General features: G+C 69.2%; 67 protein-coding genes, 1 tRNA gene, 1 other RNA gene and 2 pseudogenes. 42 read left to right on the forward strand and 29 right to left on the reverse strand.

Annotation, left to right across the window (positions count from 1 at the left end):
- The 4 genes and pseudogenes from ABT186_RS25540 to ABT186_RS25555 all read left to right on the forward strand — a co-directional run.
- Nucleotides 1-450 (forward strand): annotated as a pseudogene (locus ABT186_RS25540) (serine/threonine protein kinase); the annotation flags it as partial.
- A 194-nt stretch (nucleotides 451-644) separates the two neighbouring features.
- A complete protein-coding gene (locus tag ABT186_RS25545; protein WP_351222109.1) occupies nucleotides 645-1,880 on the forward strand; it encodes a serine/threonine-protein kinase in 1,236 nt (411 codons plus the stop codon).
- 638 nt (nucleotides 1,881-2,518) lie between these two features.
- Entirely contained in the window at nucleotides 2,519-3,625 is a 1,107-nt protein-coding gene (prfB, locus tag ABT186_RS25550; protein ID WP_351222107.1) for a peptide chain release factor 2, read from the forward strand.
- 325 nt (nucleotides 3,626-3,950) lie between these two features.
- Nucleotides 3,951-4,616 (forward strand): hypothetical protein, encoded by a 666-nt coding sequence (locus ABT186_RS25555; RefSeq protein WP_351926984.1) that lies wholly within the window; start codon nucleotides 3,951-3,953, stop codon nucleotides 4,614-4,616.
- A 135-nt stretch (nucleotides 4,617-4,751) separates the two neighbouring features.
- Here the strand turns inward: ABT186_RS25555 and ABT186_RS25560 are convergent, their stop codons facing one another.
- On the reverse strand, nucleotides 4,752-4,943 hold the full coding sequence (locus tag ABT186_RS25560; RefSeq protein ID WP_351222103.1) for a hypothetical protein: 192 nt from the start codon (nucleotides 4,941-4,943) through the stop codon (nucleotides 4,752-4,754).
- A gap of 292 nt (nucleotides 4,944-5,235) precedes the next feature.
- On the opposite strand from ABT186_RS25560, the gene ftsE reads away from it, so the two are divergent.
- The 6 genes from ftsE (at nucleotide 5,236) to ABT186_RS25590 (ending at nucleotide 10,963) form a co-directional block, all read left to right on the forward strand.
- Nucleotides 5,236-5,925, forward strand: coding sequence for a cell division ATP-binding protein FtsE (gene ftsE / locus ABT186_RS25565; protein WP_351222101.1), 690 nt, complete (start codon nucleotides 5,236-5,238; stop codon nucleotides 5,923-5,925).
- A 27-nt stretch (nucleotides 5,926-5,952) separates the two neighbouring features.
- Entirely contained in the window at nucleotides 5,953-6,873 is a 921-nt protein-coding gene (gene ftsX, locus ABT186_RS25570) for a permease-like cell division protein FtsX (protein ID WP_351222099.1), read from the forward strand.
- Nucleotides 6,874-6,940: 67 nt separating this feature from the next.
- The gene (locus tag ABT186_RS25575; RefSeq protein WP_351926986.1) at nucleotides 6,941-8,104 is read left to right on the forward strand and encodes a S41 family peptidase; all 1,164 of its coding nucleotides are present in this window, start codon (nucleotides 6,941-6,943) and stop codon (nucleotides 8,102-8,104) included.
- Nucleotides 8,105-8,173: 69 nt separating this feature from the next.
- Entirely contained in the window at nucleotides 8,174-8,713 is a 540-nt protein-coding gene (smpB, locus tag ABT186_RS25580; protein WP_351222095.1) for an SsrA-binding protein SmpB, read from the forward strand.
- 101 nt (nucleotides 8,714-8,814) lie between these two features.
- Nucleotides 8,815-9,209, forward strand: a transfer-messenger RNA (tmRNA) gene (gene ssrA, locus ABT186_RS25585).
- A gap of 494 nt (nucleotides 9,210-9,703) precedes the next feature.
- On the forward strand, nucleotides 9,704-10,963 hold the full coding sequence (locus tag ABT186_RS25590; RefSeq protein ID WP_351222093.1) for a DUF6215 domain-containing protein: 1,260 nt from the start codon (nucleotides 9,704-9,706) through the stop codon (nucleotides 10,961-10,963).
- A 180-nt stretch (nucleotides 10,964-11,143) separates the two neighbouring features.
- Here ABT186_RS25590 and ABT186_RS25595 read toward each other — a convergent pair whose 3' ends face one another.
- The 3 genes from ABT186_RS25595 to ABT186_RS25605 form a co-directional block, all read right to left on the reverse strand.
- Complete coding sequence (locus tag ABT186_RS25595; RefSeq protein WP_351926988.1) at nucleotides 11,144-11,395, reverse strand: hypothetical protein; 252 nt, start codon at nucleotides 11,393-11,395, stop codon at nucleotides 11,144-11,146.
- Entirely contained in the window at nucleotides 11,392-11,748 is a 357-nt protein-coding gene (locus ABT186_RS25600; protein WP_351926990.1) for a hypothetical protein, read from the reverse strand. Before ABT186_RS25600 ends, ABT186_RS25595 begins: the two co-directional genes overlap by 4 nt.
- Nucleotides 11,749-11,947: 199 nt before the next feature.
- The gene (locus tag ABT186_RS25605; protein ID WP_351926992.1) at nucleotides 11,948-12,397 is read right to left on the reverse strand and encodes an ATP-binding protein; all 450 of its coding nucleotides are present in this window, start codon (nucleotides 12,395-12,397) and stop codon (nucleotides 11,948-11,950) included.
- Between the two features lie 138 nt (nucleotides 12,398-12,535).
- On the opposite strand from ABT186_RS25605, the gene ABT186_RS25610 reads away from it, so the two are divergent.
- From ABT186_RS25610 to ABT186_RS25630, 5 genes are all read left to right on the forward strand, one after another.
- The gene (locus tag ABT186_RS25610) at nucleotides 12,536-13,354 is read left to right on the forward strand and encodes a helix-turn-helix domain-containing protein (RefSeq protein ID WP_351926994.1); all 819 of its coding nucleotides are present in this window, start codon (nucleotides 12,536-12,538) and stop codon (nucleotides 13,352-13,354) included.
- Complete coding sequence (locus ABT186_RS25615) at nucleotides 13,351-13,539, forward strand: DUF397 domain-containing protein (RefSeq protein ID WP_351926996.1); 189 nt, start codon at nucleotides 13,351-13,353, stop codon at nucleotides 13,537-13,539. Before ABT186_RS25610 ends, ABT186_RS25615 begins: the two co-directional genes overlap by 4 nt.
- A gap of 517 nt (nucleotides 13,540-14,056) precedes the next feature.
- Entirely contained in the window at nucleotides 14,057-18,724 is a 4,668-nt protein-coding gene (locus ABT186_RS25620; protein WP_502973324.1) for a ricin-type beta-trefoil lectin domain protein, read from the forward strand.
- 14 nt (nucleotides 18,725-18,738) lie between these two features.
- Nucleotides 18,739-19,341, forward strand: a complete 603-nt coding sequence (locus ABT186_RS25625) for a contact-dependent growth inhibition system immunity protein (RefSeq protein WP_351222083.1) — start codon at nucleotides 18,739-18,741, stop codon at nucleotides 19,339-19,341.
- 491 nt (nucleotides 19,342-19,832) lie between these two features.
- A complete protein-coding gene (locus ABT186_RS25630; RefSeq protein ID WP_351222081.1) occupies nucleotides 19,833-20,222 on the forward strand; it encodes a hypothetical protein in 390 nt (129 codons plus the stop codon).
- Between the two features lie 15 nt (nucleotides 20,223-20,237).
- On the opposite strand, the gene ABT186_RS25635 is transcribed toward ABT186_RS25630, so the two are convergent.
- From ABT186_RS25635 to ABT186_RS25665, 7 genes are all read right to left on the reverse strand, one after another.
- Entirely contained in the window at nucleotides 20,238-23,144 is a 2,907-nt protein-coding gene (locus tag ABT186_RS25635; protein ID WP_351927000.1) for a glycoside hydrolase family 3 protein, read from the reverse strand.
- A 38-nt stretch (nucleotides 23,145-23,182) separates the two neighbouring features.
- The gene (locus tag ABT186_RS25640; protein WP_351927002.1) at nucleotides 23,183-24,193 is read right to left on the reverse strand and encodes a LacI family DNA-binding transcriptional regulator; all 1,011 of its coding nucleotides are present in this window, start codon (nucleotides 24,191-24,193) and stop codon (nucleotides 23,183-23,185) included.
- A 31-nt stretch (nucleotides 24,194-24,224) separates the two neighbouring features.
- The gene (gene yicI, locus ABT186_RS25645) at nucleotides 24,225-26,510 is read right to left on the reverse strand and encodes an alpha-xylosidase (RefSeq protein ID WP_351927004.1); all 2,286 of its coding nucleotides are present in this window, start codon (nucleotides 26,508-26,510) and stop codon (nucleotides 24,225-24,227) included.
- Between the two features lie 11 nt (nucleotides 26,511-26,521).
- Nucleotides 26,522-27,346, reverse strand: coding sequence for a carbohydrate ABC transporter permease (locus ABT186_RS25650; RefSeq protein WP_351222073.1), 825 nt, complete (start codon nucleotides 27,344-27,346; stop codon nucleotides 26,522-26,524).
- Nucleotides 27,343-28,311: a carbohydrate ABC transporter permease gene (locus tag ABT186_RS25655; RefSeq protein ID WP_351222071.1), complete on the reverse strand. Its 969-nt coding sequence runs from the start codon at nucleotides 28,309-28,311 to the stop codon at nucleotides 27,343-27,345. Before ABT186_RS25655 ends, ABT186_RS25650 begins: the two co-directional genes overlap by 4 nt.
- Nucleotides 28,308-29,603 carry an ABC transporter substrate-binding protein gene (locus tag ABT186_RS25660; protein ID WP_351222069.1) on the reverse strand — a complete coding sequence of 432 codons (1,296 nt, stop codon included), beginning with the start codon at nucleotides 29,601-29,603 and terminating at the stop codon, nucleotides 28,308-28,310. Before ABT186_RS25660 ends, ABT186_RS25655 begins: the two co-directional genes overlap by 4 nt.
- A gap of 120 nt (nucleotides 29,604-29,723) precedes the next feature.
- Nucleotides 29,724-31,064 (reverse strand): MFS transporter, encoded by a 1,341-nt coding sequence (locus tag ABT186_RS25665; RefSeq protein WP_351927006.1) that lies wholly within the window; start codon nucleotides 31,062-31,064, stop codon nucleotides 29,724-29,726.
- 83 nt (nucleotides 31,065-31,147) lie between these two features.
- Between ABT186_RS25665 and ABT186_RS25670 the strand changes: the two genes are divergently transcribed.
- The 9 genes from ABT186_RS25670 to ABT186_RS25710 all read left to right on the forward strand — a co-directional run bounded on the left by ABT186_RS25670 (nucleotide 31,148) and on the right by ABT186_RS25710 (nucleotide 43,259).
- Entirely contained in the window at nucleotides 31,148-32,140 is a 993-nt protein-coding gene (locus ABT186_RS25670) for a LysR family transcriptional regulator (protein WP_351222065.1), read from the forward strand.
- Between the two features lie 606 nt (nucleotides 32,141-32,746).
- A complete protein-coding gene (locus ABT186_RS25675; RefSeq protein WP_351927008.1) occupies nucleotides 32,747-34,129 on the forward strand; it encodes a nitrate/nitrite transporter in 1,383 nt (460 codons plus the stop codon).
- A gap of 136 nt (nucleotides 34,130-34,265) precedes the next feature.
- On the forward strand, nucleotides 34,266-35,417 hold the full coding sequence (locus ABT186_RS25680; RefSeq protein ID WP_351927010.1) for a uroporphyrinogen-III synthase: 1,152 nt from the start codon (nucleotides 34,266-34,268) through the stop codon (nucleotides 35,415-35,417).
- A gap of 192 nt (nucleotides 35,418-35,609) precedes the next feature.
- The gene (locus ABT186_RS25685) at nucleotides 35,610-36,197 is read left to right on the forward strand and encodes a CGNR zinc finger domain-containing protein (protein ID WP_351222061.1); all 588 of its coding nucleotides are present in this window, start codon (nucleotides 35,610-35,612) and stop codon (nucleotides 36,195-36,197) included.
- A gap of 760 nt (nucleotides 36,198-36,957) precedes the next feature.
- Nucleotides 36,958-37,491, forward strand: coding sequence for a sigma-70 family RNA polymerase sigma factor (locus ABT186_RS25690; RefSeq protein WP_351222060.1), 534 nt, complete (start codon nucleotides 36,958-36,960; stop codon nucleotides 37,489-37,491).
- Nucleotides 37,488-38,303, forward strand: a complete 816-nt coding sequence (locus tag ABT186_RS25695) for an anti-sigma factor family protein (protein ID WP_351927012.1) — start codon at nucleotides 37,488-37,490, stop codon at nucleotides 38,301-38,303. Before ABT186_RS25690 ends, ABT186_RS25695 begins: the two co-directional genes overlap by 4 nt.
- Nucleotides 38,304-38,454: 151 nt before the next feature.
- Nucleotides 38,455-40,764 carry a HelD family protein gene (locus ABT186_RS25700; protein WP_351222058.1) on the forward strand — a complete coding sequence of 770 codons (2,310 nt, stop codon included), beginning with the start codon at nucleotides 38,455-38,457 and terminating at the stop codon, nucleotides 40,762-40,764.
- A 390-nt stretch (nucleotides 40,765-41,154) separates the two neighbouring features.
- A complete protein-coding gene (locus ABT186_RS25705; RefSeq protein ID WP_351222057.1) occupies nucleotides 41,155-42,579 on the forward strand; it encodes an NAD-dependent malic enzyme in 1,425 nt (474 codons plus the stop codon).
- Nucleotides 42,580-42,977: 398 nt separating this feature from the next.
- A complete protein-coding gene (locus tag ABT186_RS25710) occupies nucleotides 42,978-43,259 on the forward strand; it encodes an HU family DNA-binding protein (RefSeq protein WP_351222056.1) in 282 nt (93 codons plus the stop codon).
- Between the two features lie 181 nt (nucleotides 43,260-43,440).
- Here ABT186_RS25710 and murA read toward each other — a convergent pair whose 3' ends face one another.
- Nucleotides 43,441-44,781 carry a UDP-N-acetylglucosamine 1-carboxyvinyltransferase gene (murA, locus tag ABT186_RS25715; protein ID WP_351222055.1) on the reverse strand — a complete coding sequence of 447 codons (1,341 nt, stop codon included), beginning with the start codon at nucleotides 44,779-44,781 and terminating at the stop codon, nucleotides 43,441-43,443.
- A 252-nt stretch (nucleotides 44,782-45,033) separates the two neighbouring features.
- Here murA and ABT186_RS25720 point away from each other — a divergent pair, with 252 nt between their 5' ends.
- The 9 genes and pseudogenes from ABT186_RS25720 to ABT186_RS25760 all read left to right on the forward strand — a co-directional run bounded on the left by ABT186_RS25720 (nucleotide 45,034) and on the right by ABT186_RS25760 (nucleotide 55,728).
- Entirely contained in the window at nucleotides 45,034-45,606 is a 573-nt protein-coding gene (locus tag ABT186_RS25720) for a YqgE/AlgH family protein (protein ID WP_351222054.1), read from the forward strand.
- A 29-nt stretch (nucleotides 45,607-45,635) separates the two neighbouring features.
- The gene (locus ABT186_RS25725) at nucleotides 45,636-45,911 is read left to right on the forward strand and encodes a DUF3039 domain-containing protein (RefSeq protein ID WP_351222053.1); all 276 of its coding nucleotides are present in this window, start codon (nucleotides 45,636-45,638) and stop codon (nucleotides 45,909-45,911) included.
- A gap of 516 nt (nucleotides 45,912-46,427) precedes the next feature.
- Complete coding sequence (locus ABT186_RS25730; RefSeq protein ID WP_351927014.1) at nucleotides 46,428-48,041, forward strand: beta-N-acetylhexosaminidase; 1,614 nt, start codon at nucleotides 46,428-46,430, stop codon at nucleotides 48,039-48,041.
- A 278-nt stretch (nucleotides 48,042-48,319) separates the two neighbouring features.
- On the forward strand, nucleotides 48,320-49,213 hold the full coding sequence (locus ABT186_RS25735; protein ID WP_351222051.1) for an FAD binding domain-containing protein: 894 nt from the start codon (nucleotides 48,320-48,322) through the stop codon (nucleotides 49,211-49,213).
- Complete coding sequence (locus tag ABT186_RS25740) at nucleotides 49,210-50,664, forward strand: 2Fe-2S iron-sulfur cluster-binding protein (RefSeq protein WP_351927016.1); 1,455 nt, start codon at nucleotides 49,210-49,212, stop codon at nucleotides 50,662-50,664. Before ABT186_RS25735 ends, ABT186_RS25740 begins: the two co-directional genes overlap by 4 nt.
- The gene (locus tag ABT186_RS25745; protein ID WP_351233829.1) at nucleotides 50,661-52,967 is read left to right on the forward strand and encodes a xanthine dehydrogenase family protein molybdopterin-binding subunit; all 2,307 of its coding nucleotides are present in this window, start codon (nucleotides 50,661-50,663) and stop codon (nucleotides 52,965-52,967) included. Before ABT186_RS25740 ends, ABT186_RS25745 begins: the two co-directional genes overlap by 4 nt.
- 56 nt (nucleotides 52,968-53,023) lie before the next feature.
- Nucleotides 53,024-53,550, forward strand: a pseudogene (locus ABT186_RS25750) (AAA family ATPase).
- Between the two features lie 170 nt (nucleotides 53,551-53,720).
- Nucleotides 53,721-54,887 carry an SUKH-4 family immunity protein gene (locus ABT186_RS25755; protein WP_351927018.1) on the forward strand — a complete coding sequence of 389 codons (1,167 nt, stop codon included), beginning with the start codon at nucleotides 53,721-53,723 and terminating at the stop codon, nucleotides 54,885-54,887.
- Nucleotides 54,888-55,293: 406 nt separating this feature from the next.
- Complete coding sequence (locus ABT186_RS25760; protein ID WP_351927020.1) at nucleotides 55,294-55,728, forward strand: hypothetical protein; 435 nt, start codon at nucleotides 55,294-55,296, stop codon at nucleotides 55,726-55,728.
- Between the two features lie 918 nt (nucleotides 55,729-56,646).
- Here ABT186_RS25760 and ABT186_RS25765 read toward each other — a convergent pair.
- From ABT186_RS25765 to ABT186_RS25805, 9 genes are all read right to left on the reverse strand, one after another.
- The gene (locus tag ABT186_RS25765; protein WP_351927021.1) at nucleotides 56,647-57,375 is read right to left on the reverse strand and encodes a helix-turn-helix domain-containing protein; all 729 of its coding nucleotides are present in this window, start codon (nucleotides 57,373-57,375) and stop codon (nucleotides 56,647-56,649) included.
- Between the two features lie 848 nt (nucleotides 57,376-58,223).
- Nucleotides 58,224-58,901, reverse strand: a complete 678-nt coding sequence (locus tag ABT186_RS25770; RefSeq protein WP_351927023.1) for a hypothetical protein — start codon at nucleotides 58,899-58,901, stop codon at nucleotides 58,224-58,226.
- Nucleotides 58,902-59,722: 821 nt separating this feature from the next.
- Entirely contained in the window at nucleotides 59,723-60,763 is a 1,041-nt protein-coding gene (locus tag ABT186_RS25775) for an AAA family ATPase (RefSeq protein ID WP_351927025.1), read from the reverse strand.
- A 195-nt stretch (nucleotides 60,764-60,958) separates the two neighbouring features.
- Entirely contained in the window at nucleotides 60,959-61,105 is a 147-nt protein-coding gene (locus ABT186_RS25780; protein WP_275780461.1) for a hypothetical protein, read from the reverse strand.
- Nucleotides 61,098-61,415 (reverse strand): hypothetical protein, encoded by a 318-nt coding sequence (locus ABT186_RS25785; RefSeq protein WP_351927027.1) that lies wholly within the window; start codon nucleotides 61,413-61,415, stop codon nucleotides 61,098-61,100. Before ABT186_RS25785 ends, ABT186_RS25780 begins: the two co-directional genes overlap by 8 nt.
- Before the next feature lie 12 nt (nucleotides 61,416-61,427).
- Nucleotides 61,428-61,664 carry a type II toxin-antitoxin system Phd/YefM family antitoxin gene (locus tag ABT186_RS25790; RefSeq protein WP_351233847.1) on the reverse strand — a complete coding sequence of 79 codons (237 nt, stop codon included), beginning with the start codon at nucleotides 61,662-61,664 and terminating at the stop codon, nucleotides 61,428-61,430.
- A gap of 10 nt (nucleotides 61,665-61,674) precedes the next feature.
- Nucleotides 61,675-62,280, reverse strand: a complete 606-nt coding sequence (locus ABT186_RS25795; RefSeq protein ID WP_351927029.1) for a GIY-YIG nuclease family protein — start codon at nucleotides 62,278-62,280, stop codon at nucleotides 61,675-61,677.
- Nucleotides 62,281-63,331: 1,051 nt separating this feature from the next.
- Complete coding sequence (locus ABT186_RS25800; RefSeq protein ID WP_351927031.1) at nucleotides 63,332-64,405, reverse strand: tyrosine-type recombinase/integrase; 1,074 nt, start codon at nucleotides 64,403-64,405, stop codon at nucleotides 63,332-63,334.
- 140 nt (nucleotides 64,406-64,545) lie between these two features.
- Nucleotides 64,546-64,620, reverse strand: a tRNA-Cys gene (locus ABT186_RS25805).
- 282 nt (nucleotides 64,621-64,902) lie between these two features.
- Between ABT186_RS25805 and ABT186_RS25810 the strand changes: the two genes are divergently transcribed.
- From ABT186_RS25810 to ABT186_RS25820, 3 genes are all read left to right on the forward strand, one after another.
- Nucleotides 64,903-66,348: an MFS transporter gene (locus ABT186_RS25810; protein ID WP_351233853.1), complete on the forward strand. Its 1,446-nt coding sequence runs from the start codon at nucleotides 64,903-64,905 to the stop codon at nucleotides 66,346-66,348.
- A 148-nt stretch (nucleotides 66,349-66,496) separates the two neighbouring features.
- Nucleotides 66,497-68,305: a DEAD/DEAH box helicase gene (locus tag ABT186_RS25815; protein ID WP_351233855.1), complete on the forward strand. Its 1,809-nt coding sequence runs from the start codon at nucleotides 66,497-66,499 to the stop codon at nucleotides 68,303-68,305.
- A gap of 398 nt (nucleotides 68,306-68,703) precedes the next feature.
- Nucleotides 68,704-69,345 (forward strand): IclR family transcriptional regulator, encoded by a 642-nt coding sequence (locus tag ABT186_RS25820; protein WP_351233857.1) that lies wholly within the window; start codon nucleotides 68,704-68,706, stop codon nucleotides 69,343-69,345.
- A 71-nt stretch (nucleotides 69,346-69,416) separates the two neighbouring features.
- On the opposite strand, the gene ABT186_RS25825 is transcribed toward ABT186_RS25820, so the two are convergent.
- The gene (locus tag ABT186_RS25825; RefSeq protein WP_351927033.1) at nucleotides 69,417-71,000 is read right to left on the reverse strand and encodes a PucR family transcriptional regulator; all 1,584 of its coding nucleotides are present in this window, start codon (nucleotides 70,998-71,000) and stop codon (nucleotides 69,417-69,419) included.
- Between the two features lie 102 nt (nucleotides 71,001-71,102).
- Here ABT186_RS25825 and ABT186_RS25830 point away from each other — a divergent pair, with 102 nt between their 5' ends.
- Genes ABT186_RS25830 through ABT186_RS25840 form a run of 3 tightly spaced genes read left to right on the forward strand, consistent with a single transcriptional unit; the run spans nucleotide 71,103 to nucleotide 73,879 of the window.
- A complete protein-coding gene (locus tag ABT186_RS25830) occupies nucleotides 71,103-71,939 on the forward strand; it encodes a chorismate synthase (protein WP_351927034.1) in 837 nt (278 codons plus the stop codon).
- Nucleotides 71,936-73,045: an o-succinylbenzoate synthase gene (menC, locus tag ABT186_RS25835; protein ID WP_351927036.1), complete on the forward strand. Its 1,110-nt coding sequence runs from the start codon at nucleotides 71,936-71,938 to the stop codon at nucleotides 73,043-73,045. Before ABT186_RS25830 ends, menC begins: the two co-directional genes overlap by 4 nt.
- A 42-nt stretch (nucleotides 73,046-73,087) precedes the next feature.
- Nucleotides 73,088-73,879, forward strand: coding sequence for a S16 family serine protease (locus ABT186_RS25840; protein ID WP_351233010.1), 792 nt, complete (start codon nucleotides 73,088-73,090; stop codon nucleotides 73,877-73,879).
- Here the strand turns inward: ABT186_RS25840 and ABT186_RS25845 are convergent.
- From ABT186_RS25845 to ABT186_RS25865, 5 genes are all read right to left on the reverse strand, one after another.
- On the reverse strand, nucleotides 73,876-74,058 hold the full coding sequence (locus tag ABT186_RS25845; protein ID WP_351233012.1) for a hypothetical protein: 183 nt from the start codon (nucleotides 74,056-74,058) through the stop codon (nucleotides 73,876-73,878). The genes ABT186_RS25840 and ABT186_RS25845 overlap by 4 nt on opposite strands.
- A 12-nt stretch (nucleotides 74,059-74,070) precedes the next feature.
- The gene (locus ABT186_RS25850; RefSeq protein WP_351233014.1) at nucleotides 74,071-74,655 is read right to left on the reverse strand and encodes an ArsR/SmtB family transcription factor; all 585 of its coding nucleotides are present in this window, start codon (nucleotides 74,653-74,655) and stop codon (nucleotides 74,071-74,073) included.
- A 103-nt stretch (nucleotides 74,656-74,758) separates the two neighbouring features.
- Nucleotides 74,759-75,559, reverse strand: a complete 801-nt coding sequence (locus tag ABT186_RS25855) for an ABC transporter permease (RefSeq protein WP_351233016.1) — start codon at nucleotides 75,557-75,559, stop codon at nucleotides 74,759-74,761.
- A complete protein-coding gene (locus ABT186_RS25860) occupies nucleotides 75,556-76,230 on the reverse strand; it encodes an ABC transporter permease (protein ID WP_351233018.1) in 675 nt (224 codons plus the stop codon). Before ABT186_RS25860 ends, ABT186_RS25855 begins: the two co-directional genes overlap by 4 nt.
- Nucleotides 76,231-76,249: 19 nt before the next feature.
- Complete coding sequence (locus tag ABT186_RS25865; protein WP_351233020.1) at nucleotides 76,250-76,729, reverse strand: Lrp/AsnC family transcriptional regulator; 480 nt, start codon at nucleotides 76,727-76,729, stop codon at nucleotides 76,250-76,252.
- Nucleotides 76,730-76,851: 122 nt separating this feature from the next.
- Here ABT186_RS25865 and hppD point away from each other — a divergent pair, with 122 nt between their 5' ends.
- Entirely contained in the window at nucleotides 76,852-77,997 is a 1,146-nt protein-coding gene (hppD, locus tag ABT186_RS25870; RefSeq protein ID WP_351233022.1) for a 4-hydroxyphenylpyruvate dioxygenase, read from the forward strand.
- Nucleotides 77,998-78,124: 127 nt separating this feature from the next.
- Here the strand turns inward: hppD and ABT186_RS25875 are convergent, their stop codons facing one another.
- Complete coding sequence (locus ABT186_RS25875) at nucleotides 78,125-79,540, reverse strand: tetratricopeptide repeat protein (protein ID WP_351927038.1); 1,416 nt, start codon at nucleotides 79,538-79,540, stop codon at nucleotides 78,125-78,127.
- 149 nt (nucleotides 79,541-79,689) lie between these two features.
- Here ABT186_RS25875 and ABT186_RS25880 point away from each other — a divergent pair, with 149 nt between their 5' ends.
- Complete coding sequence (locus ABT186_RS25880) at nucleotides 79,690-81,096, forward strand: FAD-binding oxidoreductase (protein ID WP_351233024.1); 1,407 nt, start codon at nucleotides 79,690-79,692, stop codon at nucleotides 81,094-81,096.
- A gap of 28 nt (nucleotides 81,097-81,124) precedes the next feature.
- On the opposite strand, the gene ABT186_RS25885 is transcribed toward ABT186_RS25880, so the two are convergent.
- A complete protein-coding gene (locus ABT186_RS25885; protein ID WP_351233026.1) occupies nucleotides 81,125-81,583 on the reverse strand; it encodes an SsgA family sporulation/cell division regulator in 459 nt (152 codons plus the stop codon).
- A 242-nt stretch (nucleotides 81,584-81,825) separates the two neighbouring features.
- Here ABT186_RS25885 and ABT186_RS25890 point away from each other — a divergent pair.
- A partial coding sequence (locus tag ABT186_RS25890) for a DUF2510 domain-containing protein (protein ID WP_351927040.1) occupies nucleotides 81,826-82,514 on the forward strand: 689 nt, incomplete at its 3' end.

Raw genomic sequence — 82,514 nt, forward strand, 5'->3', positions numbered from 1 at the left:
GCGTACCTCGACCCCGGCGAGGACCCGCTGCGCCGGCGCCCGCAGCGGCAGGTCGCGCGCCCGCAGCCGCGGCAGCAGCAGCCCGCGCCCGGGTACGGCCATCCGCAGCAGTACGCGCCCCAGCGGCAGCAGTACGCGCCCGCGCCGCAGCAGCAGCCCCAGCGGTACGCGCCCGCACCGCAGCAGCCCCAGCAGCCGGCACCGCGTCCGGCGCGTGAGCCGCGTCCGCCGCGGCAGCGCAGTGCCAACCCGATGAAGATCCCGGGCCTCGGCTGTCTGAAGGGATGCCTGTTCACGATCGTCATCCTGTTCGTTGCCGGGTGGCTGATCTGGGAGTTCAGTCCGCTGCAGCACTGGCTCGGTGTGTCGAAGTCGTACTGGGCGCAGCTGAGCGACTGGTACCACTCCGTGACGAACGCGATCGGGAAGCTGGGCTCGAAGTCCAAGTAGCCGCCCGGCCAACGGGGCGGCGACTCTGGGGATTTGTCGACATCTGACGGGTGATTTCCGTCTCGGCGGTGAAGGTTGCGCCTCCGGACGCGTAGTTTTGTCGACCGGCGGGCCGGGGTCCGCGGCGTCAGCCGCTGATGCCACGCCCCGGTACGGCGCAGCGTCGGCACCACGCGTCCCCAGTAGGAGCAGTCTTGGCACGGAAGATCGGCAGCCGGTACACCGCGAACCAGATCCTGGGACGGGGCAGCGCCGGCACGGTGTGGCTGGGCGAGGGGCCGGACGGGCCCGTCGCCATCAAGCTGCTGCGCGAGGACCTCGCCTCCGACCAGGAGCTGGTGGGCCGCTTCGTCCAGGAGCGCACCGCGCTGCTCGGTCTCGACCACCCGAACGTGGTCTCGGTACGGGACCTGGTGGTCGACGGCAACGACCTCGCCCTGGTCATGGACCTGGTCAGGGGTACGGACCTGCGGACCCGCCTGGACCGGGAGCGGCGGCTGGCGCCCGAGGCGGCCGTGGCGATCGTTGCGGATGTGGCGGAAGGGCTGGCGGCGGCGCATGCGGCGGGAGTCGTGCACCGGGATGTGAAGCCGGAGAACGTGCTGCTGGACATGCAGGGGCCGCTGGGGCCGGGCGGCTCGCATCCGGCGCTGCTTACGGACTTCGGGGTGGCGAAGCTGATCGATTCGCCGCGCCGCACCCGGGCGACAAAGATCATCGGCACTCCGGACTACCTGGCGCCGGAGGTGGTCGAGGGCCTGCCGCCGAGGGCGGCGGTGGACATCTACGCGCTGGCGACGGTGCTGTACGAGCTGCTGGCGGGCTTCACGCCGTTCGGCGGCGGCCACCCGGGTGCGGTGCTGCGCCGTCATGTCACGGAGACCGTGGTCCCCCTCCCCGGTATCCCGGAGGAGCTCTGGCAGCTGATCGTGCAGTGTCTGGCGAAGGCGCCGGCGTCCCGGCTGCGGGCGTCGGAGCTGGCGTCACGGCTGCGGGAGCAGCTGCCGCTGCTGGCCGGGATGCCGCCGCTGGACGTGGACGAGCCGGACGCGGAGCAGGCGGAGGAACCGTACGAGGCGGCCGTGCCGGGGGAGCAGACGGAGGCACGGGCGCGCCGTGGGTCGGTGCCGCTGGTGCCTCCGGCGAAGCCCGACTCCAATCGGGACACGCACACGTCGATGCGGGTGCCGGGACCGGACGAGCTGGCGGGCGGCGCCCTCGGCACGGCGCGCGCGCCCCGCGCGACGGGCGCCCCACGTCCGGGCTCGGCCCGCCATCGCACGGCGGCCCGCCGCCGCCGGATCGCACTGGGCGTGGCGACGGCGGCGCTGCTGGCGGCGGTCGGGGTGGGTGCGTGGCTGGCGACATCGGGGGACGACGGCGGGCAGCCCTCCGACAACACGAAGAACTCGGCGCCGGCGTCGCCCTGAGCCGCCACAGAGGTTTTTCGCCCCCGCCGCCCCTACCCGTCCCATCCCCCAGGGGCTCCGCCCCTTCGACCCCACCAGGGGCTCCGCCCCTTCGACCCCACCAGGGGCTCCACCCCTGGACCCCGGCGGGGACTGCGTCCCCTGCACCCCTGGCGGGGCTTCACCCTTGAACCTCGCCGGGGCTGTGTCCCCTGCATCCCGGTGGGGGCTGTGTCCCCTGCGCCCTTCGCGGGACTCCGTCCCTGGACCCCGGCGGGGTTCCGCTCTGGCCCCCGGTGGGGCTCCGCCCCTGGACCCCGGCGGGGACTGCGTCCCCTGTACCTCTCCCGGGCCTCTGCCCCTGCACCCCGCTGGGACCTCGCCCCCAGACCCCGTTCGGGCCCCAGACCCCGTTCAGGGGCCCGCCCCCGGACCCCCGCTCCTCGAGCGCCGGAGGGGCTGCATTTGCCGTACCGGGCGGTTTTCCCCCGGCCCGGGGCTGAATGTTTCAGCCCGTCCGGCGTTTGAGGACGAGGCCGTCAGGCCGATATGGGGGTCTGGGGGCGGCAGCCCCCAGGGCGGTCACCTCGCCGCCGGGTGCCCCGGTAACCGGCGGTCACCCGGCATTGGCTTTCCGGCGGAGCCGTTACGCTGGATGCGTGGCAGTCGTCGATGTATCCGAAGAGCTCAAGTCCCTCTCCTCGACCATGGAGTCGATCGAGGCCGTTCTGGACCTCGGCAAAATGAGGGCAGACATCGCCGTGCTCGAGGAGCAGGCGGCCGCGCCGTCCCTCTGGGACAACCCGGACGAGGCGCAGAAGATCACCAGCAAGCTGTCCCACCTCCAGGCCGAGGTCAGGAAGGCGGAGGCGCTGCGCGGGCGGATCGACGACCTCGGTGTGCTCTTCGAGCTCGCCGAGGCCGAGGACGACCCGGACACCCGCGCCGAGGCCGAGGCCGAGCTCGTCGACGTCAAGAAGGCGCTGGACGAGATGGAGGTCCGGACGCTGCTCTCCGGCGAGTACGACGCGCGCGAGGCGCTCGTCAACATCCGTGCGGAGGCCGGTGGCGTCGACGCCGCCGACTTCGCCGAGAAGCTCCAGCGCATGTACCTGCGCTGGGCCGAGCAGCACGGCTACAAGACCGAGGTCTACGACACGTCGTACGCCGAAGAGGCCGGGATCAAGTCCACGACCTTTGCCGTCCAGGCGCCGTACGCCTACGGCACCCTCTCCGTCGAGCAGGGCACCCACCGGCTGGTCCGTATCTCCCCCTACGACAACCAGGGGCGGCGGCAGACCTCCTTCGCGGGTGTGGAGATCCTTCCCGTCGTCGAGCAGTCCGACCACGTCGAGATCGATGACGCCGACCTCCGGGTCGACGTGTTCCGCTCCTCCGGCCCCGGCGGCCAGGGCGTCAACACGACCGACTCCGCCGTGCGCATCACCCACCTCCCCACCGGCATCGTCGTCACCTGCCAGAACGAGCGGTCCCAGATCCAGAACCGGGCCTCCGCGATGAACGTCCTGCAGGCCAAGCTCCTCGAGCGGCGCCGGCAGGAGGAGCAGGCCAAGATGGACGCCCTCAAGGGCGACGGCGGCAACTCCTGGGGCAACCAGATGCGTTCGTACGTCCTGCACCCGTACCAGATGGTCAAGGACCTGCGGACCGAGTACGAAGTCGGCAACCCCGAGGCCGTGTTCAACGGCGAGATCGACGGGTTCATCGAGGCCGGGATTCGCTGGCGCAAGCAGCAGGAGAAGTAACACCGGGTACGAGCGGTCACACGGCCGCCGGAAAACGGTGCTTTGTCGACAAGGCAACTGCCCCCGAGTCAGGGGCAGTTGCCTTGTCTGTCTTTGATGCCTGGGTTTTACATCACACTCACAGTCCCGCCACTCCCGCAAAAGATCATTTAGTGGACATCGCGTACGCAACGACCTTGACGTTGCTGTGAAAACTCGGAAGGGTAAGCACGGCATGCGTATCTCTGGGGCGCATGTGAACCGGGGGGCTCCAGTACAGCCGTCCCCGACGCCGTGGCCCCGTGCGCTGCTCCAATGACGATCGGCTACTGGGGGTAGCAGGCAGATGACCAAGAAGACGCGGATCCGGGTGGCGCGGATAGCCGCCGGTGCGGTGATTGCCGCCGGCGCTTCGCTGACCGCCGCGGGTGCCGCTTCGGCGCTCGACATCAGCATCGGCGCGAGCGCCGGTGACAACGGCGTGGGCGTCGGGGTGAACGTCCGCGACGGCGGCGACGACCCGACCTCTCCTCCGCCCACCGAGACCGGTATCCCGACGGCTCCGGTGACCCCTCCGACCTCGGAGCCTCCGACCTCGGAGCCTCCGACCTCGGAGCCTCCGACCACGGAGCCTCCGACCTCTCCGGGGCCGACCGACCCGTCCCAGCCCACCGGCAACCCCACCGAGCCGACGGAGGGCCCGACCCACGGCAACGGCGGCGGGAACGGTAATGGGAACGGCAACGGCAACGGTGGCGGCGACAACACCAACCCCGATGGCGGCAACAGCCCGGTCCAGCAGGGCAAGGGCTCCTCGGTGCTGACCGACACCGGTTCGGACAGCTCCAACTCCGACACCTCCGCCCAGGGCAAGGGCGGCAAGCAGCTGGCCGAGACGGGTGCCGGTCAGACGGCGTTCCTGCTGGTCGGAGCCGCCACGATGATCGCCGGCGGTATCGGCTTCCGTGTGCTGCCGCGCCTTGTGAGCGGCCGCGGCGGGGCCGCTGCCTGATCAACGGGATCAACGGGAGCAGGCCTCATCCGGAGGCCCCCGACCCGTCCGCAGGCGTAAGAAACGCGTGAGAAGGGCCCGGGGCGTCATTCGCCCCGGGCCCTTCCCGTACGTCGTACGTCTGTTCCCGCTCTGCTACGCCGTCTGGTGCGCCAGCAGCGCAACCGCCGCGATCAGCACCGCCACGAGCACGATCAGCGCCGTCGGATTCAGCCCTGACCAGGGGTTTTCCTGCTGGAGTCGCTGTCGGCTGGCACGGCAGACGGGGCAGCGGCCCTCACTGACGGGCGCAGCGCAGTTCGCGCACACCAATCGGTCGTACGTCATGCGCCTCGCCCTCCTTGTGCCGCTTCCACGTACACAACGCTTACGGGAACGCACGCGTTCCCCACTCCACTGTGCCAGGTTCCGCGAGTCGCTGCGCGGGCTCGGCCGGCCAAGGCCCTCGGAGGGGCGGCTCGGTCCCCGGGTGTCGCGGGATGACGCTCCGGGGACATTCCTGCTCGGCAGGCATGGACAAAACGCGCAACTCACGCGCAACCCCGACCGGCGACTGCGCTCGTACACCCGCTTCGCGTATGGTCACGCTCACCTACCCCCAACGGCCCGTGGTGCATCCGTGATCCGATTCGACAACGTCTCCAAGGTCTACCCCAAGCAGAGCCGCCCTGCCCTCCGGGATGTCTCCCTCGAGGTCGAGAAGGGCGAGTTCGTCTTCCTCGTGGGGTCCTCCGGCTCCGGAAAGTCCACCTTCCTGCGGCTCATCCTCCGCGAGGAGCGGTGCAGCCAAGGCCAGGTGCACGTCCTGGGCAAGGACCTCGCACGCCTCTCCAACTGGAAGGTGCCGCAGATGCGCCGCCAGCTGGGGACGGTCTTCCAGGACTTCCGGCTCCTGCCGAACAAGACGGTCGCCGAGAACGTGGCCTTCGCCCAGGAAGTCATCGGCAAATCGCGCGGCGAGATCCGCAAATCCGTGCCCCAGGTGCTCGACCTCGTCGGGCTCGGCGGCAAGGAGGACCGGATGCCCGGCGAGCTGTCCGGTGGTGAGCAGCAACGCGTCGCCATCGCGAGGGCCTTCGTCAACCGGCCCAAGCTGCTGATCGCGGACGAGCCCACCGGCAACCTCGACCCGCAGACCTCCGTCGGCATCATGAAGCTGCTCGACCGGATCAACCGGACGGGCACGACCGTGGTGATGGCAACCCACGACCAGAACATCGTGGACCAGATGCGCAAGCGCGTCATCGAGCTGGAAAAGGGCCGCCTCGTCCGCGACCAGGCGCGTGGCGTCTACGGCTACCAGCACTGAGTTCCACGGAAAGGCTTAGCAGACGCCATGCGCGCGCAGTTCGTTCTGTCGGAGATCGGTGTCGGTCTCCGCCGCAATCTGACGATGACCTTCGCGGTGATCGTCTCGGTCGCCCTCTCCCTCGCCCTGTTCGGCGGCTCGCTCCTCATGAGTGACCAGGTGAACCAGATGAAGGGCTACTGGTACGACAAGGTCAACGTCTCGATCTTCCTCTGCAACAAGAGCGACGCGGAGTCCGACCCCAACTGCTCGAAGGGCGCGGTCACCGAGGAGCAGAAGAAGCAGATCCTCGACGACCTGAACAAGATGGGGTCCGTCGTCCAGAAGGTCACCTACGAGTCGCAGGACGAGGCGTACAAGCACTACAAGGAGCAGTTCGGCGACTCCCCGCTGGCCAGTTCGCTCACCCCGGACCAGATGCAGGAGTCGTACCGCATCAAGCTGAAGAACCCGGAGCAGTACCAGGTCATCGCGAGCGCCTTCAACGGCCGCGACGGCGTGCAGTCGGTGCAGGACCAGAAGGGCATCCTGGACAACCTCTTCGGTCTGCTGAACGGCATGAACTGGGCGGCGCGCGCGGTCATGGCGATGATGCTGATCGTCGCGCTGATGCTGATCGTCAACACCGTGCGCGTCTCGGCGTTCAGCCGTCGTCGTGAGACCGGCATCATGCGGCTCGTCGGTGCCTCCGGCTTCTACATCCAGGCGCCGTTCATCATGGAGGCCGCTGTCGCCGGGCTCATCGGCGGCACGGTCGCCTGTGGATTCCTGTTGATCGCCCGGTACTTCATCATCGACCACGGCCTGGACCTGTCCCACAAGCTGAATTTGATCAACTTCATCGGCTGGGACGCCGTGCTGACGAAGCTGCCGCTGATACTCGCCACCAGTCTGCTGATGCCGGCGCTTGCCGCATTCTTCGCGTTGCGCAAGTACCTGAAGGTGTGATGCATGCCAATGGGGGCGTACGGGCAACTTCCCGTACGCCCCCTTGCGTTGTCCTAGACTCACCCGCATGTCAGGCCGAGACCTGTTCTGTCAGCCCCGCCGCATCCGCCACGGGGCGGCCCTGACGTTGGTTTTCGCGAGCGTCCTCGCCACCGGCGCCGCGACCGGCTCGTTCGACGAATCCGTACGGTTTGCCCCCTCCGCCAAGGCGGCGGCCCCGGCCGGGAATCATGACGACGTCACCGAGGCGGCGGCGAAGGCGATGGCCGACGGCAAGTCCCCGATGGAGGCCGCCGAGCGCGCAGTCAGCCGCAGCGGCGACCGTTGGAGCGCCGTCTACTCCCAGGGCGAGTACCAGGAGTTCGAGGAGGCCCTCGACGGCGAGTACACCGGCGTCGGCCTGTCGGCCCGGCGTGAGAGCGACGGCCGGATCGAGGTGACATGGGTGCAGTCCGGCTCGCCCGCGGCCGCCGCCGGGATCCGCAGGGGTGACCGGCTGCGCACTGTCGACGGCGAGGATGTCGACGGCAGGCCCGTCACCGAGGTCGTCTCCCTGCTGCGCGGCGACGCCGACGACGCGGCCGCCGGTACCCGGGTCCGGCTCGGCATCCAGCGCGGCACCCACACCTGGAGCGAGGTTCTGCGCCGGGCACGGCTGTCCACGGACTCGGTGACCGTGCACCGCCTCGCCGGCGGCATCACCGTGATCAAGGTCGCCGCCTTCACCAAGGGCTCCGGGGACCTCGTACGGAGTGCCGTCGCCGCAGCGCCCAAGGGTGCCGGGATCGTCCTCGATCTGCGGGGCAACTCCGGCGGGCTGGTCATCGAGGCCGTCGCCGCCGCGTCCGCCTTCCTCGACGGCGGGCTCGTGGCGACGTACGACGTCAACGGTGACCAGCGCGCGCTGCACGCAGACCCGGGCGGCGACACCACCAGACCCCTGGTCGCGCTCGTCGACGGCGGCACGATGAGCGCGGCCGAGCTGCTCACCGGTGCCCTCCAGGACCGCGGCCGGGCGGTCGTCGTGGGCACCCGCACCTTCGGCAAGGGGTCGGTCCAGATGCCGAGCCGCCTCCCCGACGGCTCCGTGGCGGAACTGACCGTCGGGCACTACCGCACCCCCTCGGGCCGCAGCGTCGACGGCCGCGGCATCACCCCCGACCTGGAGGCCGACGGCGCGGCGCTGGCGCGGGCGGAGACCGTGCTGAGCGGCCTGGGTGACACCTCGTGATCCCTGGGTAATCGGCTTTCCCTTTCAGCCCCCACTGGTGCGAAAATGGCTGTCACTATGGCCAAGGGAATGTACGTACCGAAAGAGTCCCAGCAGAAGCAGGGGACGGCCGCCAAGTCCAAGGACGGCGAAAAGGGCGGCAAGCGCAAGATCGTTGCGCAGAACAAGAAGGCGCGCCACGACTACGCGATCATCGACACCTACGAGGCGGGTCTCGTCCTGTCCGGCACCGAGGTGAAGTCGCTGCGGCAGGGGCGGGCCTCGCTCGTCGACGGCTTCGTGCAGATCGACGGGCGCGAAGCGTGGCTGCACAACGCCCACATTCCCGAGTACAGCCAGGGCACCTGGACCAACCATGCCGTGCGCCGCAAGCGCAAGCTGCTGCTGCACCGCGAGGAGATCGACAAGCTGGAGGCGAAGTCCCAGGAGACGGGTCACACGATCGTGCCCCTCGCGCTGTACTTCAAGGACGGCCGGGCCAAGGCCGAGATCGCCCTCGCACGGGGCAAGAAGGAGTACGACAAGCGGCAGACGCTGCGTGAGCAGCAGGACCGCCGGGAGTCGGACCGCGCCATCGCGGCGGCGAAGCGCCGACAGCGGGGCGTGTAGCGGCGGGGAATGAGGTGGCATCGGCGTGCGTTGGTCACGTAGGATGTCACTGCACCTCACAGCGGGTGCACGCCCTCCTCGGGGGGTTGAAAAAACAACATGGGGATGATCGGTTTCGACAGCGGCTGTCGAAGCAGGGGAAGCGTGTCGAGGAAGCGGCCATGATCTCGCAAACCACAGGCCGAAAAAAATAATCGCCACTGTTAAGAGCGATTCTCCCGAGCGTTTCGCCCTCGCTGCCTGATAAGTAGCGACGCGAAACCCTCCTGAATGGGAGTGTCAGCCCGGGCTTGTTCCCGACCCGGATCCTGGCATCAGCTAGGGGACTAAACCTTGATCCCGGTCACGGGGTGAAGAGGGAAACCAAACAGTGACTGGGCCCGTCGGAGACTTGTCCGCGTGATCTCCGGGGCCGAGAAAAGCGCAGCGGACTGCACACGGAGAAGCCCTGGTTCCGCACCGTTGGACGCGGGTTCGATTCCCGCCATCTCCACGAGTTGGAGGTGGACCGTGCTCGCGAACAGCGCGAGCCCGGTCCACCTCGTCGTTGGTCTGGGGCATGGCCCCCAGACCCCCGCATCCCATGTGGGCGAGGCCCTGTTGCTCTTGAGCAACAGGGCCTTTGTCGTTGGTGCGCGGGGGCGTACGGGCGGGTCCCGGGAGGTCGTGATTCGGCCAACTTGCGCGGCACTGCGGCCCCATTGCCCTCGATCTTCACAAGCGCCACACATGTTCCACCCAGTCTCCTCATGCGGGGCCGACGGCGGTTTTCGGCCACGCCCTTTCGTAAAACTCTTTCCCAGCAGCTGTTTGACATGTCTATGGTGACCGTCGCGCCGGGCGGACCTGACCCTCCGCCACCGCGCCTCAGCCCGCGGCCGGGGGGACCGCCGTGACGCCTGCCTCCACCGACGGGCATTTCCGCCCGCCCTTTTCACGAGTCTTCGATCCGGCGGATCCCGACTGACCCCACAAAGGACCCACCTGCCCATGTTCCTGCTCCGCCTCCTCCCCCCGCTGCCCCGCGAGATATCCCTCGCCGTCGTCGGGCTGCTCTTCGGTCTGTTCCTGGCCGTGCAGGGTGCGTTTCAGGCCTATGCGGAGGCGACCGGAGTCCCCGGCACGGTCACCATCACCGAGTGCACGCCCGCGACCGGCGGCTTGAGCGACCTGTGGCAGGACGGCTGGGCCTGCGAGGGCTCGTTCGCCGCCACCGACCACAGCGTCAACATCAGCAGCGTCGCCGTCGACGGGGTCATCGAGACCCGTCCCGCCGACGGCACCCTGCCCGCCCTCGTCGACGGGTCGGGCGACCACACCGCCACCCGCAACGGCTCCGGCAGCTGGAAGATTCCGACCCTCACCGGCGTCGTCATCCTCGCCTTCACCGCCTGGCGGATCCGCACGGTCAGAGCCATGCTTCGCCGGCGCCGAGTTGTGCGGGCCGCCGACTCGGGTGGCCTGACCCCCGGGCCGGTGAACGAAGGAAGCAGCGCGGGGAGAGAGATGACGTCGGAGCAGGACAAGCCGCACTACGTGGCGCCCGCGAAGGAGCCGAACGCCTGGGGGCAGGCCGTCGCGGCCGTGGCGGTGGTTGGGGCCCTCGGTGTCGCTCTGTGGATGGGCGGGGAGACGTCGTCCTCGAACAGCGCCCCGTCGCCTGCCAGGTGCTCGGGCGGGGAGCCCGAGAAGGCGCCGCGGGATTCCGGGAAGGCGCCTCGGCACGTCTCCGGGGCGCAGCTGTGCAAGGCGCTGAACCGTCCCGACCTCGCTGAACTGCTCGGAACCCCGGGGGAGACCGTGAAAACCGCCGACGGCAGCGGCGGCTCCCTCAAGCTTGCGGGCGGCAAGGAGATCGACACTCCCTCGGCCCAGGTCGAGTTCAGGACCTACAACGTGACGCTGTCGGCCACCTACGACCGTCTTCCGGTGGCCACATCCGCGGCGCTTCTGGGGGACGACGCGCGCCCGCGGACGGTTCTGGGGCGCCCGGCGGTCTTCTACTCGGACCGCACCATCAGCATCCGCTTCCGCCTCGACGGGAGCGACGCCACCAGCGGTCCCGGCGTCCCGGCCCGCGTCCTCACCGTGGCCCAGGACAAAAAGGACAGTGGCGGCTCCTTCGAGGTGACCCTGTGGCGCACGGACGGCGGGGTGCCGGACGACGCGGTGCTGCTCCGCGTCGCCGAGAAGGTGCTGCCGACGGTCCCCGGGTGGGCCGCCCCGTACTCGGCCGACCGGGCCGGCTGAAACGTTCTGACCGCGGTTGCGCGATGGCTGCGGCTGGATGAGGACGCGGGCTCTCACCAGCGACAACGAGGCTCGCCCGTACACCTGGCACTTGATGGTCTTGATCGGTGAACGCGGAGAAGTCTCCGTCGTACCCTGCCGAGAGCGGCCTCGACAGTCGGTACAGGCGGGGCATGCCGGTCAGAGAAAGGTCACCTGCATGATGTAGAGCCGTTCATGGCGGGGGACGATCAGATAGTTGAAAAAGCCTCCGGGCACGTGGGCGAAGCCTCCGTTCGGTCCTTCTCCCTGATACGTAGTGCCGTCGAGATAGAACGCTGCCGCGGCGCGGACCAGTTCGTCGGCCTTCTTCTCGACCTCGGCGATGAACGCGGGAGGGGCACCGCCCGCGACATGCTGCTCGTCCGGGTCGTACTCCCATTGCCAGGTCACGTGGACACCGCCCGCAGGGCCTCCGCTTCGACGGCGGCCAGGTCGTTCATGCCGGATCGGAATGCGGGGTCGTCCTTACTGTTTGTGCCGTGCACGGTGGCCAGCGCGGCGCGGTAGCGGGCAGACAGGTCAGGGCGTCGTTCGATCTCGACCTGTGCGTGCCAGTGGGTGAGCCAGTGCTGGAGATGGCCGATCTTTCCATCGGCGATGGCGGCGGCGAGAGCTTGTTCCTTGTGCCGCTCCATGTCGCTGAGCCGGTGGGGAGCGACGCGGGCGAGTGCGACACGGACGGCCTCGGGGGTTCGTTCGGGCCGAGGGATCAGCTCCTGCCCGTGATCAGGCTGGGTGGTCACGCGAGGCTCCTTCGTTATGTGCTCCCTGCTGCCTACGGTACTGGCGGGGCGGGGCAACGGCACCGGATTCACTGCTGACGTCGCGGGGCTGTCGTCGTACCAGCGGCGTGTCGGCATTGGCGCCGACGCCCTGTGAACGGAGCAGACTCAGCGTGAACGCCGACGGAGTTCCGCGGCACCTTCTGTCCGCTACCAGGGGCTACGACGTGGGAACCTGCAGTTCGAACCAGACCGTCTTGCCGATGCCGCCGGGGCGGGGCTCGGCGCCCCACTTGTCCGCCAATGCCTCCACGAGGGTCAGGCCCCGGCCGCCCTCGTCGTCCGGAGATGCCTCGCGGGGCGTGGGCAGCGTGTCGTTCGCGTCCGTCACCGAGACATGCAGGCGGTCCGCCTCCAGGATGCAACGGGCCCGGATCTCGCGTCCCGGCGGGACCTTCGCGTGGCGGTACGCGTTCGTCATCAGCTCGCTGAGCAAAAGTACGGCCGTTTCCGTCACCTCGTTGGGGAGCTTCCAGGACGTGGCCTGTTCGCGGAGGAGGGTTCGGGCTCGGCCCACGCTGCGGGCGTGGCGAGGCAGGCGCCACTCGATGTCCTTGGGGAGCGCGGAGGGGGAGGTCCGGGGAGCGGAGTCCGTGGGCGGCGTCGGCATGCGCGGGCGGTTCCTTGAGTGTGATTCACCGTCATTTACCGAGATCAGGCTGGTGGTTCGCGCGTAGCCTCGGGAGTAGCGGAGCGGGTACACAGCGTGCTTGTACACGGTGTGTTGCGGCGGAAGGCGGGTGGGCGCGTGGCTTCCGGGGAGTCCCAGCAGGCGCAGCAGAACTGGCGGTACTGCGGTGGCCAGGTGAAGTTGTGGCGGGAGGAGGCAGGGGTCAGCCGTCAGGCGCTGGCTGATGAGGTCGGGTACGACTACGAGTACGTCAAGTCGATGGAGTGCGGGAGACGGCGGCCGACGCTCCGGTTATTGCAGGTCGCGGATCAGATGTGCGGGGCGCGGGGGAAGTTGGTGGCCGGGCATGAGTTTCTGAAGCCGGAGGCGTTCCCTCAGCGGACACAGCAGTACGTGTTGGTGGAGGAGGAGGCGATCACCCTGTACTCGTACGCGGCCATGTTCATTCCTGGCCTGCTACAGACCAAGGAGTACGCCCACGAGCTGATCAGCAACAGCTGCCCTCCGCTTGACGAGGAGACGATCGAGGAGCGCGTCGCGGCTCGGCTGAAGCGCCAGGAACTGCTGACCAGGAAACCTTTGGCGCACTTCAGCTTTGTGATCCACGAGGCCGCGCTCCGCGCGATGGTCGGCGACCGGGAGGTCATGTGCAGGCAGCTCAACCGCCTGTTGGAGGCGGGGAGACTGCGGAACGTGTCCGTCCAGGTCCTGCCATTCGCGTCGGCTCCCCCTGTGGCGCTCGGCGGCCCGCTGGTCCTCGTAGAAACGAAGGAGCACGAGCACTACGCCTACGTTGAGGGGCAGGAGACGGGAGCGCTTTACGCTGATGCCGACAAGCTCAACGCCTTGACGCAACGCCATGGCATGATCCGCATGCAGGCGCTTAACGTCGAAGAGTCTGCTCGGTTCATCACGAAGGTGGCGGAGGAGTTATGAGCGCTGAGCTGTCGTGGTTCAAGTCCAGCTACAGCGACGACCAGGGCGGCGAATGCATAGAAATTGCCGCCTGCCCCCACACCATCCACATCCGCGACTCGAAGCTCGGAGCTCGAAGCCCCCGCTTCGCCGTCCCCCTGGACGCCTGGGCCGCCTTCGTCGCGTACGCCGCCCGCGAGGCCTGAGCCCCGGGCTCCGAGCCTCGGGGCGTGCCTCGATCCGCACGCCCCAACCCATCTGAACCGGTCACTGCCCTCCACAAAAAAGCCATGTCTTGTGCTCAGTTGATACACGGATCTATCGTGGCCGCCGTGCCCGGCGGAGACGACCACTCCGTCAGTGTGCACATCGACCAGCGACCGGGGGGACACCGTCGCTAACGGGGAGGGGTACTTCGTCATGCCGCGATTTCTGGCGCATCTGAGCCGTACCGAGTCCTGACCGACTCGCGGCACTTCCACCTCTTCGGACGGGCACCCCCGCCTGCCCTCTTCACGAAGAACGGATGTTCTTTTGCGTTCCAGACGTTTCAGGCGTTCCAGACGTTCCATATCAGGCCCGCTCCTCGCCCTCGCCGTCCTGACCACCCTCGCCGCCCGGCCGGATCTGATCGGCCGGCCCATCGACAGCAGCCCCGTGGCCGACAGCTACGACGGCTTCGACGCCACGGCCGCCGAGCAGTTGCGGCAGGACCAGTGCCTGATGGCCGATGCGCTGCGCCTCGGCGGTCCGGCCATGTTCGGCACCGCGCAGGACGCCCTCAACCAGACCCCGGACAAGCTGCACACGGCGGCGAACCGGGAGTACTGGAAGGACACCCCCCTGTCCAAGGCGTTCGACCAGGACAAGGCCGCCGCCGACAAGGAAGGGTCGGCGCTCCACGACCACGTCACGGACTGGCAGGCGCCGCTCGACGGTCTGTCCACGCCTGCGGGATTCACCGAGACCGGGTTCCACTGGCCCCCGGGGGCCGGCGGGCAGGGCGACAACTTCTTCGACCAGACCGGCATCACCAAGTGGATCTGGGCCCAGTTCTGGAAGGACGAGGGCGACTTCTACCAGGACCCGACCCCGAAGGCCGACGACGCCACGGTCAAGGCCCTCAAGGACCTCGGTACCCCGCTCTACGGCAAGGACCCGGACCCGTCGCTCCCCAATCCGCAGTGGCAGCAGGCGTTTGCCGAGCACCAGGCGTGGGACAACCTGGTGAACTGGTCCCTGGAGCCGACAGGCGCCGACAACGCCCGTCTCTTCCTGTCGTCCGGCGGGTTCGCGCGTACCGCGCCCGACCCGGACAGCCTTGAGTTCCGGCTCGGGGTGGAGGACCTGAAGTCCCGGTTCGCGGCCTGTGCGTGGCGCACCCCGGTCGACCCGGACAAGGTCCTCGGCAAGGAGGTCGCCGCCGCGTCCGCCGAGTGGCAGCAGGAGATCGCCGGGCAGACCACGCAGCGCAACCAGATCCTCGGCGCCAACCGCGACGCCACCAAGGCCCTCGCCGCCGGCTCCAAGGCGCTGGGCGAGATGCTCGGCCAGTCCTGGATCGCCGACCACCTGGCCCGCTGGCAGGATTACTGGTCCGCGGGCGGTCCCGGCTGGATCGGCGACAGCCCGATGGTCATCCACGCGCACGGCGCGTCCGACAAGTGCCTCGAAGCGCAGGGAGGCAAGAAGGACAACGGCACGCCGGTGCAGATCTACACCTGCAACGGCACCGCGGGCCAGAAGTGGCAGATCCGCGGCGACGCGCTGGTCAACGTGAACTCCGGCAAGTGCCTGGACGTGAAGGGCTCCGGCACGGCGAACGGGACCGCGGTGCAGCTCTTGACGTGCAGCAGCAGCGGCGCCCAGAAGTGGGACTACGGCACGCACGGGACGACACGGCTGTACAACGCGGCCACCGGCAACTGCCTGGACCTGCAGACGTACGACAACGGTCGCGACGCGCGGATGTGGGACTGCAAGGGCACCGATCCGCAGAAGTTCGACGTCACCCCGTCCGGGCACAACGGCACCGACAGCCTGAGCTACCCGACGAAGGCTCAGTTCGACAAGGCGAAGAAGGGCGTCACGGACGCCCAGACCGAGGCGAAGAAGCAGCTCGACCTGATCAAGGCCCAGGCCACCGCGGCGAAGAAGGCCGCCACCGACACGGACACCGCCGAGCAGGCCGCGTACGCGATCGCAGACGCGGCGGGTGCCCCCAGGGGCCGTGCGCTGCTGGTCGGACAGCAGAAGGCCCAGGTGACGAAGGCGTCGTCGGCGGCGTTGGACGCGCTGTCGAAGGCCGGTGACACCGCTTACGCGGCAACGCGCGCCTCCGCGGGAGACAGCGAGACCATCGCGGCCCGTGCCCTGACGCAGGCCGCGGCGTCGAAGGCCGCGTTCCGTACGGCCGCTGCGCAGGAGGCCAACGCGCAGGCGAAGGCGGCTGCCGACGCCGCCGCGGTGCAGGCGAAGAACGCCAAGGACGCCCGGGACACCGCCCTGGCCAAGCTCGCCGAGACACAGAAGGCCGAGGCGGACGCCAAGGCGGCGGCTGCCACGGCGCACGCCAAGCGCCTTGACGCGGAGGCGGAAGAGGCGACGGCGAAGGCGGAGAAGGAGACCGCCGCCGCCAAGCAGGCCGAGGCCGCCGAGCACAAGAAGAACGCCGAGGGCTACGCGCAGACGGCCAAGGCCGCCGAGGACAAGGCGGAGGCCGCCGCGTCCACCGCGAGTGACAGGCGCAAGGACGCCGAAGCGGCCCGGGACGAGGCGAAAGCCAAGCGGGATGACGCGTGGGACGCCAAGCAAAAGGCGAACGCCGCACGCGCCAAGGCCGACGCGAAGGACGCCTACGCCGACGCCCACGAGTCCGACGCCAACGCCAAGGACGCCCGCGCGGCGGCGGACGACGCCGACAAGGCCGCCGACGATGCCGAGTCGGCCGCGACGTCGGCCGACTCCGAGGCGGACGCGGCGACCCAGGCGGCTGCCGACGCCGACGCGGCGGCGACACGCGCCGAAGCGGCGGCCAAGCGGGCCCGCTCCGATGCCGACGACGCCAAGGCCGCGAAGCTGAGGGCGGACGCGGACGTGCGTACGGCGACCAGCGCGGCGGCGGACGCCATCAAGGCCTCCCAGACCGCGGCCACCGCCGCACGCACCGCGGTCAAGCTGGCCGACGACGCCGAGAAGGACGCCGCCAACGCCAAGACCCAGGCCGACGCGGCCAAGGCCGAGGCCGCCAAGGCCGTCGCCGGCGCGACCGACGCGGCCGGGCACGCGTACATCACCGCGCAGGCAGCGGAGGACGCCCGTAACTCCGCCCAGCAGGTGGCGGCCCCGGCGAACGACGCGATCCAGCTCGGCTCCCCGTACGTCACCACCGACTCCGCCGCAGGTCTTGTGGTCCTGACGGGCCAGTCGTCGAAGACGATCGCCGAGCAGCAGCAGGCCGTGGCCGAGGCGCACGCCGCGAACGCCCAGAAGGCCGCCGACCAGGCGCAGAGCCTGGCCAACGCGGCGACCGGCGACGCGAAGGCCGCGTACACCATCGCCGCCGAGGCCGCAGGACACGCGGCGGACGCCCGCAAGTCGGCGAAGGAGGCGCTGGGTTACGCCGCTGAGGCGGCGAAGGCGGCGGCGGACGCGCAGAAGTCGCTGGCCAACACCATCGAGTACGACAGGCAGGCCACCGAGGACTCCGACGCCGCCGACAAGGCCGCAGGACGTGCCGAGGGCTATGCCAAGGACGCCCGCGACTCCGCCGACCAGGCGGAACTGGACGCCGAAGCCGCCCGTACCGCCGCCTCCGAGGCCGAACAGGCGGCCAAGGACGCCCGTGCGGCGGCCGACCGCGCCGACGCCGACGCCACCGCGGCCGAACAGGCGGCGAAGGACGCCCAGAAGTACGCGGACCAGGCGCAGGAGGCGTACAAGGAGGCGCAGCAGAACGACGCCAACAAGCAGGTGCAGACCGGCGCGGCGACCGGTGTCGGAGGGGTGTTCTCCGTCATCGACGACATCAAGCAGCACGGTGATCCGGAACAGCTCCCCAACGAGTGCCACGGCATCGACTGCAACACGCTGGTGTTCGTGGCGCACTTCGACGCGGTGGTCAGCTACTACCTGTGCACCAACCCCGACGTGCCCGCCACGGAGGCCGGCTGCCCCGCCGAGGACACGGTCTTCCTCAAGACGGTGACGGTCCCGAATCTGACCAAGACCGTCAAGGTCTCCGCGTGGGATGTGACCGTGGATGTCTGGAAGGGCATCTACAAGTCGATCATCGGTGACTTCACCGGCTGCTACCACAAGTTCAACGGCGACGGCAGCGGCAGCTACGGCGACTGCGCCTGGGCCGCCACCTGGCTCCCGCTCGGCGGCCCGCTCGGGAAGATCGCCGAGGCGATTCGCGCCGTGGACGCCGCGATGCGCACCGGAGTCGGAGTTTCCGACGCCCTGAAGGCGCTGAGGGCACTGGACGTGGACGCCCAGGCGCTGGCCGACATCGAGCGAACCGTGGACGCCTACGAGGAGGCGCGCACAGCGTGCCCGCTCAACAGCTTCCCCGGCACCACCGAGGTCGTCCTGGCCGACGGCAGCCGCAAGCCGCTCCGTGACGTACGGACCGGAGACCTCCTGCTGTCCGCCGACCCGGCGACCGGACGCACGCAGGGCGAGCCGGTCACGCGTACCTTCCACCACACCGCCGTCGACCTGGTCGATGTGACCCTGGCGGACGGCGGACGCCTCACCAGCACACCCGGACACCGGTTCTTCGTCACCGGCCGCGGCTGGACCCTGGCCTCCGACCTGCGGCCGGGCGACGGCCTGCGCACCCCGGACGGCACCCTCCGCACCGTGGCCGCGCTGCTCGACCGGAACGACAAAACGCCCCGGACCGTGTACGACCTGACCGTGTCGGGCCTGCACACCTTCTACGCGGTGGCGGGCGGTACCCCGGTCCTGGTCCACAACTGCAACAACCTCGTGGGTGACGAGACCGACTTCCCCGGACAGGCGCACACCCTCGACGAGCACGTGCGCCCCGACAAGGCGAGGGCGATGGACCTGGCCGCCGAGAAGACGGCGAAAAACAACGGTAGGCGCACGCCGAACAGCGTGTGGATCAATCAGGAGAAGGCTCAGGAGATCGTCAACTTCGCGCTGAAGGACCAGGCCAGCAGGATCAGCAGGTGGCTGCGGGAGAACAAGACGAATGAAGTGAGCTGGACGGGTAACTTCGGTCCGCGGGACTCCTCCCTCGGCACGGTGTACTGGGCGGACGGGGCCGAGAAGGCCGCCGGCAACCGGTTCTTCATCAAGCTCGTGAGAGCGCCGGGGCACAAGAGTGGCTATTACGTGCAAACGTGCTTCCCGATGTAAGGAGGTGACACGCAGTGCATCGCTTCACCGACTTCGACTTCGGTGTCTCGTGGGTGATGGGTTTCTTCCACGAGGACTGGATTCACGACGGGGACACGGCTGCCGACGTCGTCGCGAAACATCTCCCGGAACATGCGGACGACGTGGTCCAGGCGGTCCGCCGCGACGCCCGGACGCTCCTCGACAACCTTCCCTCGGAGACGCTCGAGGTGCTGTGGACTGCCGGAGCGCAGTACATGCCGAGCTTCGAGGGGACCTCGGGATCGGAGTGGACGCGGACGGTCATGGACCTCTGTGATGCCCGGCTGTCGGCGAAGGCGGACGTAAGTCCGCTCGCCGGGGCCGACACGGAGGACGGTTCGGCGCAGCGGGACGCGGTCATCGCCGAGATCGAGCGGGCGGAGTTCCTGGCCGCCGAGGTGCGCGAGGCGCTCGTCGAGTGCGCTCGCCACTGCACTCCGGACCTGGCGTTCCGGATCCTGCTGAGCACCATGGTGAACACGCCGGGTGGGTCGCTGTCTCCGGACCAGTACACGAGGATGGAGGCGATCGGATCGGCCCTCCACTACGGCGAGTTCGTGGTGGACTCAGTCAGGTTCCTGGTGGAACAGGACTAGCGAGGGGATCCGATCCTTCTCGGACGGCGGTTCTCTCCGGGCGAAGTCCCGGAGAGAACCGCCGTCTTCGTCGTTGTCCGACATTCGCCTGCTTTACATAGCCAACCGTCGAAAATCGTACATTCCTGCTATGTGTGAAGTAGCTGGCATATGACGGGGGTTATGGCGATACGATCAGCGCGCGCACTGAACGCGCCCTCCTTCCAAGGACGTTCCGGGCCCCACGCCTTCGGGGCCCGGCCCGAGCCTGAAGGCGGCAGTCACCGGGATCTTGGCTGCCTCGTCTGGAAGGAGGGCGCTGATGGGGCGCCATCGGAAGCCGAAGAAGCCTCTGTACAAGCGGATCATCGCGGTGATCCGGGAGCTGTGGAGGTGGCTCAACGGGCGGTGACCGGCAGTCCTCACCAAAGCTGAGGACTCCCGGTCGGTAACCGCCTACCGATGAAAGGGTCCCCGCTTGGATTACCGGTCCGGGCGGGGGCCTCCCCCTCATGGAACCACACCTGGTGCCGCCGTGGCACCACGACAAGCGGGAGGAACGGTTGAACACGCCGGCACTGCTCCTCGGTACCCTGGCCTACCTCGCCCTCGGCATGTCGTTCCTCGTCGCGACCGGCTGCACGCTCGGCAACTTCATCAGGGAACTCGACGCGGACGACGACCTTGACCTCAATCGACAGGGCCTTGTCTTCCTGGCGATCCTGTGGGTCGCCCTGCTCCTCCTATGGCCGCTGGTCGCCGTCTACGGCGTGGCGCCACACGTGCACTGCTTCGGGCACCGGCTCACGTACCACCCGTCGAGGGACTGCACGGACGAGGACGGCTGGTACGGCTCGGACATCTGTGGGCGCCGTCCTCTCGCGTGGGTCATCCGCCGCTGACCAGCCCCTTTCCCGTCAACTCAGGCTGAACGTCCACAGGCGCACACCGCCTCTCAGCACCAGGTACACGTCCCGGCAGCCCTTCGCCGCCGCCGTCAGCGGAGCCGTCACCGTCTCGTACGTGTACGGCGACGACGTTCCGTCGAAGTGCGCCGTCCCGACGAGTGTGCCGGCGGGGGAGCCGAGCCGGACCTCGACCGTGCCGGATGCGCCCGCCACCTGAGCCGTCAGAGCCGAAACCCCCGATACGAGCTGCGTGTCCGCGAACTTCAGCCACGCCCCGTCCGCGGAAGCCGACACCGCCGTCCCGCTCGCCTTCGACTCGTCCACCAGGCTGATCCCGCTGTAGTCGTCGAAGTTCTCGGCGCGGGTGACCTTCGAAAGGTCCCGGGGCGGGATCGTCTCGCCGTTCACCTGCAAGGCCGCCCGTGCCCGGATGTCCGCCGACGAAGCGCCGACCATCACGTCGTACGTCCCCGTCTCCACCACCCACTTCGAGCGCGTCACGTCCCAGTGAGCCAAGTCCGAAGCCCGCAGCCTCAGCCGCACCGTCTTTGTCTCACCCGGCTTCAGGGACACCCTCGCGTATGCCTTCAGCTGCTTCAGGGGTTGTTTGTCGCGGGACTCGCGCTGGTGGACGTACAGCTGTACCACCTCGTCGCCCGCCCGTCGGCCCGTGTTCGTCACCGGCACCTCGTAGCCGCCCTCCACGCGCTTCAGCCCTCCGTAGCGGAAGCTCGTGTACGACAGCCCGTACCCGAACGGGTACAGCGGAAGTCCCTTGAAGTACTCATACGTGCGGTCCGACTTGATGATGTCGTAGTCCAGGATGGACGGGAGGTCCGACTCCGACCTGTACCAGGTCTGCGTCAAGCGCCCCGCCGGGTTCGCGTCGCCGTACAGCACATCGGCCAGCGCATTGCCCGTCTCCTGGCCCGCGTGCGTCGTCCACAGCAGGGCAGGGACCTCCTTCTGCAGGGCGCCCAGGGTGGTGGGGTAGCTGTTCTCCACGATCACCACGGTTCGCGGGTTGGCCGCGCGCACCGCCCTGACCAGGGCCTCCTGCGACGGGGCCAGGCCCAGGTCCGTGCGGTCGTGGGCCTCACGGCCGTTGATCGCCGGCATCGAGCCGACCACCACCACCGCCGTGTCCTTGCCCTTCACCGCGGCGACCGCCTCGTCGGCACCGCTGCGCACCACGTCCTTCGTGTAGTGCGCGGCCTGCTCCTTCGCGACCAGGCCCAGCGTGCCGTCCGTTCCCGTCGGGCCCAGGTACACCGGGTTCGACCACCAGGATTCGCCCGTCTCGTAGCCCGCGTAGCGGAGCAGGTACGTCCCGTCGTCCTGCCGCTCCAGCTTGAACTGCTGCTGCACGAACCAGCCGTTGGGCTGCGTCTGGTCGTTGACGAAGTTCGACCAGTTGTAGCCGACGTACTTGCCGTTGGCGGCCGAGCGCAGGGTCACGATGCCCGAGCCCCAGTCGAACACATCGAACTGGGCACCGAGGCCGGCGTCCGTGGTCTCCTTCAGGGCCGCGCCCGCGTCCCCCGTCCCCGCCGTCACGTACTTCCCGGTCGCCGTGTTCTTCAGCGCGATCCGGTCCACACCCTCGCTGCTCGCCACCGATGTGCCGAGCTTCGCCTCGATGCCGTCCTTCGGAGTGACCGCGTACGGCAGACTCCCCGAGTACCAGTCCGTGTAGAGGGTGTCGGCCAGCGGGCCGACCACCGCCGCGCTCCCGGATGTCCTCAGCGGCAGCGCGCCGCCGTCGTTCTTCAGCAGCACCGCCGCCTCGGTCGCCGCCCTGCGCGCCAGCTTCCGGTGGGCCGGGCTGTCGATGACCGACGCGTCGATCGACCCGTACTTGCCGCCGCCCGGGTCGAACTCGCCGAGCCGGACTCGGATGCTCAGGACATGACGCGCGGCCTCGTCGACGTCCGACTCCTTCAACAGGCCCGTTGCAAGCGCCGACTTCACCGCGCTGGTCGTCGGCTCGGAGTTCGTGTCGTTGTCCGTGAAGCTGTCGATGCCCGCTTTCAGCGCTGCCGCGTCGGCCTCCGTCTGGGTGCCGTAGTACTTCTGGCTGCCGACCAGATTCCCCGGCGCGTAGGCGTCCGTCACGTTCAGCAGGTCCTGGGAGGTCCAGGTGCGCACGGTGTCGTTCAGAGCCGGGTTCACCGTGTCCGGGCGGCCGTTGACCAGGTTGTAGGACGACATCACGCCCGTCGCCGCGTCCGCCTCGATCGCGGGCTTGAACGCCTGCTCGTCGTACTCCTTCAGCACGCGCGGGCGCAGCTGTGAGGACGTGGTGTCGCGGTGGTACTCGTTGTTGTTGGCGAGGAAGTGCTTCAGCGTGGGAGCCGTCTTCAAGTGGTCCGGGTCGCCTCCGGTCAGGCCGGTGCCGTACGCCGTCGAGATCGAGCCGGTGAGGTACGGGTCCTCCGAGTACCCCTCCTCGTTGCGGCCCCAGCGTGGGTCGCGCAGGAGGTTCACCACGGGCGCCCACAGGTTGAGACCCCAGCCCGCCGGGCGTTGCTGCTGGAAGCCGCGTGCCTCGTCGCCGACCGCCGAGCCGACCTGCCGGATCAGCGCCGGGTCCCAGGTGGAGGCGAGCCCGATCGCCTGCGGGAACACGGTCGCCTTGCCGAGCCAGGCCACGCCGTGCAGGGCCTCGGTGCCGGTGCGGAACGACTGGATGCCGAGACGGGGGATCGCGGGCTCGTACTGGTGGAGGAGGGAGATCTTCTCGTCGAGGGTGAGCCGGGAGAGAAGGTCGTCGACGCGTTCGGCGACGGGGAGGTTCGGGTCACGGAAGGGGTAGGCGGGGTCGTCCGCGCCGGCCGGGACGGCGGCCGAGAGCCCGGCGACGAGGGCCAGGGCCACGATGAGCGTTGTTCTCTGTCTTCTCTTGCTTTTCCGCATGTCACGGCTCCTTCGGTAGGGCCTTGCAGTGAGGAAAATCAGGGAATGTTGCGCGGTGCCGTGCTAGCCCGCTCGGTCAGCCGGGGCGGCAGCAGCGTCGCCTCGGGCACGGCCGTGCCGCCCAGCTTCTTCATCAGCAGCTCCACGGCCCGCTCACCGAGTTCGGCGGACGGAAGGGCGACCGAGGTGACGGGGACACGCAGGTACTCTGCGAGCTCGTCGGGGCAGATGGCGGTGATCGACAGGTCGCCGGGAACGCGTAGACCGAGCTGCTCGAAGGCGTCGATCAGCGGCTCCAGGACTGCTTCGTTGTGGACGACGACCCCGGTCAACGCCGGTTGTTCGCGGAGAAGTTGTTCGGCGACCGTTCGGGCGGCGGCGGGTGTCGCCTCGCACGGGTGGACGGAGGAGGCGAGTCCGTTGCGGTCGGCGGCGGCCGTGAACCCCTGCACCACGCGCTGGGCGAACGCCGTCTGACGCACGTACACCTCCGGCGGCGAACCGACCAGCGCCACGACCCGGTGCCCGAGCCCCGCCAGCCGCTCCACGCACAGCTCGCCCGCCGCCTTGAAGTCGAGGTCGATGCAGGTGAGCCCGCTGGGCTCCAGGGGGAACCCGATCATCACGGACGGCCGGTCGAGTGAGCGCAGCAGCGGCAGCCGAGGGTCGTGGAGCTGTACGTCCATGACGATCAGGGCGTCCACCAGCGCCGTGTCCGCGACCCTGCGCAGCCCCTCCTCGCCCTCCTCCTGGGTGAGCAGCAGCACGTCGTGGTCGTGCCGGCGCGCGGCCGTCACCACCGACACCGCGAACTGCATCACCACGGGGACGTGGATGCCGGCGCGCAGCGGGATCACCAGAGCCAGGACGTTCGACCTGCTGCTGGCCAGTGCCCGGGCACCCGCGTGCGGGCGATAGCCCAGCTCGCGGATGGACGCCTCGATACGACGCCGGGTCTCCTCGGAGATCGGACGCTTGCCGCTGAGGGCGTACGAAACCGTGCTGGGCGAGACGCCCGCGTGCCGGGCGACGTCCGTGATCTTCACCATGTCCGTCCAGCTCCTGTGGGGGAAGGAACCATCACTCCGACTCCGGCTCCGGTGACGGAGAATCCGACTCCAGCTCCAGCGACAGGAATCCGGTGCCGGCCGCCGCCCGCGCCACCCGCTCGCCGGCGGCCAGCGCCCAGGGAGCCGCCGGGTCGCTGCAGGAGGCCCGCAGTGTGTCCCCCTCCCGGACGACGGTGAAGGACACGTCCCCCACGGGCACCGTCACCTGCGCCCCGCGCGCGAGGCCGTATGCGCGCAGGGTGACCCCGTCGGCGTGCGGATAGTCGGGCCGGTCGTCCACCGCACCCACCGGGATCACCGCACCCGGCTTGACCAGCAGCGGAACGCTGGAGAACCCGTGCCGCTCGCGCACCCAGCGCGGCCCCGTCACGGTCCGCCCGCTCAGGAAGTGGGTCCAGGTGCCCTCGGGCACGTAGTAGGAGACGTCTCCCTCGTCGCTGAAGACCGGCGCGACCAGCAGGTCCGGGCCGAGCATGTACTGGCGTTCCAGATGCGCGCACCCGGGGTCGTCCGGGAACTCCAGCACCATCGCCCGCATCAACGGCACACCCTCCGCGTGGGCGGTGCGGGCGGCCTCGTACAGATACGGCATGAGGCGCAGCTTCAGCCGGGTGAACAGCCGCAGCACGTCCACGGCCTCCTCGTCGAACAGCCACGGCACCCGGTACGAGGAGCTGCCGTGCAGTCGGCTGTGCGAGGACAGCAGCCCGAAGGCCAGCCACCGCTTGAACAGGGCCGGGGTCGGTGTGCCCTCGAAGCCGCCGATGTCATGGCTCCAGAACCCGAAGCCGGACATGCCGAGGCTGAGGCCGCCGCGCAGCGACTCGGCCATCGACTCGTACGTGGCCTCGCAGTCGCCGCCCCAGTGCACGGGGAAGCGCTGGCTGCCGACCGTCGCCGAGCGTGCGAAGACGACGGCCTCGTCCTCGCCGCGGTGCTTGCGCAGCACGTCGAAGACGGTCCGGTTGTAGAGGTACGTGTAGTAGTTGTGCATCCGTTCCGGGTCCGAGCCGTCCGCGTACGCCACGTCGACCGGAACCCGCTCGCCGAAGTCGGTCTTGAAGCAGTCGACGCCCTGCGCGAGCAGCGCCTCCAGCTTGGACGCGTACCAGTCGCGGGCGGCCGGGCTGGTGAAGTCGACGAGGGCCATGCCCGGCTGCCACAGGTCCCACTGCCACACGCTGCCGTCGGGTTTGCGCAGCAGATGGCCCAGGGCCTTGCCCTCGGCGAACAGCGGTGAGCGCTGCGCGATGTAGGGGTTGATCCAGACGCAGATGTGCAGGCCCTTGTCCTTCAGCCGGGCCAGCATGCCCTCCGGGTCGGGGAACACCCGCGGGTCCCACTGGAAGTCGCACCAGTTGAACTCCCGCATCCAGAAGCAGTCGAAGTGAAAGACGGAGAGCGGGAGTTCGCGCCCCTTCATGCCGTCGATGAAGGAGGTGACGGTGGCCTCGTCGTAGGAGGTGGTGAAGGAGGTCGACAGCCACAGGCCGAAGGACCAGGCGGGCGGGAGCGCCGGGCGTCCGGTGAGGGCCGTGTACTTGCGCAGGATGTCCTTCGGGGTCGGGCCGTGGATGACGTAGTACGTCAGCTGCTGGCTCTCCACGCTGAACTGGACCCGGGACACGGCCTCCGAGCCGACCTCGAAGGAGACCCGGCCCGGGTGGTCGACGAAGACGCCGTAACCCGCGTCCGTGAGGTAGAAGGGGACGTTCTTGTAGGCCTGTTCGGTGGCCGTGCCGCCGTCGGCGTTCCACATGTCGACGACCTGGCCGTTCTTGACGAGCGGCCCGAAGCGTTCGCCGAGGCCGTACACCGAGGTCCCGACGCCGAGGTTCAGCTGTTCGCGCAGGTAGTGGGCGCCGGAGGCGTCCCGCATGATGCCCATGCCCTTGGGGCCGCTGGTGGTGAGCGTGCGGCCGTGGGCGAGGAAGTCGACGTGCCAGGGGCCGGTGCGGGCGACGCGTACGGACAGGGCGCCGGCGGTCACGGTGGCGTGCTCGTCGTCGTACTCGACGTGCGGAGTGAAGTCGTCCTCCGTCCGCACCTCGAATCGCGGCCCCCGGGGCTGCTCGCCCTCGAAGTGCGTGAAGGTGACACCGATGACGTCCGGCATCGGCGCGTGTGCGCTGATCGTCACGACCGGTCCCTTCAGCAGGTCGCCGCGGTGGCGGATGGGCTGGGTCGGCGCGTGGATCTCCAGGGCTCCCGGGGAGGCGGTCACGTCCAGGACCTCGACCGGGTGGGCCGCGGTGACGCCTTCGCGCAGCAGCCAGTAGCCGTCGGTGAACTTCAAGCGCGTACCCCCTACTTGACGGCACCCACGGCGATGCCGCGGGTGAGAGTCCGCTGGAAGACGAGGAAGAAGACGATGGCGGGCAGGACGCCCAGCAGGGCCGCCGCGTTGGTCATCGTGGCGTCCATCAGACGCTGGCCCTGGAGGACGCCGAGCGCCACCGACACCGTCTGGTTGTCGTTGGAGATCAGCATGACCAGAGGCAGCAGGAACTCGTTCCACGTCCAGATGAAGAAGAAGACGAGCAGCACACCGATGGTGGGGCGGCTGACCGGGACCACGATCCGCCACAGCACCTGCCACTTGTTCGCCCCGTCGATCCGGGCGGCCTCGATGATCTCGCGCGGGAACTGCCCGAGGACGGAGGAGAGCAGATAGGTGCCGAAGGCGGCCTGGATCACCGTGAAGACGATGATCACGCTCAACCGGGTGTCGTAGAGGCCGACCTGCTTGCTCAGGTAGTACAGCGGGTAGACCAGTGCCTCCTGCGGCAGCATGTTGGCGAGCACGAAGAAGGCGAGCACCCAGGTGCGGCCCTTGATGCGGCCGATGCCGATCGCGTAGGCGTTGAGCACGGACAGAACCGCCGCCAGGACCGCCACGCAGCCGCTGATCAGCACCGAGTTGGCGAGCTTCTGGCCGTAGTCGACGCGTGACCAGAAGTCCTTCAGGCCGTCCAGGTAGAGGCCCTTGGGGAGGCTCAGCGGGCCGTGCTGGGAGTACTCGGCCGGTGACTTGACCGCGTTGACCGCGACGATCAGGAACGGCAGCACCATGAACAGGGCCGCTATGCACAGGGCGAGGAGGACGGGGTAGCGGCGGAGGGTGGTCGTCATGCGCGGACCCCTTCCTCGGCGTCCTCGGCGCGGGTCTGGAGCTTCAGCCCGATCAGCGCCAGAACGAGGATGATCACGGTGAGGACGGTGGAGATCGCGGCGCCGTACCCGACCTGCGTCTTCTCGAAGAACGTGGTGAAGGAGAAGTAGGAGGGGACGTCCGTGGCGCCGCCCGGACCGCCCTTCGTCAGGACGTAGACGGCCCCGAAGACCTTCAGCGCGGCGATCGTGCACCACAGCAGCACGACGTAGATCTCGGGCCTGATCTGCGGCAGCGTGATGTGCCAGAAACGGCGCCACCAGCCGGCGCCGTCCAGCTCGGCCGCCTCGTACAGCTGGGGGTCGACGCGCTGAAGTCCCGCCATGAAGACGACGAGCGGGAAGCCGATCTGCACCCACACCATCACCCCCATGACGGTGTAGAGGGCGATGTCCGGGTCGCCGAGCCAGTCCTGCTGCCAGGAGCCGAGGCCGACCGCCTTGAGCAGCGCATTCAGGGCGCCGTTGTCGGGGGCGAGGATCCAGCTCCAGACGATGCCGGCGACCGCGATGGGCAGCACCTGCGGGAGGTAGAAACAGGCGCGCAGGACGGCCGCGATCCTGCTGCCGAAGTGCTTGCCGATGTAGTCGAACAGCGCGGCGGCGAGGACGAGTCCGATCATCGTCGGCACGACCGCCATGGCGACGACCATGAACAGGCTGTGCCGGAACGACGCCCAGAACTCCGAGTCGTCCAGCAACTCGCGGTAGTTGGCGAGCCCGGACCACTTCGGCGAGCCGATGCCGCTCCAGTCCGTGAAGCTCACGCCCGTGTTCATCAGGAACGGGACGACGATCACGGCGAGGAAGGCGAGGACGCCGGGGAGCAGGAACAGGGCGTACGACGTGCGCGGGCGGGGGCGGCGCGGGCCGGCGTGCTGGTGCCTGCCGACGGCCCGCGCACCCCGTTCGACGGTGACCGTCATTGCTTCGGCACGCCCTTGTCGTAGGCCGACTGCACGGCGCTGAGATAGGCGTCCGGTTTCTCGCTGCCGGTGATCAGCTTCTGGGTCTCGGAGACGAGGACGTCGTAGAAGCCGGGGACGGGCCAGTCGGGGTAGAAGGCCAGGCCGTCGCGGGAGGAGAGGGTGTTGAAGTCGGCGATGAGGGACTTGGCCCGCGGATCGGTGATGGCGGACGCATCCGCGGCCACCGGAACTCCGCCCTTGTTGCCGAGCAGGTTCTGGATCTTCTTCGACATGGTGATGTCGATGAAGTCGTAGGCGAGGTCCTTGTTCTTGGCGCCCTTGGGGACGACCCAGAGGTTGCCGCCCGAGCCGAGGGTGAGGTTGGAGCCGGGCCACAGCATGGTGCCCCAGTCGAACTTGTTCTCCGCCGTGAAGCGGCCGTACCACCAGCTGCCGCTGAACAGGATCGGGTTCTTGCCCTGGATGAAGGCGACGCCCGCGTCCTCGGCCTTGGTGCCGCTGGACGTCTTGCTGATGTAACCCTTCTTCACCCAGTCGGCGAAGGTGGTCGCGCCGTACGTCCAGGCCGCGTCGTGGAAGTCGGTCTTGCCCTTGTAGAGCTCGTAGGAGTCGACCCAGGAGCGGTCGGCCTTCGACAGGGCCAGCTGGTAGAGGTACTGCTGGGCCATGTACTCGGCGCCCGCGTCGGCCAGCGGGGTGACGCCCTTGGCCACGAACTTGTCCATGGCGGCGGTGAGGTCGTCGAACGTCTTCGGCTCGGCGATTCCGTACTTCTTGAAGAGGTCCTTGTTGTAGAAGACCATGGTGTATTCGGCGTAATTGGGTATTCCGTACCACTTTCCGGAGCCCATGACGCCGTTGGTGTCGTACTGGCTCGTGGTCTTCACACCCGCGCTGAGCATCTTGTCCCAGCCGCGCTTGGTGACCTCGGGGGTCAGATCGGTCAGGAGCCCCTGCTTGGACAGCAGGCCCGCCGTGGCGTTGCCCTTGTTGTACTCCATGATGTCGGGCGCATCGGAGGAGTTGAGGACCATGGGCGCGGTCTTCTGGATCTGTTCGAAGCCCTTCTCCTCGAACTTCACCTTCACACCCGGGTGTTTGGCCTCGAACTCCTTGATGGCCTCGTTCCAGGCGGCGCCCATCGCGCTGTCCGGACCCTCGTAGTGCCACAGCTTCAGCGTCTTGCCGTCGGAAGAACCACCGTCCGAGCCACCGCAGGAGGCCAGGAGCAGGGATCCCGCCAGGACCGCCGCAGCCGTCACCACCACACGCCTTCGTGCCGTCAACATCCAGTGCCTCCAGGGGAGTCGGATGGGTATCGGGGGCGTCACGCAGCGATCGTCGAATCGTTTCGATGCGTGACGTCGAAGCGCTTCGACGGGCGAAGGTATGTGGGGGCTGTGTGCGCGTCAATGGGGTGCGTACGAATCGGTGGAGATTCGCCCGGCGAACCTGTGCCCGGTCGCGATCAGCAGGGCGAGGGCCGCGGCGGTCGGCGGCACGATGAAGCCGGCGGCCGGGGACAGGTGTTCCACCGTCCAGCCGCCGGTGGCGGAGCCGCAGGCGATGCCGCCCAGCAGGGCGGTGACCGCGAGGGTCATGCCCTCGTTCAGCCGGCCCTCGGGGGTGCGCCGCTGCACCAGGGTCATCGCGGTGACCATCGTGGGGGCCGTGGCCATGCCCGCCAGGAGAAGGGCGAGGGCGAGTGCGGTGAGGGATCCGGTGGTGGCGGCCGCCAGCAGGGGCAGGGGCATCAGGGCCGTCATGGCAGCCAGGCACCACGGGTGGCGGCGCTCGGCGGGGCCGGCCGGCTTCAGGGCGCCGTAGAGCAGACCGGCGACGCACGACCCGGCAGCCTGCAGCGCGAGGACGACGCCCGCGGCCGCCCTGTGACCCTGTGCGTCCGCGAACGCGATGGTGACGACCTCCATCGAACCGAAGACGGCGCCGGTGGCGAGAAGACCGAGGAGGAGCGGGGGCATGCCGGGGGCACGGAACGGGGGCGCCGTCCTCGTGTGCCGTCCGGGCGGCGGTTCCGTCGCGCGCTGGGCCGTGAACAGCAGCATGCCCGTCATCAGCAGGATCCCGCCGGTCAGCGTGCCTGCCTCCGGGAACAGGGTCCCGCAGAGGAAGGCGGCGAGCACCGGGCCGAGCATGAAGCAGAGCTCGTCCGCGGCCTGTTCGAAGGAGTTCGCGGTGTGCAGGGCCTCCGGGTCGCCCCGCAGGAGGTGGGCCCAACGGGCGCGGGACATTCCGCCGGTGTTGGGGGTCGTGGCCGTGGCGGCGTACGCGGCGAAGAGGGTCCAGTCCGGGGCGTCGTAGTGCACGCACAGCAGCAGGGCCAGGCCGCCGAGCAGCGCGAACGCCGTCGCGGGTACGGCGATCCGGGCCTGGCCGTGCCGGTCGACGAGACGCGCGATCCACGGGGCGACGACGGCCGTCGCCGCCAGGCCCGTCGCGGTGACGGCACCGGCGAGCGTGTACGACCCCCGGGACCCGGCGATCATGATCACCGCGCTGACGCTGAACATGCCCGCGGGAAGGCGGGCGATCAGGTTCCCGATCGTGAAGGCGAGGGTGCCGGGGCGGGCGAAGAGGTGGCGGTACGGATTGCGGGACGGCACCGTGTCGCGAGGGCGCGGGTTCCGGGGCGGAGGCGATTCCCGATGGCGCGGGGTGAGGTCGGCCACGACCAGGGTGTCCTGGGTGACGGCGGGCAAGAGAGGTCCACGGGAGGGTGGTTGCGGCATGGATCAACCGTCGCCCGCGCTCCGACCTGCGGTCCAACACCAACTCCGTAGCGATTGACGCACCTGGGTTGTAAGTTCGCCGGATGCCCGCCGTCACGGTCGACCCCCGCCTCCTGCACGCCTTCCTCGCCGTCGCCGAGGAGCTGCACTTCACCCGCGCCGCGGACCGCCTCTACGTGGCCCAGCAGGCGCTCAGCCGGGACGTCCGCCGACTGGAACGGGAACTGGGCGCCGAACTCTTCGTCCGTACGACCCGGCAGGTGGCCCTGACCCCGGACGGCGCCCGTCTGCTGCCGTATGCGCGCCGGGTCCTGGAGGCGCAGAGCGCACTGCTCGCGGCGTTCGGGCGGGGCGGCGGTCCGGAGCGCCCGCTGCTGGTGGACGTCAACAGTCCGGGCCTGTTCGGCATCCGGGTACTGGACCGGGCCCGTGAACTCGTCCCGGACATCGAGCTGATGGCGCGCTACGAAAGCGGTCTGACCGGGGCCGCTGCGGAGATCCTCGCGGGACGGCTGGACGCTTCGTTCGGGCGTTACGCGGGGCTCGACCCGGCGGTCCGGGCGCGCCTCGACCAGCAGCCGGTGCGGTACGAACGGATGGCGATCGTCCTGCCCGGGAACCACCGCCTGGCGCACCTGGCCGAGGTGCCGCTGTCCGCACTGGCCGGGGAGACGGTGTACGCGGGCGCCGGGAACCCCCGGACACCGGAGTGGACCGACCTCGCGCGCCGCCTCTTCGAGAACCGGGGAATCGACATCGCGGCACCGGTACCGCTCGCCGTCGGCGCGGAGGAGTTCCAGCGGATCATGGCGAAGCAGGGGAACCCGATCCTGGCGGTGGTGGACTTCCCGGCCATGCCGCACACGGTTCTGCGGCCGTTGGCCGAACCGGTGCCGCTGTCGCCCGTGTCTCTGGTCTGGCGGAAAGGGGCGGCGCATCCGGGAATCGATGCGCTTCGACGGGCGGCGGCCGAACTGGGCAAGGCGGGCGGGTGGTTGAAAGTGCCGAGCGGGGGCTGGCTTCCGATTGCGGATGCACGCGTCATGGGCGCGACCGGTGGGCCCTCGTCGTCCTGACGGCAGCACCGGCTTTCCCGAAGGAGGGATCGCCGAGGGAACGGTGGGGGAGCGTCGGGTCCGGTGGGCGTGGCGGCCGGTGCCGCTCGTGACGCTGCTCGTGTGTATGCCGGTGCGGGCCCGGCACGCGCGCATATGCCGGTGCAGGCACGCGCGTCGGCCCGGCCGGCTACGGGGAAAGGCGGGCAATGAGCGAGCGGCAGATCCAGAAGATGCTCCGGCTGATGGCGGGCGGGGGACCTGCCGAACTCACCGGTTCCCTGCCCTCCGTGAAGCGGCTCGCCCACGCCTCTCGGACCACCTGCACCCCCCAGGCCCCGTACATCCAGCAGGGCCCCTACGCCTCACTCCAGCCCCCCGGCCCGTACGCCGCCCCCTCCTCCCAGCAGCAGCCGCATCCGCAGGCCGGCCCCTACGGCCAGGCTCCTCGGCCTCCCCAGCAGCAGCCCGCAGGGTTTGCGTTTCCCTCACCGCGCTCCTTCGCGCCGCGTGAGAGCAACGTTCCCTTCCGGTCACTCGCAGCCACAGGGCGGAAACGCGTCCTCTTTACCTTCGGGACTCATCACCGCGTACGACACCTGGGCACCGGAGAACCGTGGAGGCGTCATGACAGCCCCGAGCACAGCCCCCGCTTCCAGCAGGGGAGGCCGCTGGATCGAGCACTGGGATCCGGAGGACGAGACCTTCTGGAACGAGACCGGGGAGAAGGTCGCCCGGCGCAACCTCCTCTTCTCCGTGCTCTCCGAGCACATCGGGTTCTCGATCTGGACCATGTGGTCCGTCCTCGTCCTGTTCATGGGCCCCCAGTACGGGCTGACCCCCGCCGACAAGTTCCTGCTCACATCGATGGTCACGCTGGTCGGCGCCGTCGTCCGCGTGCCCTACACCTTCGCGGTGGCCGTCTTCGGCGGCCGGAACTGGACGATCATCTCGGCGAGCCTCCTGCTCATCCCGACGATCGCCGCCCTCGCCGTCATGAAGCCGGGGACCTCCTTCTCCACCTTCCTGTGGATCGGACTGCTCGCCGGCATCGGCGGCGGCAACTTCGCCTCCTCCATGACCAACATCAACGCCTTCTTCCCGCTCAGGAAGAAGGGGTGGGCCCTCGGGCTCAACGCCGGCGGCGGCAACATCGGCGTTCCGGTCATCCAGCTGGTGGCGCTCGCCATCATCGGCGCCAGTGGCGGGCCGAAGGTGCTGCTCGGCATCTACATCCCGCTCATCGTCGTCGCCGCCGTACTCGCCGCTCTCTTCATGGACAACATCGCGTCCGTGAAGAACGACACCGGCGCCGCGAAGGACGCCGCGAAGGACGCCCACACCTGGATCATGTCCTTCCTCTACATCGGCACCTTCGGGTCCTTCATCGGCTACAGCTTCGCCTTCGGGCAGGTGCTCCAGAACCAGTTCGTGCGCACCCCGCTGCAGGCGGCCTACCTCACCTTCATCGGTCCGCTCCTCGGCTCCCTCATCCGCCCCGTCGGCGGCTGGCTCGCCGACCGCTACGGCGGCGCGAAGATCACTCTCTGGAACTTCGTCGCCATGGCCGCGGCGACCGGGGTCCTGATCGTGGCGAGCATGCAGAAGTCGCTGCCGCTGTTCGTCGCGGTCTTCGTGGTGCTGTTCGTGCTCAGCGGGCTCGGCAACGGGTCGACGTACAAGATGATCCCGGGGATCTTCCAGGCGAAGGCCGTCGCCCAGGGGCTCGAGGGTGAGGAGGCCGCGGCGTACGGCCGCCGGCTCTCCGGGGCCTCCATGGGGCTCATCGGGGCCGTGGGCGCGCTCGGCGGCGTCGGTATCAACCTCGCCTTCCGGCAGTCCTTCCTCTCCTACGGCTCCGGCACGGGCGCCTTTGTCGCCTTCCTGGCCTTCTACGCCGTGGCGTTGGGGGTCACCTGGGCCGTATACCTTCGCCGCCCGGTCGCCCAGGCCCAGGCCAATGCCGCCGCCTCGGAGGCAAAGCCGCAGCTCAGCTACGCCGAGGTGTGACGTAACACCAGCGACATGAAGCCGAACCGAGCCCGTCACGAGCCGTTGACAGGCTCGGTCGGCATGTAGGTCCGAACGGTACGAACCGTACGAACTGTACGACCCGGTACAACGACTCGAGTGCGGGACGAGAGCCATGTACGACAACCAGCAGCGACCAGAACAAGGCCCGCTCGCGGGGTTCACCGTGGGTGTGACGGCCGCGCGGCGGGCCGAGGAGCTGGGCGCCCTGCTCCAGCGGCGCGGCGCGTCCGTTCTGCACGCCCCGGCCCTGCGCATCGTGCCGCTCGCAGACGACGGCGAACTGCTCGCCGCCACCAAGGAGCTGATCGACCAGGCGCCGGACATCGTGGTCGCCACCACCGCGATCGGCTTCCGCGGCTGGATCGAGGCCGCCGACGGCTGGGGGCTCGGCGAGGACCTGCTCGCCCGGCTGCGCGAGGTGGAGCTGCTCGCCCGCGGGCCCAAGGTCAAGGGCGCCATACGGGCGGCCGGGCTGACCGAGGAGTGGTCGCCCTCCTCCGAGTCCATGGCCGAGGTTCTCGACCGGCTCCTGGAGGAGGGTGTCGACGGCCGCCGTATCGCGGTCCAGTTGCACGGCGAGCCGCTCCCCGGCTTCGTCGAGGCGCTGCGGGCCGCGGGCGCGGAGGTCGTCGGGGTGCCCGTGTACCGGTGGATGCCGCCGGAGGACATCGCCCCCCTCGACCGGCTGATCGACGCCACCATCACCCGGAGCCTGGACGCGCTCACCTTCACCAGCGCACCCGCCGCGGCCTCCCTGCTCTCGCGCGCCGAGGAGCGCGGTCTGCTGTCCGACCTCCTCGCCGCCCTTCACCACGACGTGCTGCCCGCCTGCGTCGGACCCGTCACCGCGCTGCCGCTGCAGGCCCGCGGCGTCGACACGGTCCAGCCCGAACGCTTCCGGCTCGGCCCGCTCGTCCAGCTGCTGTGCCAGGAACTGCCCGCCCGCACCCGTACGCTGCCCATCGCCGGGCACCGGGTGGAGATCCGCGGCCATGCGGTGATGGTGGACGGGGCGCTGCGGCCCGTACCGCCCGCGGGCATGTCGCTGCTGCGCGCGCTGTGCCGGCGGCCGGGCTGGGTGGTCGCCCGGGCCGAGCTGCTGCGGGCGCTGCCGGGCGCCGGGCGGGACGAGCACGCGGTGGAGACGGCGATAGCCCGGCTGCGTACGGCCCTGGGGGCGCCCAAACTGATCCAGACGGTGGTCAAGCGCGGCTACCGGCTTGCGCTCGACCCGGCGGCGGACTCCAAGTACGCGGACGTGTGAGTCGTCCTGCCGCCCAGGAGCGGCGCACGGCGGACGCGGGGCGTACGGGGCCTTCCCGGGGCGTGTGAGGGCGGGCACTGTAGTGGGTACGAACGGGGGTACGAGCCCTCGGGCACCCTTGCGCAGACACGTCCCTCGGCGGACCTCATCGGCCGCCGCTCACGCCGGCAACTCCAAGGCGGTGACAGGCACATGGCATTGGGAACGGCCACGGCCTCGTACGAGCTGCGGTTCGACTCCGGGCGGATCTGCCTGGACCTGCTGGCGACGACGCATCCCGAGGAACGGCTCGACTCGGTGGAGCGGTTGCGGGCGTGGATCACGGGGGCCGGGCTGGTTCCGGCGGGTACGCCGCTGGCGGCCGTGGACGTCCGGTGGCTGATGGCATTCCGCGAACTACGAATGCATATAGGGCATTTGGTGCGTGGGGAGCTGGAGGGACGGCCCGCGGACGGGGCTCTGGCGCAGGTCAACATGGTGGCGCGGGGCACGCCGCCCGCGCCGTGCGCGGTGCGGACGGAGGACGGCAGGCTGATACGGCGGCTGCGCGCGCTGCCGCGCTGCGAGGAACTGCTGGCCGCGGTGGCCCGCGAGGCGGTCGAACTGCTGACGGACCCCGGCGCGCGGGCGAGCCTGCGGCAGTGCGAGGGCGACAACTGCCCCATCGTCTACCTCGACACATCCCGCGGCCGCCGCCGTCGCTGGTGCTCCAGCGAGATCTGCGGCAACCGCGAAAGGGTGGCCCGCCATCGCCGCCGGGTCGCTCTTGCTCGTCCGTAGCCGGGGGTGCGGGCGGCCGCGGCGCCGGGTGTGCGGGGCTGCTGCGCCGGGTTGCCCGACGTCCGGCACCACCGGCCTTCGCCGTTGCGGGTGCTCGCCCTCGTGGCGGAGAAAGCTCGTGGCGGAGAAAGCAGGGCCCGGCACAGAGATGACGGCCAGGTCCCGGACGGCGATGGCCGGCGGCGATGGCCGGCGGCACCGGACCGCGAGCACTCCTGGTCTGCACCCCTGCCCGGCCCTTCGCCCGCCACGGCTCCTGCCGGGGCCGCGGCCCCTTCTCGGTGACCCGTCGTCCTTCGCCTCCTGGGTGCACGCCGTCGCGGTGCAGCGCGGGATGCCGAAAGGGGACCCTCGGAGCAAAAAGAGGGCTTCAGCAGAACTCATGGAAATCGGGCGAGTTGGTGCAAAAGGCGGCTGTAACTGAACAGTAGCCGCCCGGGTCTCGACAATTTCTCCATCCAAGTCAAGCCAAATTTTCACAGGATGATCAAGCCTCGCCCGAGAGTGAAGCTTCCGATGGCTGTGACCTGGGTCTCTCCGCGACGGCGGTCGTATGTCCCCTTGGGGGAGAATTGGGTGCCCAGAAGCGTGGCCTTCCACACCTTCTCCAAGAAATTTGTGGTGTCGCTTTGAACACGGCGGCCTCCGTCTGCGTACCCGGATGTGAGCGACCGACTGGGGGAACCCCCGGACACCGGAGGTAGGGGTGCGCAAGGATTCCGCCGTGGCTGATGAACGAAGGCCAAGGGCCCGACATCGCATGACCTCGTCCTCGTCCTCGTCGACAGAGCCGGACGAGGAGCTGATGCGTGCCCTGTATCGAGAACATGCGGGACCCCTGCTCGCCTACGTGCTGCGCCTGGTCGCGGGCGACCGGCAGCGCGCCGAGGACGTCGTGCAGGAGACACTCATCCGTGCCTGGAAGAACGCCGGTCAGCTCAATCGAGCGACCGGTTCGGTACGCCCCTGGCTGGTGACGGTCGCCCGGCGCATCGTCATCGACGGTCACCGCAGCCGGCAGGCCCGGCCGCAGGAGGTGGACCCGTCGCCGCTGGAGGTCATCCCCGCGGAGGACGAGATCGACAAGGCGTTGTGGCTGATGACACTGTCGGACGCGCTGGACGACCTGACCCCGGCCCACCGGGAGGTCCTGGTCGAAACGTACTTCAAAGGGCGTACGGTCAATGAGGCGGCCGAAACGCTCGGCATCCCCAGCGGAACGGTGCGCTCCAGGGTGTTCTACGCCCTGCGGTCGATGAAGCTGGCACTGGAGGAGCGGGGGGTGACGGCATGAGCAATATGTACGGGGGATTCGGAACCGGTGGCCCCGGAGCCGTAAGAGGCCCACAGCAAGGACAGGGCGACATCCATGAAACCGTCGGCGCCTACGCCCTCGGGATCCTGGACGACGCGGAGGCGACCGCCTTCGAGGCGCACCTCGCCACCTGCGACTGGTGTGCCCAGCAGCTCGACGATCTCGCCGGGATGGAGCCGATGCTGGCCGCACTCGCGGACCTGCCCGGCAACCAGGGCTCCCCGGCCATCGGTGAATCCCTGTCCGCGAAGCCCAGCCCACGGCTGGTCGAGCGGCTCGTCGACGAGGTCGGCGAGCGGCGCGCCCAGAAACGCCGGCGCAGCTTCTACCTTGTCGCGGCGGCGGCCGCGCTGATCATCGGCGGCCCGCTCACCGTGATGGCGGTCAACGGCGGCAGCAGCAACAACACCGTCGACCCGATGGCCGCGGGCCCCGCCAAGGCGGCCTTCCAGGTCATGACCGACAAGCACTCGGCGACCGACCCGAACACCAAGGTCAACGCCGTGGTCGCGATGGAGGCCAAGGACTGGGGCACCCACGCCGTCCTCCAGCTGAAGGGCGTCAAGGGTCCGCTCAAGTGCTCCCTGATCGCCGTCGGCAAGAACGGCGAGCGCGAGACGGTCACCTCCTGGTCCGTCCCGACGTGGGGCTACGGCATCCCGACCGCCAAGACCGAAGAGGGCAAGAACCCGCTGTACGTGCATGGCGGCGCAGCCTTCACGCCGAACCAGATCGACCACTTCGAGGTCATGACGTTCGACGGGAAGAAGCTGGTGGAGGTGAACGCGTAGGCGTTCGCGCACCTGCCTGAGCACCCCCGCGGCGTACCCCCATGAGCACGCCGCGGGCCGACGCGTGCAAGGGGCCGGAGCAGGTCCGTAGCCTGTTCGGGCCCCTTTCGCGTACGGTGGACGGCTGCCCAGCACGTCAGAAGGGGGCCCGGTGGCCGCTCAGGTTCAACAGGAAACCGCGCTCGGCCCGGTCGGCAAGTGCGCACAGGACTCGCTCCGCGACCGGGAGATCAGCGTCGAACAGGAACACCTGGACCGGGTGTACCGGCGCCTCGAGGAGAAGATCCACGAGGCGGAGTTCCTGATGAACGACGCGGCCAAGCGCGGCCAGGTCGGCACGCCGGGCGCGCTCGCCGAGCGGGATGCCCAGGTTTTCCGTGCGGGCATCCACCTCAACCGACTCAACAACGAGTTCGAGGACTTCCTCTTCGGCCGGATCGACCTGCTGCTGGGCAAGGACGGCAAGAAGGGACCGGACGGCGCGTACACGGCCGTCGAGCCCGCCGAGGGCGCGGTGCGCCCCGACAACACCGCCGACATCGCCGAGACCCTGCACATCGGCCGTATCGGCGTCCTGGACGCGGAGTACGCGCCCCTGGTCATCGACTGGCGGGCGCCCGCCGCGGCCCCCTTCTACCGCTCCACGCCGGTCGACCCCGGACGGGTCGTGCGCCGCCGGGTCATCCGCTCCAAGGGCCGACGGGTGCTCGGCGTCGAGGACGACCTGATGCGTCCCGAGCTGAGGGCGAGCCTGGACGGCCACGAGCTGCCCGTGATCGGCGACGGAGCCCTGATGGCCGCGCTCGGCCAGGCCCGCACCCACACCATGCGGGACATCGTGGCGTCGATCCAGGCCGAGCAGGACCTGGTCATCCGTGCCCCCGCCGCCTCCGTGACATACGTCGAGGGCGGCCCCGGCACCGGCAAGACCGCCGTCGCCCTGCACCGGGCCGCCTACCTCCTGTACCAGGACCGGCGCAGATATGCGGGCGGCATCCTGATCGTCTCGCCGACGCCTCTGCTGGTCGCCTACACCGAGGGCGTGCTGCCGTCCCTCGGCGAGGAGGGCCAGGTCGCCATCCGCGCCATAGGCTCGCTCGTCGACGGCGCCGAGGCCACGCTGTACGACTCCCCGTCCGTGGCCCGCGCCAAGGGCTCGTACCGCATGCTCAAGGTGCTGCGGAAGGCCGCCCGCGGGGCCCTGGATCTCGGCGATGCGCCGACCCGGCTGCGCGTCGTCGCCTTCGGCCGCCGTCTCGAACTGGAGGCCGATGAACTGGAGCGCATCCGGCGCAACGCCCTGAGCGGCACCGCCCCGGTGAACCTGCTGCGCCCGCGCGCCCGCAAGCTGCTCCTGGACGCCCTGTGGGCACAGTCGGGCGCGGCCGGCCGGCACGCCGACCCCGAGCTGGCCGCCGAGCTGCGCTCCTCCTTCGACGAGGACATCACCTCCGAGGACTCCTTCGCCGCCTTCCTGGACGCATGGTGGCCCGAGCTGACCCCGGGGGCCGTCCTGGACGCGATGGCCGACGAGAGGCGGCTGGGCCGCTGGGCGCGGCGCATCCTCAACCCGGGCGAGGTGCGCAGGGTCGCCCGCTCCCTGAAGCGGGACGGCCTGTCCGTGCACGACGTGGCCATGCTCGACGAACTCCAGGCCGTCCTCGGTCTGCCGGCCCGTCCGAAGAAGAAGCGTGATCTGGACCCGCTCGACCAGCTGACCGGGCTCGAGGAGCTGATGCCCGTACGCGAGGAGTCGCAGCGCGAGCGCGCCGAGCGGCTCGCCGCGGAGCGGACCGAGTACGCGCACGTGATCGTCGACGAGGCGCAGGACCTCACGCCGATGCAGTGGCGGATGGTCGGGCGGCGCGGCCGGCACGCGACCTGGACGGTGGTCGGCGACCCGGCCCAGTCGTCCTGGTCCGACCCGGACGAGGCGGCCGAGGCCCGCGACGAGGCCCTGGGCACCCGTCCGCGCCGCCGCTTCACGCTCACGGTCAACTACCGCAACCCGGCGGAGATCGCCGAGCTGGCGTCGAAGGTGCTCGCGCTCGCCATGCCCGGCTCCGAGTCCCCGTCGGCGGTCCGCTCCACGGGCGTCGAGCCGCGTTTCTCGCTCGTACGGGACTCGCTCGCACGGACAGTCCGGCAGGAGGCCGCCCGGCTGCTCGACCTCGTCGACGGCACGGTGGGTGTCGTCGTCGCCATGAACCGGCGCGAGGAGGCGGCCCGCTGGCTCGCCGGGCTCGGCGACCGGGTGGTGGCGCTGGGCAGCCTGGAGGCCAAGGGCCTGGAGTACGACGCGACGGTCGTCGTCTCGCCCGCGGAGATCGCCGACGAGAGCCCCGCGGGCCTGCGGGTGCTGTACGTGGCGCTCACCCGGGCGACCCAGCAGCTGACGGTGGTCTCGGACGAGCGGGACGAGCCGGACGCGGCCGGGGTGCCGGACCTGCTGCGGGACTGACCGGAGGGTCGGCCAGGGGGCTGCCCCCGGGCGGCCCCGAAATGAACTTCCGGTACGGGAATGGCCTTACGGGATCCGTTTGTTAGCCTGGGTGTGACACCGGCTCGATCCAAGCCCCCGGGCCCAACCTTTGTCGCTGCGAGCGACCACTTGCCGCGAGGCGAGCATGGCGGGCCGGTGTCACCTAACGTGTGAGAGGCCTGCGTCACCACGTGACGCAGGCCTCTTTCGTCGCCCAAACGCCTCTCGTATCGTGGAAGTGGTTTTCCGAAGTCGGCCCTTTCCCGTGAACAAAACGTCCGCAACCCGAGGCGGCTACCACGTACTCAGGGGTAGGTGCGACGATCGGACGGCATACCAGCGACACGGTGAAAGCAGAGGAAGTCGGCCATGGCAACGGCGCCCAGCGTCTCCTACTCGATGACGGTCCGGCTGGAGGTGCCCGCGAGCGGAACCGCGGTCTCCCAGCTCACCACGGCCGTCGAGTCCCACGGAGGCTCGGTGACCGGCCTCGACGTCACCGCGTCCGGTCACGAGAAGCTCCGGATCGACGTCACCATCGCGGCCACCTCCACCGCGCACGCCAACGAGATCGTCGAGCAGCTGCGCGGCATCGAGGGCGTCACGCTGGGCAAGGTCTCGGACCGTACGTTCCTCATGCACCTCGGCGGCAAGATCGAGATGGCGTCGAAGCACCCCATCCGCAACCGTGACGACCTCTCCATGGTCTACACGCCGGGTGTGGCGCGCGTGTGCATGGCGATCGCGGAGAACCCGGAGGACGCCCGCCGTCTGACGATCAAGCGCAACTCCGTTGCGGTCGTGACGGACGGCTCCGCCGTACTGGGTCTCGGCAACATCGGCCCGAAGGCCGCACTGCCCGTCATGGAGGGCAAGGCGGCCCTCTTCAAGCGCTTCGCCGGCATCGATGCCTGGCCGCTCTGCCTCGACACCCAGGACACCGACGCGATCGTCGAGATCGTCAAGGCGATCGCCCCCGGGTTCGCCGGCATCAACCTCGAGGACATCTCCGCGCCCCGCTGCTTCGAGATCGAGGCGCGCCTGCGCGAGGCCCTCGACATCCCCGTCTTCCACGACGACCAGCACGGCACCGCGATCGTCGTGCTGGCCGCCCTCACCAACGCACTTCGCGTGGTGGGCAAGGCAATTGAGAACGTGCGCGTCGTGATGTCGGGCGCCGGCGCGGCCGGTACGGCCATCCTCAAGCTGCTGCTCGCGGCGGGCGTGAAGAGCGCCGTCGTCGCCGACATCCACGGTGTCGTGCACGCGGGCCGCGAGGACCTGGTGGACGCCGCCCCGGACTCGCCGCTGCGCTGGATCGCCGACAACACCAACCACGAGGGCCTCACCGGCACGCTCAAGGAGGCTGTGCGCGGCGCCGACGTCTTCATCGGCGTCTCCGCCCCGAACGTCCTCGACGGCGTCGACGTGGCCGCCATGGCCGAGGGCGCGATCGTGTTCGCGCTCGCGAACCCTGACCCCGAGGTCGATCCTGCAATCGCCCGTCAGACGGCGGCCGTTGTGGCCACGGGCCGCTCCGACTTCCCGAACCAGATCAACAACGTCCTGGTGTTCCCGGGCGTCTTCCGCGGTCTGCTGGACGCCCAGTCCCGCACGGTCAACACGGAGATGATGCTGGCCGCCGCGACCGCCCTGGCGGACGTGGTGACCGAGGACGAGCTGAACCCGAACTACATCATCCCGAGCGTGTTCAACGACAAGGTCGCGGGCGCCGTGGCGGGCGCGGTGCGCACCGCGGCGAAGGCGGCCGGGGCGTCGGCCTCGGCGGAGTAGGCACACGCCGCCCTGTGTTGCGGCTGTGACGATTACCACGGTGGCCGGGACCGGCGCGTCGTGGAACCCCGGCAGCCCGGCCGCCCTCTATGGTGGCGGCCAGGCTCAGCCCCCCAAGGGCCCTGCGGTCCGTTACCGGCAGCGGACGGAGCGTCACCACGGTGAAGCAGTGGCGCTTTTCGTGTGACTCCCAAGGGTGTTCTCACGACTCCTACGGGTGCCGGATTGGCTTTCCCGCCGCAGGTAGGGGCAGGATGCGTCTTCGGGCGCGAGGGTCTGACGACGGACCCGGGTCCGGGGCCCCACCGAGGACCCTGGCAGCATCGGCTTCGCGTGCCCAACATGCGGCTCCGCCGCGTGGCACGCCTCAATGGCAAGAAGAACACGGGAGTAACAACATGAACCGCAGTGAGCTGGTGGCCGCGCTGGCCGACCGCGCCGAGGTGACCCGCAAGGACGCCGACGCCGTGCTGGCCGCGTTCGCCGAGACGGTCGGCGAGGTCGTCGCCAAGGGCGACGAGAAGGTCACCATCCCCGGCTTCCTGACCTTCGAGCGCACCCACCGTGCCGCTCGCACCGCGCGCAACCCGCAGACCGGCGACCCCATCCAGATCCCGGCCGGCTACAGCGTGAAGGTCTCCGCGGGCTCCAAGCTCAAGGAAGCGGCCAAGGGCAACTGACCTTGCCGTCTGTACACCACGGGACGGTGTGCGGCTCGTAAGAACGCCAATGGGGCGGCCCCCGGACTTCGGGTGCCGCCCCATCGTGGTTTTCGCCCACCAATGTCACCAATGGCCTCGAACGCCGGCCGGGCCGGGTGGTGCCGGCCGGGCTGCGCGTTTCCGGCTGATCCGGGTGGTGCTAGCCGAGCGCCTTGCCCGGCAGTTCCACCTTCGCGCCCAGCTCCACGAGCTTGTCCATGAAGTTCTCGTAGCCGCGGTTGATCAGGTCGATGCCGTGGACCCGGGACGTGCCCTGGGCCGCCAGGGCCGCGATCAGGTACGAGAAGCCGCCGCGGAGGTCGGGGATGACCAGGTCCGCGCCCTGGAGCTTCGTCGGGCCCGAAACCACCGCGGAGTGGAGGAAGTTGCGCTGGCCGAAGCGGCAGTCGGAGCCGCCGAGGCACTCGCGGTAGAGCTGGATGTGCGCGCCCATCTGGTTCAGGGCCGAAGTGAAGCCGAGGCGGGACTCGTAGACCGTCTCGTGGATGATCGACAGACCCGTGGCCTGCGTCAGGGCGACCACCAGCGGCTGCTGCCAGTCCGTCTGGAAGCCGGGGTGCACGTCCGTCTCCAGCGCGATGGACTTCAGCTGACCGCCGGGGTGCCAGAAGCGGATGCCCTCGTCGTCGATCTCGAAGGCACCGCCCACCTTCCGGTAGGTGTTCAGGAACGTCATCATCGACCGCTGCTGGGCGCCGCGGACGTAGATGTTGCCCTCGGTCGCCAGCGCCGCCGACGCCCAGGACGCGGCCTCCAGACGGTCCGGGAGGGCGCGGTGGGCGTAGCCGCCGAGCTTTTCGACACCGGTGATGCGGATCGTGCGGTCGGTGTCCATCGCGATGATCGCGCCCATTTTCTGCAGAACGCAGATCAGGTCCTCGATCTCCGGCTCCACGGCCGCGTTGGACAGCTCGGTGACGCCCTCGGCGAGCACCGCCGTCAGCAGCACCTGCTCGGTGGCGCCGACGGACGGGTACGGCAGCCGGATCTTTGTGCCGCGCAGCCCCTTGGGCGCCTCCAGGTACTGCCCGTCCGCGCGCTTCTCGATGACCGCGCCGAACTGCCGCAGCACGTCGAAGTGGAAGTCGATGGGACGGCCGCCGATGTCGCAGCCGCCGAGGCCCGGGATGAACGCGTGACCCAGGCGGTGCAGCAGGGGACCGCAGAAGAGGATCGGGATGCGCGACGAGCCCGCGTGGGCATCGATGTCGGCGACGTTCGCGCTCTCGACGTACGTCGGGTCGAGCACCAGCTCACCCGGCTCCTCGCCCGGACGGACCGTCACGCCGTGCAGTTGCAGCAGCCCGCGTACGACACGTACATCGCGGATGTCGGGGACATTGCGCAGCCTGCTCGGCGCACTGCCCAGCAGGGCGGCGACCATGGCCTTCGGTACGAGGTTCTTCGCACCGCGGACACGGATCTCGCCCTCCAGCGGGGTGCCGCCGTGGACAAGGAGGACATCGTCGTTGACGGTCATGAATCTCGCGTTCCGTGGAGTTGGGCAGGGGCCGAAGACGTAAGCGTAATGGCCGCGTACCCCCCTTCCGTAAGCCCAAGTACCTCCAAGCAACGTCATAGCTTTGCCACAACACGAACCGTGCGTAACCGGGCACATGGGGTTACCGGCCGGGCCGTGCGCCCGCGTCGCACCCGTACGCCCTGAGCTGCATTCACTCGCGTACCCGCATTGCCTCCCCATCCGAAGGCAAGATGCGGGATCATGTCTGGCATGACCGAGGTGTCCTCGCTCACAGGGCGGCTGCTCGTGGCCACGCCCGCCCTGGCGGACCCGAACTTCGACCGCGCTGTGGTACTCCTTCTCGACCACGACGAGGAGGGCTCGCTCGGTGTGGTCCTCAACCGCCCCACACCCGTGGACGTGGGCGACATCCTGGAGGGCTGGGCGGACCTCGCAGGGGAGCCCGGGGTCGTCTTCCAGGGCGGACCGGTTTCGCTGGACTCGGCGCTCGGTGTCGCGGTGATCCCGGGCGGCGCCACCGGAGAGGGCAGCCCGCTCGGCTGGCGGAGGGTGCACGGCGCGATCGGCCTGGTCGACCTGGAGGCCCCGCCCGAGCTGCTCGCCAAGGCGCTCGGCTCGCTGCGCATCTTCGCGGGGTACGCCGGCTGGGGGCCGGGTCAGCTGGAGGACGAGCTGGTGGAAGGGGCCTGGTACGTCGTCGAGTCGGAGCCCGGCGATGTGTCGTCCCCGGCGCCGGAGAGGCTCTGGCGGGAGGTGCTGCGCCGCCAGCGCAGTGAGCTGGCGATGGTGGCCACCTATCCGGACGACCCATCTCTCAACTGATACCTGTGCGCTTCAGTACCCTTGGCTGCATGAGCACTCTTGAGCCCGAGCGCGGTACTGGTACGGGGACCCTCGTAGAGCCGACACCGCAGGTGTCGCACGGCGACGGTGACCACGAGCGCTTCGCCCACTACGTCCAGAAGGACAAGATCATGGCGAGCGCACTCGACGGCACGCCCGTCGTGGCGCTGTGCGGCAAGGTGTGGGTACCGGGCCGTGACCCGAAGAAGTACCCCGTCTGCCCCATGTGCAAGGAGATCTACGACTCCATGGGCAGCGGCGGCGACGAGGGCAGCGACAAGTAACCGCTCTGCTCCTCCGCTGGGACCTGCAAGGCCTCCGGGCGCGCTTTGGCGTGCTCCGGGGGCCTTTGTCGTGATGTGCCGTTGCGGGGAGTGCGTCGGCCGGTCAAGGAGTGGTCGAGACCTCTTGTCGGCAGGTTCATGTTCTCCCTAGCCTCCAGTGTGTTGTGCACAGCGAAGCCGGCATTGCATATGCTGCAACACCCTGGAGGGTTGCTCCATGAAGCCGGCTGCGCCTCCAACCTCCCAGGACCCGGGCCGAGTTGATCGAGAGGTGAACCGACCGGCTTCCTCGGACAGCGGGAATTCGGCCGTTACTTCCTCAACAGCCTTCTCGGGGCGGGGCCGTGGCGACACGATTCCGCCTCTGTTTCCCGACCACCTTGTCGATCATGTTTCTGATCGCCGCGCATCGTCTTCTCGCTGCCCTTCGAGATCCGGATTCCGAGGTTTTGCGAGGGCCTTCGCGAGGCGTTGCGTGATGCCCGCTGTAAAGGACTGACGTGAAGGACTGACGTGATGGAACTGATTCCGGTGCCGCGGCACATCTCATGGAACGCCCCCGGCTACGGGAGCCTCGACGAGGAGACACGGCTGGAGGCGCGGCCCGGTACTGAGGGCGTCGCGCGCTGGCTGCGGGCCACGGTCGGCGCGGCGACGGGGCTGCCCCTTCGGGAGAACGGCGACTCCGACAACCGCATCGTGCTGAGCATCGAGCCGGGTCTGCCCCCGGAGGGCTATCGCGTCGTCATCGACGGCCATGCGCGCCGCATTCAGGGCGGCGACGCGGCCGGCGTCTTCTGGGGCGCGCAGACCTTCCGGCAACTGCTCGGCCCCGACGCGTTCCGGCGCGCTCCGGTACGGCCGGGTCAGGACTGGGACCTCCCGGAGGTCATCATCGAGGACAGCCCCCGTTTCCGCTGGCGAGGCCTCATGCTCGATGTCGCCCGGCACTTCATGCCCAAGGACGGCGTCCTGTGCTACCTGGATCTGATGGCCGCCCACAAACTCAACGTCTTCCACTTCCACCTCACGGACGACCAGGGCTGGCGTCTGGAGATCGAGCGGTACCCGAGGCTCACCGAGGTCGGATCCTGGCGTGCGCGCACCAAATTCGGCCATCGTGCCTCGCCGTTGTGGGAGGAGAAGCCGCACGGCGGTTTCTACACCCAGGACGACATCCGCGAGATCGTCGCGTACGCGGCCGAGCGGCATATCACCGTCGTCCCCGAGATCGACATACCCGGGCACAGCCAGGCGGCCATCGCCGCATATCCGGAACTCGGCAACTCGGACGTCATCGACACGGCCTCCCTCGGGGTCTGGGACGACTGGGGCATCTCCAAGAACGTACTCGCCCCCACTGACAACACCCTGCGGTTCTACGAGGGGGTGTTCGAAGAGGTCCTGGACCTGTTCCCCTCGGCGTTCATCCACATAGGCGGCGACGAGTGCGCCAAGGACCAGTGGCGGCAGTCCCCGGCCGCCCAGGCGCGCATCAAGGAGCTGGGGCTCGCCGACGAGGACGAACTCCAGTCGTGGTTCATCCGGCACTTCGACCGCCGGCTCGGCGACCGCGGCCGCCGGCTCATCGGCTGGGACGAGATCCTGGACGGCGGCCTCGCGGAGGGCGCGGCCGTGTCCTCCTGGCGCGGGTACGCGGGCGGGATCACGGCGGCTCGGGCCGGGCACGACGTGGTGATGTGCCCGGAGCAGCAGGTGTACCTGGACCACCGTCAGGACGGCGGCGCGGACGAGCCCGTGCCCATCGGGTACGTGCGCACCCTGGAGGACGTGTATCGCTTCGAGCCGGTTCCACCGCAGCTCACCGAGGAGCAGGCACGGCACGTGCTCGGCACCCAGGCCAACGTGTGGACCGAGGTGATGGAGGATCACGCGCGCGTGGACTACCAGACGTTCCCCCGGCTCGCGGCCTTCGCCGAGGTCGCCTGGAGCGCGCTGCCCGCGCCGGCCGACCGCGACTTCGCGGACTTCGAGCGGCGGATGGCCGCCCACTACCGCAGACTCGACGCCCTGGGCGTCGCCTACCGGCCCCCCGCCGGACCGCGGCCGTGGCAGCGGCGACCCGGTGTGCTCGGACGCCCGATCGAGGGTGCGCCCCCGAACGTGTGAGGCGCTGCCCGAGGGGCGGGCGACGGGCCGGACTCCCTGGAAACGTGCTCCGGCATGGGAAAAGTCGCACAAGAGTCATCGAAGACCGGCAATTCGCCCCCGGCGGCGATGTCATGGCAAAACGGACCATCCCCCTGGTGAGGGGGGCGAATGCCTCCTAGCGGACCCCCGCGTCGGGGGGCGGGGAAGATGTGCCAGAGTTGCCACGTCCGCCCTGTCAGCACGTACCGTACGGCAACACAGGTGGGACCAGGTGGTAGCGGGAAGGGGCAGCCGGTTTGACCACGCAGGCACCGCAGACGGCGCAGGCCGTGACCCTGCCCGCCTCGCTGGACGAGGCCGTGGCGGCACTCGCCGCCATGCCGGCCGCCGTTCCCGTCGCGGGCGGCACCGACCTCATGGCCGCGGTCAACTCCGGTCAGCTGCGGCCTGCCGCGCTGGTCGGTCTCGGCCGCATCAGCGAGATCCGCGGCTGGCAGTACCAGGACGGCCACGCGCTGCTCGGCGCGGGCCTCACACACGCGCGCATGGGGCGCCCCGACTTCGCGGCCCTCATCCCCGCCCTCGCGGCGGCGGCGCGCGCGGCCGGACCGCCGCACATCCGCAACGCCGGCACCCTGGGCGGAAACATCGCCTCGGCCGCGCCCACCGGGGACGCGCTCCCGGTGCTGGCCGCCCTGGAGGCCACGCTGATCATCGCGGGCCCGGGCGGAGCACGCCGGGAGATCCCGGTCTCCCATCTGCTCGCGGGCGTGGAGCTGCTGCGCGCCGGCGAACTCATCGGCTACGTGCGCGTGCCGCTGCTGCACGCCCCCCAGGTCTTCCTGAAGGCGACCGGGCGCACCGGCCCCGGCCGTGCCGTCGCGTCCGTGGCGCTCGTCCTCGACCCGGCCCGGCGCGGGGTGCGCTGCGCCGTCGGTGCCATAGCGCCGATGCCGCTGCGGCCCCTGGACGCCGAGCAGTGGGTGGCCCAGCTCATCGACTGGGACAACAACCGCACGATCGTCCCGGAGGCCTTGAACGCCTTCGGGGAGTACGTCGCCGCGGCCTGCATTCCCGATCCGGCCCCGGCGGAGGACGGCACCGTGGAACAGCTTCCGCCGGCCGTACTGCACCTGCGGCGCACCGTCGCCGCGTTGGCCCGACGAGCACTGGGGAGGGCACTGTCGTGACCGACGACCAGCACCCGGAGGGCACCCCGCAGCAGGGGACCCACGGCTCCTGGGAGCGGCTGCCGCAAGGGGACTACGACGACGGCGCCACCGCTTTCGTCCAGCTCCCCGAGGGCGGTATCGACGCCCTCCTCGCCTCCATCGACAGCCCGCTGGCCGCGCCGGGGCACGGCTATGTGCCCCCGACGTTCACCCCGTCCGCCGGCCAGGGCACCGACCCGGCGGGCGGCGGCGCCTGGGGCACACCCGCCGAGGGCACGCAGTGGCCCGACCCGGACGCCGCCCACCAGGAGGGCGCCGGCGACCGGTTCACGTACCACCCCGGTGCGACCGGGCAGTGGACCTTCGAGGAGGCCGGGGCCGCGCAGGAGGCTCCCGCGCCCGGGCACGACGTCACCGGGCAGTGGTCGATCCCCGTGGCGGGCGGTGATCTGCCGGACGAATCCGGCGAGTTCAGCACGTCGTCGCTCGTCGAGCAGTGGGGCGGCACCCCGCCCGCGACCCTGCCGGGCGGTGCGCCCGCCCCCTGGGTGACGGACGCGGCCGGAGAGCCGTGGTCGGACCGGACGCAGGAGACCGCCGCGGAGCCGGTCACCCAGGCGCCCGCGGAGGCCCCTGGAGAGCCGTCCGGCGGGTCGTACGAGGACATGCGGGCCGACGGGGCACCCGAGGCGCCCGAGGCCGCCCAGGAGCCGTCTGGGCCCGCCGATGTGGCCGACCCCGGAACACCGGCCCCCGGGCCGGCCGGGGAGCCCGCACCGGCCGTCGCCGGGACCGGGCCGGCCCCGGAAGCCGCCGACGCGCAGGAACCCGCGCCCCCGCACGACGAACACCCCCTGGTCTCGTACGTCCTGCGGGTGAACGGCGCCGACCGGCCCGTCACCGACGCATGGATCGGCGAGTCGCTGCTGTACGTGCTGCGCGAGCGGCTCGGCCTGGCCGGCGCCAAGGACGGCTGCTCGCAGGGCGAGTGCGGCGCCTGCAACGTCCAGGTCGACGGACGGCTCGTCGCGTCCTGCCTGGTGCCCGCCGTCACCGCCGCGAGCAGCGAGGTGCGCACGGTCGAGGGCCTCGCCGTGGACGGACAGGCCTCGGACGTGCAGCGGGCGCTCGCCAGGTGCGGCGCGGTGCAGTGCGGTTTCTGCATTCCGGGCATGGCGATGACCGTGCACGACCTCCTGGAGGGCAACCCCGCGCCCACCGAGCTGGAGACCCGCCAGGCCCTGTGCGGCAACCTGTGCCGGTGCTCCGGCTACCGGGGTGTCGTGGAGGCCGTCAAGGAAGTCGTCGCCGAGCGTCAGGCGCACACCGAGGCCGGGTCGGCAGCGGACGCCGAAGAGGCCCGTATCCCGCACCAGGCGGGCCCCGGGGCGGGCGGCATCCATCCCTCCGCGTACGAGAACGCGGCCCACAGCGAGCACCTGTACGGCCAGGACGGAGGCCAGGCGTGAGCAACGAAGCCGCCACCGCGACCACCGCGGCGGCCGCAACCGCCCCCGAGCCGCTGCCGCACGGCCTGGGCGCCTCCCTGCCGTCCGGCGACGCCCGCGCCAAGACCGAGGGCACGTTCCCGTACGCCGCCGACCTGTGGGCCGAGGGCCTGCTGTGGGCCGCCGTGCTGCGCTCGCCGCACCCGCACGCGCGCATCGTGTCCATCGACACCGGCCACGCGCGCGAGATGCCCGGCGTCCGGGCCGTCGTCACTCACGAGGACGTGCCCGCGGGCGCGCTCCACGGCCGTGGCACCGCCGACCGCCCCGTGTTCGCCTCCGAGGTCGTGCGCCACCACGGGGAGCCCATCGCGGCCGTCGCCGCCGACCACCCCGACACCGCGCGCATGGCCGCCGCCGCGATCATCGTCGAGTACGAGGTGCTCGACCCGGTGACCGACCCGGAGCAGGCCTTCGAGGCCGAACCGCTGCACCCCGACGGCAACCTGATCCGCCACATCCCGCTGCGCCACGGCGACCCGGACGCGGCGGGTGAGATCGTCGTCGAGGGCCTGTACCGCATCGGCCGCCAGGACCCCGCCCCGATCGGCGCGGAGGCGGGCCTCGCCGTGCCCCGGCCCGACGGCGGGGTGGAGCTGTACATCGCCTCCACCGATCCGCACGCCGACCGTGACCGCGCCGCCGCCGTCTACGGCCTCGAACCCGAGCGGGTGAAGGTCGTCGTCACCGGGGTGCCCGGAGCGACCGCCGACCGCGAGGACCCGGGCTTCCAGCTGCCGCTCGGACTGCTCGCCCTGAAGACGGGGTGCCCGGTCAAGCTGACCGTGACCCGTGAGGAATCCTTCCTGGGGCACGTCCACCGCCACCCCACCCTGCTGCGCTACCGCCACCACGCGGACGCCGAGGGCAATCTGGTGAAGGTCGAGGCGCAGATCCTGCTGGACGCGGGCGCGTATGCGGACACCTCCTCGGAGGCGCTCGCCGCCGCGGTCTCCTTCGCCTGCGGCCCGTACATCGTCCCCAACGCCTTCATCGAGGGCTGGGCCGTGCGCACCAACAACCCGCCGTCGGGCCATGTGCGCGGCGAGGGCGCGATGCAGGTGTGCGCGGCCTACGAGGCCCAGATGGACAAGCTCGCCAAGAAGCTGGGCCTCGACCCGGCGGAGCTGCGGCTGCGCAACGTCATGGCGACCGGCGACGTCCTGCCGACGGGCCAGACGGTTACCTGCCCGGCGCCCGTGGCCGAACTGCTCGAGGCCGTACGGGACCACCCGCTGCCGCCGCTCCCCAAGGACACCCCCGAGGAGGAGTGGCTGCTGCCGGGCGGCCCGGAGGGCGCGGGCGAACCCGGTGCCGTGCGCCGCGGCGTCGGCTACGGCCTCGGCATGGTGCACATGCTCGGCGCGGAGGGCGCGGACGAGGTCTCCACGGCCACGGTGAAGGTCCACGACGGCGTGGCGACAGTGCTGTGCGCGGCCGTCGAGACCGGCCAGGGTTTCGCCACGCTGGCCCGGCAGATCGTGCAGGAGACGCTCGGCATCGACGAGGTGCACGTGGCACCGGTCGACACGGACCAGCCGCCGGCGGGCGCCGGCTGCCGGGGCCGCCACACCTGGGTCTCCGGCGGCGCGGTGGAACGTGCCGCCAAGATGGTCCGTACCCAACTGCTGCAGCCCCTGGCGCACAAGTTCGGCATGTCGACCGAGCTGCTCCAGATCACCGACGGCAAGATCACCTCGTATGACGGAGTGCTGTCGACCACGGTCACCGAGGCGATGGACGGCAAGGAGCTGTGGGCCACGGCGCAGTGCCGCCCGCACCCGACGGAGCCGCTGAACGAGACGGGCCAGGGCGACGCCTTCGTGGGGCTCGCGTTCTGCGCGATCCGCGCCGTGGTGGACGTGGACATCGAGATGGGCTCGGTACGGGTCGTGGAACTGGCGGTCGCCCAGGACGTGGGCCGGGTGTTGAACCCGGCGCAGCTCGCCGCGCGCGTGGAGGCCGGCGTCATCCAGGGTGTGGGCATCGCGCTCACGGAGAACCTCCGCACGGCCCGTGGCCTGGTCCGCCATCCCGACCTGACGGGCTACTCCCTCGCGACGGCCCTCGACGCCCCCGACATCAAGATCGTCAGGCTGGTCGAGGAGCGGGACGTGGTCGCGCCGTTCGGGGCGAAGTCGGTCAGCGCGGTGCCCGTGGTGACGTCCCCGGCGGCGGTCGCGTCCGCGGTCCGCGCGGCGACGGGCCGCCCGGTCAACCGCCTGCCGATCCGTCCGCAGGCGGCGGTGGTGACGACCCAGTGAGCGATGCCTACGCCGGCACGGGCGGCGTGCACGTCGGTTGACGGACCTCGCTCCCGATGGACGGTGTGGTCCTCATCACAGGCGTCATGGCCGCGGGCAAGTCGACGGTGGCACAGCGCCGGCCGAGCGGCTGCCACGGGCGGCACACGTCCGGGGTGACGGCTTCCGGCGCATGATCGTCTCCGGCCGCGAGGAGTACGAGCCCGGGGCCGACGGCGAGGGCCTGGCCCAGCTCCGGCTGCGGTACCGGCTGTCGGCGGCGACGGCGGACGGGTACGCGCGGGCCGGGTTCACGTCGGTCGTGCAGGACGTGGTGCTCGGCCCGGACCTGGCGGCCTACGTCGACCTCGTCCGCACCCGTCCCCTGCACGTCGTCGTGCTCGCCCCGCGGCCCGAGGCGGTCGCGGCGCGCGAGGCCGGGCGGGCGAAGACCGGGTACGGGGCGTGGACGGTCGGGGAACTGGACGGCGCGCTGCGGGGGGAAACACCGCGGATCGGGCTGCGGCTGGACACCTCGGACCTGACGGCGGAGCAGGCGGTCGACGCGATCCTGGCCGGGCGGGAGCGGGCGCGGATCGGGTGAGGCCCTTGGGTTCTCCGGGGCGTGGGCGAGTTGAGATCGTGTGTTCCGGGCGTTGTCAGTGGCGCGGCGTATGGTTCGTCACGTCGGGGAGAGCCGTTCGACGGCAGGGGTGTCTCCTGCTCCGGGGATGCTCCGGGGATGCTCCGGGGACACAGCACGCGGGGGAAACAATGGGCACGACTGACGCCGGTGGCGTGATCACGCTGACCGATGAGGACCTGGATCCGTTGGTGACGCACGCGGAGACGCGGCGCCTGCTGACGGGTCGCGGACTGCCCTCCGGCAGCCCCGTGTTGGCGTTCGGGGCGCTGCGGGAGCGGCCCGCGCTGCGACGGGTCGCCGAGCTGGTGGACGACGCGGAGAAGCTCGCCGAGGAACTGCGTGACCAACTGGTCATAGGGGCTCTGCGCACCTTCGACCGCGACCTGGAGTCCCTCGTGCTGAACGGCGCCACGGGCGAGGTCTTCACGACGTACGTCCACCCGCGCAACCCCGGCCTGATGGACCTCTCGCCGCTCGCCCCTTCCCTGGAGGCGCTGCTGCGGTTCGCGGCCGCGACGGACGAACTGACCGCGTCCCGCGGCCGGTTCGCACCGCCGGAGTACGGCCCGAAGGCGGTGGCGGCGGCGTCCGAGCGGCTGACGTCGGTGTTCGCCGCGGGCGCCGAGGAGGACCTGGCGCCGTACTGGCGGATGGCGGCGCTGATCCGCCCCCTGGCCCGGATCGCACGCCCTGGCACGGGGCTCGCGCTGGACCTGCCGCCGCGCCTGCTGGACGAGGAGTTCGGCCCGGCCGCGCTGGTGCGCTTCGAGGACGTCGACTTCCCCGGCACGCTCACGCACGAGCCGACGCGCCGCTTTCTGAGCGAGGTGGGCCTGCCGGAGAACGGCTACTGGTACGAACTGGACACGGACGTGCCCCTGCCGACGCTGGCCGAGTACTACGCGGACCAGGACGAGTTCACCACGGACGACCTCCCCGAAGAGGCGGACCGCCTGATACGCCTCGGCTACCTGCTGGAGGACACGAGCCTGGTCATCGACGGCGCCACCGGGGCGATCCTGTGCTGGAGCGAGCCCGACGCGATCCTGCGCCCGCTCAACGCAGACATTTCGACCCTGGCGTTCACGGTCTGGCTGGTGCATCGGGAGAAGGCGCTCGACGAGGCCCACGACCTGACGGACGCGTACGAACAACTGGCCGCCACGATGGCCGAAACGCTCGCCGCGGTCGACCCGATCGCCTGCGACCCCACCCCGAGAACCCCCCAGGACGACGGCCGACGCTACTGGCCGGAGGCCTTCGAGGACCAGGCGGGCGGAGGGCTCTACGCCTAGCGCGTATACGGGCGGCTCTTCCGGCAGAAGCGAAGCTTCGGGACGAGCGAGAGACAAGGAGGCAGGCATTCACGCCTGCCTCCTTCGTCATGTCACCACATGGCAATCGGGCTCCCGTCCTGGCCCACACGGTTCTTGGGGACAGGGGAAGATTCCCTCCAGTCTCGTACATATCGTTTACCGCTTCCAGCGGCGATATCAACGGAACTGCTTGAGAACTCCAATCCTCCCATCAGTATCTCGATCAACCCGTCAATGTCCCCGCTGTAGTAGGTGAAATACGCACAGCGATACCTTGCGGTGAGTATGTCTTCTGCACGAAACTCCACGAAGTCGTCCGGGTGAAGAAAGGGCGCGCCACTGTGCGGACGCCACCGTGCCGTCCGCGAAAAAAGAGGGGGATGAAATGACGTTCGTGGTGGACATCACCATACTGGAGTCGGCTGACGACCCCTACATATACCCACCCCCGGGCTACTACAAGATCCCAGTCGACCTGAACCGCGGGGCCAGGGGTAGTTACCTCTACGTTGCTTACGCGCGAGGCGACAACGGCGACGGGATTCGTAGCCTGCATGTGTTGTCTCAGAAGTCGGCCGGTCCCCAGCCGCCAGACGGCTTCACAGCGCTCCCCACGGATCTCAACAAGGGCGCCGGCGGCCGTTTCATCTATCTCTGCTACAGCACGCGTCAGGATGCCGGAAGTCCCGTCACCGACCTGAACGTCATTGCAGGTTCCAACGCGGACCCGCCTGTCCAGGACGGATGGGTCCGCCTTCCGGTCGACTTGAACGAGGGGGCCGGCGGCGACTTCATCTATCTTGCCTATACCCGCAACTGATTACGGACGACGAAAGGGCGGCAACCCTCCGGAGGTGCCGCCCTTTCGTTTTCCCTGGACAAGGCAGTAGAGGCCGTGGCGGGAATCGAACCCACGTAACTCGCTTTGCAGGTAACTCACCCTCAGGTGGTGCGGACTCCAGAGTGACCTGCTGTGTAGTGGCTGGTCAACACGGATGCACTGCTGAGGCGACTTACACAGTGCTGCTGTCTCCCCGCTCATGGTGTCGGCTGGCTGCGTTGCCAGCCGTACCCCTGACTACCCAAGGCTCTGTGTGCCCCTGTGAGAGCCGTCCAGAGACCGCCTGGAGTGATGGGCCTGAGAAGGGTGTGAGGCCGCCAGAGAGCCACACAGGGCCGTCAAGCTAGGACAAGGACTGAGCGGGGGATGAGCAGGGCAGGGGCTGTGTCGGCATGGGGTGAGGAATGGTGGACCAATACCGAGAGGCATAAGGCCCCGCATGTGAATTGCTCGGGCCCTTCCTATTCATATCTACATCACGTTGCCGACCTGGCCCGGTGCTTTCCCCGTGGAATTACAGCCGTCTGCATCCCCGCAGGTCAGGGGATTCTCGAACGTGTTCAATTACTGGGCGACAAACCAGGACAGACCCGGGGTTATTTAACGGCCGGTGAGGGTGAGGGTGTGAGACCCCTTAGAAATTTCCCATAAAACTTGCCCTGCATAGGGTTGTCCATGTGCATCACTTGCCCCGCTGGACTTGCCTTGACTTGCCCAGGGTGGACAGTGCCACTCTCGAAACGTGGGAAAACTTTCTCGGGCAAGCGATTATCAGCTTCGGGAGTGTTGTTTCTCTGTGCTACGCCGTGGCTGTGAGCGATTAGCTCACACCCTTGTACTTTCCCCCCGCTGCACAGAGAAGGGCCGGGACGTCTCCGGCCCCTGTCCGTGGTTCTTCTACTCGACAGGCACACCCCTACCCCACAGTTCCTCTGCATGCTCGGAGAAGCGGGAGAACATTCCACCACTACCCATGGAGCGGAGGTGGAGTAGCGGGGAGTCGTGGCCAACCAGCCTGGCCAGGTGGGGTGTAACCAGTGCCTCATTGTCGAAACGGAATACCGATAGAGAGACGTGGTTCACTGCGTCGGGGGCAGAGGAGAAGCGAGACTCAATACCCTCCACTCCATCGAGCTTGGCCAGGTTCTCCAGGGTGATCCTGATTCGAGTGGAGACCGTGAGAGCTACGTCTTCGATCTGTTCTCGCTGCCTGGTTACCTCTCCGTTGGGGTCGCCGAGCAGGAACCTTACTCGGCACCCCTGCTGCGCTTTCCTGCGAATGGTCCCCAGGAAGTCTGGTAGCTGAGTCCACAGAAAGTAGTTCGTGTATCCGGCGAAGAACAGTTCCTTTGCGGAGTTCTCTGTCAGTTCTGACCAGGCCGTGGAAGGACAAGCGGAACGGTATGGGTAGCTGTGAACAATCTCCCTGTCCCCGCCCGTCTTAATCCGTTCCTTCACTGCCTTGGGCCAGATCATTTCTTCGTCCACTCCCAGTGCTTTGCAGGCATCCTCACGATTCCTCGGGTGAGGGATTAGGTCGGAGTCATTGATCCACCGCTCTACCGTCTTCCCCGATACCCCCACCTTCAGGGCCAACTTCCTCGGTGACAGACCGGCTGACTCCATAGCTGATCGTAGGGCAGTGTTCAAGGTCTCCCCCATGGACATCTAGGACGTCTTCAGAGGGTAGTCCTGGACGTCCCAACTGTCTTGAGTCCTGGCCAGATCCGACCTGTATGGGTGGCCATGGTGCGGGCATGGCAGACAGCGACGCTGAGACTCAGCTAGCAAACGCGTCCGGCCGAGCATTCGGCCGAGACGCTGAGACAGCACCACCCTTGGCAACCCTCCGCATCGGTGTGTACCGAGTGAACAGGGAGACGGGGGAGAAGACAGTCATCAAGCCGGCTCGGGCGTTCGAGGCAGGGGAAGTGCTCATGACTTCCGAGTACCCGCCCTGTCAGTGCTTTCTGTGCCAAGCCAAGAACAGATGAGACTGAGTGAACACAGAGAGATGGGCCGGGATATCCCCGGCCCTTTGTGTTGCTATGGGCTGGAGTTCTGTCATACTCCATCCGACACAAATGAATCACAGGGGTGGGATATGCAGAATCAGGGTGAGGGACGCGGTTGCCTTGGTGCACTACTCGGCATCGTCTTAGTAGTGGTGACTGGCTTCTTTCTGTCCCCGCTGGTGGGGGTGTTGACCGTCATCGGGGTTGCTCTTGCTTCCTCCCTCCCTTGGATAGATGACGGCATTATTCAAGGACTGAGTGTTGCAGCCTCCGTTCAGTACGCTCTACTCTTTCTCAATAATCTGGCTGGCATCCCAGTGCCTGACAGATTGGGGGGTGACAGTGTCGCTACGGCTTTCTGCTGTTTCGTGATGTTTGCAGTATTCGCAGGATCCCAGAAGCGAGACTGAGAAGGTTCTGAGAGTCGATGAGAGGGGCCGGGGATGACCCGGCCCTTTCTCATGCAGTGAGGTCGAGTTCAGTCTTCATCTTCTTGTACTGGGTGTAGACGTACGAGGGACTAACTCCAATCTCCTCTGCCAGTACCGCTGCCTTCTTCCCCGCCAGGAATCCATCCCTGATTGCCTGCTGGTTAGTGGTGAGTGGAGTGGAGTTCTTCACTACAGTCTCCTTCTTCGAGACTGCCTTAGTCACAGTCATCTCAGTTACCTGGTCACTAAGGCTCAGCTCAATCTCATGGAACTTCCTCCGGTACACAGGAGAAACCTCGGCAGCAAACACAAGAATGACGGGGGCAATGGAGTGCACTGCTACTCCCACCCAGTCTCCACCCGCTATTGAAGTCCAGGTGTTCAGGAAGAGTGAGGCCAGTCCAGTAGTCCACCGGAACCCAGTAGCCCAGTTACCAGACTCAACGCCATGTCTACTCAGAATGGAGTCAGCGGAGAGGGAGAGGACTAGGGCAGCATCCACAATCGACGGCAGCACCCATCCAGTCCACTTCCAGTGAGAGTGAGCAGAGACGAATGGTGCTCCGGTCATCAGGCTGAACAGGATTGCTCCGGCCGCTATGACCCACAGCATGGTGTCGACCAGTCGTCTGGTTCTCGTGATGGACTTCAGTTCACTGGTGGTCTCGGTCTGAATGGTGGTCTTGGAAAGCTCGGTCATCTTCATGGTGTGGTCTCCTAATCGGTTATGGGTACCCCGAGCCGGCTGACCCTTTGAATAGGGCTGGATTGGGATACATCTAAAGAGAGGTCTCGGTACGGCTGATACCGCTGGGAGGGCTTAGGTGATGGAGGCTCTACGGCCCTGGAGGGCACGCCTCCCACAGTGGTGCTAGGTGAAGTGATGCAGGCACTAAGCGGGGGACACAGGCCCTAACAGATCAGCGGGGAAGGATGAGCACGAACATCGGCAGGCAATGCCAGGGGCCCCACCAGGGGAAGGCATTGAATAGCCGTCTGTCTGGTGCCTCTGTCCAGCGGGGAGGAATGAGGGGAGAGGGCCACGACGACGTCGTCGGAGGAGTGGACCGGTTGACTGAGTACCTATTCGCGACGTTGGCACTCAGGTTTAGCGCTGGCCCCTTACTGCGTCTCTGCCTAACCGGTCATGCCCTGCGTACTGCCAGTGCCTCTGCTTCCCCCGCTTAGGGTTTGGTGAAGAGTGCTCCGGCTAGGGCCTACGCCTCTTCCATTCCCCGCGTAATGGGTTTGGTGGACCGTGGCACATCCGGCAGATTGCACGCAGCCGTAGCCCTAGCGTTAAGCGGCGTTAGCGTGCCTCATGCTGACTCGTGGTGCTCATGGATGGGAAGGAGGGAGAGACACCCGCTAGACGCTCGGTCTCCCCGTTCCCATGTCGTTGGTCCGTCAGGCCGAGGTGGGTATGGGAGGAGTGGACTGGGAGCGTCCTCCCACTACTGGTTTCAGTTGCTTGCTAGCTCTTGCTCTCATGTATATGGGGCAACTTTTCGAGCAAGCAAGCAAGTCTCAGCTAGCCAGAGTCCAGGTGGTTCCATCCTTCAGGACCCGCTTACCGAATCCACGCTTCTTGGACAGTGCGGTAACCCTGGCACTCTCGGTTCCGCCGAACTTGCCGACCACAGCCTTAGCCACATCGGCCTGAGTCATGCCCTGGCATTCAGCCACGATGAAGCTAGCAATGGCCGTCTCCTCGGTCTCCTGCGCCTGAGTCTTCTCCTCCTGCTGCTTAGCCTTCTCCTCCTTCTGCTGCTCTCGCTCCTGTGCCTTGGCCTCACGCTCTGCCCGGATCTCTTCCATGGACTTCTTCTCCAGCAGAGTGAACCTAGCTCCGGCCCCGTGGTGCAGCTTGTATCGAGTCTCGGGGGCGTTGTTGCTCTTGGTCTTCAGGAACACTTTGCCGTTGGTGCGGTAGATCTGAATGCGGCTCTTGCTGTTAGCGGTCCATGCGAATGAGCCGACAGGGAGACCGCTGGGCCCATTGACTCCAGTTTTGTCAGTCTCGTGGGCGATGATCAGCACAGGGATACCTGCCCTGGTGAAGAGTCGTACACCCTCGAAGAAGTCGTTGGTGGAGTTGTCGTCGCTCAGGCTTCCCCTGGTAAGGCCAGTCGCATTGTCGAGGATCAGGAAGTTGAACCCTCCTTCGGTCACCTCTCGGAACAGGTCATGCCACAGCTCGATACTCCTCATGCGGGGCATCTCGAAGAAGTCGGCTTCAATCTCCACATCCTCCGGAACAACCGTATGCACTCGATCGATGTGGTCCACGTCTGCGTCATCGTCAGAGATTCCAATAGCGATCTTCCAGTCCCGGTTCTCGATGTCCTCGCCCAGGAACTGAGTTTTGGTGACCATCGCTGCCATGAGTGCCGAGGTAAGGAAACTCTTGCCCACCTTGCTCTGTCCGAACAGAAGGGTGGTTGTGCTGCTAATCAGGCCGGGGACAATCCAGCCGGTCTGCTCTTTGGCTCGCACCTTAGCCTCAGCCCAGGATCGCCGGTTGAAGTTGTGTGCCTCTCGTTCCCCGCTGTAGTTGTTGTAGCTCATGCTCGTATCTCCATCTGTTGTGGTGGTGTGTGTCGGTCATGCGGTCCATAGCCCTCATCCAATCGGTGTGGTGTTGTTGGGAGGCTTGGTTCTGAATGCCTGAGCATCCATGGCGGGGGGCCGGTAATCTCCGGCCCCTCACCAAAGGGACTCAGTCAGTCATTCTGAAAGGGTCAGCCGGCTCGGGGTTCCCATTCAGTAGCTCAGGAATCTCTGTAGCTCAGCTATATCGTCTCCGCTCAGGGAATCCCAAGCGTTGTCAACCAAGACCTTCAGTAGTGGCAGGGCTTCACCGCCCTGCCCCAGGTACTCATCCCAGAGTTCCGTGATCTGCTCAGTCACTCTCGTTCTCCTTCAGCTTCTCCAGTAGATAGGTAGCGTTGCCCTGCCCCATGTGGTCCAGCTTCTGTATGTCGGCGGGGGAGAAGGTTCCACGCTCCATAGCGGTGAGCAGTACGGCGAGAAAGAACAGAGATGACTTCCTAGCTCCGGTCTTCCTGCCTCGCTCGACGTTCGCTGTTATCTCATCTCTCAGGTCTTCATCCCCGTTGTGGCGGACCATCTTGTCTGGGGTGACCCAAACCTTCGGTGCCATCGTTTCCAGTACCGTGACGATGCTCGGTATCAGGGTCTGTCTCTTGCGGTATGCCATTCGTCCCGCCTCTCAGTTGTCTTCCATGAGGTTGCGTGTCAGTCGCTCGTACCGTTCTGCCGAGATGATTACGGCTACCTCCTTGTGGTATCGGGTGAGCGTGATGGTCTCTCCACTTTCCGCCCGCCTGATCAGATCCGGGATGATGTGCCGTGCGTCGTTACTAGCTACTCGCATTGCTGCTCTCTCCTTGATTGGTTGTGGCGGCCTAGGCGGGGATGAAGGGGACCCCGCCCGGTGCCGCATCATGTGTTAGGTATCAGAACCAGGAGTTCAGTTTGTTAGCTGCGTTCTGCTGGATCATCTGCTGATTGATATCCCCGAACATCTCTCGGGCGTACTCACCCACGGTCCCTCGCTTAGAACTCCGCTCGTGCTTCTCAATCACGTAGTCATCGAAGTCACTGACGGCAGGATCAATCCCCTGTCCACTAGCCCACTCCAGTAGCGACGGATCGGGGTGGAATTCCTCCATGGCCCCCTGCACTCGGAGGTGACCCCACTTGCTTTGAATCACGGCTTCCAGGGATTCACCGCCCTTGAGGACTGCCAGCACCTGAACCGGGATGGATTGATTGGGCTTGCCGCTCAGAGTCTTCAGCCGCTTGAGTGTCGGGTCTCCGGTGTAGCCAATCTTCACGTTCCCGCTAGCCAGTCGAATGACATACGTCCAGCCGGGGGTGTGCTGCATATCAGGGTTGGCCTCACTGATAGCGGCAGCCAACTTCCGAGACTTCTCTCGGCCAGCCCAGAACAGATCCCAGGAATGGTCAGAGCACAGTGTCAGTGAGGGGCTGCCGGGTATGTGCCCCAGTTCCTTGGTCTGGCCCGGCTCATTGCAGTTGTCCATTACGCAGATGGTCATGATGTGTGGTCCTTACTGTGTGGTGTGGGGGCCGGACCGGGAAGATCTCCCGGCTGTGCCCCATAAACGTGTCTGTATGGGCTTCTGCCGGTCTGTCTCAGTAGCCCTGGTGTATCGGCGCCTACTCGGTCTCACGCAGCCTTGGGGGGGCTTACAGCGATTCCCTCAGGCTTGCTGGCAGTCCATCGGTAAGGCAGGTGCGCAGGGTCCAGGTGAAGACCCACGGCTATCGGGTGCTTGCACTTACCGTTCAGCCCGTAATGCTTACCCAGCTCTTCTCGGGTGCTGAACTCTTGGCGGCAGGAAACGCATTTCATCGAGCCGTCGAACTGCATGACGTAGTGACGCTTCATGGTGGTGACCTCCTGTGGTCGTGTGGTGGGTGAATGTCGTGGCGGCATCAGGTATGGGTGTGCCACGCGGTCTAGCGGGGGTGGGGGGTGCATTCATGTCTACCGGGAGCTGTTGACACCGGGCCGTACATGCCTACCGAGATCGAAGTATGTGGCGTCCCGTGCCGTGGGTGGTCAGTCGGGAATGTCGTGGCGACATGAGGGCATAAAGAAACCCCCGACCAACCAGAGTCAGCCGGGGGCTTCACCACACACCACTGTGGAGACTAGCCACACGAGAGGGAGTCTGAGCAACCCTCTACCTATAGAGAGACCCCCGACCGACCTACCCAGTCGGGGCGGGATCACAGTCGTTATCGATCCGTTATCTGGTCGGTCGGCACCCTCGAAGCAACCCTCTCACTATCTACGTAGGGTGAATCCTGGGCACTTTGTCAGGCAGGGGTCGCGAGTCGTTACCGATCTGTAATCTAGCCCGTCGGCATGCTCGGGGTTGGTGCCCTCACTTGTAGAACGGGGTGCTTCTTGAGCACTTTGTCAGGCAGGGGTCATCGATCGTTACCGTTCCGTGATGTGCGGGGGATGCCTGGCACGGCTCACACTCTCCCCGCTCATACAGAAAGGACCGCCGGGCAATGTCCCGGACGGTCCCTCCTGCTGCCTCTGTGGGGCTCTCAGCTAGCCCCTGGGGTAATCCCTCAGTACCGGTCCCCTAGCGCATGCACAGCGTCCACAGCCCTCTTGCTGGCCATGTCTGCCCCGTACCTCCTGAGCATGGCGGGAGACTTCCATCCACGCACGGCCATGATGTGTTCGCCCGGTACTCCTGCGGCTTTCAGGTCATCGGCCCAGGTGTGGCAGAACGAGTGAGGGGAGACCGCTGCCGGGTCGTAGTCGGCTTCCTTGGCCCTCTTCTTCACCATCCGGTACACCGACATGTAGACCATCGGCTTGCGTGACCGAGTGCCCAGCCACAGGAATGGAGTGCTGTCCCCTTCTGCGTGCTGCTCCCTGGCTCTGAGGTACCGGGTGAGGGCTTTCACCGTCTTGGGCTGGATCGGGATAACCCTGCCGTCGAGAGAGTTCCGGTCCATCTTGAGCGGGAGCACCACCAGCGTGTGACCCGCTAGATCCAGGTCCTGCACCCTGAGATTCAGCAACTCCTCTGCCCTGAGTCCTTCGGTGAGAACCCTGATGATCGCGTGGTCCCTCACGGTCTCGAAGTCCCTAGCCCTGCCGTTCCCTGTGGCTTTGAGCATGTCCGCCACGAACTCAGTGCTGAGGGTCTTCGGCTTACCCATGGGGGGCGTGGCGTACCGCTGTAGCTTCGGGTCCCTGTACGGGTTGGTTACCTCGTACTCCTCCTCCAGGTACTTGAACAGCGCCCTGAGATTCCTCTGAGCGGTATTCACCCCACCTGTGTAACCACCCTTTCCATCCTGGCTCTTGGGTACGTCGTGTTCCTGGTAGTACCAGCGGAAGAACCGGTTGAGAGTGGCTGTGTCAACGGCAGTGAAGTCCCCTGCCGTCTTCTGTGCGGTGAGCCAGTGATGGAGCTGGACTGCTGCGTACCGGTAGGCGTTGATGGTGCGTCGCTGGTACGGCCTGCCTGCCCTGTTGGTCGTGGTGGACAGGTGAAGTTCTAGCTCTGAGATCTGAGCCAGCCGGACATCCTCAGCCCCCTTGACTGCCCTCACTGCTCGGAGAGGTACAGGGGTCTGGGTGTCGGCTGCCGTGGCTCGCTGCTGTGCCCTGAGCGGACTCTTCGCCATGGGGTCTGGCTCCCTGGTTCAGCCCCTGTCGTGCGTAAGCCTGTGTTGCCTAGGCGTGTCACACATCGGGGCAGTGGACTGGTTGCCACCACCAGAGAGAGGGCCTGCTAGCCAGAGAGTCCCCAGGTCAGTGCATGTCTTGGAGGCCGTGGCGGGATTCGAACCCACGTAACTCGCTTTGCAGGCGAGTCCCTGAACCACTCGGGCACACGGCCAAGATCAGGTGCGGTACGGCTTGCCGCTGCCTCGTTCCGACCTGACGTATTGACCGTAGGGGCCGGTGGTCAAGGTGCTCAAGGGAATCCTCGGCGCTGCAATGGGACTGCCACACGCCGTTCATGAAAGCCCCGCCACTCATGAAGCCCCGCCGCTCATGAAGCCCCGCCGCTCATGAAGCCCCGCCGCTCATGAAGGCCCGAGTCGTACGACCAAGGTCCTAACCGATCACCGTCTCCGGACAGGAGTCAATCCACGCCGAGCCCCTTACGCTGACCTGCATGGCAGCCCTGGAACCCCGCGACACCGACGTCGCCCATGCCCCTTCCGTCGCAGCGGACGGCACCACCGGTGTGCTGAGCCGGCCGTACCGGGCGCTGAGTATCGGGATCGTCTCGGTCGTCCTGCTCATCGCCTTCGAGGCGACGGCGGTCGGCACCGCGATGCCGGTTGCGGCGCGGGAGCTGGACGGCGTGTCCCTGTACGCCTTCGCGTTCTCCGGGTACTTCACCACGAGCCTGTTCGGCATGGTCCTCGCCGGGCAGTGGTCGGACCGCAGCGGCCCGCTCGGCTCGCTGACCAGCGGCATCGCCGCCTTTGCGGCCGGACTGCTGCTGTCGGGGACGGCCGGGGCGATGTGGCTGTTCATTCTGGGACGGGCCGTGCAGGGGCTGGGCGGCGGCCTGGTGATCGTCGCCCTGTACGTGGTCGTGGGCCGGGCCTATCCGGAGCGGCTGCGGCCGGCCATCATGGCGGCGTTCGCGGCGAGCTGGGTGGTCCCGTCCGTGGTCGGCCCGCTGGCATCGGGCGCGGTGACCGAACAGCTGGGCTGGCGCTGGGTGTTCATCGGAATCCCCGCGCTGGTGGTCTTCCCGCTGGCGCTCGCGCTCCCACAGATACGGCGCCGGGCGGGCGGCCCCGCCAAGGAGGCCGTCCCGGCGCCCTTCGACGGCCGCCGTATCCGGCTGGCGCTCGGCATCTCGCTGGGCGCCGGACTTCTCCAGTACGCCGCCCAGGACATGAGCCGGTTCTCGCTCGTCCCGGGCGTCGCGGGTGCCGCCCTGCTCGTCCCGGCCGTGCTCGGGCTGCTGCCCCACGGCACCTACCGGGCGGCGCGGGGGCTGCCCTCCGTGGTGCTGCTGCGCGGTGTGGCGGCGGGCGCCTTCATCTCGGCGGAGAGCTTCGTGCCGCTGATGCTCGTCACACAGCGGGGGCTGTCGCCGACGCTGGCAGGGTTCTCGCTCGCGCCGGCCGGCGGCGCCTGGGCGCTGGGCTCGTACGTGCAGTCGAGGCCGCGTCTGGAACCGTACCGGGAGCGGCTGATGACGCTGGGCATGCTCCTCGTCGCCGCCGCGATCACCACGGTGCCCGGCGTTCTGATCCACTCGGTCCCCGTCTGGACCGTCGCCGTCGCCTGGGGATTCGGCTGCTTCGGCATGGGCCTGGTGATCTCCTCGACCAGCGTTCTGATGCTGCACCTGTCGGCCCCCGAGGAGGCGGGCGCCAACTCGGCCGCCCTGCAGATCTCCGACGGTCTCTCCAACGTCCTCCTGCTCGCGGCGGGCGGCGCCGCGTTCGCCGCGCTCGGCGGGGGCACGGTCGCGCACACGGCCACCGCTGCGAGCGCCACCGGCTCCCATCCGGCCGCCTTCGCCGCGGTGTTCCTGCCGATGGCGGTGGTGGCCCTGGTGGGGGCGTGGGTGACGACCCGGCTGCGGGAGCGGTGACCCGTCGGGGCCGCGTCCGGTGATCTGTGACCCGTGTCGCACCCGGGCCCGATGCGGCGTCGTTGAGCCGAGTGGCGGGTGAGCTCACCGGTAGGGTGGCCCGGTTGTCATACGTAGCCGAGCCGCCCGACCTTCCACCCCGGAGACCGTGACTACCACCGCCACCAGCTCCAGTTCCTCGCACTCGCACCACCTCTCTCCCGCCTTCCCCGGCCGCGCCCCCTGGGGCACGGCCGGCAAGCTGCGTGCCTGGCAGCAGGGGGCGATGGAGAAGTACGTCCAGGAGCAGCCGCGTGACTTCCTCGCCGTCGCCACCCCCGGCGCCGGCAAGACGACCTTCGCGCTGACGCTCGCGTCCTGGCTGCTGCACCACCACGTCGTGCAGCAGGTGACCGTGGTCGCGCCGACCGAGCACCTGAAGAAGCAGTGGGCGGAAGCGGCCGCGCGGATCGGGATCAAGCTCGACCCCGAGTACAGCGCCGGACCGCTCGGCCGGGAGTACCACGGCGTCGCCGTCACCTATGCGGGCGTCGGCGTCCGGCCCATGCTGCACCGCAACCGCGTCGAACAGCGCAAGACCCTCGTCATCCTCGACGAGATCCACCACGCGGGCGACTCCAAGTCCTGGGGCGAGGCCTGCCTGGAGGCGTTCGAGCCGGCGACGCGCCGACTCGCCCTCACCGGTACGCCCTTCCGGTCCGACACCAACCCCATCCCCTTCGTCGCCTACGAAGAGGGCAATGACGGCATCCGGCGGTCCGCCGCCGACTACACCTACGGGTACGGGTCCGCCCTCGCCGACGGGGTCGTCCGGCCCGTCATCTTCCTCTCCTACAGCGGCAATATGCGCTGGCGCACCAAGGCGGGCGACGAGATCGCCGCCCGGCTCGGCGAGCCCATGACCAAGGACGCCGTCAGCCAGGCCTGGCGCACCGCCCTCGATCCGCGCGGCGACTGGATGCCCAGCGTGCTGCGCGCCGCCGACCAGCGGCTGACCGAGGTCCGCAAGGCGATCCCGGACGCCGGCGCACTCGTCATCGCCTCCGACCAGGACTCGGCCCGCGCCTACGCCAAGCTCATCCGCGAGATCACCGGCCACAAGGCGACCCTCGTCCTGTCCGACGACACCGGTGCCTCGGACCGCATCGACGAGTTCAGCAGCAACGACGACCGCTGGATGGTCGCGGTGCGCATGGTGTCCGAGGGCGTCGACGTGCCCCGGCTGGCGGTCGGCGTGTACGCCACCACGATCTCGACACCTCTCTTCTTCGCCCAGGCCGTCGGCCGTTTCGTACGGTCCCGGCGGCGCGGCGAGACCGCCTCCGTGTTCCTCCCGACCGTCCCGGACCTCCTCACCTTCGCCAACGAGATGGAGGTCGAGCGCGACCACGTCCTCGACAAGCCGAAGAAGGGCGGCGAGGAGGAGGACCCGTACGCCGAGTCCGAGAAAGAGATGGACGAGGCCAACCGGGAGCAGGACGAGGACACCGGCGAGCAGGACATGCTGCCTTTCGAGGCGCTGGAGTCCGACGCCGTCTTCGACCGGGTCATGTACAACGGCGCCGAGTTCGGAATGCAGGCGCACCCGGGCAGCGAGGAGGAACAGGACTACCTGGGTATTCCGGGTCTTCTCGAGCCGGAGCAGGTGCAGTTGCTGCTGCAGAAACGGCAGGCCCGGCAGATCGCGCACAGCCGCAGGAAGCCGGACACGGAGGCCGACCTGCTCGAACTGCCCGCCGACCGGCGGCCCGTGGTCACCCACAAGGAATTGCTGGAACTGCGCAAGCAGCTCAACACGATGGTCGGCGCGTACGTCCACCAGAGCGGCAAGCCGCACGGCGTGATCCACAACGAGCTGCGCCGTGTGTGCGGAGGGCCGCCGAGTGCGGAGTGCACGGCGGGGCAGCTGCGGCAGCGGATCGCCAAGGTCCAGGAGTGGGCCACGCGTATGCGGTGACGCTGGGCGCTGAGCCCTGGCCGTGTGATGCCGGTTGTGTGTCGGGCGCGGGTCGTCCGTGGCTGGGCGCGCAGTTCCCCGCGCCCCTTTCAGGGCCCGCATGCCCCCAGTGCAGTCGTGGCCCTCCGTGTCCATACCCGCGCAAATCGAACCACTACGTACCGGCCACCGACCGGATTCTGGACGGAGCCTTCCGCTGAGCGAACTGGCTCGCTACTGTCCCGCTACGCACACGCCCCGTGGCAGCGCCGCCGCGGAGCGCAGCCGTGAAGCGACCGAGCCCGGGAACCACCGGGCCGCCGGCCGATCGGCGGCCTCTGAAGCGCGTCGCCGACGGGACTCGGCGTCGCATCCACCGCGAGGGGACCGCCGACCTCACCACTGAAGGAGTGGGCGTCGTGACCGCGGAGACCTCCCAGACGCTCGACCGGGGCCTGAGGGTCCTCAAGCTGCTCGCCGACACGGATCACGGGCTGACCGTCACCGAGCTGTCCAGCAAACTGGGCGTCAACCGGACCGTCGTGTACCGGTTGCTGGCCACCCTGGAGCAGCACTCCCTCGTACGCCGCGACCTCGGTGGCCGCGCCCGGGTCGGGCTCGGTGTGCTGCGCCTCGGCCGTCAGGTGCATCCTCTGGTGCGGGAGGCCGCCCTGCCGGCGCTGCGGGCGCTCGCCGAGGACATAGGTGCGACCGCGCACCTCACGCTCGTCGACGGGACGGAGGCGCTGGCCGTCGCCGTCGTCGAGCCGACCTGGACCGACTACCACGTGGCCTACCGCGCCGGCTTCCGCCATCCGCTCGACCGAGGAGCCGCCGGGCGCGCCATACTCGCGGCCCGTCAGCAGCCGGTCGCCGAGCCCGGATACACGCTCACGCACGGGGAGTTGGAAGCGGGCGCGAGCGGGGCCGCCGCGCCGCTGCTCGGGGTGACGGGGGTCGAGGGCAGCGTCGGGGTCGTGATGCTGTCGGACTCCGTACCGGAAAGGGTGGGGCTGCGGGTGGTGGACGCGGCTCGGGAGGTGGCGGAGGCGCTCCGCTGACCACCGCACGGCCGAGAACCCGGAGTTTCGTCCCCTCCATGGCTTGAGCCGACGGAGTCCCGCGCCCAGGCCTAGAGGTCCGCCAGCGTCCTCAACTGCAGCCACAGCACCAGCCGTTCGTCTGGATCGTCAAGGTCGATCCCGATGTGCTGCTGGGCCTGCCTGAGACGGTAGCGGCAGGTGTTGGGGTGCACCGCGAGCAGCTGTGCCGCGCCCGCCATGTCGCAGCCGGCCTCGAACCAGGCGAGCAGGGTGCGCGCGTACCCGGTGCCGTGCCCGGCGTCGTACGCGAGGACCTCCTGCCAGGCGCCCGTGGCCAACTCGCGCCGCCCGCCGAGTACTTCCGACAGCCGCAGCAGCGTGAGCCGGGGCCGCACCTGAGCCGCCGAGGCCACGGGCAGCTCCGGCCCGAGCACCCGCAGGACGAGGTCCGCATCGTCCCGGGAGGCCGGGACCCCGGCGAGCGAGGGCACCACCTCCCCGAGCCCGGCCCGCACCGGCATCCGCAGCGCCTGCCCCGCCCGCCGCACGATGTCCTCGGCCAGCCGCACATGCCGCTGTTCATGTGCTCGCCTCCGGGGCGCTGCAGCCGGCTCACGGGCCCCACCACGCTCCGCGGGTGCGGGCAGCATCGCGTAGACGACCCCGTCGACGAGCACGCACGCGTGCCGCCCGTAGCGCGCCTCGCACTGCAGCCGTACGAGGTCCAGCAGCCGCAGCGCGGTCTGCTCGCCGTCCGGCGCGGAGACGGGGGAGTCCAGGACGAACGCGGCCACCCTCACGGCCTCCAGGCCGAGCCGGTGCGTGGCGGCCGCCGGGTCGGCGGTGCCGTCGAGGAGGCGGCGCAGCAGATCGCCGTCCTGGTGCCGGGCCAGCTCCTGCGCGGCCCGCGCCCGCAGCAGGAGCAGCGCGGCCGTGGACGCGCCCTGCGCCAGCGCCTCCTCGGCGTCGGGCGCGAGCCTGCCGTCGTCCACGACCCAGAGCGAGCCGAGGGTCTCGCCACCGGCGCGGATGGCGACGGCGAGCCGCGGCAGGGCGTCCGCGAGCGCCGGCAGCCGTACCGGGCCCTGCGCGGCGAAGACCGTCCGGTACTGCTCGTTGTTCTCCGGGCTGCCCGGCACCTGGAGCCCGAGGATGCCCTGGCGGCGGTCCTCGTCCAGCGCCTGCCCGGGCACCGTCGAGTAGGCGAGGATCCGCTGCCGCGGGTCCTCGACCGCCGTGGCCCCGCCGACCGCCGCGGCCACCGCGTCGGCCAGCGCGAACAGCTCCCCGCGCGCGTCCCCGCCGCCGGTCGCCGCCGGGTGCGCGCCGATCGCCGACGCCAGCAGCAGATGCACCTGGTGCCAGGCCGCGTCCTCGTCCACGGACAGCAGCGCCACCCCGGCCGACTCCGCCTCGCCGACCGGCCCGTCCCCGCCGCGTACGACGACACCGGTCATCCCCGCCTCCGCGGCGGCCCGCGTCAGCGGCCCGGCCGCCGGGGCCCGTACGCCCACCGCCAGCAGCAGTGCGCCCGGCACCTGGGGGAGCGGGGCGTGCGCGTCGTACAGGAGCGCCTCGGTGACGGGCGCGGTCAGCCCGGCGGGTGCGGTGTGCAGCCGGACGGAGGGCTCGCCGATGACGTCCAGTAGATCACCGAGGGTGCAGACGTCCATGGGGTCCCTCGCTCGACGGATTGGCCGATCTCATCAGGAACGTACGCAGTCTTTGGCCTCGCGTACAACGTGGGGCGGTCATGGGCTGGCGAAACTCGACGCATGACAGCAGAGACGGACCACTCAGCTGCCCACAGGCATGCGGGGGAACTCGCGGACGCCGCCGCCCGCACCGCCGGTGTTCACCTGCGTACCGTGCACGACGTGGCCGGCCTGGCCGCCGTGGCCGACTTCTTCAGCGATGTGTGGCAGACGCCCCACAGCACCCCGCCCTACCCGGCCGAGGTGCTGCACAGCCTGGTGCACGCCGGTGGCGCCGTGCACGCCGCATTCGCCGGCGACCGGCTGGCCGGAGCGACGGTGGCCGTCTTCGGGCCGCCCGCCGCCGCGGAGGCGTACTCCCTGGTGGCGGCCGCCGACCGCGGCGTCGGGCACGCGGTGAAGCAGGCGCAGCGCGCCTGGGCCCTGGAGCGCGGTGCCCGCACCCTGCGCTGGACCTTCGACCCGCTCGTCGGGCGCAACGCCCGCTTCAACCTGGTCAAGCTGGGCGGAGCCGGCACCGAGTACCTGGTCGACTTCTACGGTCCGATGGCGGACGGCGTGAACGTCGGCGACGAGAGCGACCGGCTGACGGTGACCTGGGACCTGTTGGCGCCCCGGCGGCCGAAGGAGACGGGTGACCGCGCGGCCGCGCCCGTCATCGGCATGGCCCCGGACGGCGCCCTGCTCGCGCGCCGCTCCCAGGACGACCGGCACGTGTGGTGCCGCGTGCCCGGCGACATCGTCGCCCTGCGCGCCGCCGACCCCGCCCTCGCCCTGCGCTGGCGGCACGCCGTCCGCGACGTCTTCACGGAGGCCTTCGCGGACGGGTTCACGGCGACGGGCATGTCCCGGGACGGCTGGTACACGCTCACCCGCGAGGAGGACACCCCCGCATGAAGCTCGAACGCGTCGAGATCGTCCATGTGGCGATCCCGCTCGTCACGCCTTTCCGCACCTCGTTCGGCACGATGACGACGAAGGACACCTTCCTGCTCCACGTCGTCACCGACGCCGCCGAGGGCTGGTCGGAGTTCGCGGCCGACCCCGAGCCGCTGTACTGCTCGGAGTTCGTCGCGGGCGCCGAGCTCGTCCTGCGCGACTTCCTGCTGCCGCGCGTAGCCGCCCTGCCCCGGCTGACGACGGCCGTGCTTGCCCCGGCCATGGCGAAGACCAAGGGGCACGAGCTGGCGAAGGCGGCGCTGGAGACGGCGGTCCTCGACGCGGAACTGCGGGCGTACGGCATGCCGCTCGCGACCTGTCTGGGTGCGGTACGGGACCGGGTGCCGGCCGGGGTCTCGGTCGGCATCAAGGACTCCGTGCCACAGCTGCTGGACGACGTGGAGCGCTACCTCGCCGACGGGTACGTCCGCATCAAGCTGAAGATCGAACCCGGCTGGGACGTCGAACCCGTACGGGCCGTCCGCGAGCGCTTCGGGGACGCGCTGCCGCTCCAGGTCGACGCGAACACGGCGTACACGCTCGCCGACGCCGAGCACCTGCGGAAGCTGGACGAGTTCGGGCTGCTGCTGATCGAGGAGCCGTTGGAGGAGAACAACCTCCACGCCCATGCGCGGCTCCAGAAGCGCATCGCGACCCCGGTCTGTCTGGACGAGTCCCTGCACAACGCCCGTGACACCGCCTCCGCGATCGCCATGGACGCCTGCCGGGTCGTGAACGTGAAGCCCGCGCGGGTCGGCGGCTACCTGGAAGCCCGCCGCGTGCACGACGTGGCGCACGCGCACGGGGTCCCGGTGTGGTGCGGCGGCATGCTGGAGACGGGCATCGGCCGCGCGCCCAACCTCGCCCTGGCCGCCCTGCCCGGCTTCACGCTCCCCGGCGACACCTCGGCGTCCTCCCGCTACTTCGCCGAGGACATCACCGAGCCGTTCGTGCTCCAGGACGGCCATCTGCCGGTGCCGTCCGGGCCCGGGATCGGCGTCGCACCGCTCCCGGACGCGCTGCGGCGCTTCACCACCGCCCGGCGGGATGTGTACGGGGGCTGACCAGGACCTGGCCGGAAGTCACCGTCGCGTTAGATTGACCTCGTGCTCTCCAGTCTCTCGCGCCCCAAGGCCGTCGCCATCTGCGCCCTGCCCGTCGTGGCTCTGCTCGCCACGGCGGTGTTCGTGCCGCTGCCGTTCTCGGTGGCGCAGCCCGGCATGACGGCCAACGTCCTCGGCGCGAACCAGGGCGCCCAGGTGATCACGATCAGCGGGGCGCGCACCCGTACGACGACCGGCCAGCTGCGGATGACGACGATCGAGGCGACGGGCCCCGATGCGCGCGTCTCCCTCAGCGACGTGATCGACGGCTGGTTCCGCACGGACCGCGCGGTGATGCCGCGCGACTCGGTCTACCCGAGCGGCAACAGCGTCAAGGAGATCGAGAAGCACAACACCGCGCAGATGAAGCAGTCCCAGGACGCGGCGACCCGGGCGGCGCTGAAGTACCTGCACATCAGCGACAAGAACGTCAAGGTCACGCTGAAGCTCTCGGACGTCGGCGGCCCGAGCGCGGGCCTGCTGTTCACCCTCGGGATCATCGACAAGCTGGACGGCGACGGCGTCGGCGGCGACCTCACGGGCGGCCGCACCATCGCCGGTACGGGCACGATCGACGCGGCCGGAACGGTGGGCGCGGTCGGCGGGGTCGCCCTCAAGACGCAGGCCGCCCGCCGTGACGGCGCGACGGTCTTCCTGGTCCCGAAGGCGGAGTGCTCCGACGCGAAGGCGGAGCTGCCGAAGGGGCTGCGGCTGGTGCCGGTGACCACGCTGAAGGGCGCGGTCGACACGCTGGTGGCGCTGGAGAAGGGGAAGGGCTCGGTGCCGAGCTGCTAGACGGCGGCGGGCCTGGGCGCGGCGGCGAGCCGCAGGCCGACCTCGACGAGGGTCCAGCCGAGGCGTACGCGCAGGTCGCGGGGTTGCCGGGCCTCGACGGCGAGGCGGTGGGCCGCGGCCTGGGCCTGGAGCTCGGCGGCGCGGGCGTGGTGCAGGGCGAGGTGGGACTCGGGATGCATCGGCGGTGCCTTTCAGTCCGTGGTGATGGGGAAGGCGTGCGTGTGGATCCGTACCTGCGCGGCCTGTGGGTCGTTCTCGGCGGCAGCCAGACCGCGGTAGGTCTCAAGGAGGGCGTGCATCTTCTCGACGAGTTCGCGGGTGAGCTCGGGTGTGAGCCGTAGCGTCGCGCTGCTCATGTCCCAGACGCGGGACCACTCCTCGGGCCAGGCGTCGCGGTTGCCCAGCCACGTCGACAGATCCCGGGTCTGCGTGGTCGCGACCTCGTGGAGGTACAGGTCGGCGGCGCCGCGCACCTCCGGGCTCTTGTCCGTGAGGAGGGAGTCGTCGAACACCAGACCCCGGTGGACCGCCTTCCACCACCGCTCCCGCCCCTTGCCGCGTTCCGGCGCGTCCTCCACGAAGCCGTGCGCGGCGAGCTGACGGAGGTGGTAGCTGGTGGCACCGCTGGACTCGCCCAGTTTCTCGGCGAGTTGGGACGCGGTGGCCGGTCCACCGAAGCGCAAGGCGTCCAGCAGCCGCATGCGCAGCGGATGCGCGAGCCCGCGCAGTGAGCGGGCGTCGAGGTTGCGGATCTGCGAGTCCTGGGGCTCCTTCATGCGTACAAAGATAGCGTTGCAAAGAACCCGTTGCAACGGGTTCTTTGCAACCAACTCTTTGGATCCGAGTCCCCGGATCTGAGTCCCCGGAACTACCGGACCCTCAGCCCCGCTTGACGAACCGCGACCGCAGCAGCATCTCGGCCAGTGACGCCAGCCAGTCGACCAGGAGCGCGAGCGCGATCGTGAGGACCGCGCCGAGCACCAGCACCGGCATGTGCTGATGAGTGATCCCGGTCGTGATCAGCACACCCAGCCCGCCGCCTCCGGCGAAGGCCGCCAGGGTCGCCGTACCGACGTTGAGGACCAGCGCCGTCCGTACGCCCGCCAGGATCAGCGGGGCGGCCAACGGCAGTTCCATCCGCGTCAGCACGCCCAGCCGGGACATGCCGAGGCCGCGCGCGGCCTCCAGGAGCCTTTGGTCGTTCGCCTTCAGCCCGGTGATCGTGCGCGACAGCACCGGCAGGACGGCGTAGACGACCATGCCGACCAGGACCGCTTTGCGGCCGGTGCCCAGCCAGATCACCGGCAGCGCCAGCAGGCCGATCGCCGGGGCCGCGCGGCCCGTGGCGGCGATCGCCGCCACCGCCGGCATGACCCTGTGCAACGCCCTGCGGGTGAGCAGGATCCCCAGCGGAATCGCGATGATCAGCACGAGGAACGTGGCGATCGCGGTCAGTTCGACATGCCGCCACAGCGCCTGTGACACCTGTCCGGGCGCCACCGCGCTCGCGGAGGCCGGGTCCAGTCGGGCCTGCCGGAACCAGTGCCCGGTCGCGAGGAGCACCGCCACCAGCACCAGGGGCAGGATGGTCAGCTTCTGCCAGGTCACCAGTTGCTCCGGAGGACTCGGCACGGGCGGCGCTTCGATCTCTTGCTGCTCCTCCACCTTGAGTGTGGTCACTTCCGTCTCTCCTCGGGTTGCGCCGGTGCTCCGGGCCCCCTGGGGATGGTCAGCCGCCCGATCAGGACATATGTGCCGTCGAACAGCAGCGCGAGGGCGGCGATTCCGAGCGTGCCGGCGAGCACGTGGTTGAGCGCGTTCGCGCTACCGGGGGAGCCGAGGCCGCGGAAGATCTCGTTGCCGAGGCCGGGCCCGGAGGCGTACGCGGCGATCGCGGCGACACCCAGCAGCAGTTGTGTCGACGCCCGGATGCCGCTGAGGATCGGCGGCCAGGCGCGCGGCAGCTCCACGCGCGCGAGGCGTGCCATCCGTGACATCCCGTCGCCCCGGGCACTGTCCGCCGGCCACGGGTCCGCCGCGCGCAGCCCGACCACGGTGTTCCGCGCGATCGGCAGCAGGCCGCACAACGTCAGCGCGATGACCGTGGGTGCCACGCCCGGTCCCACGACCGGGACCAGCAGAGCGATCAGGGCGAGGGCCGGGACGGCGAGGAAGGTGGCCGCGGTGGCCGTGGCGAGGTGTCCGGCCCGCTCGGAGCCGCGGGCGGCGATGCCGATCAGCACCCCGAGGACCGTCGCGACGGCCATGCACTGCGCCACCACCACGGCGTGCAGACAGGCGTCCGTGAGCAACCGCTGGTGGTGGTGGCCCAGATACTCCCAGAAGCTCACACGCGTTCACCCCGGTCGGCTAGTTCCTCTCCCGGTCCTTTGCCGCCTGTTCCACCAGCGGGATGATCCGCAGCGGGACGGGGTTCTCCATGACGATCGCCGTGGCGGCCCGGACGATGCCATCAAAACCGACAACCCGGTCGATCACACGTTGGAGATCGGCATTCGAGCGGGCCACCAGGCGGCACAGCATGTCCCCGCTGCCGGTGGTGGTGTGCAGTTCGAGGACCTCCGGGACGGTCGCCAAGTGCGCCCGTACGTCCGGCCCTTGGCCCTGCCGGATCTGCAGCGTCGCGAACGCCGTGACGGGGTAGCCGAGCGCCGCCGGATCCACCTGAGGACCGAACCCGCGGATCACTCCGTTCGACTGAAGCCGGTCCAGCCGCGCCTGTACGGTGCCGCGCGCGACCCCGAGCCGCCGGGACATCTCCAGGACCCCGAGTCGCGGCTCCCGCGCCAGCAGCACGATGAGCCGGGCGTCCAGATGATCGATCGCCATACCGTGCTCCCAGATGGTCATCATGTACAGAACGCGCGCCGATACGGGCCCTTTGCTGAGCAGACTGCCCAGCCGAGAAGCAAACTATTGCGCACCTTGCGGGGAGGGGTGACGCTGCCGCTATGACGCAGACCACACACCACACCCCCGACACCGCGCGCGAGGCAGACCCCTTCCCGGTCAAGGGAATGGACGCGGTCGTCTTCGCCGTGGGCAACGCCAAGCAGGCCGCGCACTACTACTCCACCGCCTTCGGCATGCGGCTCGTGGCGTACTCCGGACCGGAGAACGGCAGCCGCGAGACCGCCTCGTACGTCCTGGAGAACGGCTCCGCCCGTTTTGTCTTCACCTCCGTCATCAAGCCCGCCACCGACTGGGGCCACTTCCTCGCCCGGCACGTGGCCGAGCACGGCGACGGCGTGATCGACCTCGCCATCGAGGTCCCGGACGTGCGCGCCGCGTACGCGTACGCCATCGAGCACGGCGCCCGCTCGCTCGCCGAGCCCTACGAGCTCAAGGACGAGCACGGCATCGTCGTCCTCGCCGCCATCGCCACCTACGGCGAGACCCGCCACACCCTGGTGGAGCGCACCGGCTACGACGGCCCCTACCTGCCCGGCTTCGTCGCCGCCGACCCGATGGTCGAGCCGCCCGCGCACCGCACCTTCCAGGCGATCGACCACTGCGTCGGCAATGTGGAACTCGGGCGGATGAACGACTGGGTCGGGTTCTACAACCGGGTCATGGGCTTCACGAACATGAAGGAGTTCGTGGGCGACGACATCGCGACCGAGTACAGCGCGCTGATGTCCAAGGTCGTCGCCGACGGGACGCTCAAGGTCAAGTTCCCGATCAACGAGCCGGCCATCGCCAAGAAGAAGTCCCAGATCGACGAGTACCTGGAGTTCTACGGCGGCCCCGGCGTCCAGCACATCGCGCTCAACACGAACGACATCGTGCGGACCGTACGGACGATGCGGGCGGCCGGCGTGCAGTTCCTCGACACCCCGGACTCGTACTACGACACCCTCGGCGAATGGGTGGGCGACACCCGTGTGCCCGTCGAGACCCTGCGCGAACTGAAGATCCTCGCCGACCGCGACGAGGACGGCTATCTGCTGCAGATCTTCACCAAGCCGGTCCAGGACCGTCCGACGGTCTTCTTCGAGATCATCGAGCGCCACGGCTCCATGGGCTTCGGCAAGGGCAACTTCAAGGCCCTGTTCGAGGCGATCGAGCGGGAGCAGGCCAAGCGCGGGAACCTGTGAATCCGTAGCAGCACCGGCAGCCATCGCGTGCCGGGGGAATCTCCTGTCCCGCGGACGCCACGGGGGCGGCGCCCGCGGGACACGGCCCCCCTTCCCACTGCCTGGACGGTTCCCACTGCCTGGACGGTCAGCGCTCCCGCGTCGGCACCGTCTCCTGTGGCGGTTCCCCCGCTTCCCCCAGCGCCGCCTCCGCCGCCGGCGCCAGCAGCGGGGAGAAGTGCGGGTTGATGCGCAGCGCCTGCACGAAATGGCGGCGGGCCGGGCCCGTCCGCTTCAGGTCCAGCTCGATCTCCGCACGGTGGTACGTGTACAGGGCACTCTGCACCCCGCCCCCGCGCTCCCGGTCCGTCGCCCGGGTCGCGAACACCAGCGCCTGCTCGCCCTCCCCGGCCCGGTACAGCGCCCACCCCAGCGCGTCCGCCACCGGGATGCCCGGCTGCCTCTTCCACTCCTTCCGCAGCCGCCGCACCGCCTTGTGCGGATCGCCGTGGTCCGCCTCCAACAGCCCCAGCACCAGCGCGTCGTCCACCCCGCCCGCCTCGTCCTTCCGCACCCGCTCCCGCACCAGGTCGTACTGCTCCTTCGCCGCTTCCTCGTCACCCAGCGACGCGTACAACTCGCCCAGCTCCAGCGGGTACCGCGGATCCGGCTGCTTCGCGAACGCCGCCCGGTACGCCTCCAGCGCCTGAGAGGTCCGCCCGAGCGCGGCCGGCGCCCGCCCCCGCCCGGCCAGGGCCGCGTGCGCGCCGGAGTCGGTGCGCACCGCCGCCTCGAAGTACCGCAGCGCCTCGGCCGGCTCCCCCCGCTCCCACTCCAGTTCACCGCACCGCACCCAGTACGCCGCCCGCTCGGCGCGCCCTCCCGCCCGCGCCACCGCATCCGTCAGCGAGGCCGTCGCGTCCTCGTGCCGCCCCTGGCCCCAGTACACCCGCGCGGCCACGGCCGTCGCCGCGGGACCGTGCCGCAGCGCGAGCAGCCGGTCCAGCGTGCGGCGTTGGGCCTTGTAGTCGCCGAGCCCGGCGTACGCCTCGATCAGCGACGGGTACGCGGTCCACATCTTCGGCGCGGCTCCCACCGCCGCCTCGCCCCACTGCTTCGCCGCCCGGTAGTCCCGGCGCGCGTTCGCCGGCGCGGCCAGCCCGGCCAGCGCCTCCTCGTTGCGGCGCCCACGCACCTTCAGCGAGGTCCGCAGCGCCCTCTCGGCCCTGGGGTAGTTCCCGGCGTCCGCCGTTCGCGCGCCCCGCTCCACGTACGCCGCCCCGAGCAGCGCCCAGGCCCGCGCATCACCCGGACGGTTCCGCAGATACGTCTCCCGGTCCGCCACGAACGCCGCCAGATCGGGCAGCGCGGCCGGCACCCCCGCGCTCACCGCGGCCCTGGCCCGTGCCACGGCCCCCGGCGCGGGCACCGCCTCTTCCTCCCCGGCCGGCAACAGCACCAGCACACCGCCGAGGACGGCGGATCCCATCAGCGAGGCGAGCAGCGCACGCCGGACGGTGCGGGCGCGGCGGGGGCGGGACGCACCCGGCTGTTCGTTCTCCATGCCGCACACCATGCGCCAGTACGCGGGCCGGCTTCGGGCACCCGAAGCCCGTAGCGGAGTGGTTTCACAGCGATGGGCCCGCCGGGCGCCGCCCTCCGCCCGTGCCGCGCGCCGACGGGGTTCACACCGCTGCCCCCGGGTGCGACGCTGTGATCATGAGCCGTATCGAAGCCCCGCGCGACGAAGTCACCGGCAACCTCCTCGACCGCCTCCGGACCGGTCTGCCGGACGAGGCCGTCCTGACCGACCCCGACGTCACGGCCTCGTACGCGAACGACATGGCGAGCTTCTGCGCGGCCGGCACCCCGGCGGTGGTCGTGCTGCCGCGCACCGTCGAGCAGGTCCAGCACATCATGCGGACCGCCACCGAACTGCGCGTCCCGGTCGTCCCGCAGGGCGCCCGCACCGGTCTGTCGGGCGGGGCCAACGCCTCCGACGGCTGCGTCGTGCTCTCGCTGACCAAGATGGACCGCATCCTGGAGATCAGTCCGGTCGACCGCATCGCCGTCGTCGAGCCCGGCGTCATCAACGCCACGCTCTCCCGCGCGGTGAACGAACACGGCCTGTACTACCCGCCGGACCCCTCCAGCTGGGAGATGTGCACGATCGGCGGCAACATCGGCACGGCCTCCGGCGGTCTGTGCTGTGTGAAGTACGGGGTGACGGCCGAGTACGTCCTCGGCCTGGACGTCGTCCTCGCCGACGGTCGCCTGATGTCCACCGGCCGCCGCACCGCCAAGGGCGTCGCCGGTTACGACCTCACCCGGCTCTTCGTCGGCTCCGAGGGCTCGCTCGGCATCGTCGTCCGGGCGATCCTCGCCCTGAAGCCCAAGCCGCCCCAGCAGCTGGTGCTGGCCGCGGAGTTCGCGTCGGCGGCCGCCGCCTGCGACGCCGTGTGCCGGATCATGGAGGGAGGACACGTGCCGTCGCTCCTCGAACTGATGGACCGTACGACCGTGAAGGCCGTCAACGACCTGGCGCACATGGGCCTCCCGGAGACCACGGAAGCCCTGCTGCTCGCCGCCTTCGACACCCCGGACCCGGCCGCCGACCTCGCCGCGGTCGGCGCGCTGTGCGAGGCCGCGGGCGCCACCCAGGTCGTACCGGCCGACGACGCGGCCGAGTCCGAACTGCTCCTGAAGGCACGGCGGTTGTCGCTCACCGCGCTGGAGGCGGTCAAGGGCACGACGATGATCGACGACGTGTGCGTGCCCCGCTCCCGGCTCGGCGAGATGCTCGAAGGGGTCGAGCGGATCGCCGAGAAGTACCGGCTCACCATCGGGGTCTGCGCGCACGCCGGCGACGGCAACACGCACCCGACCGTCTGCTTCGACGCGCAGGACCCCGACGAGTCCCGGCGCGCCCGCGAGTCCTTCGACGAGATCATGGCCCTCGGCCTGGAGCTCGGCGGCACGATCACCGGCGAGCACGGCGTGGGCGTCCTGAAGAAGGAGTGGCTGGCGCGCGAGATCGGGCCGGTGGGCGTGGAGATGCAGCGAGCGGTCAAACAGGTCTTCGACCCGCTGGGCATCCTCAACCCCGGCAAGCTCTTCTGACCCGCCCCGCTCACACGCCGCCCCCGGCTCACTCACCGTCCTTCAACTCGTCGTGCAGCCACAGGTCGTCCGCTGCCGCCGGGGCGAGCAGTTCGGCGAGGCCGTCGTCGATGCCGAGCCGCCTGGACTCCGTGCCGGGCGGGACCAGCCGCAGCGTGCGCTCCAGCCAGGCCGACACCGGGGCGGCGGGCGCTTCCAGCAGGGCGTCCCCGCCCGGTGAATTCAGCGCTATCAGCACGGCGCTGCGCCCCCCGGCCTTCGCCGGCCACACCCGCACATCCCCGTGCCCGCACGGTCTGAACACCCCCTCGACCAGCAGCTCGCGGGCGAAGGTCCAGCTCACGGGGTGGTCGGAGTTGATATGGAAGGTGATGTGGACGGCGTACGGGTCGTCGGTGCGGTAACCGAGCCTGGCCGGGACGGGGACGCTGCGCTCGGGCGACAGGACCAGCTTGAGCTCCAGCTCGCGTTCGACCATGGTGTGCATGTCGTGCGGTTCCTCTCTGTACGGGGCCGTCGGGTCGGCCGGTACGAGGGAGAGCACGAAGGTGCCGGAAGCATTACGCGACTTTCGGAGATTTTCTTTCGGGGTGTGTTCCATGTGTGTGAAGGGCGTGCGCGGTGTCGCCCGGAAAGGGTCGGGTACGGACGGAGCGGCAGTGGCTTGTGTCCCCGTCTGATAGATGTGGAGGCTCCAATGAACCCCCGAGCAGATACGGGACGACGGATATGAGCGCCCCAACTCCGGCCCCCGGTGACGACAGACCCCGCGAAGGTTATTACCCGGATCCGTCCATTCCTGGATATGTCCGTTACTGGAACGGCGCCGCCTGGGTACCGGGCACCAGCAGGCCGGCGCCCACCGACGGCCGGCCGCTCTCCCCGCCGCCCAGCGCGCGGCCCACGCAGCCCTCGGTCGAGGAGACCGGGCCGCACTTCTTCGACGAGGACCCGGTCGACGAGCCCCAGCCGGTGAGCCCGGCCGAGGCCCAGCACGGCAGCCGTCCGGAGCCCGCCTCGGCCTGGGGCGCCGACCGCTCCCAGCAGTCCGGCTTCGGCGGCGAGCAGGACCGCCGGGTGTCATGGGGCGCGCCCCAGGGCGCCGATCCGAGGGCTGCTCTCGCGGACCGGCCCGACGGACCGGCGACCCGTACGGACGGCTCGGCGACGATCCCGCCCGCCGACGCCTCGGCCGGGACCGACTCCGGCTCCGGTTCCTCCCCGGCCCCCGACGGCACGGTCGTGTTCCGCCGGCAGCCGCGTGGCGAGGGCGGCGGGGCGGCGGCCCGGGACACCTCCGGCACCGGTGGCCCCGCCCCTGCCGAGGGCACCATGGCGTTCCGTGCGCTGGCCCCGCGCACGGGGGAGCAGGGCGGCAGCACGGGGGCGGCCGGTTCCGGGCAGCCCGCAGCGGCGCG

The sequence above is a fragment of the Streptomyces sp. NPDC001634 genome, from assembly GCF_040298185.1.
Taxonomy (GTDB): domain Bacteria; phylum Actinomycetota; class Actinomycetes; order Streptomycetales; family Streptomycetaceae; genus Streptomyces.

Coding starts and splice junctions, on each gene's coding strand:
- smpB (WP_351222095.1), top strand. CDS start 8,174: ATGTACGTACCGAAAGAGTCCCAGCAGAAGCAGGGGACGGCCGCCAAG.
- ABT186_RS25705 (WP_351222057.1), top strand. CDS start 41,155: ATGGCAACGGCGCCCAGCGTCTCCTACTCGATGACGGTCCGGCTGGAG.
- ABT186_RS25765 (WP_351927021.1), bottom strand. CDS start 57,375: ATGGAGTCAGCCGGTCTGTCACCGAGGAAGTTGGCCCTGAAGGTGGGG.
- ABT186_RS25730 (WP_351927014.1), top strand. CDS start 46,428: ATGGAACTGATTCCGGTGCCGCGGCACATCTCATGGAACGCCCCCGGC.
- ABT186_RS25845 (WP_351233012.1), bottom strand. CDS start 74,058: ATGCATCCCGAGTCCCACCTCGCCCTGCACCACGCCCGCGCCGCCGAG.
- ABT186_RS25630 (WP_351222081.1), top strand. CDS start 19,833: ATGGAACCACACCTGGTGCCGCCGTGGCACCACGACAAGCGGGAGGAA.
- hppD (WP_351233022.1), top strand. CDS start 76,852: ATGACGCAGACCACACACCACACCCCCGACACCGCGCGCGAGGCAGAC.
- ABT186_RS25875 (WP_351927038.1), bottom strand. CDS start 79,540: ATGGAGAACGAACAGCCGGGTGCGTCCCGCCCCCGCCGCGCCCGCACC.
- ABT186_RS25790 (WP_351233847.1), bottom strand. CDS start 61,664: ATGATGCGGCACCGGGCGGGGTCCCCTTCATCCCCGCCTAGGCCGCCA.
- ABT186_RS25755 (WP_351927018.1), top strand. CDS start 53,721: ATGGGCACGACTGACGCCGGTGGCGTGATCACGCTGACCGATGAGGAC.
- menC (WP_351927036.1), top strand. CDS start 71,936: ATGAAGCTCGAACGCGTCGAGATCGTCCATGTGGCGATCCCGCTCGTC.
- ABT186_RS25885 (WP_351233026.1), bottom strand. CDS start 81,583: ATGCACACCATGGTCGAACGCGAGCTGGAGCTCAAGCTGGTCCTGTCG.
- ABT186_RS25695 (WP_351927012.1), top strand. CDS start 37,488: ATGAGCAATATGTACGGGGGATTCGGAACCGGTGGCCCCGGAGCCGTA.
- ABT186_RS25795 (WP_351927029.1), bottom strand. CDS start 62,280: ATGACCATCTGCGTAATGGACAACTGCAATGAGCCGGGCCAGACCAAG.
- ABT186_RS25770 (WP_351927023.1), bottom strand. CDS start 58,901: ATGAAGATGACCGAGCTTTCCAAGACCACCATTCAGACCGAGACCACC.
- ABT186_RS25810 (WP_351233853.1), top strand. CDS start 64,903: ATGGCAGCCCTGGAACCCCGCGACACCGACGTCGCCCATGCCCCTTCC.
- ABT186_RS25785 (WP_351927027.1), bottom strand. CDS start 61,415: ATGGCATACCGCAAGAGACAGACCCTGATACCGAGCATCGTCACGGTA.
- ABT186_RS25690 (WP_351222060.1), top strand. CDS start 36,958: ATGACCTCGTCCTCGTCCTCGTCGACAGAGCCGGACGAGGAGCTGATG.
- ABT186_RS25685 (WP_351222061.1), top strand. CDS start 35,610: ATGGCATTGGGAACGGCCACGGCCTCGTACGAGCTGCGGTTCGACTCC.
- ABT186_RS25775 (WP_351927025.1), bottom strand. CDS start 60,763: ATGAGCTACAACAACTACAGCGGGGAACGAGAGGCACACAACTTCAAC.
- ABT186_RS25675 (WP_351927008.1), top strand. CDS start 32,747: ATGACAGCCCCGAGCACAGCCCCCGCTTCCAGCAGGGGAGGCCGCTGG.
- ABT186_RS25665 (WP_351927006.1), bottom strand. CDS start 31,064: ATGCCGCAACCACCCTCCCGTGGACCTCTCTTGCCCGCCGTCACCCAG.
- ABT186_RS25635 (WP_351927000.1), bottom strand. CDS start 23,144: ATGCGGAAAAGCAAGAGAAGACAGAGAACAACGCTCATCGTGGCCCTG.
- ABT186_RS25830 (WP_351927034.1), top strand. CDS start 71,103: ATGACAGCAGAGACGGACCACTCAGCTGCCCACAGGCATGCGGGGGAA.
- ABT186_RS25650 (WP_351222073.1), bottom strand. CDS start 27,346: ATGACGACCACCCTCCGCCGCTACCCCGTCCTCCTCGCCCTGTGCATA.
- ABT186_RS25660 (WP_351222069.1), bottom strand. CDS start 29,603: ATGTTGACGGCACGAAGGCGTGTGGTGGTGACGGCTGCGGCGGTCCTG.
- ABT186_RS25620 (WP_502973324.1), top strand. CDS start 14,057: ATGGCCGATGCGCTGCGCCTCGGCGGTCCGGCCATGTTCGGCACCGCG.
- ABT186_RS25655 (WP_351222071.1), bottom strand. CDS start 28,311: ATGACGGTCACCGTCGAACGGGGTGCGCGGGCCGTCGGCAGGCACCAG.
- ABT186_RS25615 (WP_351926996.1), top strand. CDS start 13,351: ATGAGCGCTGAGCTGTCGTGGTTCAAGTCCAGCTACAGCGACGACCAG.
- ABT186_RS25605 (WP_351926992.1), bottom strand. CDS start 12,397: ATGCCGACGCCGCCCACGGACTCCGCTCCCCGGACCTCCCCCTCCGCG.
- ABT186_RS25640 (WP_351927002.1), bottom strand. CDS start 24,193: ATGGTGAAGATCACGGACGTCGCCCGGCACGCGGGCGTCTCGCCCAGC.
- ABT186_RS25555 (WP_351926984.1), top strand. CDS start 3,951: ATGACCAAGAAGACGCGGATCCGGGTGGCGCGGATAGCCGCCGGTGCG.
- ftsX (WP_351222099.1), top strand. CDS start 5,953: ATGCGCGCGCAGTTCGTTCTGTCGGAGATCGGTGTCGGTCTCCGCCGC.
- ABT186_RS25680 (WP_351927010.1), top strand. CDS start 34,266: ATGTACGACAACCAGCAGCGACCAGAACAAGGCCCGCTCGCGGGGTTC.
- ABT186_RS25865 (WP_351233020.1), bottom strand. CDS start 76,729: ATGGCGATCGATCATCTGGACGCCCGGCTCATCGTGCTGCTGGCGCGG.
- ABT186_RS25850 (WP_351233014.1), bottom strand. CDS start 74,655: ATGAAGGAGCCCCAGGACTCGCAGATCCGCAACCTCGACGCCCGCTCA.
- ABT186_RS25825 (WP_351927033.1), bottom strand. CDS start 71,000: ATGGACGTCTGCACCCTCGGTGATCTACTGGACGTCATCGGCGAGCCC.
- ABT186_RS25575 (WP_351926986.1), top strand. CDS start 6,941: ATGTCAGGCCGAGACCTGTTCTGTCAGCCCCGCCGCATCCGCCACGGG.
- ABT186_RS25720 (WP_351222054.1), top strand. CDS start 45,034: ATGACCGAGGTGTCCTCGCTCACAGGGCGGCTGCTCGTGGCCACGCCC.
- ABT186_RS25710 (WP_351222056.1), top strand. CDS start 42,978: ATGAACCGCAGTGAGCTGGTGGCCGCGCTGGCCGACCGCGCCGAGGTG.
- ABT186_RS25670 (WP_351222065.1), top strand. CDS start 31,148: ATGCCCGCCGTCACGGTCGACCCCCGCCTCCTGCACGCCTTCCTCGCC.
- murA (WP_351222055.1), bottom strand. CDS start 44,781: ATGACCGTCAACGACGATGTCCTCCTTGTCCACGGCGGCACCCCGCTG.
- ABT186_RS25800 (WP_351927031.1), bottom strand. CDS start 64,405: ATGGCGAAGAGTCCGCTCAGGGCACAGCAGCGAGCCACGGCAGCCGAC.
- ABT186_RS25560 (WP_351222103.1), bottom strand. CDS start 4,943: ATGACGTACGACCGATTGGTGTGCGCGAACTGCGCTGCGCCCGTCAGT.
- ABT186_RS25725 (WP_351222053.1), top strand. CDS start 45,636: ATGAGCACTCTTGAGCCCGAGCGCGGTACTGGTACGGGGACCCTCGTA.
- ABT186_RS25760 (WP_351927020.1), top strand. CDS start 55,294: ATGACGTTCGTGGTGGACATCACCATACTGGAGTCGGCTGACGACCCC.
- ABT186_RS25590 (WP_351222093.1), top strand. CDS start 9,704: ATGTTCCTGCTCCGCCTCCTCCCCCCGCTGCCCCGCGAGATATCCCTC.